Source organism: Diaphorobacter ruginosibacter (assembly GCF_014395975.1).
GTDB classification, from domain to species: domain Bacteria; phylum Pseudomonadota; class Gammaproteobacteria; order Burkholderiales; family Burkholderiaceae_C; genus Diaphorobacter_A; species Diaphorobacter_A ruginosibacter.
This window is the reverse complement of the sequence record NZ_CP060714.1, coordinates 2,735,875-2,847,939: the sequence shown is the minus strand read 5'-3', so window position 1 is coordinate 2,847,939 and position 112,065 is coordinate 2,735,875. Positions and strand designations below refer to the sequence as shown.

The 112,065-nt window shown below is 65.5% G+C and carries 107 protein-coding genes and 2 tRNA genes (2 of these 109 cut by a window edge); 56 read left to right on the top strand and 53 right to left on the bottom strand.

Annotated elements, in window-relative coordinates; genetic code table 11:
- The 4 genes from H9K76_RS12855 to H9K76_RS12840 all read left to right on the top strand — a co-directional run.
- Positions 1 to 413 carry the 3' end of an HPP family protein gene (locus H9K76_RS12855; protein WP_187595819.1) on the top strand. It extends 802 nt beyond the left edge of the window, so 413 of the gene's 1,215 nt are visible here — the last part of the coding sequence; its start codon lies off the left edge, out of view; its stop codon occupies positions 411 to 413.
- A 243-nt stretch (positions 414 to 656) separates the two neighbouring features.
- Positions 657 to 914 carry a translation initiation factor IF-1 gene (gene infA, locus H9K76_RS12850; protein WP_187595818.1) on the top strand — a complete coding sequence of 86 codons (258 nt, stop codon included), beginning with the start codon at positions 657 to 659 and terminating at the stop codon, positions 912 to 914.
- Between the two features lie 142 nt (positions 915 to 1,056).
- Positions 1,057 to 1,133: transfer RNA gene (locus H9K76_RS12845), tRNA-Pro, on the top strand.
- Between the two features lie 182 nt (positions 1,134 to 1,315).
- Positions 1,316 to 1,392, top strand: a tRNA-Pro gene (locus tag H9K76_RS12840).
- Between the two features lie 86 nt (positions 1,393 to 1,478).
- Here the strand turns inward: H9K76_RS12840 and H9K76_RS12835 are convergent.
- A complete protein-coding gene (locus H9K76_RS12835; RefSeq protein ID WP_187595817.1) occupies positions 1,479 to 3,236 on the bottom strand; it encodes an amidohydrolase in 1,758 nt (585 codons plus the stop codon).
- A gap of 502 nt (positions 3,237 to 3,738) precedes the next feature.
- Here H9K76_RS12835 and H9K76_RS12830 point away from each other — a divergent pair.
- Positions 3,739 to 4,518 carry a heparan-alpha-glucosaminide N-acetyltransferase gene (locus H9K76_RS12830; protein ID WP_187595816.1) on the top strand — a complete coding sequence of 260 codons (780 nt, stop codon included), beginning with the start codon at positions 3,739 to 3,741 and terminating at the stop codon, positions 4,516 to 4,518.
- A 369-nt stretch (positions 4,519 to 4,887) separates the two neighbouring features.
- On the opposite strand, the gene H9K76_RS12825 is transcribed toward H9K76_RS12830, so the two are convergent.
- The 5 genes from H9K76_RS12825 to H9K76_RS12805 all read right to left on the bottom strand — a co-directional run bounded on the left by H9K76_RS12825 (position 4,888) and on the right by H9K76_RS12805 (position 8,509).
- On the bottom strand, positions 4,888 to 5,673 hold the full coding sequence (locus H9K76_RS12825) for a peptidylprolyl isomerase (protein ID WP_187595815.1): 786 nt from the start codon (positions 5,671 to 5,673) through the stop codon (positions 4,888 to 4,890).
- 68 nt (positions 5,674 to 5,741) lie between these two features.
- Complete coding sequence (locus tag H9K76_RS12820) at positions 5,742 to 6,002, bottom strand: BolA family protein (protein WP_187595814.1); 261 nt, start codon at positions 6,000 to 6,002, stop codon at positions 5,742 to 5,744.
- Positions 6,002 to 6,562 (bottom strand): septation protein A, encoded by a 561-nt coding sequence (locus H9K76_RS12815; RefSeq protein WP_187595813.1) that lies wholly within the window; start codon positions 6,560 to 6,562, stop codon positions 6,002 to 6,004. The genes H9K76_RS12820 and H9K76_RS12815 overlap by 1 nt, the downstream gene beginning before the upstream one ends.
- Before the next feature lie 7 nt (positions 6,563 to 6,569).
- Positions 6,570 to 6,980 carry a peptide-methionine (R)-S-oxide reductase MsrB gene (gene msrB, locus H9K76_RS12810; RefSeq protein ID WP_187595812.1) on the bottom strand — a complete coding sequence of 137 codons (411 nt, stop codon included), beginning with the start codon at positions 6,978 to 6,980 and terminating at the stop codon, positions 6,570 to 6,572.
- Positions 6,977 to 8,509 (bottom strand): protein adenylyltransferase SelO, encoded by a 1,533-nt coding sequence (locus H9K76_RS12805; RefSeq protein ID WP_187595811.1) that lies wholly within the window; start codon positions 8,507 to 8,509, stop codon positions 6,977 to 6,979. Before H9K76_RS12805 ends, msrB begins: the two co-directional genes overlap by 4 nt.
- Positions 8,510 to 8,960: 451 nt before the next feature.
- On the opposite strand from H9K76_RS12805, the gene H9K76_RS12800 reads away from it, so the two are divergent.
- The 7 genes from H9K76_RS12800 to H9K76_RS12775 all read left to right on the top strand — a co-directional run bounded on the left by H9K76_RS12800 (position 8,961) and on the right by H9K76_RS12775 (position 15,333).
- On the top strand, positions 8,961 to 10,598 hold the full coding sequence (locus H9K76_RS12800; RefSeq protein WP_187600625.1) for a 3-(methylthio)propionyl-CoA ligase: 1,638 nt from the start codon (positions 8,961 to 8,963) through the stop codon (positions 10,596 to 10,598).
- A 392-nt stretch (positions 10,599 to 10,990) separates the two neighbouring features.
- A complete protein-coding gene (locus tag H9K76_RS12795; RefSeq protein WP_187595810.1) occupies positions 10,991 to 11,947 on the top strand; it encodes a branched-chain amino acid ABC transporter permease in 957 nt (318 codons plus the stop codon).
- A 5-nt stretch (positions 11,948 to 11,952) separates the two neighbouring features.
- A complete protein-coding gene (locus H9K76_RS12790; protein WP_425489581.1) occupies positions 11,953 to 12,801 on the top strand; it encodes a branched-chain amino acid ABC transporter permease in 849 nt (282 codons plus the stop codon).
- A gap of 14 nt (positions 12,802 to 12,815) precedes the next feature.
- Entirely contained in the window at positions 12,816 to 13,196 is a 381-nt protein-coding gene (locus H9K76_RS23675; RefSeq protein ID WP_425489579.1) for a hypothetical protein, read from the top strand.
- A complete protein-coding gene (locus H9K76_RS12785) occupies positions 13,193 to 13,984 on the top strand; it encodes an ABC transporter ATP-binding protein (protein WP_187595809.1) in 792 nt (263 codons plus the stop codon). The genes H9K76_RS23675 and H9K76_RS12785 overlap by 4 nt, the downstream gene beginning before the upstream one ends.
- Position 13,985: 1 nt before the next feature.
- A complete protein-coding gene (locus H9K76_RS12780) occupies positions 13,986 to 14,729 on the top strand; it encodes an ABC transporter ATP-binding protein (protein ID WP_187595808.1) in 744 nt (247 codons plus the stop codon).
- A 46-nt stretch (positions 14,730 to 14,775) separates the two neighbouring features.
- Positions 14,776 to 15,333, top strand: a complete 558-nt coding sequence (locus H9K76_RS12775; RefSeq protein WP_246474997.1) for a peroxiredoxin — start codon at positions 14,776 to 14,778, stop codon at positions 15,331 to 15,333.
- Between the two features lie 76 nt (positions 15,334 to 15,409).
- On the opposite strand, the gene H9K76_RS12770 is transcribed toward H9K76_RS12775, so the two are convergent.
- A complete protein-coding gene (locus tag H9K76_RS12770) occupies positions 15,410 to 15,868 on the bottom strand; it encodes an Lrp/AsnC family transcriptional regulator (protein WP_187595807.1) in 459 nt (152 codons plus the stop codon).
- Positions 15,869 to 16,018: 150 nt separating this feature from the next.
- Here H9K76_RS12770 and H9K76_RS12765 point away from each other — a divergent pair, with 150 nt between their 5' ends.
- From H9K76_RS12765 to H9K76_RS12755, 3 genes are all read left to right on the top strand, one after another.
- Positions 16,019 to 16,630 (top strand): glutathione S-transferase, encoded by a 612-nt coding sequence (locus H9K76_RS12765; RefSeq protein WP_187595806.1) that lies wholly within the window; start codon positions 16,019 to 16,021, stop codon positions 16,628 to 16,630.
- 176 nt (positions 16,631 to 16,806) lie between these two features.
- Positions 16,807 to 18,909: a 3-hydroxyacyl-CoA dehydrogenase NAD-binding domain-containing protein gene (locus H9K76_RS12760; protein WP_187595805.1), complete on the top strand. Its 2,103-nt coding sequence runs from the start codon at positions 16,807 to 16,809 to the stop codon at positions 18,907 to 18,909.
- A 34-nt stretch (positions 18,910 to 18,943) separates the two neighbouring features.
- On the top strand, positions 18,944 to 20,119 hold the full coding sequence (locus H9K76_RS12755; protein WP_187595804.1) for an acetyl-CoA C-acyltransferase: 1,176 nt from the start codon (positions 18,944 to 18,946) through the stop codon (positions 20,117 to 20,119).
- Positions 20,120 to 20,192: 73 nt separating this feature from the next.
- Here H9K76_RS12755 and H9K76_RS12750 read toward each other — a convergent pair whose 3' ends face one another.
- Positions 20,193 to 21,131, bottom strand: a complete 939-nt coding sequence (locus tag H9K76_RS12750; RefSeq protein WP_187595803.1) for an alpha/beta hydrolase — start codon at positions 21,129 to 21,131, stop codon at positions 20,193 to 20,195.
- Between the two features lie 8 nt (positions 21,132 to 21,139).
- Positions 21,140 to 22,129 carry a Bug family tripartite tricarboxylate transporter substrate binding protein gene (locus tag H9K76_RS12745; RefSeq protein WP_246474995.1) on the bottom strand — a complete coding sequence of 330 codons (990 nt, stop codon included), beginning with the start codon at positions 22,127 to 22,129 and terminating at the stop codon, positions 21,140 to 21,142.
- Positions 22,130 to 22,223: 94 nt separating this feature from the next.
- Between H9K76_RS12745 and H9K76_RS12740 the strand changes: the two genes are divergently transcribed.
- From H9K76_RS12740 to H9K76_RS12715, 6 genes are all read left to right on the top strand, one after another.
- Positions 22,224 to 23,159: a LysR substrate-binding domain-containing protein gene (locus H9K76_RS12740; protein ID WP_187595802.1), complete on the top strand. Its 936-nt coding sequence runs from the start codon at positions 22,224 to 22,226 to the stop codon at positions 23,157 to 23,159.
- 89 nt (positions 23,160 to 23,248) lie between these two features.
- The gene (locus H9K76_RS12735; RefSeq protein ID WP_187595801.1) at positions 23,249 to 25,084 is read left to right on the top strand and encodes an acyl-CoA dehydrogenase; all 1,836 of its coding nucleotides are present in this window, start codon (positions 23,249 to 23,251) and stop codon (positions 25,082 to 25,084) included.
- Between the two features lie 168 nt (positions 25,085 to 25,252).
- A complete protein-coding gene (locus tag H9K76_RS12730) occupies positions 25,253 to 26,287 on the top strand; it encodes a Fe(3+) ABC transporter substrate-binding protein (protein ID WP_187595800.1) in 1,035 nt (344 codons plus the stop codon).
- Between the two features lie 73 nt (positions 26,288 to 26,360).
- Positions 26,361 to 28,016, top strand: a complete 1,656-nt coding sequence (locus H9K76_RS12725; protein WP_187595799.1) for an ABC transporter permease — start codon at positions 26,361 to 26,363, stop codon at positions 28,014 to 28,016.
- Positions 28,013 to 28,696 (top strand): ABC transporter ATP-binding protein, encoded by a 684-nt coding sequence (locus H9K76_RS12720; protein ID WP_187595798.1) that lies wholly within the window; start codon positions 28,013 to 28,015, stop codon positions 28,694 to 28,696. Before H9K76_RS12725 ends, H9K76_RS12720 begins: the two co-directional genes overlap by 4 nt.
- A 373-nt stretch (positions 28,697 to 29,069) precedes the next feature.
- A complete protein-coding gene (locus H9K76_RS12715) occupies positions 29,070 to 29,957 on the top strand; it encodes a DMT family transporter (protein ID WP_187595797.1) in 888 nt (295 codons plus the stop codon).
- A gap of 22 nt (positions 29,958 to 29,979) precedes the next feature.
- On the opposite strand, the gene H9K76_RS12710 is transcribed toward H9K76_RS12715, so the two are convergent.
- From H9K76_RS12710 to H9K76_RS12695, 4 genes are all read right to left on the bottom strand, one after another.
- Positions 29,980 to 31,227 carry an MFS transporter gene (locus H9K76_RS12710; protein ID WP_187595796.1) on the bottom strand — a complete coding sequence of 416 codons (1,248 nt, stop codon included), beginning with the start codon at positions 31,225 to 31,227 and terminating at the stop codon, positions 29,980 to 29,982.
- Positions 31,228 to 31,237: 10 nt separating this feature from the next.
- Positions 31,238 to 31,684: a nucleoside deaminase gene (locus H9K76_RS12705; protein WP_187600622.1), complete on the bottom strand. Its 447-nt coding sequence runs from the start codon at positions 31,682 to 31,684 to the stop codon at positions 31,238 to 31,240.
- Between the two features lie 359 nt (positions 31,685 to 32,043).
- Positions 32,044 to 32,976, bottom strand: coding sequence for a class I SAM-dependent methyltransferase (locus H9K76_RS12700; RefSeq protein ID WP_187595795.1), 933 nt, complete (start codon positions 32,974 to 32,976; stop codon positions 32,044 to 32,046).
- A 134-nt stretch (positions 32,977 to 33,110) separates the two neighbouring features.
- Complete coding sequence (locus H9K76_RS12695; RefSeq protein ID WP_187595794.1) at positions 33,111 to 34,064, bottom strand: Dyp-type peroxidase; 954 nt, start codon at positions 34,062 to 34,064, stop codon at positions 33,111 to 33,113.
- A 227-nt stretch (positions 34,065 to 34,291) separates the two neighbouring features.
- Between H9K76_RS12695 and H9K76_RS12690 the strand changes: the two genes are divergently transcribed.
- The 6 genes from H9K76_RS12690 (at position 34,292) to H9K76_RS12665 (ending at position 39,328) form a co-directional block, all read left to right on the top strand.
- Entirely contained in the window at positions 34,292 to 35,083 is a 792-nt protein-coding gene (locus H9K76_RS12690) for an SDR family oxidoreductase (RefSeq protein WP_187595793.1), read from the top strand.
- A 94-nt stretch (positions 35,084 to 35,177) separates the two neighbouring features.
- Positions 35,178 to 35,600, top strand: coding sequence for a PaaI family thioesterase (locus H9K76_RS12685; protein ID WP_187595792.1), 423 nt, complete (start codon positions 35,178 to 35,180; stop codon positions 35,598 to 35,600).
- 16 nt (positions 35,601 to 35,616) lie between these two features.
- On the top strand, positions 35,617 to 36,093 hold the full coding sequence (locus tag H9K76_RS12680) for a GNAT family N-acetyltransferase (protein ID WP_187595791.1): 477 nt from the start codon (positions 35,617 to 35,619) through the stop codon (positions 36,091 to 36,093).
- 66 nt (positions 36,094 to 36,159) lie between these two features.
- Positions 36,160 to 37,068 carry an SDR family oxidoreductase gene (locus tag H9K76_RS12675; protein WP_187595790.1) on the top strand — a complete coding sequence of 303 codons (909 nt, stop codon included), beginning with the start codon at positions 36,160 to 36,162 and terminating at the stop codon, positions 37,066 to 37,068.
- 89 nt (positions 37,069 to 37,157) lie between these two features.
- Positions 37,158 to 37,667: a methylated-DNA--[protein]-cysteine S-methyltransferase gene (locus H9K76_RS12670; RefSeq protein WP_187595789.1), complete on the top strand. Its 510-nt coding sequence runs from the start codon at positions 37,158 to 37,160 to the stop codon at positions 37,665 to 37,667.
- A gap of 218 nt (positions 37,668 to 37,885) precedes the next feature.
- Positions 37,886 to 39,328 (top strand): MFS transporter, encoded by a 1,443-nt coding sequence (locus H9K76_RS12665; protein WP_187595788.1) that lies wholly within the window; start codon positions 37,886 to 37,888, stop codon positions 39,326 to 39,328.
- On the opposite strand, the gene H9K76_RS12660 is transcribed toward H9K76_RS12665, so the two are convergent.
- From H9K76_RS12660 to H9K76_RS12650, 3 genes are all read right to left on the bottom strand, one after another.
- Positions 39,300 to 40,403, bottom strand: coding sequence for an ornithine cyclodeaminase (locus H9K76_RS12660; RefSeq protein WP_187595787.1), 1,104 nt, complete (start codon positions 40,401 to 40,403; stop codon positions 39,300 to 39,302). The genes H9K76_RS12665 and H9K76_RS12660 overlap by 29 nt on opposite strands.
- Before the next feature lie 105 nt (positions 40,404 to 40,508).
- Positions 40,509 to 41,624, bottom strand: a complete 1,116-nt coding sequence (locus H9K76_RS12655) for a DUF72 domain-containing protein (protein WP_425489704.1) — start codon at positions 41,622 to 41,624, stop codon at positions 40,509 to 40,511.
- A 62-nt stretch (positions 41,625 to 41,686) separates the two neighbouring features.
- Positions 41,687 to 42,085: a hypothetical protein gene (locus H9K76_RS12650; RefSeq protein WP_187595785.1), complete on the bottom strand. Its 399-nt coding sequence runs from the start codon at positions 42,083 to 42,085 to the stop codon at positions 41,687 to 41,689.
- A gap of 235 nt (positions 42,086 to 42,320) precedes the next feature.
- On the opposite strand from H9K76_RS12650, the gene H9K76_RS12645 reads away from it, so the two are divergent.
- The gene (locus H9K76_RS12645; protein ID WP_187595784.1) at positions 42,321 to 44,672 is read left to right on the top strand and encodes a Tex family protein; all 2,352 of its coding nucleotides are present in this window, start codon (positions 42,321 to 42,323) and stop codon (positions 44,670 to 44,672) included.
- A gap of 773 nt (positions 44,673 to 45,445) precedes the next feature.
- Positions 45,446 to 46,261 (top strand): HDOD domain-containing protein, encoded by an 816-nt coding sequence (locus tag H9K76_RS12640; RefSeq protein ID WP_425489578.1) that lies wholly within the window; start codon positions 45,446 to 45,448, stop codon positions 46,259 to 46,261.
- A gap of 115 nt (positions 46,262 to 46,376) precedes the next feature.
- Here H9K76_RS12640 and H9K76_RS12635 read toward each other — a convergent pair whose 3' ends face one another.
- The 10 genes from H9K76_RS12635 to thiO all read right to left on the bottom strand — a co-directional run bounded on the left by H9K76_RS12635 (position 46,377) and on the right by thiO (position 56,060).
- Positions 46,377 to 47,027 (bottom strand): trimeric intracellular cation channel family protein, encoded by a 651-nt coding sequence (locus H9K76_RS12635; RefSeq protein ID WP_187600620.1) that lies wholly within the window; start codon positions 47,025 to 47,027, stop codon positions 46,377 to 46,379.
- A gap of 47 nt (positions 47,028 to 47,074) precedes the next feature.
- Positions 47,075 to 48,349, bottom strand: a complete 1,275-nt coding sequence (locus tag H9K76_RS12630; protein WP_187595783.1) for an acyl-CoA dehydrogenase family protein — start codon at positions 48,347 to 48,349, stop codon at positions 47,075 to 47,077.
- A gap of 49 nt (positions 48,350 to 48,398) precedes the next feature.
- Positions 48,399 to 49,526, bottom strand: a complete 1,128-nt coding sequence (locus H9K76_RS12625) for a phosphotransferase (protein ID WP_187595782.1) — start codon at positions 49,524 to 49,526, stop codon at positions 48,399 to 48,401.
- Between the two features lie 145 nt (positions 49,527 to 49,671).
- Positions 49,672 to 50,391, bottom strand: coding sequence for a Crp/Fnr family transcriptional regulator (locus H9K76_RS12620; RefSeq protein WP_187595781.1), 720 nt, complete (start codon positions 50,389 to 50,391; stop codon positions 49,672 to 49,674).
- A 124-nt stretch (positions 50,392 to 50,515) separates the two neighbouring features.
- Positions 50,516 to 51,295 carry an oxepin-CoA hydrolase, alternative type gene (locus H9K76_RS12615; protein ID WP_187595780.1) on the bottom strand — a complete coding sequence of 260 codons (780 nt, stop codon included), beginning with the start codon at positions 51,293 to 51,295 and terminating at the stop codon, positions 50,516 to 50,518.
- Positions 51,296 to 51,342: 47 nt separating this feature from the next.
- Positions 51,343 to 52,872: a 3-hydroxyacyl-CoA dehydrogenase gene (locus H9K76_RS12610; RefSeq protein WP_187595779.1), complete on the bottom strand. Its 1,530-nt coding sequence runs from the start codon at positions 52,870 to 52,872 to the stop codon at positions 51,343 to 51,345.
- A gap of 61 nt (positions 52,873 to 52,933) precedes the next feature.
- Positions 52,934 to 53,866 carry a thiamine phosphate synthase gene (locus H9K76_RS12605; RefSeq protein WP_187595778.1) on the bottom strand — a complete coding sequence of 311 codons (933 nt, stop codon included), beginning with the start codon at positions 53,864 to 53,866 and terminating at the stop codon, positions 52,934 to 52,936.
- On the bottom strand, positions 53,859 to 54,689 hold the full coding sequence (locus tag H9K76_RS12600) for a thiazole synthase (protein ID WP_187595777.1): 831 nt from the start codon (positions 54,687 to 54,689) through the stop codon (positions 53,859 to 53,861). Before H9K76_RS12600 ends, H9K76_RS12605 begins: the two co-directional genes overlap by 8 nt.
- A 61-nt stretch (positions 54,690 to 54,750) precedes the next feature.
- On the bottom strand, positions 54,751 to 54,948 hold the full coding sequence (thiS, locus tag H9K76_RS12595; protein WP_187595776.1) for a sulfur carrier protein ThiS: 198 nt from the start codon (positions 54,946 to 54,948) through the stop codon (positions 54,751 to 54,753).
- 17 nt (positions 54,949 to 54,965) lie between these two features.
- Positions 54,966 to 56,060, bottom strand: a complete 1,095-nt coding sequence (gene thiO, locus H9K76_RS12590; RefSeq protein WP_187595775.1) for a glycine oxidase ThiO — start codon at positions 56,058 to 56,060, stop codon at positions 54,966 to 54,968.
- 315 nt (positions 56,061 to 56,375) lie between these two features.
- Here thiO and thiD point away from each other — a divergent pair, with 315 nt between their 5' ends.
- Positions 56,376 to 57,227, top strand: a complete 852-nt coding sequence (gene thiD / locus H9K76_RS12585; protein WP_187595774.1) for a bifunctional hydroxymethylpyrimidine kinase/phosphomethylpyrimidine kinase — start codon at positions 56,376 to 56,378, stop codon at positions 57,225 to 57,227.
- A gap of 6 nt (positions 57,228 to 57,233) precedes the next feature.
- On the opposite strand, the gene H9K76_RS12580 is transcribed toward thiD, so the two are convergent.
- Both H9K76_RS12580 and H9K76_RS12575 read right to left on the bottom strand, forming a co-directional pair.
- A complete protein-coding gene (locus tag H9K76_RS12580) occupies positions 57,234 to 57,698 on the bottom strand; it encodes an SH3 domain-containing protein (protein WP_187600619.1) in 465 nt (154 codons plus the stop codon).
- A 211-nt stretch (positions 57,699 to 57,909) separates the two neighbouring features.
- The gene (locus tag H9K76_RS12575) at positions 57,910 to 59,157 is read right to left on the bottom strand and encodes a purine-cytosine permease family protein (RefSeq protein WP_246474991.1); all 1,248 of its coding nucleotides are present in this window, start codon (positions 59,155 to 59,157) and stop codon (positions 57,910 to 57,912) included.
- Between the two features lie 589 nt (positions 59,158 to 59,746).
- Between H9K76_RS12575 and H9K76_RS12570 the strand changes: the two genes are divergently transcribed.
- The 7 genes from H9K76_RS12570 to H9K76_RS12540 all read left to right on the top strand — a co-directional run bounded on the left by H9K76_RS12570 (position 59,747) and on the right by H9K76_RS12540 (position 66,465).
- The gene (locus tag H9K76_RS12570; protein ID WP_187595773.1) at positions 59,747 to 60,316 is read left to right on the top strand and encodes a CZB domain-containing protein; all 570 of its coding nucleotides are present in this window, start codon (positions 59,747 to 59,749) and stop codon (positions 60,314 to 60,316) included.
- Between the two features lie 201 nt (positions 60,317 to 60,517).
- On the top strand, positions 60,518 to 61,600 hold the full coding sequence (locus H9K76_RS12565; protein WP_187595772.1) for a LuxE/PaaK family acyltransferase: 1,083 nt from the start codon (positions 60,518 to 60,520) through the stop codon (positions 61,598 to 61,600).
- Positions 61,597 to 63,090 (top strand): acyl-CoA reductase, encoded by a 1,494-nt coding sequence (locus H9K76_RS12560; protein WP_187595771.1) that lies wholly within the window; start codon positions 61,597 to 61,599, stop codon positions 63,088 to 63,090. Before H9K76_RS12565 ends, H9K76_RS12560 begins: the two co-directional genes overlap by 4 nt.
- Position 63,091: 1 nt before the next feature.
- Positions 63,092 to 63,838: an ABC transporter ATP-binding protein gene (locus H9K76_RS12555; RefSeq protein WP_187595770.1), complete on the top strand. Its 747-nt coding sequence runs from the start codon at positions 63,092 to 63,094 to the stop codon at positions 63,836 to 63,838.
- Positions 63,835 to 64,650, top strand: coding sequence for an ABC transporter permease (locus H9K76_RS12550; RefSeq protein WP_187595769.1), 816 nt, complete (start codon positions 63,835 to 63,837; stop codon positions 64,648 to 64,650). The genes H9K76_RS12555 and H9K76_RS12550 overlap by 4 nt, the downstream gene beginning before the upstream one ends.
- An 11-nt stretch (positions 64,651 to 64,661) precedes the next feature.
- Positions 64,662 to 65,675, top strand: coding sequence for an ABC transporter substrate-binding protein (locus H9K76_RS12545; protein ID WP_187595768.1), 1,014 nt, complete (start codon positions 64,662 to 64,664; stop codon positions 65,673 to 65,675).
- Between the two features lie 22 nt (positions 65,676 to 65,697).
- Positions 65,698 to 66,465: an SDR family oxidoreductase gene (locus tag H9K76_RS12540; RefSeq protein ID WP_425489703.1), complete on the top strand. Its 768-nt coding sequence runs from the start codon at positions 65,698 to 65,700 to the stop codon at positions 66,463 to 66,465.
- A 33-nt stretch (positions 66,466 to 66,498) separates the two neighbouring features.
- On the opposite strand, the gene H9K76_RS12535 is transcribed toward H9K76_RS12540, so the two are convergent.
- The 16 genes from H9K76_RS12535 to H9K76_RS12460 all read right to left on the bottom strand — a co-directional run bounded on the left by H9K76_RS12535 (position 66,499) and on the right by H9K76_RS12460 (position 84,129).
- Positions 66,499 to 67,572, bottom strand: a complete 1,074-nt coding sequence (locus H9K76_RS12535; RefSeq protein WP_187595766.1) for an NAD(P)/FAD-dependent oxidoreductase — start codon at positions 67,570 to 67,572, stop codon at positions 66,499 to 66,501.
- Between the two features lie 49 nt (positions 67,573 to 67,621).
- A complete protein-coding gene (gene fdxA / locus H9K76_RS12530) occupies positions 67,622 to 67,945 on the bottom strand; it encodes a ferredoxin FdxA (RefSeq protein WP_187595765.1) in 324 nt (107 codons plus the stop codon).
- A gap of 131 nt (positions 67,946 to 68,076) precedes the next feature.
- A complete protein-coding gene (locus H9K76_RS12525) occupies positions 68,077 to 69,450 on the bottom strand; it encodes a sulfate adenylyltransferase subunit 1 (protein WP_187595764.1) in 1,374 nt (457 codons plus the stop codon).
- On the bottom strand, positions 69,450 to 70,382 hold the full coding sequence (gene cysD / locus H9K76_RS12520; protein ID WP_187595763.1) for a sulfate adenylyltransferase subunit CysD: 933 nt from the start codon (positions 70,380 to 70,382) through the stop codon (positions 69,450 to 69,452). Before cysD ends, H9K76_RS12525 begins: the two co-directional genes overlap by 1 nt.
- Before the next feature lie 27 nt (positions 70,383 to 70,409).
- Positions 70,410 to 70,784: a DUF934 domain-containing protein gene (locus tag H9K76_RS12515; RefSeq protein WP_187595762.1), complete on the bottom strand. Its 375-nt coding sequence runs from the start codon at positions 70,782 to 70,784 to the stop codon at positions 70,410 to 70,412.
- Between the two features lie 34 nt (positions 70,785 to 70,818).
- On the bottom strand, positions 70,819 to 72,666 hold the full coding sequence (locus H9K76_RS12510) for a nitrite/sulfite reductase (protein WP_187595761.1): 1,848 nt from the start codon (positions 72,664 to 72,666) through the stop codon (positions 70,819 to 70,821).
- 182 nt (positions 72,667 to 72,848) lie between these two features.
- Complete coding sequence (gene mnmC / locus H9K76_RS12505; RefSeq protein WP_187595760.1) at positions 72,849 to 74,810, bottom strand: bifunctional tRNA (5-methylaminomethyl-2-thiouridine)(34)-methyltransferase MnmC2/FAD-dependent 5-carboxymethylaminomethyl-2-thiouridine(34) oxidoreductase MnmC1; 1,962 nt, start codon at positions 74,808 to 74,810, stop codon at positions 72,849 to 72,851.
- A gap of 127 nt (positions 74,811 to 74,937) precedes the next feature.
- Entirely contained in the window at positions 74,938 to 75,825 is an 888-nt protein-coding gene (locus H9K76_RS12500; protein ID WP_187595759.1) for a LysR family transcriptional regulator, read from the bottom strand.
- A 97-nt stretch (positions 75,826 to 75,922) separates the two neighbouring features.
- On the bottom strand, positions 75,923 to 77,833 hold the full coding sequence (locus H9K76_RS12495; RefSeq protein WP_187595758.1) for a TRAP transporter large permease: 1,911 nt from the start codon (positions 77,831 to 77,833) through the stop codon (positions 75,923 to 75,925).
- Positions 77,830 to 78,840: a TRAP transporter substrate-binding protein gene (locus H9K76_RS12490; protein WP_187595757.1), complete on the bottom strand. Its 1,011-nt coding sequence runs from the start codon at positions 78,838 to 78,840 to the stop codon at positions 77,830 to 77,832. Before H9K76_RS12490 ends, H9K76_RS12495 begins: the two co-directional genes overlap by 4 nt.
- A gap of 92 nt (positions 78,841 to 78,932) precedes the next feature.
- The gene (locus tag H9K76_RS12485) at positions 78,933 to 80,522 is read right to left on the bottom strand and encodes an acyl-CoA synthetase (protein ID WP_187595756.1); all 1,590 of its coding nucleotides are present in this window, start codon (positions 80,520 to 80,522) and stop codon (positions 78,933 to 78,935) included.
- Positions 80,519 to 81,682, bottom strand: coding sequence for an acetyl-CoA acetyltransferase (locus H9K76_RS12480; RefSeq protein WP_187595755.1), 1,164 nt, complete (start codon positions 81,680 to 81,682; stop codon positions 80,519 to 80,521). The genes H9K76_RS12485 and H9K76_RS12480 overlap by 4 nt, the downstream gene beginning before the upstream one ends.
- Positions 81,683 to 81,721: 39 nt before the next feature.
- The gene (locus H9K76_RS12475) at positions 81,722 to 82,519 is read right to left on the bottom strand and encodes an SDR family NAD(P)-dependent oxidoreductase (RefSeq protein ID WP_187600816.1); all 798 of its coding nucleotides are present in this window, start codon (positions 82,517 to 82,519) and stop codon (positions 81,722 to 81,724) included.
- Positions 82,500 to 82,970 carry a PPC domain-containing DNA-binding protein gene (locus H9K76_RS12470; RefSeq protein ID WP_187595754.1) on the bottom strand — a complete coding sequence of 157 codons (471 nt, stop codon included), beginning with the start codon at positions 82,968 to 82,970 and terminating at the stop codon, positions 82,500 to 82,502. Before H9K76_RS12470 ends, H9K76_RS12475 begins: the two co-directional genes overlap by 20 nt.
- A complete protein-coding gene (locus H9K76_RS12465; RefSeq protein WP_187595753.1) occupies positions 82,963 to 83,514 on the bottom strand; it encodes a PPC domain-containing DNA-binding protein in 552 nt (183 codons plus the stop codon). The genes H9K76_RS12470 and H9K76_RS12465 overlap by 8 nt, the downstream gene beginning before the upstream one ends.
- Positions 83,515 to 83,856: 342 nt before the next feature.
- Positions 83,857 to 84,129 carry an oxidative damage protection protein gene (locus H9K76_RS12460; RefSeq protein WP_187595752.1) on the bottom strand — a complete coding sequence of 91 codons (273 nt, stop codon included), beginning with the start codon at positions 84,127 to 84,129 and terminating at the stop codon, positions 83,857 to 83,859.
- 151 nt (positions 84,130 to 84,280) lie between these two features.
- Between H9K76_RS12460 and H9K76_RS12455 the strand changes: the two genes are divergently transcribed.
- The 5 genes from H9K76_RS12455 (at position 84,281) to H9K76_RS12435 (ending at position 87,223) form a co-directional block, all read left to right on the top strand.
- Positions 84,281 to 85,312, top strand: a complete 1,032-nt coding sequence (locus tag H9K76_RS12455) for a sulfate ABC transporter substrate-binding protein (protein ID WP_187595751.1) — start codon at positions 84,281 to 84,283, stop codon at positions 85,310 to 85,312.
- A gap of 31 nt (positions 85,313 to 85,343) precedes the next feature.
- Positions 85,344 to 85,634, top strand: coding sequence for a hypothetical protein (locus tag H9K76_RS12450; protein WP_187595750.1), 291 nt, complete (start codon positions 85,344 to 85,346; stop codon positions 85,632 to 85,634).
- Positions 85,635 to 85,753: 119 nt separating this feature from the next.
- Positions 85,754 to 85,915: a hypothetical protein gene (locus H9K76_RS12445; RefSeq protein ID WP_187595749.1), complete on the top strand. Its 162-nt coding sequence runs from the start codon at positions 85,754 to 85,756 to the stop codon at positions 85,913 to 85,915.
- 44 nt (positions 85,916 to 85,959) lie between these two features.
- A complete protein-coding gene (locus H9K76_RS12440; RefSeq protein WP_187595748.1) occupies positions 85,960 to 86,175 on the top strand; it encodes a TOBE domain-containing protein in 216 nt (71 codons plus the stop codon).
- 94 nt (positions 86,176 to 86,269) lie between these two features.
- Positions 86,270 to 87,223, top strand: a complete 954-nt coding sequence (locus H9K76_RS12435) for a CysB family HTH-type transcriptional regulator (RefSeq protein ID WP_187600617.1) — start codon at positions 86,270 to 86,272, stop codon at positions 87,221 to 87,223.
- A gap of 83 nt (positions 87,224 to 87,306) precedes the next feature.
- Here the strand turns inward: H9K76_RS12435 and H9K76_RS12430 are convergent, their stop codons facing one another.
- Positions 87,307 to 88,443: an iron-containing alcohol dehydrogenase gene (locus H9K76_RS12430; protein WP_187595747.1), complete on the bottom strand. Its 1,137-nt coding sequence runs from the start codon at positions 88,441 to 88,443 to the stop codon at positions 87,307 to 87,309.
- A 58-nt stretch (positions 88,444 to 88,501) separates the two neighbouring features.
- Between H9K76_RS12430 and H9K76_RS12425 the strand changes: the two genes are divergently transcribed.
- Genes H9K76_RS12425 through H9K76_RS12410 form a run of 4 tightly spaced genes read left to right on the top strand, consistent with a single transcriptional unit; the run spans position 88,502 to position 92,578 of the window.
- The gene (locus tag H9K76_RS12425; RefSeq protein WP_187595746.1) at positions 88,502 to 89,398 is read left to right on the top strand and encodes a 2-keto-4-pentenoate hydratase; all 897 of its coding nucleotides are present in this window, start codon (positions 88,502 to 88,504) and stop codon (positions 89,396 to 89,398) included.
- A 56-nt stretch (positions 89,399 to 89,454) separates the two neighbouring features.
- Positions 89,455 to 90,372 carry an alpha/beta hydrolase gene (locus H9K76_RS12420; RefSeq protein WP_187600616.1) on the top strand — a complete coding sequence of 306 codons (918 nt, stop codon included), beginning with the start codon at positions 89,455 to 89,457 and terminating at the stop codon, positions 90,370 to 90,372.
- A gap of 57 nt (positions 90,373 to 90,429) precedes the next feature.
- Positions 90,430 to 91,293 carry a YbgC/FadM family acyl-CoA thioesterase gene (locus H9K76_RS12415; protein WP_187595745.1) on the top strand — a complete coding sequence of 288 codons (864 nt, stop codon included), beginning with the start codon at positions 90,430 to 90,432 and terminating at the stop codon, positions 91,291 to 91,293.
- 22 nt (positions 91,294 to 91,315) lie between these two features.
- Positions 91,316 to 92,578, top strand: coding sequence for a hypothetical protein (locus H9K76_RS12410; protein ID WP_187595744.1), 1,263 nt, complete (start codon positions 91,316 to 91,318; stop codon positions 92,576 to 92,578).
- Here H9K76_RS12410 and ygfZ read toward each other — a convergent pair.
- The gene (ygfZ, locus tag H9K76_RS12405; RefSeq protein WP_187595743.1) at positions 92,554 to 93,474 is read right to left on the bottom strand and encodes a CAF17-like 4Fe-4S cluster assembly/insertion protein YgfZ; all 921 of its coding nucleotides are present in this window, start codon (positions 93,472 to 93,474) and stop codon (positions 92,554 to 92,556) included. The two genes, H9K76_RS12410 and ygfZ, sit on opposite strands and share 25 nt — an antisense overlap.
- Positions 93,475 to 93,486: 12 nt before the next feature.
- Here ygfZ and mltG point away from each other — a divergent pair, with 12 nt between their 5' ends.
- The 6 genes from mltG (at position 93,487) to H9K76_RS12375 (ending at position 98,358) form a co-directional block, all read left to right on the top strand.
- On the top strand, positions 93,487 to 94,542 hold the full coding sequence (gene mltG, locus H9K76_RS12400; RefSeq protein WP_425489577.1) for an endolytic transglycosylase MltG: 1,056 nt from the start codon (positions 93,487 to 93,489) through the stop codon (positions 94,540 to 94,542).
- Positions 94,543 to 94,589: 47 nt separating this feature from the next.
- Positions 94,590 to 95,264 carry a dTMP kinase gene (tmk, locus tag H9K76_RS12395; RefSeq protein WP_187595741.1) on the top strand — a complete coding sequence of 225 codons (675 nt, stop codon included), beginning with the start codon at positions 94,590 to 94,592 and terminating at the stop codon, positions 95,262 to 95,264.
- On the top strand, positions 95,257 to 96,297 hold the full coding sequence (locus H9K76_RS12390; RefSeq protein WP_425489576.1) for a DNA polymerase III subunit delta': 1,041 nt from the start codon (positions 95,257 to 95,259) through the stop codon (positions 96,295 to 96,297). The genes tmk and H9K76_RS12390 overlap by 8 nt, the downstream gene beginning before the upstream one ends.
- Before the next feature lie 15 nt (positions 96,298 to 96,312).
- Complete coding sequence (locus H9K76_RS12385) at positions 96,313 to 96,672, top strand: PilZ domain-containing protein (protein ID WP_187595740.1); 360 nt, start codon at positions 96,313 to 96,315, stop codon at positions 96,670 to 96,672.
- Between the two features lie 109 nt (positions 96,673 to 96,781).
- Entirely contained in the window at positions 96,782 to 97,588 is an 807-nt protein-coding gene (locus tag H9K76_RS12380) for a TatD family hydrolase (protein ID WP_187595739.1), read from the top strand.
- Complete coding sequence (locus H9K76_RS12375; RefSeq protein ID WP_187595738.1) at positions 97,585 to 98,358, top strand: ankyrin repeat domain-containing protein; 774 nt, start codon at positions 97,585 to 97,587, stop codon at positions 98,356 to 98,358. Before H9K76_RS12380 ends, H9K76_RS12375 begins: the two co-directional genes overlap by 4 nt.
- Before the next feature lie 124 nt (positions 98,359 to 98,482).
- On the opposite strand, the gene msbA is transcribed toward H9K76_RS12375, so the two are convergent.
- Complete coding sequence (msbA, locus tag H9K76_RS12370) at positions 98,483 to 100,276, bottom strand: lipid A export permease/ATP-binding protein MsbA (RefSeq protein WP_187595737.1); 1,794 nt, start codon at positions 100,274 to 100,276, stop codon at positions 98,483 to 98,485.
- Between the two features lie 128 nt (positions 100,277 to 100,404).
- Between msbA and tolB the strand changes: the two genes are divergently transcribed.
- The 4 genes from tolB to H9K76_RS12350 all read left to right on the top strand — a co-directional run bounded on the left by tolB (position 100,405) and on the right by H9K76_RS12350 (position 104,029).
- Entirely contained in the window at positions 100,405 to 101,733 is a 1,329-nt protein-coding gene (gene tolB, locus H9K76_RS12365; protein ID WP_187595736.1) for a Tol-Pal system beta propeller repeat protein TolB, read from the top strand.
- 79 nt (positions 101,734 to 101,812) lie between these two features.
- Positions 101,813 to 102,361: a peptidoglycan-associated lipoprotein Pal gene (gene pal / locus H9K76_RS12360; RefSeq protein ID WP_187595735.1), complete on the top strand. Its 549-nt coding sequence runs from the start codon at positions 101,813 to 101,815 to the stop codon at positions 102,359 to 102,361.
- Between the two features lie 2 nt (positions 102,362 to 102,363).
- Positions 102,364 to 103,146 (top strand): tol-pal system protein YbgF, encoded by a 783-nt coding sequence (gene ybgF, locus H9K76_RS12355; RefSeq protein WP_187600614.1) that lies wholly within the window; start codon positions 102,364 to 102,366, stop codon positions 103,144 to 103,146.
- Between the two features lie 124 nt (positions 103,147 to 103,270).
- A complete protein-coding gene (locus H9K76_RS12350; RefSeq protein ID WP_246475526.1) occupies positions 103,271 to 104,029 on the top strand; it encodes a tRNA threonylcarbamoyladenosine dehydratase in 759 nt (252 codons plus the stop codon).
- A 21-nt stretch (positions 104,030 to 104,050) separates the two neighbouring features.
- Here H9K76_RS12350 and H9K76_RS12345 read toward each other — a convergent pair whose 3' ends face one another.
- The 6 genes from H9K76_RS12345 to H9K76_RS12320 all read right to left on the bottom strand — a co-directional run.
- The gene (locus H9K76_RS12345) at positions 104,051 to 104,344 is read right to left on the bottom strand and encodes a hypothetical protein (protein ID WP_187595733.1); all 294 of its coding nucleotides are present in this window, start codon (positions 104,342 to 104,344) and stop codon (positions 104,051 to 104,053) included.
- A gap of 168 nt (positions 104,345 to 104,512) precedes the next feature.
- Positions 104,513 to 105,685 carry a glycosyltransferase family protein gene (locus tag H9K76_RS12340; RefSeq protein WP_187595732.1) on the bottom strand — a complete coding sequence of 391 codons (1,173 nt, stop codon included), beginning with the start codon at positions 105,683 to 105,685 and terminating at the stop codon, positions 104,513 to 104,515.
- On the bottom strand, positions 105,685 to 106,779 hold the full coding sequence (gene wecB, locus H9K76_RS12335; protein WP_187595731.1) for a non-hydrolyzing UDP-N-acetylglucosamine 2-epimerase: 1,095 nt from the start codon (positions 106,777 to 106,779) through the stop codon (positions 105,685 to 105,687). Before wecB ends, H9K76_RS12340 begins: the two co-directional genes overlap by 1 nt.
- Before the next feature lie 27 nt (positions 106,780 to 106,806).
- A complete protein-coding gene (locus tag H9K76_RS12330) occupies positions 106,807 to 110,697 on the bottom strand; it encodes a glycosyltransferase (protein WP_187595730.1) in 3,891 nt (1,296 codons plus the stop codon).
- 5 nt (positions 110,698 to 110,702) lie between these two features.
- Complete coding sequence (locus H9K76_RS12325) at positions 110,703 to 111,371, bottom strand: class I SAM-dependent methyltransferase (RefSeq protein ID WP_187595729.1); 669 nt, start codon at positions 111,369 to 111,371, stop codon at positions 110,703 to 110,705.
- Positions 111,372 to 111,385: 14 nt separating this feature from the next.
- Positions 111,386 to 112,065, bottom strand: the end of a protein-coding gene (locus H9K76_RS12320; RefSeq protein ID WP_187595728.1) for an ABC transporter ATP-binding protein. Its footprint extends 697 nt past the window's final position; the window shows 680 of its 1,377 coding nt (coding positions 698-1,377); its start codon lies beyond the right edge, outside the window; it ends in the stop codon at positions 111,386 to 111,388.

The window sequence follows — 112,065 nt, the reverse complement described above, 5'->3', positions numbered from 1 at the left end:
CGCCTGTCCATGCCATCGACGAAAGTGCGTCGCTGGCCGAAGGTTGGGCCCTGATGCAGGAGCATGCGGTCAAGGCGCTTCCGGTGGTCGATGCCGAGCAGGCCGTGATCGGCATCATCACCACCACCGATCTGCTCTACCACGAGTTCGCACCGGAGGAGAAGGCGGGGTTGGGGCAGAGGCTGCGTTCGCTGATATCACGGCGCGGTGCGAAAAAGGCGCAGCATATCGGCGCGGTGATGTCGTCGCCCGTGCAGGTGGCGGGCATGGACCAGCATGTGATGGACCTCGTGCCCATGTTCTCCGCGAAGGGCCGGCGGCATGTTCCTATCGTGGATGACGAAAATCGCCTGATCGGCATCATCAGTCAGACCGACGTGATCAAGACATTGGCGGACGCGCTCACCCCCTGATTTCACCTGCATTGGCGCTTCGAGTTACAATGGAGGGCTTATCACCCAGCGATTCAGCTTTTGCCGGGCAGTCCCAGGCGGACGTCCCCCTCGAAATTCTTCGACTCTGGCATTGAACGCGGTGATTGATTCCAGCCCACTTTTGTACCGCGCTCAAACTTCTGGCAAGCCAGGGCAGCGGCGAACCTCGGTTGCTGCCGTTTGTGGGCAACTGCCACCTACACTGAATTTTCGAGACTGAAAATGGCCAAAGAAGAACTGATTGAGATGCAAGGAAGCGTGACCGAAGTCTTGCCCGACTCCCGTTTCCGCGTCACCCTGGACAATGGACACCAACTGATCGCCTACACGGGTGGCAAGATGCGCAAGCACCACATCCGCATTCTGGCGGGTGACAAGGTTTCGCTGGAGATGTCTCCCTACGACCTGACCAAGGGCCGCATCACGTTCCGCCACCTGGCTGGCCGCGGCCCCGGCCCCGGACAGTCGGGCAATCGTTGATCCCCCTGATGGATCGATGCCGCGCGCCCATGGCCCTGCGGCGCCATCGGACCTGTGTGGTGACTGAAGCGCAGGGCGATGTAAAAAATTCTCCCGTATTTTCAGAAAGTGCTGAAATAGCCGGTTAGAATCTAAGTCTTGTCGGAGCGTAGCGCAGCCTGGTAGCGCATCTGCTTTGGGAGCAGAGGGTCGCGAGTTCGAATCCCGCCGCTCCGACCATTGATTCAAGGCCTTGGGTTGTAATGACCCAAGGCCTTTTGTCTTTTATCCTTTGTCTGCGTCTGTGGGTCTGTCTTTTGAGGGCTCTGTCGCGATGACAGTGGACGCGCTTTCGCGCATGAATTTATTTTGGCGTTTCTTCCCGGAGGCGCCTGATAAAGAGGTTAGAATACAAGTCTTGTCGGAGCGTAGCGCAGCCTGGTAGCGCATCTGCTTTGGGAGCAGAGGGTCGCGAGTTCGAATCCCGCCGCTCCGACCATTGATTCAAGGCCTTGGGTTGTAATGACCCAAGGCCTTTTGTCATTTCAGGTCCGCCTCAGGCCCATCCTGTCCCGGGCCCCCGGATCACTGGCCCGGCTTGGCATAGACCTGCTTGCCGCCCACGATGGTCTGCAGCACCTCGATGTTGCGGATCTTCATCGGGTCCACCTTGGTGGGGTTGTCCGAGAGCACCACCAGGTCGGCATGCTTGCCCACCTCGATCGAACCGCGCTCCTTCTCCTCGAAGTTCTGGTGCGCCGCGTTGATGGTCAGCGCGCGCAGTGCGTCGGTCGGGCTGATGCGCTGGTCTGCACCCAATACCGAGCCACCCGTGGTCACGCGATTGACCGCGGCCCAGACCATGAGCAGCGGATCCATCGGCACCACCGGAGTGTCCGCGTGCAGCGTGAAGGGCAGGCCGCGCTGCCTGGCGGACTGCGCCGGACTGATGCGCGCGCCGCGATCGGGGCCGAGGAAGATGTCACGGTGGCGGTCGCCCCAGTAGTAGGTGTGCAGCTCGAAGAACGAGGGAATGACACCGAGCTTCTTCATTTCGTCGAGCTGGTCCTCTCGCGCCATCTGGGCGTGGATCAGCGTGTGGCGCGCATCGGCGCGTGGCGAGGCCTGCTGCGCCTTCGCGTAGGCTTCGAGCACATCGCTGATGGCCTGGTCGCCGTTGGTGTGGATGAACAGCTGGTAGCCGGCCTTGTGCGCGGCTTCGACGTTGGCGATCAGGTTGGCCTTGCTGGTGCGCGGATAGCCCCGGTAGTGCGCGTCGCCGTCATGGGGTGTGTGGTAGGGCTCGCTCAGGTAGCCTGTGTAGCCCTGGATGGAGCCATCGTAGAAGTCCTTGATGCCACCGATCTTCACCATGCCGCTCTTGAGCTCGACCTTCTTTGCTGCCTCCATGCCCTGCAGCGCCGTGGGCCATGCCACGACACGCAGCGGCAGGCGGCCGCCCTGGGCAGCCGCCTCCATGGCCTGGATGCCGCCGGCACTCGAGGCGCCGTCGTTGGCCGTGGTGACGCCGTGCGACGCGTAGATCTGCGCAGCCGCCTGTATGCCTTCCTGCACCTGTGCCGCTGTCAGGCCGGGCTTGAGGTTGCCCACGAGACCCTGCGCCGTCTCGGCCAGGAAGCCATCGGGCTGGCCCTGCTTGTCACGACCGATCATGCCGCCCTCGGGATCAGTGGAGGAGGCATTGATCCCCGCTTTGGCCAGGGCGAAGCTGTTGGCGACAGCCATGTGGCCGGAAATGTGCGTCACATAGACCGGCTGAGTCGTGGAGACACGGTCAAGGTCTTCACGCGTGGGGTGGCGACGCTCCGCCAGCAGCGTGTCGTCGTAGCCGAAGCCGGTGATCCAGGCGTCCTTGCCGAGTTCGGCCTGCTTTTTCTGGAGCAGGGCGACCATGTCGTCGATGGATCTGACCTGGCCGATCGGCGGACTGTTCAGGTCCGTCTCGAACCTGGCGTTCGTGCCCGTGTAGACGAAGTGGCTGTGCGCATCGTAGAAGCCGGGAATCAGGCTCTTGCCCTTGAGATCGACGACCTTGGTATCCGGTCCCACCAGTGCATCGACGGTGGCGCTGCTGCCCGATGCAATGATTTTTCCATCCTTGATGCCGATGGCCTGCACGACCGTGTTGTCCTTGTCTAGCGTGAGAATGTCGCCATTGCGGTAGACGATCTGCGCGGCGTCCTTGGCGCTCAAGCCATTGCCGCTTCCCCCGCAGCCGGAGAGAAGGACGGCTGCACCCAAGGCAGCCGCTGAAAGGCGCAGCAGGTATTGGGGAAGATGCTCCGGCAAGGTGTTTGCGCGCGCCGGGATATTCTTCTTCATATTTTGATCTCCTGTGTTTTTAATATCCGATAGGAATGTCATGTCACGCATGACGCGGGGAAAATTAGCAGGTGCAGGAAAATGGCCATAGAACCAGTGCGGCGGATTCGATGGGGCCAGTGCCGGGGATGGGCTGGAAGTCATTGTAGGCAGCCGTTTCCAGGGTAAACGTGCATATTGATTGGAATAAATCGAATATCGATATGACGAAATAAATGAATATGTGCGCCAGTTTGCACTCGGGGTGAAAACTATTTTCCGAACTGGCAAATGCATACAGGGCCGAATCATTGAACAGCTTTTCCTTGCACAAAATACCCTGTTCGGAAATGTGTATTTTGTTTGACTATGCAAAGGCGTGAATGCTTTTTGCGGCGGGAGACCGACGGCCGGCAGGTGACTCAATTCTTTGCGCCCGCTGGCCGCTGGTGGAGGCAGGGGGCCGTGCCGAAGATGGGCGAAACCATGCAAAGCGACCTGAGCGCTGGGGATAATGCGGAGCATGAGCAGCAGCAATCGCGAAACGATGCCCAGGCTACGCTTTCCCCGCTACGACGTGGTCGATGCGTTGCGAGGCACGGCCATGGTCTGGATGACCGTCTTTCATTTTTGCTTCGACCTGTCCTACATGGGCTGGTGGAAGCAGGACTTTCTTTCCGACCCGTTCTGGACCCTGCAGCGGGTGGGCATCGTGAGCCTCTTCCTGTTCTGCGCGGGGCTCGGGCAATCGATCGCATATGTGCAGGGCCAGAGCTGGAGCCGGTTCGGCCGACGCTGGCTGCAGATCGCGCTGGCGGCGGCACTGGTGTCCCTGGGGTCCTGGTGGATGTTTCCCAGGAGCTATATCCACTTCGGCGTGCTGCACGGGATTGCCGTGATGCTGGTGGTCGTGCGCCTGACGGCAGGCTGGGGCCGCTGGCTCTGGCCGGCAGGAGCGCTGGCGCTCGCCATGCCGTGGCTGGCTCAGTGGTGGCTCTCCGGGGGCGGTGCCGCGTGGGCGGACGCGATGAACGGCAGGGCGTTGAACTGGCTTGGCCTGGTCACGCGCAAGCCGTTCACGGAAGACTATGTGCCAGTGTTTCCATGGCTGGGCGTGATGTGGTGGGGCATGGCGAGCGGACGCTGGCTGCAGGCGCGCCACGCGCACCGACTGGGTTGCGCACTGCCCGCGCCGGGCAGGGCGCTGGCCTGGCTGGGGCGGTGGAGCCTGAGCTACTACCTGTTGCACCAGCCCGTCATGCTAGGCATCCTGGGCGCGCTGGCATGGTGGCTGAAAGCGTAGGGGATAGGTTCTTTGTGGAATACCAGGGTGGATGGGCTCATCTGACGAACTGGTTTGCGGCGCTTGGGTTGAGCGTTTTCGTTTTGAGGTGCTGATATGGCCCCTCATACTTTGTTGCAAAGGCTTGCCGTACCAAAGTACTGTCTACGCCTTTGCGTCGCATCTGAGGGGCCATCTCAGCATTGGGGTGGGCAGTTTCATAGCGGGCGCGCGCTGCGCAGGCGGCTGTTTGGAAAACCTTGTGCTCAATCCCGGTGGTTTGTGATGAACTCCAAAGAGAGTTCGTATCTCATGGGGCTTGGAAATAAAAAATGGCCCGACATATGTCGAGCCATTTTTTTCGATTGGTAGTGATTTCCGTGGCGGAAATTACTGGATCTTGGCCTTGGAGCGCAGTTCTTCCTGGAACTTGGCCAGCTTCTGCTGCTGCAGTTGCTGTGCGATCTGGGGCTTCACTTCTTCCAGTTTGGGCAGTTGCGCATCACGCACGTCGTCGACGCGGATGATGTGGTAGCCGAACTGGCTCTTGACCGGCACGTGGGTCATTTCGCCCTTCTTCAGCTTGACCATGGCTTCGGTGAACTCGGCCACGTAGTTGCTGGGGCTGGCCCAGTCCAGGTCGCCACCGCGTGCGCCGGATCCGGGGTCCTTGGACTCCTTCTTGGCCAACTCTTCGAACTTGGCACCCTTCTCGATCTGCGAGATCAGGGCCTTGGCCTGGTCTTCGGTTTCCACCAGGATGTGGCTGGCCTTGTATTCCTTGCCGGAATTGGACGCCACGAACTTGTCGTACTCGGCCTGGATGTCTGCGTCGGTGACGGGGTTCTTCTTCTGGTAGTCGGCGAACAGCTCGCGGATCAGGATGGTCTGGCGGGCCAGTTCCATCTGGGCCTTGTAGTCGGCAGAGCCTTCCAGGCCGCGCTTCTTGGCTTCCTGCATGAAGATTTCGCGGGCGATGACTTCTTCCTTGATCTGGCCTTCGACCTCGGGAGTGATGGGGCGGCCCGACTTTTCCACCTGTTGCTTCAGGGCTTCGGCACGTTCCTTGGGAACCGGCTTGCCGTTGACGATCGCGAGGTTCTGTGCGGAAACGGGCAGAACCACGGCACCCAGCAGCGCGGCGGCCACGAGGCCGGACATGAGCTTTTTCTTCATTGGAAATCCAAAAAAAGGAGATTGTTTTGCAGAACTCTCATTCTGCGGCCGGCTTGAGCCGGCATGTTTCAGAGAATTTCAATGGCAATGGCATGCGCGCCGTTGTCGATGAAAACCTGCAGCGAATCATACACAAGCCGATGCCTGGCGACTCTGGACTTTCCTTCGAACCGGGGCGACGCGATGCGCACACGGAAATGGGTGCCGAAGCCGGTGCCGTTCGCACCGACGTGGCCTGCATGCAGGCCGCTTTCATCGATCACCTCCAGTTGGGTCGGAGACAATTCGCGTGCAAGAAGTTCCTGCATGTTCTCGGCGGTGACGGCCATCATTGCTTGGCATCCTCCACCTTGGCTGTTTCGTCTTCCGTGACATGGCGGCTCAGGTAGATCGCCTGGGCGATGACAAACACGATCATCAGGCCCATGCCGCCGAACAGCTTGAAGTTCACCCAGGTATCGGTGTCGAAGTTGAAGGCCACCCACAGGTTGAGCGCGCCCATCACGGCGAAGAAGCCTGTCCAGCCCCAGTTGAGGTTTTTCCACACGGGCTCGGGCAGCTGGATCTGCGAGCCCATCAGGCTGCGGATGAAGTTCTTCTTGAAGAACAGTTGGCCGATCAGCAGCACGGCACCCATCACCCAGTACAGCACGGTGGGCTTCCACTTGATGAAGTCCTCGTTGTGGGCCAGCAGCGTTGCCCCGCCGAACACGACAATGATGGCAAGGCTCACCCACTGCATGGGTTCGGTCTTGCCGGTCTTCACCCGCATGTAGGCCAGTTGCACCACCGTGGCCGCGATGGCGACGCCGGTGGCCACGTAGATTCCCCAGACCTTGTAGGCAACAAAGAAAAGAATGATGGGGAAGAAGTCGAGTAGCAGTTTCATGAAGCCGTCATTCCTTGGGGTCGAAGTCCAGCGACGCTGAATTCATGCAGTAGCGCAGGCCCGTGGGCGCAGGGCCGTCCGGGAACACATGGCCGAGATGCGCGCCGCATTGCGCGCATACCGTTTCCACGCGGACCATGCCGTGGCTGTGGTCCTCGATCTCTCGGATCGAGCCGGGAATGGCTTCGGAAAAGCTCGGCCAGCCGCAGCCCGCGTCGAACTTGGTGTTCGAGTCGAACAGCTTGGCTCCGCAGCAGATGCAGTGGTAGCTGCCGTCGGCCCAGAAGGCTTCGTACTTGCCGGTGAACGGCCGCTCGGTGGCTGCGTGCCGCGTGACATCAAAGGCGCGCGGCTCGGCGCCCTTGTCGCGCAGTGTCTGCAGCCATTCGGCGTCGGATTTTTCGATCGGAAAGGTCATGAGGAGCAACTGATGGAGATGTGGGACGCCCAGTCGGGCGGAAAGTCCGCGAGGCTGTCGTGTCCCGGGTGTTCATCAAAGGGCGTTGTCAGGATGTCCTGAAGTGTATTCACAAGAGAGAAATCCCCTTGCGACGCCGCGCGTATCGCCATCTCTCCCAGGTGATTGCGCAGCACGAAGCGGGGATTGACCCTCAGCATCGCCTTGCAGGCCGCGGGATCGGCGTGCTGCGCGAGCAGCTCGCGGTAGCGATCGAGCCAGGAGTCGGCCAGCTCGCGCTGCAGGAACAGATCGCGCACCGGCGCAAACTGCGCAGAGGGCGCCTCGGAGCCTGTCGCATTCGCCGCATGCGACAGGCGGCGCCAGAAGATGGTGTAGTCGACGGCGTCCTGTGCCATCAGGTCGAACAGCGACTGGAGCACCTGCACGAAGGCTTCGCTTTCGGCCGCCCGGGACGGCAACCCCATCTTCGCGGCCATGCGCAGCTTGAACTCGCGGGCGAACGCCGGGGGATAGCTTTCCAGGGCCGCGCGGGCGGTTTCTTCCTTGCCGATCAGCGGCAGCAGCGCCTGGGCAAGGCACAGCAGGTTCCAGTAGGCCACGCTCGGCTGCTGGTCGAAGGCATAGCGGCCCCGGTTGTCGCTGTGATTGCAGATGTGGCCGGGCACATAGGCATCGAGGAACTGGAATGGACCGTAGTCGATCGTCAGGCCCAGGATGCTCATGTTGTCGGTGTTCATCACGCCGTGGCAGAAACCGACCGCCTGCCACTGTGCCAGCAGGGCGGCCGTGCGTTCGCTCACCGCGTGCAGCAACTGCGCGTAGGCATTGCCCTCGAAGGCCTCGCCGCTGCGGCATTCCGGGTAGAAACGGTCGATCACATGGTCGGCCAGCTTGCGCAGGGATGCCTCGTCGCCGCGCGCGGAAAAATGCTCGAAATGCCCGAAGCGGATGAAGCTGGGCGCCACGCGCGCCACGACGGCGGCGGTTTCGGGCTGCTCGCGATACACCGCGTCGGGCGAGCCGATCAGTGCCATGGCACGGGTGGTCGGAATGCCCAGGCCATGCATCGCTTCGCTGCAGAGATACTCGCGGATGGATGAACGCAGCACGGCGCGCCCGTCGCCCATGCGGGAATAGGGCGTACGACCGCTGCCCTTGAGCTGGATTTCCTGGCCGCCCCGCGTTTCGCCGAGCAGGATCGCCCGGCCGTCACCCAACTGGCCGGCCCAGACTCCGAACTGGTGTCCGCTGTAAACGGTGGCGACCGGCTGCGTGCCCTCGGCCACGGTGCTGCCGCTCAGGATGACCAGCGCTTCCTCGCTCTGCAGCCATTGCGGATCGATGCCTGCCAGTCGGGCCACATCCGCGTTGCGCGCAATCCAGTGCGGCTGCGACAGCGGGGTGGGGCGCAGCGCCGTGAAGAAGGCCGGGCCGAGCTGCGCAAGGCCGGGAAGCTTCAGCCAGCCTGGCGTGCCGTCCGTGGGCGATTCGAGAGGTCGTGGGGTGGTCTCTGTTTCCTGGAGCATGGCTCCATTGTCCGCCTGAGACGATGACCTGTCGGCCTCAAGGCCATCGCTCGCCCATGCAATGGCCCTCTGGAGCCCTGGGAAAGGCTGCCACCAGCTTTTATGTTGCAGTGCACAACGAATGCTGCGCCGAAGGTGACAGCAAAACGTCAGTTCAACCACCATTCATCGCTACGATGTGGGCCGATGATGGCGTCCGGGCCGGGGGATTGGCCCTTTCTATCCCCCTGTCTCCTGACGCATCCCGCTGGGGAACCTCTGCAGAACCCTCGCCAATCGGTTGGGCGCGGATCGGGATGAGCCGCAAGGCGTCTTTTGAAGGCAATAGCCGTAGCTATTGACGAAAAAGACAACGCCGCGGATCGCCCGAGGCCGCGTTCAGACGATGGCAGGGAGTTTTGCAGAGGTTCCCTGGTTACCAATGAATGTGAAGATGAAGGAGCCAATAAGCATGCTGGGCCTGATGCAAAACCAACCCCTGCTGATCTCGTCCCTGATCCGGTTCGCGGAACGGCATCACGGGGATGCAGAAATCGTTTCGCGTCGCGTGGAGGGGGATCTCCACCGCTACACCTACCGGGATCTGGCACGCCGTGCGCGCCAGGTGGCCAAGGCGCTCGACGCCATGAAGGTCGCCGCCAGCGACCGTGTGGCCTCGCTGGCCTGGAACGGCTATCGCCACATGGAGCTGTACTACGGGGTGAGCGGTTCCGAACGCGTGCTGCATACCATCAATCCCCGCCTGCACCCGGAACAGATCGCCTGGATCGTGAACCATGCGGAGGATCAGGTGCTGTGCTTCGACACGACCTTCCTGCCGATCATCCAGGCCGTCCACGACAAATGCCCGACGGTGCGCAAGTGGATCGCCCTGTGCGATGCGGACAGGCTTCCGGCCGACACCGGCATCCCGAACCTGGAGAGCTACGAGGCCTGGATCGGCGCGCAGGGCGACGACTACGACTGGCCCGATTTCGACGAGAACACGGCGTCGAGCCTGTGCTACACGAGCGGCACCACGGGCAACCCCAAGGGCGCGCTGTACAGCCATCGCTCGACGGTCCTGCACGCATTCGCGGCCGCGCTGCCTGATGTGATGAACATCTCGGCGCGCGACGCGATCCTGCCGGTCGTGCCGATGTTCCATGTGAACGCCTGGGGCACGCCGTACACGGCGGCGCTGGCCGGCGCCAAGGTGGTGTTCCCGGGGCCGGCGCTCGATGGCAAGTCGATCTACGAGCTGATCGAGGCCGAAGGCGTGACCATGGCCGCGGGCGTTCCCACGGTCTGGCAGATGCTGCTCAACCATGTCTCCGCCAACGGGCTGAAGTTCCACTCGCTCAACCGCACCATCATCGGGGGATCGGCCTGCCCGCCGGCCATGATCGATGCGTTCCAGGACCAGTATGGCGTGACCGTGCTGCATGCCTGGGGCATGACCGAAATGAGCCCGCTCGGCTCGCTCTCCACGCTCAAGAACAAGCACCTGGGCCTGCCGCGCGACGAGCAGATGAAGCTGCTGCAGAAGCAGGGGCGTGCGTTCCACGGCGTCGACCTGAAGATCGTCAATGCCGAAGGCCAGGAGCAACCCTGGGACGGCAAGAGCTACGGCGACCTGATGGCGCGCGGCCACTGGGTGCTGCACAGCTACTACAAGGGCAGCAGCCCGCTGGTCGAGGACGAGCGGGGGCACGGCTGGTTCCCCACGGGGGACGTGGCCACCATCGATCCCGATGGCTTCATGCAGATCACGGACCGCACCAAGGACGTGATCAAGTCCGGCGGTGAGTGGATCAGCTCCATCGACATCGAGAACATCGCGATGGCGCATCCGGCCGTGGCCATGGCCGCGTGCATCGGCATGCCGCACCCCAAGTGGGACGAGCGTCCCATCATCGCCGTGGCGAAGAAGCCGGGCGCCGAGCTCACCCGCGAGGAACTGCTCAAGTTCTATGAAGGCAAGACGGCCAAGTGGCAGATTCCCGATGACGTGGTGTTCGTCGATGCGATTCCGCTCGGGGCCACGGGCAAGATGCTCAAGACCAAGCTGCGCGAGGACCTGAAGGACTACAAGCTGCCGGGACTGTGACGGCAGGGGCCCGGTTTTTTGGTGCTTCACGGAATACCGGGGGCATATGGGTCGCGTGACGAATGGGTGCGCGGCGCTTGGGGTGAGAGTCTTCGTTTGGAGGTGCTGATATGGCCCCTCATACTTTGTTGCAAAGGCTTGCCGTACCAAAGTACTGTCTTCGCCTTTGCGTCGCGTCTCTAGGGCCATCTCAGCATTGGGGTGGACAGTTCAAAGCGGGCGCGCGCTGCTTAGGCTGTCGTTTGGAAAACCTCGCGCTCATCCCGACAATGCGTGATGAACCTTTTTTTCCGGGTGCGGCGCGCGCCGCGTCTTCATGGAGAGCTCCTGTTTCGAGCACGCACCTCTCATCTCATTTCCTGCCTGTCGATTTCCGTCCGTGATGTCTGCCCATGAGTCCTGAATACCTTGCGATCTCGCTATTGAACGGCATCAGCTACGGCCTGCTGCTGTTCATGCTGAGCTCGGGGCTCACGCTGATCTTCAGCATGATGGGGGTGCTCAACTTCGCGCATGCCAGTTTCTACATGCTGGGTGCCTACCTCGGCTGGACGCTGTCGGGCCACATCGGTTTCTGGCCCGCGCTGGTGGCGGCCCCGCTGCTCGTGGGGCTGCTGGGCGCATTGTTCGAGCGGTTCGTGCTGCGCAGGGTGCATGCCTTCGGGCATGTGGCGGAGCTGCTGGTGACCTTCGGGCTGGCCTACCTGGTGCTCGAGGTGGTGCAACTGCTCTGGGGGCGTTCGGTGGTTCCCTATGCCCTGCCGCCATCGCTGCAGGGGGCATTGTTCGACCTGTACGGCGTGCAGTTCCCGCGCTCGCGCGCATTCATGATGCTGGTGGCCGTGCTGGTCATGCTGGCCCTGTGGTTCCTGTTCAAGCGTACCCGTGTCGGCTTTGTGATCCAGGCCGCGCTCACGCATCCGCACATGGTGCAGGCGCTGGGGCACAACGTGCCGCGCGTGTTCATGCTGGTGTTCGGGGCGGGCTGCGCGCTTGCAGGGCTGGCGGGCGTCATCGGCGGCAATACCTATGTGACCGAACCCGGCATGGCGGCATCGGTGGGGTCCATCGTCTTTGTCGTGGTGGTGGTGGGCGGACTGGGCTCGCTGGCCGGGGCGTTCATTGCGTCGCTGATGATCGGCGTGGTGCAGACCCTGGCCGTGGGCGTGAACCTGTCGGTTGCGCAACTGCTGGGGGCGCTCGGCGTGGCGCTCGATGCGCAGCGGGTCGGTGCTTCCGCGCTGCTGCAGCTCAGCGTGGCGCAAATCGCGCCGATCCTGCCATTCCTGCTGCTGGTGCTGATGCTGGCCGTCAGGCCGCGCGGCCTGCTCGGAACGCGCGAGGGCTGAGTGCCATGGCTCGCTTGACCGGCTCGACCAATGCGACGCGTGGATCGATCCCGCTGGGCTTTGTCGCCTTGGGCATCCTGCTTGCCGCGGCCCCGCTGGTCTTTGGCAGCAGCATGGCGCTCAGTGTGCTCTCGCAGATCGGCTGCGCCATCATCATCTGCCTGTCCTTCAACATCCTGTTCGGGCAGGGCGGCATGCTGAGCTTCGGCCATGCGGTCTATACCGGGCTGGGAGCGTTCGCAGCGGTGCATGCGATCCGGCTGGCCTCGCAGGGTGCGCCGGCCATTCCCCTGCCGTTCATGCCGCTGTTGGGCGGACTGGCCGGGGGGGCTGCCGCTGCGGTGCTGGGTTTCATCTGCACGCGCAGGGCGGGCACGACCTTCGCGATGATCACGCTCGGCATCGGGGAGCTGGCCGCCGCCGTCGCGCTGATGTTTCCCGGGGTGTTCGGCGGCGAGGGCGGCATCGGCATCGATCGCGTGTATGGATCGCCCTGGCTCGGGCTGACCTTCGGCCCGGCCCGGCAGGTGTACTACCTCATCGCCGCCTACTGCATGGCCTGTGCCGTGGCCATGTACCTCTTCACCGGAACGCCGCTGGGGCGCATGCTCAATGCGGTGCGCGACAACCCGGTACGCGCTGCATTCGTCGGCTACAACCCGCAGCGCGTGCGTCACCTGGCCTTCATGGTCTCCGGCTTCTTCGCGGGCGTGGGCGGCGCCCTCATGGCGATCCACCTGGAGATCGTCACCGGCGCCGACAGCCTGGGCATGGCGCGTTCGGGGGGTATCTGCTGTTCACGTTCCTGGGCGGTGCCGGCTATTTCTTCGGTCCCGTCATCGGCGCCGTGCTGATGGTGTGTTCCTCGATGCTGCTGTCGCATTACACGCAGGCATGGCTGCTCTACCTGGGACTGGCATTCGTGCTCATGGTGATGTTCGCCCCCGGCGGCGTTGCGGGCGGGATGGTTGCGCTGACGCAGGCCCTGCGCGAAGGCCGCATCCGGCGCCATGCGGGGCGTTACGTGGTGCAAGCCGTCGCTGCGGCGTTGATGCTGCTGGGCGGCAGTGCCCTGGTGGAGATGCTCTATCACCTGCAACTGGATGGCGACATCGACCCCACCCTGCGTTTCCTGTGGTTCACGCTGGATGTCGGCAGCACCGTTCATTGGATGGCCGCGGGCTTTCTGGTCCTGCTGGGCTGGGGTGTGCTGGCCATCTCACGCCGGGTGCCTGGGGAATCCTCATGAGCGGCGCAGCACCCTCCGGAGCGCCGGCACTCGAGCTGCGCAACCTGTGCAAGCGCTTTGGCCGCACCGAGATCCTGCGCGGCGTGACGCTGTCGGTGAACGCCGGCGAGCGCGTGGCCATCATCGGGCCCAACGGGGCCGGCAAGTCCACGCTCTTCAACCTGATCAGCGGCGGCATGGACCCAAGCGCTGGCGAGGTGCTGATGCATGGCGAGCGCATCGGCGGCAGGCGGCCGTTTGAAATCAATCGGCTGGGTCTGGCGCGCAGCTTCCAGGTCAGCAACCTGTTTTCCAACCTGAGCGTGTTCGAGAACCTGCGCTGCAGCGCTCTGTGGAGCACGGGATATCGCTACGCATTCTGGCGTCGCCTCACGCACGCTCGGGGCGCCAATGAGCGCACCGAAGACCTGCTGGCTCGGCTGGGGCTTGCGCACAGGCGCGATACGCTCGCATCGCAGCTGAGCTACGCGGAGCAGAGGGCGCTGGAGCTCGGCATCACGGTGGCCGGCGGCCCGCGCGTGGTGCTGCTTGACGAGCCCACGGCGGGCATGAGCCGCAGCGAGACAACGCATTTCACCGGGCTCATCCGGCAGTTGACCGAGGGCCGGACGCTACCCACGGTGGAGCACGACATGAGCGTGGTATTCAGCCTGGCCGACCGCATCGCCGTGCTTGCACAGGGCGAGTTGATCGCGTTCGGCACGCCGCAGGACATCCGCGCCCACCCCGCCGTGCAGCAGGCCTACCTCGGTGCACGGGACACCGCGCAGAAGACAGGAGCCCACTGAGATGCTGCACCTATCGGGCCTGCAGGCGTTCTATGGCAAGAGCCATGTGTTGCGTGGCGTGAGCCTTGACCTGGCCGAGGGCGAGATCGTGGCTTTGCTCGGTCGCAACGGATCGGGACGCTCGACGCTTGCCAAGGCCATCATGGGCATGGTGTCGTGGCAGGGTGTGATGCGCTGGCGTGGCCGCGACCTCGCGGGCCTGCAGACCTTCGAAATCGCCCGGGCCGGCATAGGCTACGTGCCCGAGAGCCGCGACGTGTTTCCCACGCTCACCGTCGAGCAGAACCTGCTGCTGGGCGAGAAGCCGGGCGGGCTTGAGGGGATGCGTGCCGGTGCGGATGCAGGCGGGCAGGGCCCGCGGTGGGCCTCAAGCGACATGTATGCGATGTTTCCCCAGTTGCATGCGCGCAGGCATGTCCCTGCGGGCGTGCTGTCGGGTGGCGAGCAGCAGATGCTGACGCTGTGCCGCACCCTGATGGGAGCGCCACGGTTCGTCATCGTCGATGAACCCACGGAGGGGCTCGCACCCATGGTCTGCGCGCAGATCGCGCGGCATCTTTCACTGCTGAAGGAGCGCGGCCTTGGTGTGCTGCTGATCGAGCAGAAACTCGACATGGCGCTCGACGTGGCCGATCGCGTGGTGCTGATGGGGCAGGGCGAGGTGCGCTTCGACGGCCCGCCCGCGCAATTCCTGCAAAGACCGGATCTACGCAGGGAATGGCTGGAGGTCTCGGACTCCGCCTGATGATCGTTGTAAGCTCCCGTCATCGCCCTCTTCAGGAGATGAATTCATGAGACAGCTTGCGATGATCCCTCGCGGCATGGCGGCCACCGGGGCACTGCTGCTCGCCCTTGCGGGCGGTGCACAGGCGGCGCTGAAGCCCGGGGACGCCGCGCCTTCCTTCGCCACCACGGCGGCCCTGGCGGGCAAGACATTCGGGTTCGACATGTCGGCCGCGCTCAAGAAGGGCCCCGTCGTCCTGTACTTCTTCCCGAAAGCCTTCACGCAGGGCTGCACCCTCGAGGCACACGCATTTGCCGAATCCACGCCGGAGTTCAACCGGCTGGGTGCATCGGTGGTGGGCATTTCCCACGACGACATCGACACACTCAGGAAGTTCTCGACCGAGGCCTGCCGCGACCAGTTCGCCGTGGCATCAGACCCGCAGGCTCAGACCATCCGCGCCTACGATGCATCGAGCGGCGCGCGGCCCGGCACGGCAAACCGCATCTCCTACGTCATCGGCCAGAACGGCAAGGTGGTGTACGTGCACGAGGGCATCGATCCCATGGAACATGTGACGGGAACCCTGGAGGCCGTCAGGCAGATGAAGGGGGCAGGGCGCTGAGGAATTCCTTGCCGACCGCCTGCCGCGTATTGCAGTACGGAGGTGGAGTAGGGGGAGCTACAACTTGGCGTCGGCTTCAGCGGGCAGGCATGCGCAGTGCCTGCACCGTGGCATGCTTGCGCACCGGGCTGGACAGCACCAGCGATGTGGTCACCGACCCGTGCACGGCCAGCGCATCGACCACGCGTTCCAGGTCAGCGGGATCCGCGATGGCGCAGCGCACGATGAAGCAGTCCTGTCCGGTCACGCGGTCGGCCTCCAGCACTTCGGGCATGGCCTCGAACAGCTGCAGATAGGGGGCGATGCCCGCATGATTGGTTTCGATGCGGATGATGGCGGCCAGGCCCACGCCGACCTTGCGCAGGTTGACTCGCGCGCCATAGCCTTCGATCACGCCGGCATCTTCCAGCTTGCGCACGCGCTCGCTCATCGCGGGCTGCGACAGGCCGATGCGTTTGCCTAGTGCCGCCAGGCTCTGCCGCGCGTCGATCTGCAATGCTTCAAGGATCAGCCAGTCTTTCTTGTCGAGTCGCATGGTTCGAGGAGATGAAGGAGATGCGGCACCCGGGGTGCCGGTTACCGATGGATCATCGATTTGCGGGCCGCGTTTCCGATGCATTGCGCTGTCCGAACGGTGCTCGCCTGCCTATCGTACAAGCCTCACACCACTTCAGGGAAAAATGCCATGCAACTCATCGGAATGCTCGACTCGCCCTATGTTCGTCGCGTGGCGATCTCGCTGCGCCTGCTGGGGCTGCCGTTCGAGCACCGCGCGCTTTCCGTCTTCGGCGCCTTCGAGGAGTTCAGCCGGATCAACCCCGTCGTGAAGGCCCCGACGCTGGTCGCGGATGACGGAACGGTGCTGATGGATTCGACGCTGATCCTGCAATGGGCCGAGCCGTTGGCATCACGCAGCCTCACGCCCGTTTCGGCGCCCGAGCGTTTGCGTGATCTGCGATGGACGGGACTGGCCCTCGCGGCATGCGAGAAAACCGTGCAGATCGTCTACGAATACCAATTGCGCCCGGAGGAGCGGCGCCACCAGCCATGGCTGGATCGGGTGGCCCGCCAGCTGGACGCCGCGTATGCGGCGCTGGAAGCAGACATCGCGCGGCCCCCCGCAGTGGTGGACGAAACCCGGATGACGCACGGGCTGATCGCGACAGCGGTGGCCTGGGACTTCACGCGGCTGATGCTGCCGGGCCGCGTGGATGCGTCGAAACATCCCCACATTGCAAGGCTCTCCGATGCGGCCGAGCAGTTGGAGGCTTTCCGCGCCTTTCCTTCTGCCGTCTGACCTTCACCACGCGCCGGGACGCCGGGCACCACGTCCGGCATCCCGGCATCCGGTATTCTTGCCGTGCTTGTCTCAAAGTAGACAAACTTCGGACAGGCTCCCCGCTAGACTTTCAGAAATTCGGACGATCGTTCGTTTTTCAGTCCAGTCTCATTCCAAACTGAGGAGCAACCGCAATGACGGCAGAGTACCAAGTCCACGGCGACGTGGCGGTGATCACCCTGAACAATCCACCCGTGAACGGGTTGGGTCTGGAGACCCGGCAGGGCATCGTGGATGCGCTGAGCAGGGCGGAGGATGACGCGGGCATCAAGGCCGTGATCATCACGGGTGCCGGCAAGGCGTTCTCGGGCGGTGCCGACATCAAGGAATTCGGCACGCCCAAGTCGCTGCAGGACCCCAATCTGCATTCCGTGATCCGTGCCCTCGAGAATTTCAGCAAGCCGGTGGTGGCCGCGATCCATACCGTCTGCATGGGGGGCGGGCTGGAGCTGGCGCTGGGCTGCCACTACCGCGTGGCGGCTCCCGGCTGCACCGTGGCGCTGCCCGAGGTGAAGCTGGGCCTGCTGCCGGGTGCGGGCGGCACGCAGCGCCTGCCGCGCGTGATCGGCGTGGAGCCTGCCACCAACATGATCGCCACGGGCGAGGCCGTCCCCAGCGAGATGCTGGCCATGATCCCTGGCCAGAAGCTGTTCGACAAGCTGGCCGCTTCGGTGGAGTCGCTGCCGGCAGAAGCCCTGGAGTTCGCGCGCAAGGTGGCCGATGTGCGTCCACTGCCGCTGGTGCGCAACCTGCCTTGCAAGCATCCGCAGGGCGAGGCGTATTTCCAGTTCGCACGCAACATGGTCAAGGGCATGGCGAAGAATTTCCCTGCTCCTGCCAAGTGCGTGGATGCGGTGGAGGCCGCCACGAAGTCGCGCAATTTCGAAGACGGCCTGACGACCGAGCGCGATCTGTTCCTCAATCTCATGATGACGCCGGAGTCGCGTTCGCTGCGGCATCTGTTCTTCGCTGAGCGCGCGGCATCGAAGATTCCCGACGTGCCGTCCGATACGCCGAAGCGCGACGTCAGGAAGGTGGGCGTGATCGGCGCGGGCACGATGGGTGGCGGCATCGCCATGAACTTCCTGAACGCGGGCATCCCCGTGACGATGCTTGAAATGAAGCAGGAGGCCCTGGAGCGCGGCGTCGGCATCATGCGCAAGAACTACGAAGCGCAGATCAAGAAGGGCAAGCTCAAGCAGGACAAGTACGAGGCGCGCATGGCGCTGTTGTCCACCACGCTGTCCTACGACGACCTCAAGGACTGCGACCTGATCATCGAGGCCGTGTTCGAGGACCTCGGCGTGAAGGAGCAGGTGTTCAGCAAGCTCGACGAAGTGGCAAAGAGCGGCGCGATCCTCGCCTCCAACACCTCGACGCTGGACGTGGACAAGATTGCCGCATTCACCAAGCGTCCGCAGGACGTGGTGGGCATGCACTTCTTCAGCCCGGCCAACGTGATGAAGCTGCTTGAAGTGGTGCGCGGCGCGAAGACCGCCAAGGACGTGCTCGCCACGGTGATGGCGCTGGCCAAGAAGATCAAGAAGACGGCCGTGGTGTCGGGCGTGTGCGACGGCTTCATCGGCAACCGCATGATCGAGCGCTACAGCCAGCAGGCCGGGTTCCTGCTCGACGAGGGCGCGACGCCGCAGCAGGTGGACAAGGCCATCGAGAAGTTCGGCTTCCCGATGGGCCCGTTCCGCATGATCGACATGGCGGGCAACGACATCGGCTGGGCGATCCGCAAGCGCCGCTATGTCGAGCAGCCGGACATCAAGTACAGCAAGACCGCCGACCTGCTGTGCGAGATGGGCCGCTTCGGCCAGAAGACCAGCGCGGGCTGGTATGACTACGAGGCCGGCAAGCGCGATGCCAAGCCGAGCGCGGTGGTCGCCAAGATGATCGAGGACTACCGCCAGCAGCAGGGCATCACGCCGCGCAAGATCTCCGACGACGAGATCGTGCAACGCCTGATCTTCTCGCTGGTGAACGAAGGCGCGAAGATCCTGGAGGAGGGCATTGCATCCAAGTCGGGTGACATCGACATGGTCTACCTCACCGGCTATGGGTTCCCGGTGTGGCGCGGAGGCCCGATGCACTACGCGGGCGAGGTGGGGCTGTTCAACGTGCTCCAGGCGATGAAGCGCTTCGCGCGCAATCCGCTGGACGACGCCAAGGCCTGGAAGCCGGCCAAGCTCATCGAGACGCTGGCCGCCGAAGGCAAGACGTTCGAGTGATCCCCCTACAGAACAGAATACAAGGAATATCGCAATGACCTCCGCAGTGATTGTCTCCACCGCCCGCACGCCGCTTGCCAAGAGCTGGAAGGGCTCCTTCAACATGACCCACGGCGCGACGCTGGGCGGCCACGCCGTGCAGCAGGCCGTGCTGCGCGCCGGTATCGAGGGCGCAGACGTCGATGACGTGCTCATGGGCTGCGCCAACCCCGAGGGTGCGACCGGCATGAACATTGCGCGCCAGATCGCGCTCAAGGCCGGCCTGCCGATCACCACGTCGGGCATGACCATCAACCGCTTCTGCTCCTCGGGCCTGCAGACCATCGCCACGGCGGCGCAGCGCATCATCGCGGGCGAGGGTGATGTGTATGTGGCCGGCGGCGTGGAAAGCATCTCGTGCGTGCAGCAGGAAATGAACCTGCACATGATCAAGGACCTCGCGCTGGAGAAGCAGAAGCCCGAGATCTACTGGAGCATGCTGCAGACGGCAGAACAGGTGGCCAAGCGCTACCACATCGGCCGCGATGCCATGGATGAATACGGCGCAGCGAGCCAGCAGCGGGCCTGTGCCGCCCAGGCCGCAGGACTCTTCAAGGACGAGATCGCGCCGATCACCGTGACGGCCGGCGTGGTGGACAAGACCCTTGGCCTGATCACCAAGGAAGTGACCGTGAGCGCGGACGAAGGCCTGCGCGAAGGCACGACCAAGGAAGGCATCAGCGGCATCAAGCCAGCGCTGCCCGGTGGCGTGATCTCGGCCGGCAATGCCAGCCAGTTCTCCGACGGCGCGGGCGCCTGTGTGGTGGTGAGCGAGGGCTATGCCAGCAGCCACGATCTCAAGCCGCTGGGCCGTTTCCTCGGTTTCGCTGTGGCCGGATGCGAGCCTGACGAGATGGGCATCGGCCCGGTGTTTGCCGTGCCCAAGGTGCTCAAGAAGCTGGGCCTCACCGTGCAGGACATCGATCTGTGGGAGCTCAATGAGGCCTTTGCGGTGCAGGTGCTGTACTGCCGCGACAAGCTGGGCATTCCAGCGGACCGCCTCAACGTCAATGGCGGCGCGATCGCGCTGGGCCACCCCTATGGCGTGAGCGGCCAGCGCCTGACTGGTCATGCCCTCATCGAAGGCAAGCGTCGCGGCGCCAAGCGCGTGTGCGTGACCATGTGCATCGGTGGTGGCATGGGAGCCGCAGGCGTATTCGAAGTGTTCTGAGTCTGACTCCACCAGGACACAGGGGCCCGCACCTCGGACAGAGGGCGGGCCCTTGGTGTTTTGGAACACGCTCTTAGAGAGTGGCGTCCAGGAACCTGGCCATGGCGTCCTCCACGCTGCATTCGGCGGGCTGGCCGCCACAGCGGTCGGCCGCAGCGGTGCGCGGATAGAAGTGCCCGGCATCCTTCACCACCCAATGCTCGTGGCGGATGCCCAGGTCATTCATGCATGTCGTCAGATCGGGCATGTTCCGGATGATGTAGTCCAGATCCCGCGAGCCGTTGACCAGCAGCACCGGCGGTGCCGAGTTGCCTGTCAGCCCGTGGGCGCGCAGGTCCCGGACGTCGATGTAGCCCGAGAGCGAGATCACCGCCGCGACCCGCGCCTTCTCTCCGAAGGCGGCGTTCAACGCCGTGCGCGCCCCGGCGGAAAAGCCGCCCGCGGCCACGCGACGGGGATCGATGTTCCACTCGCCGGCCTTGGCATGCAGGAAGGCAATCGCATCGCGCATGTCGTCACTGGCGGCCTCGATGCCGGCCCAGAGCATGGCGGGCGTTGCGGGAGGCAGGCCCATCACCTTGCGTACGTAGGAGACCCGGGATGTGGGAATGTCCTGGGGACGCCTCACCACGGGCGTATCGCCCGGTGACGGGTCTTCGGGCACGAGCCGGTAGTCGATGGATGCCGCTACATAACCTCTTTGCGCAAAGCGGTTGCAATACTCGGCCACGGATGTGTTCTTCCCTTCGGCCTCGAAACTGTCGTCCTCCTTGCAGCCGCGATGAAAGGCACCGCCGAATGCCATCACGATGGCGGGGCGGGGGGATGACGACGGGCCGTGCGGCAGGTAGACATCCATGGCCAGCGTGCGCCGCGCGGGCGCGGGCGAGCTCCAGCCCACGATCGCGCTGCCATAGGGAATGCCACGCAGAATGGTCACGCCACCCCTGTTGCGGCCTGTGTTGCTGCCGAGGTCTGCCTGCGAAGAAGCGGCGGGATTCATGTATTGCATGTGCGGACTCAATCCAGCGAGATGTTGGCGCTTCTGGCGACTTCGCCCCAGATGCGCACTTCGTCGTTGAAGGCCGCCTGCCACTGCTCGGCCGTGGGTGGTGGATCGACGAGCAATGCGCCGCCATCGAGCACGGCCTTCGTCATGTCGGGGAGCTTCATCGCACGGTTCGCGGCCTGGTTGATGCGCGCCGTGGTGGCCGGGTCCATCTTCGCGGGACCGAAGATGGCATACCAGCCCACGGTATCGAAGGCGATCCCTGCCTGCGCGAGGGTCGGCACATCGGGCAGGGCCGCGGTGCGCTGCGGCCCGGTGATGGCGAGTGCGCGCAGCCGGCCGGCGCGAATCAGAGGCGTCATCGACACCACATCCATGATGGCGATATCGAGCTGGCCCGACAGCAGGTCGGGCAGCGCCGCCTGGCCGCCCTTGTACGGAACGTGGGTCATGTGGAAATTGCCGAGCCGCTGGATCTGCGAGCCCACCAGATGCGGCGGCGCACCGGTTCCGAACGTGCCGTAGCTGATGGCGTCCGGCTTGCGCCGGGCGGCCTCCATCAGGTCGGCCATGCTCTTGAGCGGGGAGTCGGCGCGCGTCACGACGAGCAGGGGAACGGAAGCCACCTTGGCAATCGCGGTGAAGTCCTTCACGGGATGGAAGCTCAGTCCCTTGAACACGGCCGGCGCGATGGCGAACGGCGCTGCCGTGAGCATCAGCGTGCATCCGTCGGGCGCGGCATGGGCCACGTTTTCCGCTCCGATGTTGCCGCTGGCTCCCGCACGGTTGTCCACGACGACAGGCTGCTTGAGGTCCTGGCGCAGGTGCTCGGCCAGACGGCGCGCGATGATGTCCGTGCCGCCGCCGGCCGGGAAGGGAACGACGAGGCGCACCGGCCTGTCGGGCGTGCACGTGGCTTGTGCTTGGGAGGGCATGGCCACCAGGGCGAGCATCGCGCCCGCGGCTGTGGTGAAAATTGCTCTGACCAGGTGAAACGGCATGACTCACTCCTGAGGGACTGCAGTGCTTGCCATCGTGATGCATTTATCCATAATGATCTATGGCTAAATCTCTCTGAAAGCATGGATTTTTGCTATGAATGAGAAATTCGCACTGAGCCTGTGGCGCCTGAGGCTGCGGCATCTGGAGGTGCTGCTCGCGATCGAGCGCTGCGGCAGCCTCACGGGGGCCGCGGAAGCGTTGCGGAGCACGCAGCCCGCGGTGTCGCAGTGGCTTGCGGAAATCGAGTCGGCGCTGGGTGTTCAGCTGTTCACACGCGGGCGGCAGATTCGTCCCACCGCCTTTCTTCCCCCGGTACTGCGGCACGCACGGCGCATGCTGGCCGACTCGCACGAACTCGAGAGCGAGCTGCTCGCCGTGGCCGCGGGAGCCGTGGGCACCGTGCGCCTGGGGGTGATGCTGGTGGCGGCAGTCGAGCTTGTTCCCCGGGCCATCGTGCAGTTGCAGTCGCGGCCCGGCTATCCGCAACTGCGTGTCGTCGAGGACATTGCCGCCGGGCTCTGGCAACGATTCGAGCGCAATGAGCTGGACATCATCGTCGGCAGGCTCGACGAGCGTGCGTACCGGTCCGGCCTGCGGCAGGAGACGCTGTTCGACGACGTCCATGCCATCGTGGTGCGGCCTGGGCATCCGCTGGCACGCAGGCGCAGCGTGACGTGGTGCGACCTGCACGATTACCCGTGGGTGCTGCCGCCTCCCGATACGGCGCTGCGCCGTGCGATCGATGCGAGCTTTCTCGACAACGGCATGACGCTGCCACGCGTGTGGCTGGAATCCGCCTCGACGACGGTGACCGAGGAGGTCCTGCGGCTGACCGACTGCATCGGCGTGCAGTCGGGGGCGGCAGCGCGCCGCAACCAGCAGCAGCGCTTGCTCGCGAGGCTGTCGCCGCAGCTGAGTTCCAACGTCGGCCCGGTGGGCATGGTGTGGGATACGCGTGAGCCGAGCCAGGCCATGGACATGGTGCTGGATGCCCTGCGTTCCGCGCCGCATTCACGAGCCAGCCCGTGACGCCAAGGCGACCATGGAGGCTCGCACGCGCGGCGACAACTCGGTATTCTTCGTGAGCACTTTTGTCCTCCCTTCTTCACGAAATCGCCATGAGCAACCTGCGCAGCACTGCGGACTTTCTTCTTCACGACTGGCTTGACGTTTCCCGGCTCGCGCAGCGCGAGCGGTTCGCCGATCACTCGCGGGAAACCTTCGATGCCGTGTTCGACACCTGCGAGCGCATTGCACGCGAGAAATTCGCACCGTTCAATCGCACCGTCGATGTGGAGGAACCGCATTTCGACGGCGAGCGCGTGATCCTGCCGCGGTGCACCTACGATGCGCGCCAGGCCTATGCAGACAGCGGCATGTTGAGCGCGGCGCAGGACTATGAACTGGGCGGCATGCAACTGCCCTATGTGGTGGAGGCCGCGGCCAACGGTTTCTTTGCCTGTGCTTCCGTCAGCATCAACACCAGCATGCTGACCTCGGCGAACGCCAATGCGATCCTGGTCGCCGGCTCGCCAGTGCAGCAACGCGTGTTCGCTGCCAATGAATTCAACGGACGCTGGGCGGGCACGATGGCCCTGTCCGAGCCGCAGGCGGGCTCGTCCCTGAGCGACATCGCCACGCGCGCCGAGCCCGATGGCGTTGATTTCGAGGGCGATGTGCTGGGCCCGCGCTATCGCCTGCGCGGCAACAAGATGTGGATCAGCGCGGGCGAACACGAGCTCACGGAAAACATCGTGCACCTGGTGCTGGCGAAGATCCCAGGGGCCGACGGGAAGCTGGTTCCGGGCGTTAAGGGCATCTCGCTGTTCATCGTTCCCAAACAGCTCGTGAACGAGCAGGGCGAACTCACGGGCGAGCGCAACGACGTGGCGCTGGCGGGCCTGAACCACAAGCTGGGCTGGCGCGGCACGACCAATACGCTGCTGAACTTCGGCGAGGGCCGGTATCCCGTGCGCGGCGGGCCGGGCGCGATCGGCTACCTGGTCGGGCAGCCCGGTGAAGGCCTCAAGAACATGTTCCACATGATGAACGAGGCGCGCATCGCGATCGGCATGGCGGCCACGATGCTGGGCCTGGCAGGCTACTACGCGAGCCTTGACTATGCAAAGACGCGCACGCAGGGCCGACCCGTGGGCGTGGGAGGCAAGGATGCGGCGCAGGCACCGGTGGCCATCATCGAGCACGCGGACGTCAAGCGCATGCTGCTCGCGCAGAAAGCCTATGGCGAGGGCGCTCTCGCGCTCAACCTGTACTGCGCGCTGCTGGTCGACGAAGGCCGCACGGCTGCCGGGGAGCAGGCCGAGCGGGCCCGGCTGCTGCTAGAGGTGCTCACGCCGATTGCCAAGAGCTGGCCCAGCGAATGGTGCCTTGAGGCCAACTCGCTCGCGATCCAGGTGCATGGAGGCTATGGCTATACGCGTGACTTCCCGGTGGAGCAGTACTGGCGGGACAACCGCCTGAACATGATCCATGAGGGCACGCACGGCATCCAGGCCGCCGACCTGCTTGGCCGGAAGGTGCGCATGCAGGGCGGGGCAGGGCTCATGCTGCTGGCCGAGACCGTGAATGCCACGATCCAGAAGGCGATGGCGCACGCGCGGCTCGCGGGGCACGCCAACCAGCTGGCGCGTGCGCTGGCCGACGTGGGGGCCACGACCAAGGCGGCCTGGGCGAACGAGCAGCCCGAGGAAGCGCTGGCCAACGCCGTGCCCTACATGCAGGCCTTCGGCCATACCGTTCTTGCCTGGATGTGGCTGGATGTCGCCTGCAGCGTGCTCTCCCGCGATGCAACACTGTCCGACCCGCAGAGCGTCGGCCGCATGGGCGCGACGGACTATTTCTTCCAGTATGAGCTGCCGAGGATCGGTGCCTGGCTGCAGGTGGTGAAGGAGCGCAACATGGTTTGCGCCCAAATGCCGCTGGACGCGTTCTGACGGACACCAAACGTGACGTGGATCAAGGCTTGCACGGGTATCACCTGAGCGCCAAGGGGATAAGCGAGGAAAGAATGTTGAGAACCATTACCATTTGCGGCACTCCGACGTGACCGGCCCGCATGGGTGCTGTCGCGCAAAGCATTCAATGATCCATGGAATATCGACATGAAGCATCGCATTTCTTTCGCAATGACACTCGCCGCACTGGCTGCCACGGCTGCCGTTTCCGCCCATGCGGCCGAGGAGGTCACGCTCTACACGACGCGTGAACCTGCGCTCATCCAGCCGCTGCTGTCCGCGTTCACGGCGCAGACCCAGGTGAAGGTGAATACGGTCTTCGTGAAGGATGGCCTGCTCGAGCGCGTGAAGGCGGAAGGTGATCGTTCGCCCGCCGACGTGCTGATGACGGTGGATGCCGGCAATCTGCTCGACCTGGTGGAAGGTGGCGTGACGCAGCCGGTGAAGTCCGCGGCGCTCGACTCCGCGATTCCTGCGAACCTGCGCGGTGCCGACGGCCAGTGGTACACGCTGTCGATGCGTGCCCGCGTGCTGTACGCGGAAAAGAACCTGCCGCTCAAGAGCTTCCGCTACGAGGACCTGGCCGATCCCAAGTGGAAGGGCAAGGTCTGCATTCGCGCCGGCCAGCATCCCTACAACACCGCGCTGATCGCGGCGATGATCGCGCACGACGGCGAGGCGAAGACGGAGCAGTGGCTGCGGGGCGTGAAGAACAACCTGGCGCGCAAGGCGACCGGCGGCGACCGCGACGTGGCGCGCGACATCCTGGGCGGCATCTGCGACGTCGGCCTGGCCAACACTTACTACGTGGGCCACATGAAGGCTGCGAAGGAAGGCACCGACGCCCGCAAGTGGGGCGACGCCATCAAGGTCATCAAGCCCACCTTCGCCAACGACAAGAGCGGCGGCACGCACGTGAACATCTCGGGCGCCTCCGTGGCCAAGCATGCACCGCACCGCGAGAACGCGGTGAAGCTGCTGGAGTTCCTGGTGTCCGAGCCCGCACAGAACATGTACGCCCAGGCCAACTACGAGCATCCGGTGCGCAAGGGCGTGGCCCTCGATCCGGTGGTGGCGCAGAGCATCGGCGAGCTGAAGATCGATGCGCTGCCGCTGACCGAGATCGCCAAGTACCGCAAGCAGGCCAGCGCGCTGGTCGACAAAGTTGGCTTCGACCGCTGATCGTCTCACAGCGCCCTTTTTCCAGCGCTGGTCTTTCTTCCGGACAGCCTCGCCGCTGCGCCCCGTCGGGCGCATGTGGCAGGCTGTTTCCGTGCTTGTGGCGCTGGGCGTGCTGGCGCCCATTGCGTCGCTGATCTGGCTGGCCCTCGGCGCGGACTACGCGCACTGGCAGCATCTGATGCAGCATGTGCTGCCCGATGCCACGCTCAACACGGCGATGCTGCTGGCAGGCGTGGGCGTGCTGACGCTGGTGGTGGGTACGGGATGCGCCTGGCTCGTCAGCGCCCATGAGTTTCCAGGACGCAAGGTGCTGCAATGGGCCTTGCTGCTGCCACTGGCGATGCCGGCCTACATCGTGGCCTTTGCCTATCTCGATCTGCTGCATCCCATCGGGCCGGTGCAGGGTGCACTGCGCTGGATGCTGGGGTACAGCAGTCCGCGCGAATGGCGCCTGCCGGACCTGCGCTCCATGGGCGGCGCGATCTTCGTGCTGGGTTTCGTGCTGTACCCGTATGTCTACATGACCGCACGCGCCATGTTCGTCACCCAGCCCGCCCACCTGATGGAGGCGGCGCGCATGCTCGGGGAGAGCCGCTTCGGCGCGTTCCGCCGGGTGGCGCTGCCGATGGCGCGGCCCGCACTGGCCGTGGGCCTGAGCCTTGCCTTGCTGGAGACGCTGAACGACATCGGTGCCTCGGAATTCCTGGGCGTGAACACCCTGACGGTGTCGGTCTACACGACCTGGATCACGCGTACCGATCTGGCCGGCGCGGCGCAGATCGCCTGTTCGATGCTGCTGGCCGTGGTGGCGCTGGTGTGGCTCGAGCGGCGCGGCCGCCGCCACCAACGCTACGGCTCGGCGCAGCGCATGCGTCCGATCCAGCCGGAGCGTCTGCGCGGCGCGGCGGCCTGGGGCGCGACGCTGTTCACGGCGCTGCCTGTGCTCATCGGCTTCGTTGCGCCGGCGGCTTATCTGGCATGGGAGACCGCCAAGCGGCTGCGCCTCGGGCAGGGCATTTCGTCGGGGCTCTGGACCAGCCTTGCCAATACGCTGACGCTGGCCATGGGCGTGACCGTGCTCACCGTCCTGGCGGGGCTGATCGTTGCCTGGGCCACGCGCAGTGGCGTGAGCACGCGCCATCCCTCGCGGTGGCAGGCGCGGGTCGCCACGCTGGGCTACGCGGTGCCGGGAACGGTGCTGGCGATCGGCCTGCTGACACCCGCGCTGGCGGTGGATGCCGGCGTGGCGCGCATGCTGCATCTGCCGGGGCTGCCTCTGATGAGCCTGGGTGTGGTGCTGGTGGTGGCCTGCACGATCCGTTTCCTGGTGATCCCGGTGGGCGGCATCGAATCGGGACTCCAGCGCATTCCTTCGACGCTCGAGCAGGCATCGCGCCTGCTTGGCGAAACGCCGCTCTACACACTGGCCCGCGTGCATCTTCCGCTGCTGCGCCCGGCGATCGCGACCAGCGCGCTGCTCGTCTTCGTCGATGCGATGAAGGAACTGCCTGCCACGCTATTGCTGCGCCCGGCCAATTTCGACACGCTTGCCACCTGGCTGTACGGCGAGGCGGCGCGCGGAACCTATGAAGAAGGCGCCGTCGCCGCGCTGCTCATCGTGATCGCGGGGCTGCTGCCGGTGGTGCTCCTGGCGCGAACGCAATCCGGTGTGGCGGGTGCGGCAGGCGACTCGGACGCCTTCGCGCACATTCCGGACAATCCATCATGACAGCCGCACTGCGAATCGATCAGCTCAGCCTTGCCTACGACACACTGCGCGGTGCGCATTTCGTCGTGCGCGATTTCCGCCTGGAAGTGCAGTCGGGCAGCATTGCCAGCCTGCTCGGGCCCTCGGGTTGCGGCAAGACCTCGGTGCTGCGCGCGATCGCGGGTTTCGAGCCGGTGCAGGGTGGAGAGATCCGCCTGGGCGACGCGGTGCTGTCATCCACATCGGTTCACCTGCCGCCGGAGAAGCGTCATGTCGGCATGATGTTCCAGGAGTACGGCCTGTTCCCGCACCTGAGCGTCGCTCAGAACGTGGTGTTCGGCCTTCGCCGCAGGCCCCACGCGGAGCAGAACGCGCGTTGCGATGAACTGCTCAGGCTGGTGGGCTTGCAGGACGCGGGGCGCAAGTATCCGCACGAGCTGTCGGGCGGCCAGCAGCAGCGCGTGGCACTCGCGCGTGCGCTCGCTCCGTCGCCCGCGTTGCTGTTGCTCGACGAGCCGTTCTCCAATCTCGACGCTGCCACGCGCGAACGTCTCACCGTGGAAGTGCGCGACATTCTCAAGCAGACCGGGCAGACGGCTGTGCTGGTGACGCACAACGAGAGCGAGGCGCGCACCATGGCCGACTCCATGCTGGTCATGCGGCCGCTTGCCCATGCAACCCAGGACGCGGGTTCGCACTGATCGTTTCGGGGCAGGGCCGGTCTATACTGTGCCCATGGCTCAGCACCGTGCAGCAACTCGACTCGACTGCCACGCATCCGGCAACCCCGGTGGCGTGAACGCGCGCTGCTTCGACCATTTCCTGAATGCTCCCCCACCTGCGATGACCCTCGCGCCGCCACCGCGCGCGATGGCGGCCTGTCCGCCGCCCGGCTTCGGGTCTGGCCCCTCCCGGTCCTCCCGCGCCCGCAACGCGTATCGCGTGTAGTGCGTCGGTTGATCTTCCGGTCACGCTTCCTCATTTCCTGATCGCCGTCCGTCTGCGCTCCCCTGTGCGCTTGGCTGGTGCGGCGACGGCGTGACCTGCTTCCTCTTGATCGCAGGTGAATTTGTCATGTCTTTTCTTCCAACAAGTGCGCTGTCGCAGCGCCTGGGTTCCCTTTCGGGCGCAGCTGCCGCATGCGCCTTCGTGCTCCTCTGGGGCTGCTCGGCCATCGTCACGCGCTGGGCGCTGGACCACGGGTCGGCATCCGCCATCCTGATCGCGCGTTACGGCATCGCGCTGGTGCTGCTGCTGGCGATCATCGGCCATCCACGCCGCTGGCTGCCTGAGCCGGGCACGCGAGGCACCGTCGCAGCGGCAGGGCTGGTGATGATCGCCGGCTACTCGGTGTGCTACTTCGAATCGATGTCGCTGGGCATCACCCCGGGCATGCTGGCCGTGGTGCTGGGCGTGCAGCCCGTCCTCACGCTGCTGCTGGTGGAGCGCCGCTTTGGCGCTTACCGGCTGTGCGGCCTGCTGCTGGCATTGGCGGGGCTGGAGCTGGTGGTCTGGCAGAGCCTTGCGCGCACGGGGTTCGATGCTCCGGGCGTGGGGGGCGGCATGGCCTTCGCGCTTGGTGCGCTGGCATGCATCACCACGGGCTCGCTTCTGCAAAAGCGCGTGCGGCAATCACCGCTGCAGGTGCTGCCGCTGCAGTACCTGGCGACCTTGCTGGTCTGCGTGCTGTTCGCGCAGGTCCAGCCGCTGCGTTGGGAGATGGACTGGCGCTTCTGGCTGCCGGTGCTGTTTCTCGCGATCGTCACATCGGGGCTTGCCCAGCTGCTGCTGCACCGGTTGATCCAGCGCGGCAATCTGGTCAATGTCACCAGCCTGTTCTATCTGGTGCCCGCGGTGACCGCAGCCCTGGACTTCCTGCTGCTGGGCAACGCCATGCCCTGGCAGGTGGTGCTGGGCATGGTGTGCATCCTGGCGGGCGTGGTGGCGGTGCACCGGAGCTAGTGCTGGTATTACCCCTGGGCCATCAGCCGGGTGCCCGCATGGCGCGCGCGTAGCCCGTGGGCGCGAGCATGGCCACCAGCACGCCGACCACGCAGACGGCACCCAGCTGGTACAGCCAGCCGGCGGCGAAGCTGCCGGTGAGGCCATGCAGCTGCGCGATCACCCACGGTGCGGTGGCGGCCAGGATGAAGCCGCCGCCCTGCATCAGCGCATTGAGGGCGCCTGCCTGTGACGGTGAGGGCAGGTGGTCGAGTGCGACCACCATCATCAGCGCAAAGCATCCTCCGAGGCCCGCGCCGAGGACGATGGCATTGAGGGTGGGGAAGGCGTCGGGGCGCCATACCAGCACGCCGAACCCGACCAACTGGCACAGCAGCGTGAAGGCAATCCACGGCCTGCGGTCGCTGCTGCGCGCCGCAAGCACGGGCAGGCCCAGTGCCGCGGTGGCCTGCGCGATGGAGAGAATCGCGACGAGCGTGCCGCTGCTGGCGACGCTCCAGCCATGCGACTGGTAGAACGGTGCAAGCCAGGCGACGACGGCGGCATAACCACCGTTGACGAGGCCGAAACAGGCCATCAGCACCCAGGTGCGTGGCCGGCGCATCAGCCATTGCGTGTCACTCGTGACAGGCTGTTGTGCACCGGAACGTGCGCCGTGAGGCTGTGGCGGCGGCAGCTGGATGCGCCCCAGGGCGTTCCAGGCGAGCGGCAGCGCGATGACGACGGGCACCGTCCAGAGCGCCAGCGCCGCACGCCAGTCCCAACCCCATTGCATGGCCAGCGGCGAGATCTGTGCGCCAAGGGCGCCGCCGCCCATCAGGGCCGCGGAGTACAGGCCCATCATCGGGGCCACGCTGTGTGGGGACTGGCGCTTGATGACGCCCGGCAGAATGCCCTGGACGAGCGCCACGCCCGCCCCGCACAGTGCCGCGGTTGCCAGAAGGACCGGGGCGCTGCCGCCGATCCAGCGCAGGGCGCAGCCGGCGGCAATCAACACGAGCGACATGCATATCGCATGCCGGGCGCCCAGCCTCAGCAGTGCCGAAGGGGCCACCCAGGCGCCTACGCCCATGAGCGCCATCGGCAGCAGGGTGAGCCAGGACAGCTGGCTCAGGGTCATGCCGGTGGTCTCGCCGATCGCATGGCCGAGCGGGCCTACCGCGGTCAGGAAGGGGCGCAGATTGATGGTGACGGCGACGACGACCAGTATCCAGAAGGCGGGTGTGAGCGTGCCCCGGGGTGTTGGTGTCGTGGAAGAACTCAGTGACATCCACGCGCCTTCAGTCCCGTGCCTGCGGCCAGGGTGCGTCGCCATACAGCTGTGCGGCGGTGATGCCGGTATCCACACGGGCGATCGGCAGGGGCGGCGGATTCAGGCTCAGGCGCAAGCGCTGGTAGGTGCCTTCGCTGGAGAGGTTGTAGGGCGCTGCATCGTTGTTGTCGAATGCGAAGAAGACCTTCTCCACCCCCGTCATCACCAGCGCCGCGAGGCACATGGGGCACGGGTGGCCGCTCGCGTAGATCTCGCAGCCCGCGAGCGACGGGTTCCCGAGTGCGCGCGTGGCGCTGCGGATGGCCTGCATTTCCGCATGCGTGCTCGGGTCGTGCGACTGCACGATCTCGTTGATGCCGGTGGCGATCACCTGGTTGTCGCGAACCAGCACGGCTCCGAAGGGGCGGCCGCCCTGCAGGCGGTTCTCGTGTGCAAGCTGCACGGCCTGGCGCATCAGCGCAGTTTCGTGGGGCATGGGAAATTCCTGTGAAAGAACGGCGCAACGGCAGCATGCTGCCGCCGTAACGTAGGGAGAGTGGCTGGGCAAGCCGATTGTCGGTGAAGCCGGACTCATCGCCGCTTCGGGGATGGCCGCATTCGGTTCAATCAGTCTTGCCCGTTGTATGAAGAATGGCGGGAGCTCGCAATGAGGATGCGATCCGCGGCGTTGTCTTTTTCGTCAATAGCCATGGCTCGCCTTCAGAAGACGCCTTGCGGCTCATCCCGATCCGCGTCCAGCGGAATGGCGAGGGTTTTGCAGAGCCCTTGATGATAGCAATCATCGTCAACCTGGTTGTGCTTATGGGGATTGCATCACAGGCGGTAGACCAGCACCTTGAGCGATCGGTCGGGGTCGCGGTCGGCGAACACCGGCGGATTGGCGACGCGCTCGACGAATTGCAGCTCGGGCGCCTCGCTCCTCATGTGGTCGTGCACGAACGACTCCGGCAGCTCGGGGGCGTTCAGGCAGATCAGTGCATGGCCGCCGCGCGTGAGCAGGTCGGGTAGTCGGCGCACCAGCCGCGCATAGTCCTTGGTCGCGACGAAGCTGCCTTTCTGGTAGCTGGGCGGATCGACGATGACCAGGTGGTAGGGGCCGCCACGGGTGATCTTGCCCCAGCTGCTGAAGATGTCGTGCGAGAGAAAGCTGGCCCCCTGGCCCAGTTGGTTGAGGCGGTGGTTCTGCTGCCCGATGGACAGGGCCCCACGGCTCATGTCCATGTTCATCACGCTGGTGGCACCCGCCTGCAGCGCGACGACCGAAAACGCACAGGTGTAGGAGAACAGGTTGAGCACCCGGAAGGGCGCGGCAGGCTCGCGCTGCTGGTTGGCGATGTGCTCGCGCACCCACTGCCGCCCGGCGGCCATGTCGAGGAACAGGCCGTGGTTCTGGCCGCGCAGCACATGCACTGCGTAGTGCGTTCCTGCCTCGGTCACGACGTGTGATTCGGGCACCGTGCCGCTCATCAGCTCGGTGCGTCCCTGGCCGCCTGGCAGGCGGATCTGGAGCACCCAGTTGAGCGCTTGCCCGGGCGCGATCACCGCCCATCGCTGCTGAAGGGCGTGACCTATCGCGGCGATGTCGCTGTCATTCAGTTCCATGAAGCTGGTAAGCACCAGCACGGGTGGAAATGCATCCAGGGAAAGATGTTCGCAGCCTGCGTGCAGGCCGCCACGGCCATGGAACAGGCGTGTGGCGTCGGTGGGCAGGCTCATGTGAGCGATGGTGTCCAGCAGGGCTTGCATGGTGGAAGGATTCGAGGGCACGGAAAAAGCAGCGGGCCTTGCGGCACGCTGCGCGGAGAAAGGGGCGAGAAGGGACGGAGCGAGGATGCCCGGGCAGCGGTTTCTGTCAGCTGTTGCGGGCAGTCGTTACTGGCTTACAGTCCGATCTGGGCCAGCTGGAGCTGTCCATTGTGCATGGGCGGGCACCACAGGTAGGAGCCCGTGAGGGGACGCGAGAAACGGAAGAGACCGTCCACCAGCCCGTCGTCCAGGCCCGCCATGCGGCGCATCTGCACTTCGAACGCATCGAGCGAGCAGCCGAATGCTGCGAACATCAGGCCGCTGGCATCGCGCCCGCCCTCGCTGTGCAGCCAGGGCATGGAGCGTCGCAGCACGAAGGCCTCGGGGTCGAAGCTCTCCTGTGCGGTGCGCTTGACGTGCGCGGTTTCCGGGGCGTCCTCGAGTTCCTCGTTGTCGCTCAGGCGGCGGCCCATGATGTGGTCGCGCTCGAGCGTGCCGAACGACTCGAACTGCTCGTAGTCATGCAGCCAGCGCTGGTTGGCCAGAAAACTCGAACCATCCATCTGCGGTGTGGTGCCTTGCACGAAGGCGGCCGCCTCGGCCTCCTCGCCTTCGGGATTCTCGGTGCCATCCTCGTAGCCGGTGAGGTCATGGGCATGGGCCTTGTTCACCGGGCCGTGGCGGAAGGCATCGACGATGTGCTCCACCTCGAATGCGGGCCGCAGCAGCTGGGCGAGCGCACGCGTGCGGTTGACCTGGTCGCCGCGGTCGCTGCCGCGCAGCCACAGCAGCAGGGTGGCGGGCGTGGAGGGAACGCTCAGGCCCTCGGGGCCGCTCAGGGCCGGAAACTCGCGCAGGCGGGGCACTTCGGCGCCGAGCCGGTTCACCAGCTGGGGTCCGAGAGCCGCTACCGTCGATTCGCCGTCCACCAGCGATTTCATGCGCGTGAGGGAGGCCTGCAGCGAAGCGGCATCCGCTGTCTCCGCAATGCGGAAGAAAACATACCGCGCAACGGCGGGAATGGGTTGGAGAATGCCCGGCTGGCAGGCGACGGTCGTGGAATGGGTGGTGCGGATGGCGTTCTGCATAGGTGCAACAGTACCAGAGTGCGGGCTCTGCAACCCCGAACGGGGATTGGATTTCCGTATCGCGGCGATCAGGCATCTTCAGCCGCATCCCTCCTTGCCCCGTCGTTGTCCCATCGCTGTTCCGGGCTTCTGGACAGGTGGTGGGCAATCGCCAATGCGACACGGGCTGCGCGCGCGCTTCGCGACAATGCAGCCGTCCATCATCATTCTCAGCAAGGAATCAGACCATGTCTCGCACGGTGCAGGAACTTTTCGATCTCAAGGGCAGGACCGCGCTGGTGACGGGCGGCTCGCGCGGGCTGGGCCTGCAGATGGCCGAGGCGCTGGGCGAGGCAGGTGCCCGCATCATGCTCACATCGCGCAAGGCATCGGATCTGGAGGAGGCCGCGGCGCATCTGCAGGCCAGGGGCATCGATGCGCGCTGGATCGCAGCCGACTGTGCCGATGAGGGCGACATCCGTCGGCTGGTGAGCGAGACGCTCGAGCGCATGGGTGACATCGACATCCTGGTCAACAACGCAGGGGCCACCTGGGGAGCGCCAGCCGAGGACCATCCCGTTGCTGCATGGGACAAGGTGATGAACCTGAATGTCCGTGGCTATTTCCTGCTCAGCCAGGAAGTGGGCAAGCGCAGCATGTTGCCGCGCGGCAAGGGAAGCATCATCAATCTGGCATCCATCGCTGCACTGGGCGGCAATCCCACCGAGATGAAGACCATTGCCTACAACACCTCCAAGGGGGCGGTGCTCAATTTCACGCGTGCGCTGGCCGGCGAATGGGGTCCGAGCGGAGTGCGGGTGAACACCATCTGCCCGGGGTTCTTCCGCACCAGGATGGCCACCGTGCTGATCGACACGATCGGCGAGGAAAAGATGTGTGCGGGCGCACCGCTGCGCCGCCTGGGCGACGACGAGGACCTGAAGGGACTCGCGTTGCTGCTGGCCAGCGACGCGGGCAAGCACATCACGGGCCAGTGGATGGCGGTGGACGGCGGCGTGAGCTCCATCCTGGGTGGCTGAAAGACAAGGAAGCAAGGAAGTCAAGTGACGCCCATGCAGCCTGGCCCAGCGGGTATGCTCGACCGGGAGATAGACATCAATCCGGAGAAACATCTTGCTGAGCTTTCAAGTTGACGTGCCTTTCGTGAAGCATCTGGGCTTCACGCTGCATCACATGGAAAACGGTACATCGGAGCTGCACTACACCCCGCAGCCCGAACACCTGAATTCGCACGGCGTGACCCATGGCGGTGCCACCATGACCCTGCTCGACGTGGCGCTGTCCGTCGCGGCGCGCAGCGACACGCCCGAGCACGGCATCGTCACCATCGAGATGAAGTCCACGTTCATGGCACCGGCAAAGGGGCCGCTGGTCGCCAAGGCCCGCCGCATGCATCGCACGCGCACGCTGGCCTTTGTGGAGGGCAGCGTGTACGACTCGCATGGCACGCTCTGCTCGACGGCGTCGGGCACATTTCGCTACGTGCCGCGCGGCAAGCTCGAGGGTGCTTCAGCTGCCCCGGTTGCCACCGATTGAGACGCGGAGGTTGACCATGACACTTTCGATGCAGTGGAGCTGCAAGCCCTTTGATGAACTCACGGTGCACGAGCTGCACGATGCGCTGGCGCTGCGCTGCCGTGTCTTCATCCTGGAGCAGGGGCCCTACCAGGACGCCGACGAATACGACAAGCGCGCCTGGCACTTGCTGGGGCGCGACCCCGGCTCGCCGCACGGGCAGGCATTGCTGGCCACGCTGAGGTTTTTCGGGCCGGCCGTCAAATACGAGGAAGCGTCGATCGGCCGTGTGGCCTGTGCTCCCGAGATCCGCGGGCACGGCATCGGGCGGCAGCTTGTCGCCGAGGGCATGCGGCAGGTGACGCGGCTTTTCCCGGGCCAGCCGGTGCGCATCAGCGCCCAGGCCCATCTGCAGCGCATGTATGCCGAGCACGGGTTCAGGACGGTTTCTGAGGAGTACCTGGAAGATGACATTCCACACGTGGAAATGCTGTTCACGCCGACGGCCGGCTGAGAGGCTGTTGCACATTCATATTCACATTCATATGGCCAGTGTGCGAGACCAACGGAGACTTCATAGATGATCGAGAATTTTGCAGGCAAGACGGCTGTGCTGACCGGAGCCGCCTCCGGTTTCGGGCTGGAGTGTGCCCGCATCGGCGCGCGGCTTGGAATGCAACTGGTGCTGGTGGACGTGCAGTCCGATGCGCTGGCGGCGGCCGAGGCCGAGATGAAGGAGCTGGGTGCCGAGGTCCTTGCGCGGCGCGTGGACGTATCGAGCGCCGCCGAGATGGACGCGCTGGGCGCGGCCGTGCAGGAGCGCTTCGGTGCGCCGCACCTGGTCTTCAACAACGCAGGCGTCGGCGCTGCAGGGCTGGTCTGGGAAACCTCGGCGCGCGAGTGGGACTGGGTGCTGGGTGTCAATCTGCACGGCGTGGCACACGGCGTGCGCGTGTTCACGCCGATGATGCTCGAAGCCGCGCGCAACGACGCCGGCTGGCGGGGCCACATCGTCAACACGGCCAGCATGGCCGGGCTGCTGGCCACGCCGAACATGGGCGTCTACAACGTCAGCAAGCACGCCGTGGTGGCGCTGTCGGAGACGCTCTATCAGGACCTCAGCCTGGTCACCGACCAGATCGGCGCGAGCGTGCTGTGCCCGTACTTCGTTCCGACGGGTATCGGCCACAGCGAGCGCAACCGCCCGGACGCGTTGAACCAGGCGCAATCCACGCGCAGCCAGGAAGTGGGCGCGCAGATGCTCGACAAGGCGGTTGCGAGCGGCAAGGTCACCGCGCAGGAGGTGGCCCGCAAGGTGTTCGATGCCGTGGCCGCCAACCAGTTCTACATCTACAGCCATCCGCAGGCGATCGGATCCGTGCAGACCCGCATGGAAGACATCCTGCAGACCCGCAATCCCAGCGATCCCTTTGCCGCGAAGCCGCAGCTGCGAGAGCAGTTGCGTGCCCAGTTGCTCGCTGCCAGGTGAAACGCATTCCAGACGCCCGTCCCGAACGCCTCGAACGTCCTGTTCCGAGGGGTGCACGCCTTTTTGCCACGGCGATAGGTGAGTGCGGCATGGCGTGGTCCGATGCAGGTATCTGCGCGGTGCAATTGCCGGAGCCGGATTCGGCTCGCACGCTGGCCAGGCTGCTGCGCGGGTTGAATGGCCTGCCCGAAGACCCGCCCATGCTGCTGGGCGCGGATGCTCCCGATGATGTCGTGAAGGCCATCCGTGGAACGCAGGCCTTACTGCAGGGCGAACCGCTTGACCTGCTCGAGGTCCAGCTGGACCAGCGCGGCGTTCCCGAGTTCGCCTGCCGTGTCTATGCCCTGGCCCGGGCGATTGCCCCCGGGCAGACACGCACCTATGGCGAGCTGGCCCGCGAGCTCGGCGACGTGCACCTGTCCCGTGCCGTAGGGCAGGCACTGGGCGCCAATCCCTTCGCGCCCATCGTGCCGTGCCATCGCATTCTTGCGGCAGGAGACCGCTCGGGCGGCTTCTCCGCTCACGGCGGTGCCATGCAGAAGATGCGCATGCTCGAAATCGAGGGCGCCTGCCCGGGCGGCACGTTGCCGCTGTTCTGATCCCGGCTTTCCACAAAGGCTCTCCCTCGCGGGCCACGCGCGCTCTCATCGCAAAAAACGATTGCGCAGGGGAGACCATGGCGTTCAGTCGGCTGTTTCGCGGGCGCCTGCTGCAGTGCACGGTTTTCCCTAGAATCGTCAACCATGTTGCTGAGCATGGATGTGGCCGTTCCCGGCTGGCGCACCCAACCTGCTCCAAAAAAATAAAGGACGACTGGATGACCGATGCAGCCCGCATGGATGCGGCAGTGCCCGTGGAGGCCGATGGCCTGCCGATGCCGCAGCGGCGCTATTCGATGCTGGTCATCATCCTTGGCATTGCGCTGTCGGTGCTGGATTCGAGTATCGTGAACCTGGCCTTGCCCGATATCGGACGCGAGCTGCAGGTGAGCGCGGCGCAGGCGGTCTGGGTGGTCAACGCCTATCAGCTTGCCACACTGGTGCTGTTGCTTCCATTGGCTGCGCTGGGCGACAAGCTCGGCTATCGACGCGTGTACCTGGTGGGCATGGCGCTGTTTGCGCTGGCGTCCGTGGGCGCGATGCTGGCGCGCAGCATCGAGACGCTGATCTTCGCACGCGCGCTGCAGGGCCTTGGCGCGGCGGGCGTGATGAGCGTGAACGCCGCACTGGTGCGGCTGACCTATCCGCGTGCCGGGCTGGGCCGGGGCATGGCGCTCAATTCCGTGGTGGTGGCCACGTCGTCGATGGCGGGCCCTTCGATCGCCGCGGCGATTCTCTCGGTGGCCTCCTGGCCGTGGCTGTTTGCGATCAACCTGCCGCTGGGCCTTTTCGTGTTCTGGCTGGGCAAGCGTGCGCTGCCCTCCAATCCGCCCGCAGAGACGGCGGGTCCACGCTTCTCTGTTCTCGACGTGATCCTGAACGTTGCCATGTTCACGCTGCTGTTCCTGGGCGGCGAGCAATTGGGCGTGCGTACCGGCAGCGAGCACAACTCGCCCATGCTCGGCGCGGTCTTCCTGATGGCGGGCGTGATCGTGGGGGCCCTGTACGTGCGCAGGCAGTGGAACCTGACCGCGCCCATGTTCCCGGTCGACCTGTTGCGCATTCCGGTGTTCCGCCTGTCCATGGGAGCGTCCATCGGTGCTTTCTGTGCGCAGATGCTGGGGTTTCTGGCCATGCCGTACCTGCTGCTTGAGGTGCTGGGCTACGGCCACCTGAAGGCAGGCCTGCTGATCACGGCGTGGCCGCTGGCCACCGTGGTGGCAGCGCCGATCGCAGGGCGACTGATAGGGCGTTTCCATGATGGCATGCTGGGCGGCATCGGCATGGCCATGTTTGCCCTGGGCCTGCTGTCGCTTGGCCTGCTGCCATCGCAGCCGGCGGACTGGAACGTGGCCTGGCGCATGGCATTGTGCGGCGCCGGCTTCGGCCTGTTCCAGTCGCCGAACAACCACACCATCGTGACCTCGGCACCGTTGAACCGCAGCGGTGCGGCCAGCGGCATGCTGGGTTCGGCGCGCCTGACGGGGCAGACGCTGGGTGCCGTCCTGCTGGCGGCGATCTTCGCGCTCTGGCCGGCACACGATGGTTTCTCGGAGCGCGTGGCGCTGTGTCTGGGCGCTTTCAGTGCAGTGCTGTCCGGCATCTGCAGCACACTTCGTATCCAGCGCGGTATCAAGCGCGACGGCGCAGCGGGGCACTGACCCGCACGTTCTCTTGCGCGTTGCGCACCATGGCGAACAAGTCCTTGGGATCGTGCAGTTCGGGAATCAGGTCGATGGTCTCGAGCAGGTCCGCGCTGCGCGCCAGCCCCTGCATGGTGCGCAGCGCGGAGTAATCCTCGAGCGCGAACCCCACCGAGTCGAACAGCGTGACCTGACGGTGTGACGTCCTGCCTTGCGCATGCCCGGCAATGACCTCCCAGAGTTCGGTCACCGGAAAGTCGGGCGGCATCTGCTGCAGTTCGCCTTCGATACGGGTCTGCGGTTCATACTCGACGAACACGGAGCTGCGCTTGAGCACGGCGGCCGTGAGTTCCGTCTTGCCAGGGCAGTCGCCGCCAACGGCATTGATGTGCATGCCGGGCGCGAGCATGCTGGCGTTGAAGACCGTGGCACGCGACTTGTGGGCCGTGAGGGTCGTGACCACATCCGCGCCGCGCACCGCTTCATGCACGGACGGGCAGTCCCTGATCTCCGCGCCACAGGACTCCGCCCATGGGGCGATGTTGCGCATCAGCTTGGCCGTGGCGGCCGGATCGGTGTCGAACAGGCGCAACTCCCTGATTCCAAGCAGGCCGATGAAGGCCAGCGCCTGGAACTCACTCTGCGAACCATTGCCGATGAGCGCCATGCAGGTGCTGTCGCTCCTTGCAAGCCGCCGTGCCGCCACCAGCGACGTGGCGGCGGTGCGCAGGGCCGTGGTCAGCGTGAGCTCGCTCAGGAAGCGCGGGGCTCCGGTCGCCACGTCCGCGAGCGCGCCGAAGGCCATCACGGTGGGCAGGCCGTGCCGCGTGTTGACGGGATGGCCGTTGACGTACTTGAAGGCATAGTCATCGGCGTCGGCCACGGGCATCAGCTCGATCACGCCGCTGGGCGAATGGGCCGCGATGCGTGCGGACTTGTCAAAGTCCCGCCAGCGGGAGAAGTCCGCCTCGATGGCGTCGGCCATCCGACGCAGGCATTCGATCACGCCGGTCCGGGAGACCAGCCGCGCCGCGTTGCCGGCGCTCAGGAACTCCGTGCGAACCGTGGGCCGGGGCAGGGGAGTGGAAGACATGATGGGCTCCAATCGATGTCCATGCAAACGGAGCTTCCTCGCAATGTGCCTGCTCGTCAAGACCGGCCGGGCCGTGGCGCGGTGGAGCTGGACGGGAGCGCGGCCTCAGCGTGGCGGCTGCAGCGCGTCGATGCGGGTGGCCAGCGACTGTACCGACAGAGGCGCGCAGCCTTCCGCATGATTGCTGATCGCCACGTAGACGTTCTGGCCGTGCGATGCGAAGGTCTGGATCAGCCGGGCGAGTTCCGCGTGCAGCTCGGGCTCGGGATGGTGGATGCGGTCATAGGGCGAATAGAGCTTTTCCGCATCTGCATAGCCGTAGGGGCCGTGGATGGGGTGAAGGTTCCAGCGGCATACGAGCGGACCGGGCCAGAGCTTGCGCAGCAGTTTCAGCTGTTCCGAGAGCGGCGGCATCTTGGCATGCAGGCCCACGCAGTAGGTGGCATGGCCTTCGCGCAGGGCGCTGGCGAACAGCGGCAGCATGTCGGGCGCCAGCCATTGCGGGTCGCGCACCTCGACGGCGATCACGCCGTCCGGCGCCAGCGGCGCAAGGGTGGGCAGGGCGCTCAGCATGCGGCCCAGCCGCTCGATGGTTTCGGGCAGGCGTTCGAGCATGTTCCAGGGCAGCGGCGAGAGCTGGAAGACCAGCGCGCCCAGGGTGCGGCCCAGGCCTTCGAGCGCCGGGGCCACGAATTCCTGCAGTGCCAGTTCGGGGCTCAGGAACGCGGGATTGGGCTCCTTGCCGCGTCCGTCGTCGCTGCGCACCAGCGCATCGGTGATCAGGCTGGGGGCCTTCACCATGAAGCGGAATTCGGGTGGAACCTGCGCCGCATACCGTGCGTAGTCACTGGCCGTCAGCGGGCGGTAGAAGCTGCGGTCGATGCTCACGGTGCGCAGCAGCGGATGCTGTGAATAGACCGGCAATCCCTTGCGCGAGAGTGTCTGCTCCGAAGCGCTCGATTCCCACACGAGGCCCGTCCACCCGGGGTAGCTCCATGATGATGTGCCCAGGCGCACGTTGGGAGGCAGTGCGGCACCCAGTGCCCGTAGCTCTGGCTTCCAGTCGAAGGGTTGCAGTCCGGCGCGGCGCGAGGGCTTTGAAGAGGTCTTGTCATCGACCGAATCCGGGTTGGCGTCTGCCTCGTCTGCAGCGGATACCAGCGATTTCGCCGTCGGCCGGGACGGAGGCGTGGGCGGCGCGCCGAAAAGATCGTCCTGCACGGGTTCGTCCTGCACGTCCTCGCTGATTTCCTTGTTCATGGGCTGACTACTCATTGACTAACTTATGCAAACAGACCGCCTTCATCGAGCAGGTCGTAGGCGATTTCGGGATGTAGCTCCATGCTCTTCTTGATGGCTGCGGGAATGTTCTGGCGTGTCTTCTTGCACAGGCCGGGCTGTTCGTTCACGAGGATGGCGATGCCGCGCAGGCTGCGCACCTCGTGGGGCCCGAGGCTGATCGTCAGTTCGATGCCCAGTTGCCGCCGCAGCAGGTCCTGCAGGTGGCGCAGGTCATCGAGCGACGCCAGGTTCTCAAGCCGCTGCACCAGCCGCTTTTCCTCCTCGCGGGTGAGCCGCAGAATGCGCAGGTCGGCCCCGGGCGACTGCAACAAGGCGTCCCTGCCGCAGACACACGCGCCCGGTGGGCATTCTGTGCGGATGGGAAAGGGCGCGGAGCTCATGGTGTGCAAAAAGGGGGAGCAGGACCGGATTCCTGGATTCGTTCGTCGTTCGGGTGCGCTCCATCGTATTACAGCCGAAATACCGTGTGGCGGTGCCGGATGCAGGCTTATACAGCGATGTGCGGCGCGGGATGTACGATTTCTGACATTCGCCCGCCCGGGCGCCCGGCCCACGTGTGGCAAACTCTGCCGCTTCGCGTAAGTTGAATCGCCGCCTTGGCGAGCCAGTGAGTTCATGCAGCAGATCATTCGGCAGTTGGCCGCAGAAATCAAAATTTCAGAATCCCAGGTGCGTGCAGCCGTCGAGCTGCTGGATGGAGGGGCCACTGTCCCTTTCATCGCCCGCTACCGCAAGGAAGTGACGGGAGGCCTGGACGACATCCAGTTGCGGGAGCTCGAAGCCCGCCTCTCGTACCTGCGCGAACTGGACGACCGCCGTGCCGCCGTGCTCAAGGCGATCGACGAGCAGGGCAAGCTGACCGACGCACTGCGTGCAGCGATCGCTGCCGCGCCCACCAAGCAGGAACTGGAAGACATCTATCTGCCGTTCAAGCAGAAGCGTCGCACCAAGGGGCAGATTGCCAAGGAGTTCGGCATCGAGCCGCTGGCCGACAAGCTATTCGCCGATCCCGCGCTGGATCCGCACGAGGAGGCCCAGGCGTTCCTGCGCGAGCCCGAGGTGCTGCCCGATGGCAAACCCGGTGCCGATTTCTCGACCACGTTCGCCGTGCTGGACGGCGTGCGCGACATCCTCTCGGAGCGCTGGGCCGAGGACGCGGTCCTGGTCCAGGCCATGCGCGAGTGGCTGTGGTCCGAGGGGCTGCTGCGCAGCAAGAAGGTCGAATCCAAGAACGAGAACGATCCTGAGGTCGCGAAGTTCCGCGACTACTTTGAATATGACGAGCCCATCGGCCGCGTGCCTTCGCACCGGGCGCTGGCCGTGTTCCGCGGCCGTGCACTCGAGATCCTCGAAGCCAAGCTGGTGCTGCCGGTCGAGCCGGAACCGGGCAAGCCGAGCATCGCGGAGGGCCGCATCGCCAACCACCTGCAGTGGAGCCACTCGGCGCGCAAGTCGGATGACCTGATCCGCAAGTGCGTCGCCTGGACCTGGCGTGTGAAGCTGAGCCTCTCCACCGAGCGCGACCTGTTCTCGCGCCTGCGCGAGGACGCCGAGAAGGTGGCGATCAAGGTGTTCGCCGACAACCTGCGCGACCTGCTGCTGGCGGCGCCGGCCGGCTCGCGCACGGTGATGGGCCTCGACCCGGGCATTCGCACCGGCGTGAAGGTGGCGGTGGTGGATTCCACGGGCAAGCTGGTCGATACGGCCACGGTGTACCCGCACGAGCCACGCAAGGATTGGGACGGCTCACTGCACACGCTGGCCAAGCTGGTGGAAAAGCACGGTGTGAACCTGATCGCCATCGGCAATGGCACGGCCAGTCGGGAAACCGACAAGCTGGCTGCCGACCTGATCAAGATGGCGGCGAAGGCCGACAGGCATATCGAGAAGGTGGTGGTGAGCGAGGCGGGCGCCTCGGTGTACTCCGCCAGCGAATACGCATCGCAGGAAATGCCCGACGTGGATGTGAGCCTGCGCGGTGCCGCCTCGATCGCGCGGCGCCTGCAGGATCCGCTCGCGGAGCTTGTGAAGATCGAGCCCAAGAGCATCGGCGTGGGCCAGTACCAGCACGACGTGAACCAGAGCGAGCTCGCACGCACGCTCGATGCCGTGGTCGAGGACTGCGTGAACTCGGTGGGCGTCGACCTGAACACCGCCAGCATCCCGCTGCTCTCGCGCGTGTCGGGCCTGTCGTCCAGCGTGGCCAAGTCGGTCGTGCGCTGGCGCGAAGCCAACGGCGCATTCAAGAGCCGCAAGCAGCTCATGGAGGTGAGCGGCCTGGGTGCCAAGACGTTCGAGCAGTCTGCAGGCTTCCTGCGCATCCGCGACGGCGAGAATCCGCTCGACATGACCGGTGTTCACCCCGAAACATACTCCGTGGTGGAGCAGATCATCGAGAAGACCGGCAAGCCCGTGGGCGAGATCATGGGCCGCGCCGAGATGCTCAAGACGCTCAAGCCCGAACTGTTCGCCAACGAGAAGTTCGGCGTGATCACGGTGAAGGACATCCTCGGCGAGCTCGAGAAGCCCGGCCGCGACCCGCGCCCCGACTTCAAGGTGGCGCGCTTCAACGAGGGTGTCGAGGACATCAAGGATCTCAAGGAGGGCATGATCCTCGAGGGCACCGTGAGCAACGTGGCGCAGTTCGGCGCATTCGTCGACCTGGGCGTGCACCAGGACGGCCTGGTGCATGTGAGCCAGCTGAGCCACAAATTCGTGAACGATGCACGCGAAGTCGTCAAGACGGGCGACATCGTCAAGGTGAAGGTGCTCGAGGTCGACGTCTCGCGCAGCCGCATCAGCCTGACCATGAAGCTCGACGCCGCGCCCGCGCGCCGTGACGGTCCGCGCGACAACCGCTTTGAAGGTGCCGGCCGTGGCTACGCTCAACCCCAGCGCCGCAACGATCCTGCACCGCAGTCGGCGATGGCCTCGGCCTTTGCAAAACTGCAGCAGATCAAACGCTGAGATCGCAAGCACGCTCTGGGGCGGAATGGAACAAAGCCTTCCATTGCGCTCGGGGCGGCTTTTTGTTCCCAAGGTCTTTTTTAGGACAGAGGCCGGGAGTGCCCCCGGCGGGGCAGTCACTTTTTGCGCGCGCAAAAAGTCACCAAAAAGGCGTTTCAATACCCACGGCAGAACTCTCTTCGTTCCTTCGTCACTCCGTTCAGACAGCCGCCGTGAGTCAGATTAGGGGGAGGGGCATTCGGCACGTCGCTGCGCTCGTGCTTTGGCATCTCGCGACTTCGCGAGATGCTCAGTGAACAATTCACCCCAGCGGTTCAAAGTGGGTGCAGTCAGCTCGCCCGAAGTCGGGCGAGCCCGGCACGAGCGAAGCAATGTGCCGTACACACTTCTTCCCAACTGACTCGCGGTGGCTGTCTGAGCGGAGCGCGCAGCGCGAAGTGAGTTTTACCGCGTGCCCCCGCATTCAAAGCGCATTTTTGGTGACTTTTTGGGCAAGACCAAAAAGTTACTGCCCCGCCGGGGGCAGTCCCGGCCTCCACCCTCAAACATAGAAAGCAGAAGCCGAACCAGCCCCACCTCATAGCAGACCGCACGCAGTCAGAACCTCTTTACCCGCCTTCAACTTCGCTTGGGGCTTATTTCACGGTCATTGCCCCTGCACGGGGAGGCAGGTGCAAGGGCGTTGCATCTTGTGAACACCTGTGAGAAATTCCCGTTGAGGTGAGCACCGCTGTGGATAATCGACCCCATCCATATGAATGGGAGGAGGTTGGGTGTCGGTTCCCGAGATGCAGGATCAATCGCTGGTAGTGCCAAGTCTTCCGCGCACGGTGGCGCTCCTGATGAGCGAGCTGGTCGCGCCGCAGCCGCAGATGGCACGGTTGAGCCAGTTGTTCGGCAGCGACCCGGGGCTGACCTCGATACTTCTGCAGAAGGCGAACGATGCGCGCCACGGTGCCCACCGCATGGTGTTCGGTGTGCCCGAGGCACTGGCACTGCTGCCTCTTCCGGTATTGCGCGAAGTGGTGACCGCGGCGCCCGTGGGCACGGCATCGCGTGCGGTTCCGGGAATGAACCTGCAGCAGTTCTGGCGCTACAGCCTCAATACCGCGCGCCTTGCACGCTCGCTTGCGGGCATTGTCTATCTCAACCCCATGGTCGCCTATACGGCGGGCCTGCTGCATGCGGTGGGCGAACTGGTGATCCACCGCAGCGAGGCCGACCGGATCCACAGCCTCAATGCGCTCAGCGGCACGTTCGCGCTGACGCGCGCTGAATTCGAAACCCGGCTGTTCGGCTTCAGCTATGCGCAGGTGGGTGCCGGCCTCGTCAAGCGCTGGCAGCTTCCGCAGATTCTGGTGGAGGCGCTGTGCTACCAGGCCAATCCGCTCGACAACGACTCGTACGAGCCGCTCGCCGCCGTGCTGCACTTGGCGGTCTGGCGTTCGCGCGCGCGTGAAGCCCAGCTCAACGAGCGCGAATTGGCGGTGACCTATCCGGGGGAGGTCGGCATGACGCTGGGCCTCGACATCGATACCGTGCTGCAGCAGGACCCGATCAACTGGAAGCCCAGCCAGGACGACGAATGACGCAGCAACGTGCCTTGATTGCGCATCCGTGCGACCTACGGGCTGGCGGAGGAATTCTCCGAGTGGCTGGACCAGCCCGACCTCTCCAGGGTGCAGCCGCTGTGAGCGGCGGCCCTCAATCCTCCATGCGCCAGGAGGGAATGCGCCACTGCCGCCACATCGCCAGCGCACGCAACCCTGCCGTGACCACCACGCACGCGAGCAGCGGGGCGGTCTCGTGCACCGCGTCGAATTGCCGCAGCAGCAGATCGGCACCGCCTCCCGCGAAGGCGCAGACGGCATAGGGCTGGTGATCCCTGAAGGCCTGCGGGATCTCGCCGCAGAGCACGTCGCGCAGCACGCCGCCGAACACGCCGGTCACCACGCCCATCATCACGCTGATCAGCGGAGACATGCCCAGCTCAGCGGCAAGGTCCACGCCGACCGCGGTGAAGAGTCCCAGTCCCAGCATGTCGGGCCAGAGCATGGCGCGCTCGGTGATCTGAAAGTGCTTGCGCCGCAAGAAACTGATGGCCAGCAGGCTCATGAACAGGACGGCCCAGACCAGGTAGTCATGGCTGGCCCAGAAGAACGGGCGGTTGTCCAGCAGCAGGTCGCGCAGCGTGCCGCCCCCGAAGGCTGCGATGAAGGCCAGCACGCAGACCCCCACGACGTCCAGCTTCTTATGCGCCGCCTTGAGCACGCCCGAAAGCGCGAACGCGATGGTCGCCGAAATTTCGATGATCTGGCGCGCGGTATCGAGAAGCTGGGGCGTGTCGATGGGCATGGCCGTGCATTGTGACTGCAAACGGCCTCTGCGGCGCTACCGCCGTATCAGCTGCCGCGCGTGACCGGTGTCTCCGCGTGGCGGCCGTAGCTGCCGTGCTTGCCCAGCTCCCATTTCGCGATGGCATTGCGGTGCACTTCGTCCGGGCCATCGGCAAAGCGCAGTGTGCGCACCAGCGTGTAGGCATAGGCAAGCGGGAAATCATCGCTCATGCCGCCGCCGCCGTGGGCCTGGATGGCCCAGTCGATGACTTCGCAGGCCATCTTCGGCGCGACCACCTTGATCATTGCGATCTCGGTGCGGGCGACCTTGTTGCCCGCGGTGTCCATGAGCCATGCCGCCTTGAGCGTGAGCAGCCGCGCCATGTCGATCTTGCAGCGTGCCTCGGCGATGCGCTCCTGCGTGACGGTCTGCGCAGCGATCGGCTTGCCGAAGGCCACGCGCTCGCTCGTGCGCTTGCACATCAGTTCGAGCGCGCGTTCTGCCAGCCCGATGGTACGCATGCAGTGGTGGATGCGTCCCGGGCCGAGGCGGCCCTGGGCGATCTCGAAGCCACGGCCTTCGCCGAGCAGGATGTTGCTGGCCGGCACGCGCACGTTCTCGAAGAACATCTCGACGTGGCCGTGCGGGGCATCGTCGTATCCGAACACCGTGAGGGGGCGCACGATCCGGATGCCCGGGGTGTCGGCCGGCACCACGATCATGCTCTGCTGGGAGTGCCTGGGTGCTTCGGGATCGGTCTTGCCCATGACGATGAAGACCTTGCAGCGTGGGTCGGCCGCACCCGAGATCCACCACTTGTGGCCGTTGATGACATAGTCGTCGCCATCGCGCGTGATGCGCGTGCAGATGTTGGTGGCGTCGGACGATGCCACCTCGGGTTCCGTCATCGCGAAGGCGGAGCGGATCTCGCCTTCGAGCAGGGGCTTGAGCCAGCGGGCCTTCAATTCCTCGCTGCCGTAGCGCGCGATGGTCTCCATGTTGCCGGTGTCAGGCGCGGAGCAGTTGAACACCTCGCTCGCCCAGGGCACGCGGCCCATGATCTCGGAGAGCGGGGCGTATTCCTGGTTGGTCAGTCCCGCGCCCTGGTAGCCCGCAATCTCGGCGGTGTCCTGCGGAAGGAACAGGTTCCACAGGCCGGCCTCCCGCGCCTGCTGCTTGAGACGTTCGATCACCGGCAGCGGAGTCCAGCGCCTGCCGGCGGCGGTATGGGCCGCGAGCTCGCGCGCGTATTCGGCTTCGGCGGGGTAGATGTGCTCGTCCATGAACTGCAGCACGCGTGCCTGCAGCGCCTTGGTCTTGGGCGAATAGTCGAAGTCCATGAAATCCTCCTCTGCTGCGGCGCCATGCCGCGGGTTGTCGTCGATCCGGTCAGCGTGGCCTGTGGTCGAACTGCTCGGCCACCGACCACGCAAGCTGTGCGATCGGCAGGGCCTGTGCCCCCATCGCACGTGCCTGCGCACTCGCGGCCGTTCCGGCCTCCACGCGCTTGGCGATGCCCTGCAGGATGGCGGCGATGCGGAACATGTTGTAGGCCAGGTACCAGGGCCAGTCGGCGCGCAATGCCTCGCGCGTGGTGATGCCATGCTCCTCGCAGAAGCGGGCGATGCCGGTGCGTTCGCAGTAGCGCGTGATGTAGCTGTCCTCGTCGGGGATGCCGAGTGCCGCCAGGTCCAGTCCGCCGATGCCCCGGGAGAGTTCGTGCGGAATGTGCCAGGACATGCAGTGGTAGCTGAAGTCCGCCAGCGGATGGCCCAGCGTGGACAGTTCCCAGTCGAGCACCGCGACGACGCGCGGCTCCGTGGGATGGAACATCAGGTTGTCCAGGCGGTAGTCGCCATGCACGATGGACACCAGCCGCTCGTCGCGCGCGCTGGCCGGCATGTGCGCAGGCAACCACTGCATGAGGCGCTCCATCTCGGGAATCGGCTGCGTGACGGAGGCCAGGTATTGCTTGCTCCAGCGCGCGATCTGGCGCTCGAAGTAGTTGCCGGGCCTGCCGAATTCCGAGAGGCCCCGTGCGGCGAAGTCCACGCTGTGCAGCGCGGCGATGACACGGTTCATCTCGTCGTAGATGGCGGCGCGCTGCGCGGCGGACATGCCGGGCAGCGACTGGTCCCACAGGACGCGGCCCTCCTTGTATTCCATGATGTAGAAGGCCCGCCCGATGACCGATTCGTCCTCGCACACGGCGAGCATCTGCGGCACGGGGACATCGGTGCCGGCAAGCGCACCCATGACGGCGTGTTCGCGTTCGATGGCATGCGCCGAGGGCAGCAGCTTGGCCGCCGGACCGGGCTTGGACCGCATCACATAGCTGCATGCGGGAGTGAGCAGCCGGTAGGTGGGGTTGGATTGTCCGCCCTTGAACATCTCGACCGTCAGCGGCCCGGCGAAGCCATCGACATGACGATCCATCCAGTCGGCGAGTGCCTGGATGTCGAAAGCATGGCGGTCGGTGACCGGCCGGGTGCCGACGAACGCATCAAACTGGCTCATGTGGCTTGGCTCCTTGGAGGTGTTGCGCGCGGGCACGGCAAAGCCTCTCCTTGCCCGGGCACGGGAGAGGTGCGGGAGAGGAGAGGCCTGAAGAAGATGTGTGTGAAAGCGGGGGCTGGCCGTCGCGCGGAGCCGTCCGTGAAGCTCAGTTGTTCGCTTCGGCGATGTGCATCAGCCTGGAGCGGTCGCGCAGGACCAGTCCGCCTGCTTCGATGCGGATCGCATCTTCGCGTTCCATGGCCTTGAGTTCCTGGTTCACGCGCTGGCGCGAGGCACCGAGCAGCTGCGCCAGTTCCTCCTGCGCGAGTTGCAGGCCGATGCGGATCTCGTCCCCGTCCGCAAGGCTGGGCACGCCATAGCTGCGGGCCAGGTGCAGCAGTTGCTTGGCCAGGCGCGAGCGCAGCGGCAGCGTGTTGAGGTCTTCCACCAGCCCGAAGAGCTGGCGGATGCGCCGCGACTGCAGCTGGAGCAGGGCGTCGTAGAGCTCGGCGTGCTGCGAGAGAATCTTCTTGAAGTCGGCGCGTGCCACACACAGGATGGTCGAGTCGCCATGCGCATAGGCATCGTGCGTGCGGCGATCCCCATCGAACATGGCCACGTCGCCGAACCAGATGCCGGGCTCCACGTAGGTCAGCGTGATCTGCTTGCCGGAGATCGATGTCGAGCTCACGCGCACCGCGCCTCGCGCGCAGGCAATCCATTCGTCCGGCGGGTCGCCCCGGGCGCAGATCAGTCCTCCATCGCGAAATCGTTTGACGTAAGCACATCGAAGAATGTCGTGCCGCAACGAGGGCGACAACGATGAAAACCAGCGACCACCATTGATCGCTTCACGTTCTTCTATGCTAAGAATCGGCTCGTCCATATGCTGTCTTTTGGGTGACTGACAGAGCGGCGGCTGTCGCGCGGGCGACCGGTGCCCGCAGGATGCTGTCGCCTTTGCTTCCTGTCCTACCTATTGTCTCCGATACCTCGTCTCCCATGCCCTTTCACTGGTATCGCGGTGTGCGTTTCTCGAAGAAGGCGGTGATGCCTTCGCCGGAGTTGGCGTGCGAGAGATTGCGAACGAACTGGTCGCGTTCCAGGTCGAGGTGCCGGTGCAGCCCGTGGCCGGACGCCTCGCCGACCAGCTCCTTGATGCTCGCGAGCGCATTGGGCGCGCGCTGGTTGAGCGTGGCCGCGAAGGTCAGGGCATCATCGAGGGCCTGGCCGGGTTGCGACAGGCGGTTGATCACGCCGAGCGTGTGCAGGCGCTGCACGTCCACCTTGTCCGCCCCCATCAGGATCTCCATCGCGAGCTGGCGTGGCAGCGTGTTGGCCAGGCTCCAGGTGCCCCCGCCGTCCGGCGATAGGCCCACGCGCGCGTACGCCATGACGAACACGGCATCGCGCGACGCGACGATGAAGTCGCACGCCAGCGCCAGCGAGAAGCCCGCCCCCGCGGCGGGCCCTTCCACGGCGGCGATCACCGGCTTGGGGAAGTTGCGGATCGTGTCGATCCAGCCGTGCAGCGCATTCACGCCGCGTGCCTGCTCCTCCGCGCTTTCCTGCCTGCGGGCCTGCAGGCGATGCAGGTTGCCGCCGGAGCTGAACATGCCGTTCGCTCCGGTGATGATGACGCTGCGGATGTCGCGATTGCGTTCCGCTCCGTTGAGCGCTTCCACGCCCGCGGCGTAGATGTCCGGATCCAGCGCATTGCGCGATTGCGGATTGCTGATGGTGAGGACCAGCGTGTGATCGTGGCTTGCACTTTTCAGTTGGGCGGGCATGGCGGCGTGTTTGTCTCGTTGGTCGGGCGGCGGCTATGCCGCGCGCATCATTCTTCTTCGTGCATCAGGCTCAGGCCGATGGCGCCGCGTCGGCGCAGCCACGGGCTGGGACGATAGCGGGTGTCGCCGTACACGGTCTGCATGTTGAACAGCACCTCCAGGATGTTGGTCGGCCCCCAGCGGTTGCCCATGGCGAGCGGGCCGAGCGGGTAGCCCAGGCCCAGCGTGACGGCGGTTTCGAGATCCTTGGGTGAGCAGATGTCCTGCTGGCAGATATCGCTGGCGATGTTGACGATGGTGGCCACCACGCGTTGCGTCACGAAGCCGCCGCTGTCACGGATCACCGATACGGCCTTGCCATCGCGGGCGAACAGGGCATGGGCAGCATCGCGGTAATCGGCACGCGTCGCGGGATTGGTGGCCAGCACGCGCCGCCGCGTGGCGGCATCCTCCACCAGCATGTCGATGCCGATGGTGCGTGCGGGGTCGAGGCGCTCGACCACCGCGACGGTGGTGATGTCGAAGCCCAGTGGCGCCACCAGGGTCAGCGCCTCGGCGGACGGCGACTGGCCGGTCTCGATCTTCGCGCCCAGGTCCTGGAGTAACTGGAAGATTTCCTGGCGACGGACGGCACGGGTCGATACCCAGACCGGGGGAATGGAGGCCACCTGCGGCACGGGCGCTTCCCCGGCCACCTGCTGCACGCCGTTGTCGTAGCGATAGAAGCCTTCGCCGGTCTTGCGGCCCAGCACTCCGCCGGCCAGGCGCTGGGCGGCGATCACGTTGGGGCGGAAGCGCGGCTCTTCGTAATACTGGTGGTAGATCGACTCCATGACGGGCTGCGAGACGTCAAGGCCGGTCAGGTCCATCAGCTCGAAGGGGCCGAGCTTGAAGCCGACCTGATCGCGCAGGATGCGGTCGATGGTGGCGATGTCGGCCACGCCTTCGGAGAGGATGCGCAGCGCCTCGGTTCCGTAGCCGCGCCCCGCGTGGTTCACGATGAAGCCGGGCGTGTCCTTGGCGCTGACCGGCGTGTGGCCCATCTCGCGGCTGTAGGCGGTGAGCCTCTCGCAGGTGGCCGCATCGGTCTTCAGGCCGGCGATCACCTCCACGACCTTCATGAGGGGTACCGGGTTGAAGAAGTGGTAGCCGGCAAGGCGGTGTGCGCTCTTGAGTCCGGCACCGATGGCCGTGACGGAGAGCGAAGAAGTGTTGGTGGCCAGCACGGCGGTGCTGGCGACGATGTTCTCGAGCTGTGCGAACAATTCGCGCTTGACGTCGAGGCGCTCGACGATGGCTTCGACCACCAGGTCACAGTCCGACAGCTCATTCAGCGACGCGATGGGCGTGAGCAGGGCAGACCAGCGCTCCACGTCGGCGGGAGCGACCTTGCCCTTCTCGGACAGCTTCTGCCATTGCTGCTCGATCTGCCTTTTGGCGGACACGGCGGCCTCCGGAAGGGTGTCGAAAAGGCACACCTTGCTGCCCGCCTGCGCGGCGATCTGTGCGATACCCCGGCCCATGGCACCCGTGCCAACCAGACCGACCCGAGAAAAAGTGATGGTGCTGCTGCTCATGCCGCGATTATGGCGGCTGGCGGAGCCCATGCGCCAAACCCTGGACGCCGGGCCGCCGTCATCAGCTCATGGCGCGCATCATCTGTCCGGCAGCCGCTTCGGGATCGTCGGCATTGACCACGGCACGTACCACGGCGATCGAGCCGACACCGGTGGCCAGGATCTGCGGGAACTGTTCGATTCCGATGCCGCCGATGGCCACCTGCGGGTAGTTGCGCATCAGCCGCGCATAGCGCTCGAGCCGGGCCACGCCTTGTGGCACGGTGGCCATCTTCTTGAGCGTGGTGGGAAACACTGCTCCCATGGCAATGTAGCTTGGGGCGACCGCGTCGGCGCGCACCATTTCGGCATAGCCGTGGGTGCTGACGCCCAGGCGGACCCCGGAGTCGCGCAGCGTGTCGATCTCTTCCTGCCTGAGCGCGTCGAGGTCTTCCTGTCCGAGGTGCACGCCATAGGACCCCGCTGCGATCGCGATGCGCCAGTGGTCGTTGATGTACAGATGGGCGCCGGTGCCACGCACCGCATCGACAGCGGCCTTCACCTCGGCCTCGATGGCCGCGGCATCCTGTGACTTGAAGCGCAATTGCACCGTGGGCACGCCGGCGCGCGCCATGCGACCCACCCATGCGGCATCGGGCAGGACGGCATAGAGGCCCAGCGCCTTCGGGCAGGCCGCGAAGGGCCGTGCGTGCGGCATGGGCTGCAGGCCGAAGTCTTCGGGCTCCTCGGGCCAGCAGGCGGCGTCGAAACGGCCGGTGCGCCGTGTCTGTGCCAGCCAGGCGGTGGCGACGCAATCGGCATCGTGGGCGATGAAACCCAGTTGCGAGCACGCAGCCAGTGCCGCGAGATACACGGGATCGTTACTTGGCGCCGATGTGGAGGTGGATGCGGCGGCGGGCACTGGCTGGGCAGGGAAGTCGGCGAATGCGCCGGCATGGTGCTCCAGAATCGCCTGCTGCATGGCCGCAGGGGTGGATGGGGTGTTGTCAGCCATTGTTGTGGTGCCAGAAAGGAGTGCCCAGCACGGGGGTGCTGGGCTGGGCGGATTCCTGGGGCGTCATGGCACCGGCAGTGCGCGCGGCCCGGCCGGCCGAGACCGCGTCGGCGAACGCACCGGCCATGGCGACCGGATCGGTGGCCAATGCCACCGCGGTGTTCAGCAGGACGCCGTCGTAGCCCCATTCCATCACCTGGCAGGCATGCGACGGCAGGCCGAGGCCGGCATCGACCAGCATCGGCACGTCGAGGCGCTCGCGCAGCATCTGCAGCGCATACGGATTGATAGGGCCGCGGCCCGTGCCGATGGGAGCGGCCCACGGCATGATGGCCTGGCAGCCCACGTCGACCAGGCGCTGGCACACGACCAGGTCCTCGGTGCAGTAGGGCAGAACCCAGAAGCCGTCACGCACCAGCTGTTCCGCGGCCTGGACCAGGTTCAGCGTATCGGGCTGCAGCGTGTAGTCGTCGCCGATGAGCTCGAGCTTGATCCAGTTCGTGCCAAACACTTCGCGCGCCATGTGCGCGGTGGTGATGGCTTCCTGCATGCTGTGGCAGCCGGCGGTGTTGGGCAGCACCGGCACGTTCAGGCCGCGCAGCAGCTCCCAGAAGCTGCTGCCGGTTTCGGCCGCGTTGCTGCCCTGGCGGCGCAGCGAGGCGGTCACCATGCCGGGCCGCGCACGGGCGACGGCGGCCTGCAGCACGGCGGGCGATGGATAGCGCGCCGTGCCCAGCAGCAGGCGGCTTTGCAGGGTTTGTCCATACAGCACGAACGGGTCGTTGCCGTCGGTGGAATCGAGAGAGTGGGATGGGTTCGACATGGTGGGTTCAGCGTTGTTGCTCGGCCGGTTCGGTGCGAGGGTGCAGGGAGCGCATGGACGACTAGCCGCCCGTGACGGGCGAGATGATCTCGACCGCGTCGCCGGCCGCAAGCGCGTGCTGGGCGTAGCGGGTGTTGGGCACGAATTGCAGGTTCACGGCAACGGCGAACGGCGGCCTGGCCTGCATCTGCGCCACGAGGTCGGCGACGGTGGCGTTATCCGGCAGGGCAATGTCTTTCTGGTTTACGGTCACGTTCATGGCAAGGAGGCAGCGCGTCAGGCGAGCTGCACGGAAAGATCAAAACAGGGAGCGAGCGCGGATTGTCCGGTTTCGAGCACTTCCATCACCACGTCCAGCATGGCGGGGGCGATCATGAAACCGTGGCGGTACAGACCGTTCACCTCGAGCACGTTCCTGCGCACGCTGCGCACGGCGGGCAGGTTGTCGGGCAGGGTGGGGCGGCACTGCGTGGCGATCTCGACGATGCGCGCTTCGGCAAAGCCAGAATGTACGGCATAAGCGGCCGAGAGCAGCTCCAGCGTGGAGCGCACGCTGGCGGGGGACATGTCGTCCGACTCGATCTCGGTGGCACCGATCACGAAGGTGTGGTCCTCCTTGGGCGCGATGTAGATCGGGTAGCGCGGATGCACCAGGCGCGTGGGGCGCTCGAGCGTGACTTCGGGCGCATGCAGGCGGACCACCTCGCCGCGCACGCCGCGCAACGTATTCCATTGGGGCTTGGCGCCCAGGCCGCGGCAGTCAAGCACGAGGTCGGGCTGGCCCGTGCCACCGGGGGCGAAGTCCTCAGTGGCGCGGGGAGTGTTCCAGTGCACCTTCACGCCAAGCTCCTGCATCGCGGCTTCGAGAGCCGCCAGCAGCTGGCGGTTGTCGAGCTGGCCTTCGCCCGGCAGGTACATGCCCTGCGCAAAGCGCGAGGCCACCGAGGGCTCGAGTGCGTCCACCTGCGCCCCGCCCAGCATCTGCAGCGGCGCGAGGTCGGGAATGAGCTTCTGGGTCTGCGTGAGCTTGTGCTGGAAGCGGCTGGCCTCGCCCGCGTCGAGGCGGTGCCAGAGGATCAGCGTGCCGTTCTGCTGGAAGAAGACGGGGCGCGGCAACCGCGCGATCAGCTGCTGCCAGCGCGGCAGCGCATAGTGGCCCATGCGCACCACGCCGGGTTCGGTGACGGCGGATTCGGCCAGGGGTGCCAGCATGGCTGCGGCCACGCGCGCGGCGGCACCTTGGGCGTCGGGACCCTGCGCCTCGAACACCTCGACGGCATGACCCTTGCGGGCCAGCTCGACGGCCAGCAGGCGGCCCATCAGGCCCGCGCCCAGGATGGTGATCGTGGATTGATTGTGCGATGGCAGCATGTGTCCTATTCCAGCTCGAGAGGCAACAAAAGGACAAAACACGCCGGTGCCGCAATGCAGAAACTCCCCACGCCAGCATGATCTGGATCGGGTAGCGGGGCCGTTGGGCCCCAGGGTGTGATCTCAGCCGCACGCCCGTCTGTTCGAAGGCGGTGCGGCACCCCTGTTTCGTCCGAGGGGAGATTACAACACAATGACGGGCGCGCTGACAGGGAACCGATCCATGTCCTTCGCGTTATATCGGTTGCCCTTATCGATTTTCTGCGTTGAAGGTCGCACCGGGGCGAGCACCCGGAATCAACGATAATTTTTGCCATGAGCAACGAACAACAGACACCGCAGGGGATGCGCCGCTACGCGCGGGTGCTTTCCATCGCCGGCTCCGACAGCGGCGGCGGCGCTGGCATCCAGGCCGACCTCAAGACCTTCAGTGCGCTGGGCTGCTATGGCATGACGGCCATCACCGCGATCACGGCGCAGAACACGCAGGGCGTGCGCGGCATCCACGGCATTCCGCCCGAAATGCTGAAGGCGCAGATCGACGCAGTGGTCGAGGACATCGGCGTGGACGCGGTCAAGATTGGCATGCTCGCATCCCCCGAGGTGGTGCAGGTGGTGGCCGACGCGATCCGCCGGTTTGCATTGCCCCATGTGGTGCTTGACCCCGTGATGGTCGCCACGAGCGGCGACCGCTTGATCGCGCAGGAGACCGAGGCCGCGCTGGTCAAGGAGCTCTTTCCCCTGGCCGAGGTGATCACACCCAATCTCGACGAGGCAGGCTGGCTGCTGGGCCGCAGGATATCGGGCGAGGGCGATCTCGACGAAGCAGCCGACGCGCTGCTGGCGCTGGGTGCGCGCGCCGCGTTGCTCAAGGGCGGCCACCTGCCTGGGGACTGGGTGGTGGATGTGCTGGCGCTGGCCACGGGCGAGCACAAGCGGCTCGAGTCCAGGCGCATCGCCACGCACAACGGACATGGCACGGGTTGTACGCTGTCCTCGGCCATTGCTTCGCAGCTTGCGCTGGGCGAGCCGCTGCCCCGGGCCGTGGAGAAGGCGCGTGCCTACATCCTGGGAGCCATCGAGGCGGGTGCCGACGTGCACACGGGCCGCGGCCACGGCCCGCTCAACCACGGCTTTGCGCCGGTGGCGCAGGTCGTGCTGGGCTGAACCAGGTCACCAGCCCCAGGTCAGGTTCTTCGCCACCCAGCCCTTGCGGCCGCCCTCGGTCTGCACCTGCGCCCAGGTGCCCGAGTTCCCGACCGTGCGCACGATTTCATTCTGCTGGAGCTTGCCCACCACCTTGGATCGGGTGTTCGGCGCCGCGCGCAGGTTGGCCGTGCGCGCGGTCACGATGCGGTGCGGGGTCTTGTGCGTGAGCGGGGCATACACCCAGCCCAGCGTGGCCTCGTAATCGCGCACCTTGAGCCACTGCCCCTTCTTCTGCTGCACCTGCAGCGGATAACCCGAGCCCAGCTCCCACAGCGTTGCGGAGCGCGTATTGGCCTGCTCGCGCACGTTGACCGTCTGGCCCTTGATGCTGACGAACTCGCGTGCCTGCGCGGCAGCGGCACCGGCCAGCAGGCTCACGCCGAGAAGGCAGGCGGCGGCTGCGCGGTTGGAAAGAAAGCGGGCGGTGATGCGGGATGTGGCGGTTCCAGGCACTGCGGGAAATCTCCTTGTGTTGGTCTGACATTGAAAGCCCCCCGAGAGGGAGGGCCAGTCAGAGGGATGGCATGCGCCGTGCAAAGTTCCCGCTCATTTACTCCAATTGCCCTGATCGCCCCGATGTTCACATGAGAGGAAACTGCAGCGCCACCCGCAGCGCGAAGAGCCAACAGCCCTGAGCGGATCAGCCGCGAGGGCTGGGCACCAGCAGGCGCGTCAGCACGAAGCACAGGGCCAGCGTGGGCAGGGCCGATCCCAGCACGGGAGCAATGAGTGGCAGCAGGTGGTAGTACGCGATGCCCGCCAGCCAGATCGCCACGGGCGCGGCATGCACGGCGCGCGCCCGGGTCAGCAATTGCTGCGTGCCTTCGCCCAGGCCCGCCAGGCGGCCGAGAATCACGCCGAACAGCGGAACGAACACCGAGCTCAGCATCAGCAGGAAGGGCTCGAGGCTGTGCATGGGCAGCACCAGCGCGAACAGCGTGCAGACCAGGCCGATCGCAAGGCCCCACTGGCGCACGCTGAGGCGCGGCAGCAGGCTGTGGGTGGAGACAGCTCCCGAGTAGGTATCGCCATAGGCGTTGTCCACTTCATCGATCAGGATCAGCGACAGTGCGATCAGGCCACCTTGCGCGAGCAGCAGCGCGGTCACCAGGTCGGCGCTGGGCAGCACGAGCGCCACCAGCACGCCAAGCGAGTAGCACCAGATGTTGGCGATCGCATAGCCGAGCCAGGTTCCGCGCAGCGCTCCCTTGCCGCTGGTGCCATGGCGCGCGTAGTCGGCCACGAGCGGCAGCCACGAAATGGGCATGGCGATCACCAGGTCGAGCGCGGGCATCACGCCCATGCCGCCCGCGCCGGGCTTGTTCCAGAGCGCGCCAAAGCCCTGCGCGAATGCGAGCGACAGAAACTGCCAGCTCAGCCACAGCAGAGACAGCACGACGAGCGGAAGTGCCACGCGCGCGATCACCTTGCGCACCAGCTGCACCATCGAGCCACTGATCAGGGCCACCACCACGCCGCCCCAGAGCAGGGTGGCCAGCACCGGCCACCAGTCATGCGACATGGTGCCCGACTGGCGGCCGATGGCGACGGTCGCGTCGCGCATCACCACCAGCTCGAACGTGCCCCAGCCGATGAGCTGCACGATGTTCAGGAGAATGGGCAGGCTGGCAAACTGGCGGCCGAACACCGAGTGCATCAGGCCGGCGCTCGCCAGGCCGCTTTCGCAGGCGATCCTGGCCACCCAGCCCAGCAGGCCCGCACCGATGAACGAGCCGAGCACGATCGCGAGCAACGCCTGCTGCATGCTGAGTGCGGGAGTAAGAAACGAGCCCACCTGCATCACCAGGAGGCCGACCCCCAGGCTGAACCACAGCGATGCATGGTCATGCCAGCGGAACACGCGGCGATCCGCGGGCAGGGGAACCAAGGCTTCGTTGGCGGCGTTGGACGGGGGGCTTGCATGCGCGCTCCGGACGGTTGCAGATGAAATGACAACAAGCGCGCGGGAGCCGAGGGGGCGTCGGTCTGCAGCAGGGGGCAGCGCGTGATCGACTCCGGATTCGCGGCTTCCCTGCGCGAGGATTAACTCACAGGTTCTATGGGACTCTCTCAGCCACGGGTCGATTCGATGTACCGACCCGCAACACCCCTGGCGAATGTGCGGAGTATAGCGACGGGTCCGCTAGAGCGATGCATTCCAAGCACCCTTGGGCCTTCCTTGGAAGATCTGTACTGCAAACAAAATTTGATTTTTTTAAATTTTGTTTGTTATTTGGTTTTTGGCAATTTAAGATGGGCAATATCAATCAATTGGTCAATATTGATTGGGCTGCTGGTGCCGGCGGCGTCTTTCGGTGACCTCAGGCAGCGCATGGCATGCCCTGGCGCCGGACTGCTTATGCATGCATCAATATGTGCTTATTTGTTAAAAATGTAATTGAAAAATATCCAGCAAGCCTCTATAAAGTGACATCTGTCGCGTCGCACAGGCTGGTTCGGCAGTGAAGGAGGCGGCCATGGGATGGTTTCAATGGTTGAGCAGGGCGCAGCATGGCGCAGGGCCTGCCCTGACAGGTACCCGAGGTCAGGCCGACACGGCGGTTGATGCAACGCGTGCGCGTGGTGCGACCGTGCTGCAGTTTCCGCTGTCCCAGCCCGACACTCGCGCCCCCGCTTCCGGATCCGGGCTGGAGGAGCAGAGCCCGTGGGGCCTCGATTTCGCTGCGGCCATGCAGGAACACCGCCAGTGGAAGGAACGGCTGCAGGGCTACCTTCAGAGCCAGCCGAGGGATCGCCTCGACCACCGCGCACTCTGCAGGGACGATCAGTGCGCCCTGGGGCAGTGGATCAACGGTGCCGGCGCTGCGGGCTTCGGCCACTTGCCGTCGTTTGGTGAACTGAAGGCGTCGCACGGCATGTTCCATCAATCCGTGGGCCGCGTCGTGCAGTTGCACATGGAGCGCCGCACCTCCGAGGCGCTGCAGGAGTTGAACTCGGGCGAGTTCTCGCACCAGGCGGGCCGCCTGTCGGATCTGCTGAGTGCGCTGTATGTGGAAGTCTCCGACACCATTCACGGCTCCAACTGACCCGGGCATTCGCACCGCACGGATGCGTTGACGATGCGTTAAGATAGTGGCCGCTCCGGGGTGCACGCATAGGTGCTGAGATCCACACCCGAGAACTTGACCCGGGTCGTTCCGGCGGAAGAAGAGCGGATCCCCTGATGTCCTCATGCAGTGGACGGGGAGCCTTCGGAGCATTGCGCATCTGCTGCCCGAAGGAAGTTCATGGACAAGTCCGCCGCGCTGGTCGCCGACCTGCTTGCATTCATCCGCATGGATGCCAGCAGCGACGATCAGTTTGATTCACTCGCCCTGCGGCTGTTCGCCCACCAGTACGAATCCAACCTGCCGTTCCGCAATTTTTGCGTGCGCCGTGGCACCACGCTGCGCAGCGTGAAGTCGTGGCGCGACATTCCTGCCGTGCCCATCGATGCATTCAAGGCCATGGAGCTGCGCAGCGAGCCGGCTTCGGCCGGCGAGCGCGTTTTCATGACCAGCGGCACCACGGGGCGCGCGGCGAGGGGACGGCATTTCCATCCCCGGCTGGATGTCTACGACCTGTCGATGAAGCGCAATTTCGCGCAGCGCTTCATGCATGGCGTGGAGCGCATGCCGATGGGCATCCTCTTTCCGGACGAGCAGGCCATGCCCAACTCGTCTCTCGCGCATTACCTGGCGCTCGCGAAGTCCGAGTTCGGCTCTGGCGATAGCCGCTACTTCCTCACGCCGGAAGGCATCGACATGGCCGGCCTGTGTGCCGCGCTGGAATCCGCCGAGGCGAGTGGCTTGCCGTATGCCTTGCTGGGCGCGAGCTTCAGCCTGGTGCATGTGATGGACGCGCTTTCCGAGCAGGGCCGGAGCTTTCGCCTGCCCGCGGGCAGCCGCATTCTGGACACCGGCGGCTACAAGGGCCAGTCGCGCGAATTGCCGCTCGAGGCGTTCTATGCGGATCTGTCGCGGCTGCTGGGCGTGCCGCGCTCGCACTGCATCAACATGTACGGCATGACGGAGCTGAGCACGCAGTTCTATGACGATGGCAATGCCGTGCTGCCCTCGGTGAAGTCGGGGCCCCACTGGATTCGTTCGCGCCTGGTCGAGCCGGTCACGGGCCGGGACGTCGCACCCGGTGAGCGCGGCATCCTGGTGCATTGCGACCTGGGCAACTACAACGCGGTTTCCACCATCCTGACCGAGGACGTGGGACTGTGGGCCGACGGCGGTTTCCTGTTGCTGGGACGTGCGGAGGGTGCGGCCGCCAAGGGCTGCTCCCTGGCCGTGGAGGAGTTCGTGAAGGCCGGCGCTGCATGACAACGCAGCGGATCACGGCAGGGTGGCTGCCGGGCCTGAGCGAGGACGAGGTGCGGTGGCAGGTGCTGCCCTTCGAGCGCGACGGCGTGCGGCTCGAGGTATCTGTGCCGATGCTGACCGGTGCGCAGATGCAGGCGTTGGCCTACCGGGTGCGCGATGCCGCAGATCGCCATCTGCGCACGATGCCAGTGGCGGACATCATCGATGTGATCGATCGCGCGATGGCGCGCCTGCTCGACCGAGAGGACCCCTGCCGGCAGCAGGCGGAGGCCTGGCTGCCGGTGGTGAGCGGGTATGACGCGGACATGGTCCGCCTGGGCCTGACAGGCTTCTTCAAGACCTTCCGCGCCCCGCAGTTGAGGCGCTTCGTGGCGGAGGACTTCGCCAACCCCGCGGTGCTCGACGGCTTTCAGCCGGCACCCAAGGGCGGTGCTGTGCGCGCCTTCGGCCCCGATCTGCTCGTGCACAGCTGGGCCGGCAATGTGCCTGCGCTGTCGCTGTGGAGCACGGTTTGCGGCCTGCTGGTGAAGGCGCCCGGCATCGGCAAGCTGGCCAGCGCGGAGCCGCTGTTCGCAGGCTGGTTTGCGCGCCTGCTCGCCGAGCTGCATCCGCCATTGGCCGAATGCATGGCGGTGGTGTGGTGGCGCGGCGCGGGTGGCGAGGATGCGGACGCCCTCTATGGCGAGGCCGACACGGTGCTGGCCTATGGCGGCAATCCCACGCTCGATGCACTGCGCCGGCGTCTGCCGGTGACCACGCGTTTTTTGCCCCACGGCCACAAACTGGGCCTGGGCCTCATTGCGGCCGCTGCGCTCGACACGCTCAAGGCGCCATCGGTCGCGCGCCTTGCCGCGTGGGATGTGATGCGTTACGACCAGCAGGGGTGCTACTCGCCCCATGTGTTCTACGTGGAGCGCGGCGCAGCGGTTTCGCCGCGTGCCTTTGCGGACTACCTGGCCGCCGAGCTGGCCAATCTGCAGCGCCGCTTTCCACGGCGGACGCTGGAACTGGAGGAGGGCAGCGCCGTTGCCGGATGGCAGCAGGCCATCGAGTGGCGCGCGATGGCGGGTGCAGCGGGTGCAGCGGGCGCGGGGGACAGCGAAGGCGACGAAATGCTGATCGGTGCGAACGATGCTCCCTGGAGCGTGGCATTCAGCGACCATGCTCTGCCGCTGGCGCCCACGGCCTCGTACCGGACCATTGCGGTGGTTGCCGTGGACAGCCTCGATGAGGTTGTGCCTCTTGCCCGGCAACAGCGCGAGTTCCTGCAGACCGCGGGCGTTGCCGCCACGCCGGAGGAACTCTACCGGCTGGCTGGCCTGCTGGGTGCCGCGGGTGTCACGCGCATCTGTGCGATCGGCTCCATGAGCATGCCCGATGCGGGCTGGCACCACGACGGGCGCTTCAATCTGCTGGACCTGGTGCGCATGGCGGAGATCGAGGCATCGGCCGAACAGGCGGCGCAGCCCCTTGCGCGGTACGCGGACTGACATGGCGTTTCTCGAGATCGAACGGGTCGTCTTCACCTATCCCCATCGTCCTCCCGTGGTCGATGGCGTGGATTGGCGCATGCAGGCGGGCGAGTTCCATTGCCTGCTGGGTCGCAGCGGCTGCGGCAAGACCACGCTGCTGCAACTGGCGGCGGGGTTGCTGCACCCGCAGTCGGGCCGGGTCGTGCTGCGTGGCAGCGAACTGGCTGCGCCTGGGCCGCAGGTGGGCTTCATGTTCCAGGCGCCCACGCTGCTTGACTGGCTCCCGGTGCTTGGCAACGTGCTGCTGCCGGTGTCGCTGCAGCGCAAACCCACCGTCCAGGACGAACAGCGGGCGCTGCAGTCGCTCGATCAACTGGGGCTCGCGGGCCACGCGCAGCGCTTTCCGCGCCAGCTCTCCGGCGGCCAGCAAAGCCGGGTGGCCCTGGCGCGCTCCCTGATCCTGGAGCCGCCGCTGCTGTTGCTGGATGAGCCCTTCGCGGCCCTCGACGCCATCACCCGTGCCGAGCTGCAGGACGACCTGCTTCGCACCTGCCGCGAGCGCGGAACCACCGTGCTGTTCGTGACGCACGACATCAACGAGGCCGTCTATGTGGGAGACCGCATTGCGCTCATGCACGGTGGCCGCATCGTGGACGACATCGTCATCGACCTGCCCGAGCCGCGCACACAGGCCCTGCGCCACGGAGCGGTCTTCAATGACTACTGCGCGCGGGTGCGTGCCTCGATGGACGGGGCCGGCACATGACGATTTCGCCTTTCAAGGCGCGGATCGTCTCCGCCGCGCTGCTCGCCTTGCTGCTCGGCGCCTGGGAGGTGATGGTGCGCCAATGGGCCGTGTCGGCGCTGGTGCTGCCTGCACCGTCCGCCGTGATCGCGTCGCTGTGGTCGGGCGTGGTGTCGGGCTATTTCTGGCCGCATGTGTGGTCCACGCTGCAGGCCGTGCTCTGGGGCCTTGCCATCGGTGCCGGCGTGGGGCTGCTTGCGGGAATGGCGCTCGCCGAGTCGGAGTGGCTTGAACGTGTGCTCAAGCCCTATGTGGTGGTGAGCCAGGTCGTGCCCAAGCTGGCGCTTGCGCCGCTCTTCGTCCTGTGGTTCGGCTTCGGCATGCTGCCAACGGTTCTGATCACGGCGCTGATCTGCTTCTTTCCGCTGATGGAAAACACGCTGACGGGCCTGAGGCAGGTCGACGCGCAGCGACTGCAGCTGTTTCGCATGCTCGGCGCCACGCGCTGGCAGACGCTGCTGCGGCTCAAGCTGCCCATGGGGCTGCCGGCCATTCTGGCGGGCCTGCGCGTGGCCGTGGTGCTGGCGCTGGTGGGTGCGGTCGTGGCCGAGTTCATGGGCGCAAGCCAGGGCCTGGGCGCCGTGGTGATCGCGGCCCAGGGCATGATGGACACCACGCTCATGTTTGCCGCCCTGGTGCTCATTGCGGCCATGGGCCTCATCCTGTACCAGCTTTGCATCGTGCTGGAGCGCCGCCTGCTGCGCTCGCACGCCTCTTCCGATTCATCTGCATCTTCTGCTTCCTCCGGCTCGCGCCCTCGCGCCAACACCTGATTGCCATGTCCATGAGATCCACTTCTTCACCGTTCATCTCCCGCCGTGACCTGCTGGGCGCCTGCGCCGGTATCACCGGCCTTGCACTGACGGGGGCGGCCATGGCCTCGACCGCACAGCACAAGATCCGGCTGGCAGGCTGGAGCAAGCCCATCAGCGAGATCACGAACATCCTGGCCGAGCCGGACAAGGGCTTCTTCAAGGCGCGCGGCGTGGATCTCACCTATCTGCCCGGAGCAGGCGGCGGGGACGCCATCCGCAACATGCTCAGCGGCCAGGCCGATGTCGCCTTCACCGATCCGGGCTCGTTCTTCATGGCGCTGGACAAGGGCGAGAAGCTGGTCGCCATCTACGACATCTACCCGCAGAACGTGTTCAACGTGGTGTCGCTCAAGTCGGCGGGAATCCACAAGCCCGCGGACCTGAAGGGCAAGAAGATCGGCGTCTACAGCCTCTCGAGCGGCACGCGCCAGAACCTGCTGGTGATGCTGCACCAGGCGGGGCTCAAGGAGTCCGACGTGACCATCGTGGTGACGGGCCTGCTCAATTTCGCGCCGCTGATGCAGGGGCAGGTCGATGCCACGGCGGCCACCGACACCGGCCTGGCCGTGGGCCTGCGCAAGGGCCTGGGCGAGATCAACGTCATGCAGGTCAGCGATTATCTGAACATTTCAAGCGACATGTTCGTGGTGCGTGAAGAGGTGCTGCGCCAGAAGAAGGATGCCCTCAAGGCCTTTCTCAAGGGCTATCGCGACAGCGCGGCGTGGATGCTGGCCCATCCCGAAGAGGCCGCCGTGCTGGCGGGCAAGCGCGCCATCGACGGCACGCAGCGCGACGTCAACCTGGAGATCATCAAGTTGCGCAATGCCGCGTCGCTGCCCGCGACGGGTGGCGTGGCGCGGCTGGGCCAATTCGATCTCGCGGCACTGCAGAAGGGGGCCGATACCTACCGTGCGCTGGGCATGGTGGAACGCCAGATCAAGGTGTCCGACGTGGTCGATGCCAGCCTGCTGCCGGGAGCCTGAGATGGTGCAGCCGTCCTCCGCAATGAACCTGCGCGGCAAGGTGGTGCTGGTCACCGGTGCAAGCCGGGGCATTGGCGCGGCGATTGCCACCGCGTTCGCGCGCGAAGGGGCCCTGGTGGCCATCAACCATCTGCGCAATGACGAGGCCGCGGCGCGCACCGTGGCGGCGTGCGAGGCGGCCGGCGGTGATGCCTGGGCCGTGAAGGCCGACGTGGGATCGGAGGCTCAGGTGCGGGACATGGTGGACGCCATCGTGCGTGAGGCCGGCACGATCGACATCGTGGTCAACAATGCGTTCCGGCCCTATCCCTTCAATCCCGAGCAGCGCAGCCGCTTCGACGATCTGCAGTGGAGCGACTACCAGGCGCAGTTCGATGGGGCGGTCGGGGCCACCTTCAACGTGTGCCGTGCCGTGCTGCCGCAGATGCGCCGGCGCGCGCGGGGCAGCATCGTCAACATCGTCACCAATCTGGTGGAGAACCCCGTGGTGCCGTATCACGACTACACCACGTCGAAGGGCGCGCTGGTGACCTTCAGCCGCAACCTGGCCAGCGAGCTGGGGCCTGTGGGGGTGCGCGTGAACTGCGTGGCACCGGGGCTGGTCTATCCCACGCAGGGAACCCAGGGCACGAGGGAGTCGTTCCGGGAGTCGCTGATGGCGGCGACGCCGCTCAGGCGCCTGGCGCAGCCCGAGGATGTGGCGGGGCCGGTTCTGTTCCTCGCCTCGGACCTTGGCGGGTTCATGACCGGGCAGGTGCTGTTCGTCGATGGCGGATTGGTGATGCGCTGATGTGCTGATAAACCGGCGGCGCCGGGCCGGCGGTCAGTCGTGCCGCACACCCAGCCGCTCGTGCAGTCGGGTGCTGGTCGTGGTGTATTGCAGCAGAACCGCCTCGCCCGTCAGATATTCGGCTGCGGCGAAGGCCGCCAGCGTGGCCTCGTGGAAACCGCACAGGATCAACTTGCGCTTGCCTGGATAGGTGTTGATGTCGCCCACGGCATAGACACCCTTGAGGCTGGTGGCGAAGGTGGCTGTGTCTACCACCAGCTGCTTGCGCTCGATGGCCATGCCCCAGTCGGCCAGGGCCCCGAGCTTGGGCGAGATGCCCAGGTAGGCGAGCAACAGGTCGAGCGGCAGTGCCTGTTCCGTGCCAGCTGCATCCAGCACCTGCAGCGCCGACAGGCGGCCATCGCCCGAGGCCTGCACGCCGGTGATCTGCGCTGCCAGCACCTTGATGCTGCCGGCGTCGCGAAGCGCCTGCAGTTGTGCCAGCAGGTCGTCCGGGGCCTGGAACACGTCGCGGCGATGCAGCAGCGTCACGCTGCGGGCGATCTGCGCGCTTTCAATGGCGGCGCGCACGGCGCCCTCGTCGCCACCATGCACGACGACGTGCCTGTCCGTCGCGGCCTGCACGGAGGAGGGGTGATAGAACACCTGCGTGCCGACCCAGGCCTCGATGCCCTCGGCCTTCACGGTCTTGGGCACGAAGGCACCCACACCCGCGGCGATCACCGCGATGCGGGCAAGCAATGCAACGCCCGCCGTGGTCTGCAGCAGGATGCGGCCGTCGTCCTGCAAGGCCAGCGACGACACCTGCTGAGCCAGATGCATGGCCGGCTTGAACGGCGCGATCTGCGCCTGCAATTGCGCCACCAGCTCGCGGCCGGTGCAGACGGGGGTTCCGGGAATGTCGTAGATGGGCTTGTCGGGATAGAGCTCGGCGCACTGGCCGCCTACATGCGGCAGTGCATCGACGAGGTGCGCCTGAATGCCCTGCAGGCCCAGCTGGAACACCTGGAAGAGCCCCACGGGGCCGGCGCCCAGGACGACCGCATCCACCTCCAGTGCCGAGGCCTCGGAGGGGGCGGAGTCAGTGGCTGCGTGAAGGATTGTCATGCGCTCTGAACGCCATCAGGGCCGGGCCATGGGGCTCGGCCCCCTGGGCTCACTGGTCCAGGAACTGGATCTTGTCGGGCTTGCCGTTCCAGTCGTCGGCATCGGGCAGCGCTTCCTTGCGCTTGGTGATGCTCTTGTACTTGGGCGACAGGTCGGCATTGATCTTGATGAACGCGATCTGGTCTGCCGGCAGGTCTTCCTCGGCAAAGATGGCGTTGGCAGGGCACTCGGGGATGCAGACGGCGCAGTCAATGCACTCATCGGGGTCGATGATCAGGAAGTTCGGGCCTTCGCGGAAGCAATCAACGGGGCAAACATCGACGCAATCGGTGTATTTGCACTTGATGCAGTTTTCGGTGACGACGTGAGTCATGTGGCAACGTGTTCTTTTATTTCGGGAATTCCCTGATTTTAGGCGCTACCGGGACAAGAGTGGCGCGCATCCCTTGCCGCGATACGGTAACTCGGGAAATTTGTCCTGAGTTGCAGTACAGGAGCGACGGCTCAGGAGCGCACCAGCACGGCTCCCGCCGTCTTGTGGCTGGCGGTGTCCACCAGGATCAGGGAGCCCAGGACCCGGGCCTGCTGGAACGCGCCCACGGGAGCCGGTTCCTGCAGGAGCAGTTCGATGTGGCCGATGGCATTGGCTTCGAGCCTGTCGGCGTCTTCCTCTGCCAGCGTGTTGATGTTGAGGCGGTGCACCACGCGGCGCACCTTGGCCTTGATCCAGCGGTGGCCGTGCTGCGCGAGGTACACGCGACCGGGAACCAATGGCTCGTCGTCCATCCACGCGACCGTGGCCTGCACTTCGCGTTGGCCGGGCCAGGCGGGCTGGGTGGCGGGCGCGTCGTCGAATTCGTCGTCGGCCGCATCCGTGTTCTCGACGGAGGCCACGATCCAGTCACCGCGCGAGACATCGACCTCGCGGTCCAGCACGATGCCGGCACTGTTTCCGGCTTCCACGGACGAGGGGGTGCGCACGGTGTCGAGCACCTGGGCGATGGTCGCGGTCTGGTTGCTCGGCAGCAGCGTGACCTGCTGGCCGGGCCGGGCTTCGCCCGCAGCCACGCGGCCCCAGAAGACGCGGCGGCCCTGGGACGTGTCGGCGGACGACGAGAACTTCTCGACCCACTGCACGGGAAACGCCAGCGGCAGGTCGCGGTCGGCGGGCGTCGAGGGCAGCGTGTGCAGGACCTGCAGCAGGCTCGGGCCTTCGTAGCCGGCCCAGCCGGCCTTGGCGTCCACCACGTTGTAGCCCTTGAGCGCCGAAACCGGCACCGTGGCGCGAACCGTGATGCCTGCGGCGTACGCGAACGCGGCGAGCTGCTTGCGGATGTGGGCGAAGGCGAGTGCCGGCTCCTCCACGGCATCGAGCTTGTTCACCGCGAAGATCAGCGAGGGCACGCGCAGCAGGTTGGCCAGCAGCGCGTGGCGGCGGGTCTGCACCAGCAGGTCGAGTTCGGGGTTCTTCCAGTCGAGCTTGGTGGCGTCGACGAGCACGATGGCGGCGTCTGCGCTGGAGGCGGCCGTCACCATGTTGCGGGTGTACTGCTCGTGGCCGGGCGCATCGCCGATGATGAACTTGCGCTGTTCGGTGGAGAAGTAGCGGTAGGCCACGTCAATGGTGATGCCCTGCTCGCGCTCGGCCGAGAGGCCGTCGGTGAGCAGCGCAAGGTCCGTCTCGCCGCTCTTGGTGATGCCCGCGAACTGGTCCTGCAGCACGGCGCGCGTATCCACCAGCAGGCGGCCGATCAGCGTGGACTTGCCGTCATCGACACTGCCGCAGGTGATGAAGCGCAGGGCGGAGTCCTGAGGTTGATGGTGCTGTGTGGTCACGGCTTCTTGCGGCGGTGTGCGTTCAATCGTTTCGGTGCTCATCAGAAATATCCGTCCTTCTTGCGCTTTTCCATGGAGGCTTCGCTGGTCTTGTCGTCCATGCGGGTTGCGCCTCGCTCGCTCACTTCGGCCGCCAGCGTCTCGATCACGATGTCGCCGGCCGTTGCTGCCGTGCTTTCCACGGGGCAGGTGCAGGTGATGTCGCCCACGGTGCGAAAGCGCACGTCGCGGGTCACCACTTCCTCGCCGTCGCGCGGTGGTGTGAGTTCGGTCACGGGCACGAGCAGGCCCTTGCGCTCGACCACTTCGCGGCGGTGCGTGTAGTAGATCGAGGGCAGTGCGATCTTCTCGCGGTCGATGTACTGCCACACGTCGAGTTCGGTCCAGTTGCTGATCGGGAACACACGGAAGTGCTCTCCGGGTGCCAGGCGCGTGTTGAACAGCGTCCACAGTTCGGGGCGCTGCGCCTTGGGCTGCCATTGGCCGAAGCTGTCGCGGTGCGAGAAGATGCGCTCCTTGGCGCGGGCCTTCTCCTCGTCGCGGCGAGCGCCGCCGATCAGCGCGTCGAAGCGGAATTCCTCGATGGCCTCGAGCAGCGTGACCGACTGGTGCACGTTCCGCGATTCACCCGGATGGGCCAGGCGCACCGTGCCGCGCGCCATCGAATCCTCGACGCTGCGCACGATCAGCTCGGCTCCGAGCTCCTTGGCGCGGAAGTCGCGGAAATCGGTCACCTCGGGGAAGTTGTGGCCGGTGTCGATCATCAGCAGCGGGTAGGGCAGGCGACCCGCGCCGAAGGCCTTTTCCGCGCAGCGCAGCATCACCAGCGAGTCCTTGCCGCCCGAAAACAGCAGGGCGGGGCGTTCAAAGGCGGCGGCCACTTCGCGCAGCACGAAGATGGTTTCTTCTTCCAGCGCATCCAGATGGCGGTTGCTCAGTTGCGAGAGCAGCGCGGGTTCGGTACGAGCGTTCATGGTTCGATTCGGTGTCGGGTGGTTCGATCAGGCGGCTTCGCGGAAGTGCGGCAGGGGGTGGCTCACGTCGCCCTGGTAGAAGGCGTGAAAGCGTTCGAACTGGCGCTGGGCGTCGGAGGCGTCCACGCCCTCGCGCAGCACAGCCACGTCGAAGCCGCAGCGTGCCATCTGTACCAGCTGGTCGATCAATACGTCGCCGGTGGCACGGATCTCGCCCGTGAACTTGCGGCGCTGGCGCAGCAGGCGGGCCTGGCTGAATGCACGGCCGTCGGTGAACTTGGGAAAGTTCAGGTCGATGCGCGTGATGCCGGAAAGGTCCAGAGCGAGCGGATCGGCGTCATTGGGCAGTTCGACGACGCCCGACTCCGGCAGCTGGTGTTCGTTGGCAGCAAGAATTTTCATGGTCTTGTCTTCGCAGTCTGTTCTCTGGGTCGTGTCACGCGGCGGCGTGAGCGTTCTGGCGCACGGCGTTGGCGGCGGCCTTGAAGGGCTCGATGCCGATGCGGCGCACGGTGTCGATGAAGTTCTCGTGCTTCTGGCCGTGGGCGGCGCGGGCCGTGTCATGCGGCAGGGCTTCGCGCTGGTCGCGGTAGGTCTGCAGCAGTGCCTCGATCACGCCGGGCACTTCGGCCGCGCTGAACGACGGGCCGATGATCTTGCCGGGCGTGGCGGGACCGGAGAGATGGGTTCCGTCCGCGCCGCCCAGCGTGATCTGGTACCACTCCTTGCCGTCCTTGTCGACGCCGAGGATGCCGATGTGGCCGCTGTGGTGGTGGCCGCAGGAGTTGATGCAACCGCTGATGTGCAGGTCGATCTCGCCCAGGTCCCACAGCTCGTCCAGGTCCTGGTAGCGCTCGGTGATCGCCTCGGCGATCGGCAGGCTGCGGGCATTGGCGAGCGAGCAGAAATCCCCGCCGGGGCAGGCGATCATGTCGGTCAGCAGGCCGATGTTGGCCTTGGCGAGGCCCAGTGCCTTCGCCGCCTTGTACAGCTCGGGCAACTGGTCGCGGCGCACCCAGGGCAGCATCAGGTTCTGCTCATGGGTCACGCGCAGCTCGCCGTGCGAGAACCTGTCGGCGAGGTCGGCGGCGGCATCCATCTGGTCGGCCGTCGCATCGCCGGGCGCATAGCCCAGGCGCTTGAACGACAGCACCACGGCGCGCAGCTGAGGCAGGCGGTGCGGCAGCACATTGCTGTGCAGCCAGCGGCCGAAGTCGCTGTTCTCGTTGCTCGCGGTGCGCAGCAGGGCCAGGGTTTCGGCCTCGGCATCGGAGGGCGAGAGGTCGAGTTCGGGCTCCTTGAAGTTGGCCGCCACGCGGTCGAATTCAGCCTGCGTGATGGTGTGCGGGCCGCCTTCGTCTTCGACGATGGAGCGGAACTCTTCTTCCACCTGATCGATGTAGCTCTGCCCTTCGCTTTTCACGAGGATCTTGATGCGGGCCTTCCACAGGTTGTCGCGGCGGCCATAGCGGTTGTAGACGCGAATCACCGCTTCGAGGTAATTCATGATCTGGTTCCATGGCAGGAACTCGCGCAGCACGGGGCTGATCACCGGAGTGCGGCCCATGCCGCCGCCCACGCGCACCTTGAAGCCGATTTCGCCCGCTTCGTTCTTCACGAGCTGCAGTCCGGTGTCATACCAGCCGAGCGCGGCGCGGTCTTCCTTGGCGCCATTGAGCGAGAGCTTGAACTTGCGCGGCAGGAACGAGAACTCGGGGTGCAGCGTGCTCCACTGGCGCAGGATTTCCGAGTAGGGGCGCGGATCGACGATTTCATCTTCCGCAATACCCGCCAGCGCGTCGGTGGTGATGTTGCGGATGCAGTTGCCGCTGGTCTGGATGCCGTGCAGCTGGACGGAAGCCAGCAGATCCATCACGTCCGCGCTCTTGTCGAGCGGAATCCAGTTGAATTGCACATTGGTGCGGGTCGTGAAGTGGCCGTAGCCGTGCTTGAGCACGGTGCCGATACGGCGGCCATCGGCGAGCGGGATGTCTCCCAGCTTTTCCTGTGTGGCCTGGGCCTCGGCCAGCAGCGCCGCGTCGGGCTGGTCATATTCGCGCGCTACCTTGGCCAGCACGCGCAGCTGGGTGCTGGAGAGCTCGCCGTAGGGCACGGCCACGCGCAGCATTGGCGCGTAGCGCTGCACATACCAGCCATTCTGCAGGCGCAGCGGCTTGAACTCGTCGTTCGTGATCTTTCCGGCCTGAAAACGCTCCAGCTGGTCGCGGTACTGCTCGGCGCGGAGGCTGATGAACTGCTTGTCGAACTCTGTGTATTGGTACATGGTGGGGCAGGCGATAGGTCGCTTCTACGCGTCTGGATTGACGCCATGCCCTAGACTGTAAAAGTCGGTCTTAATATTTCAAACGAATATTTGCTTAGTCATATATGCAAAAAATGACATAACAAATGCGCTGCGGTCATTTCCGTTGCGATCAGAGCTGGCGTCAACGAGCCCGTCTGTCGTCAGCCCTGGCGTTCGCTGCTGAGCAACTGGGCCAGCCTGGACTCCAGCGGCAGCGGCTCGTTGTGCAGCCGTGCCGCCAGCAGCTCAGCGCACAGCACGGACAGCGTGAGCCCGCGCGAGCCCATGGCGGTGGAGACCCACAGGCCCGGCAGCCGTGCATGATCGACCGGGCCCACGATGGGCAGGCGGTCGTGCGATGCACAGCGCACGGCAGACCAGTGGCGCACGGCGCCCATTTCTTCGTCCGGTGGCTGTCCGGATGACTGCGCTGCGGCGAACGAGGGCTGCAGCGCCTCGGCCAGCCTGGGCACCAGTGCCCGCAGCTTCTCGAAATTGGCGGCATGCGCCGCCGCCCGCTCCTCGGAAGACGGTGGCAGTTCGGACACGTCGCGCTCGAAGGTCGAGCCCAGCACCCAGCCAAGGTCCGAGGGATGGTCGTCCCCAAGGGGAAAGGCGGGCACGAGGTTGCCATGGCCGTTCACCGGGGCGTGAGGCCAGGGCGTGGCCGGCACCTGCCGGGCATGCGCTCCCCAGCTGATCTGGCCGCGCAGGGCCTGCAGCGGCCAGCGCCGTGCCAGCAGTTGGTGGCTGTCGAAGCCGGCGGTGACGATGACCAGGTCGGCCGTTGCGATGGTCTGCCCCTGGTCGTCCAGCGCTTGCCACGGGGCAGGGCCGTCGTGGTTCCGGCTGAGCCGGTCCACCCGGGCCACTCTGGCATGTTGCAGAAGGCGAATGCCGGGGTGTGCGAGTTGGTGCGTGACGAGCCGTGGCGGTCTGACCCAGCCTGCGCGCACATGCCAGCATGCGGTGGCGTCGGCGGGCAGCCCGTTGTCGGTGCACTGCGATGCCGAGGCGGGGCGGCTCCAGTCGGCGCCCGCGCTGCGGGCATCCGTGGTCCACCCTGGCGGAATGCCGGGCGAATGATCGATGCGGTTCTCAAGCACGCCGCACTCGTCCCAGTCCATGCCTCGCTGCAAGGGCTGCAGCGCCTGCAGCGTGGCACGCACGCCCGCGCGGGAAAGCCGCGAGAGCACGCTGTCGTCGGGCGAGACATGGGGCGCAAAAATGCCGGCGGGCAAGCCTGAAGCGCCTGCCGCAGCCGTGGCGGCATCGATGACCGTGACCTGCCAGCCGCGCCGTGCAAGACTTGCCGCGCAGGCACTGCCGGCCAGGCCCGCGCCGATGACCATGCAATGCATGGGCTGCGTACCTGTGGTGTCCCACGCCACGTCCGGCAGGGCCTCGCGCCTGTCGCGCCGCTCGCGGGGCTGCCAGCGCGGGTTGTAGGTGGCCTGCAGGTTGTCGCGCTTGGGCGGCACGCCGGGCACCTTCTGCACCTCGAACCCGCACTGTGCGAGGTCGTCACGCACCGCGCGTGCGATGGTCCAGGTGGCAAGCCGCGTGCCGCGATGGCAGCAGCGCGCAACGGCCTTGAACAGATGCACATTCCAGAGTTCGGGGTTGACCTTGGGGCTGAACCCGTCGAGATACACGCTGTCCGCGCGCGGTGACTGCTGGCGCAGCATGGCCTGTGCATCGCCGATGCACAGCGTCAGCAGTACCCGGCCTGCATCGAACGAGAGGCGGTGCACGCCGGGCAGCAGGCCGAAGAACTGGGCGCTCAGCTCCTGGGCGAGCGGCCCGAGTTCCTGCGGCGTCGCTCGCAGGAGATCGTCGGCGCTGACGGGCCACGCCTCGCAGGAGGTGAAATGCAGCACGCCGCAGCGCGCCGGGTCCTCCCTCCAGGCCTTCCAGGTGACGAGGAAATTGAGTCCCAGCCCGAAACCGGTTTCGAGGATGCGCCACTGCGGCTGGTGGGCCCAGGCCTCGGGCAGCCCGCAGCCACGCATGAAGACGTCGCGCGCCTGGTCGAGTCCGTGGTTGACATCGCTGTGGTAGCGGTCGTTGAAGCGTTGGCTGAAGGGGGTTCCGTCGGGAAGCCAGTCGAGGGGCTCGGTCATGGCGCGAAAAAGGAGAGCAGGAAAAAGGAAGGGCAGGCAGAAAAAGGCGAACCCGCAACTGTACGCCCGTATGCGGCACTCCCGGCGCGGGCGGAAGGAACGTGTCAGGAATTCTGCCCGGCAGCCGTCACGCAGAGGACTGCCGTTCGGCCATGAGCTTCAGAAAGGCCAGCAGCACCGGCGATTGATGGGCCTGGCGCCACATGGCGCAGGTCTCCACGTAGGTCTTCTCGCCCAGCATTGGACGGTACGTGACGCCTTCGCGCCGCTGGACCGTCACGCAGGCGGGAACGAGCGCGACGCCCAGCCCGCCGGAGACCAGGCTCACGATCGTGTGCATCTGCGTCGCAGGAAACATCCTCGGGCTGAAGCCGTGGCGCATGCAGGTGGCGACGATGGCGTCGAACATCAGCGGGCCGTAGTAGCGCTCGAAGCCAAGGAAGTTTTCATTCGCGAGATCGCGCAGGTCGATGGCCTTGCGCGAAGCCTGCGGGTGTCCCGCGGGCAGGGCGACGACCAGTGGCTCGCGCAGCAGGATCTCGTTGGCGATGGCGGCGGGCTGCTGCGGCGTGAGGAACCCGAAGCCCAGGTCGAGCCGGCCCTGCTCCAGGTCCTCGATGATGCGATCCGTCGTGCTTTCGCGCAGTTGCACCTTCACGCGCGGATAGGCACTGCTGAACTCGCGCAGCAGGTCGGGAAGAAAGGCGTAGGCCGCGAGGCTGATAAAGGCGATGGAGATCGTGCCGGTGGTGCCCATGCACTCGTCCTTGGCCAGCCGCCTCATGGCCTCCGCGGACGCGAGCGCCGTGCGGGCCTCCTTGAGCATCTCCTCGCCGATGCGCGTGAGGGAGATGCGCCTTGAAGTGCGCTCGAAAAGCATCACCCCGAGCTCGGATTCCAGCTCCTTGATGGCGAGGCTGACAGGAGGCTGGGACAGGTGCAGGCGCTCTGCCGCCTTGCCGAAATGCAATTCTTCGGCGACGGCGACGAAACATCGCAAATGCCTCAGCTCCATGCGTACGCGCTCCTCGGTGCAGGTGTTGTTCCAACGGCTGTCATGAACCCTCCAGACCGTTGGATTATGGGCGTGCGGCCACGACCTGCACCGCCGGCTACAGGAATCCGATGGACAGCCAGGGCACGGCCGCCACCAGCGCGGTGCCGATCAGCAACGCGAGCATGTAGCCCAGCATGGGCCGGATGCCCTTGTCGGGGTTCACGCGGCCGATGGCACAGGCCGAGTAGTAGCCCACGCCCAGAGGCGGCGCGAAGAGACCCAATCCCATCGAGAGGATCACCACCATGGAATAGTGCACCTCGTGGATGCCCAACTGCCTGGCGATCGGGAACAGCAGGGGGCCGAACAGCACCACGGCGGGAATGCCTTCCAGCACGGCGCCCAGAAAGATGAACGCGACCATCGATACCACCATGAACATCGCCGCGCCGCCGGGCAGTCCTCCCATCGCGCTTGCGAGCGAACTCGAGAAGCCCGATTGGGTGAGACCCCAGGCCATGGCCGTTGCTGTGCCGATGATCAGCAGGATCGCTCCCGAGAGAGAGGCCGTCGACACGAGCATGGGCAGGAGCCGTTTCCAGTCGAACTGGCGGTAGAACGTGAGCCCGGCGATGACAGCGTAGGCAATGCCGATGGTGGACACCTCGGTGGCCGTGGCGATGCCCTCGACCACCGCAGCCCGGATCACGAAGGGCAACGCCAGTGCGGGCAGGGCGTAGGCCGCGAGGCCCGCGATCTTGCTCCAGCACAGCTTCTCCACGTTTCCGAGCTGCTCGCCGCGGCTGCGCTTCCAGACCACCCCGCACAGCATCGCTCCCAGGACGACGGCCGGCAGCAGCCCGCCCGTGAACAGCGCCGCAATCGACACGCCCGTGACCGAGCCGATGGTGATCAGCACCAGGCTGGGCGGAACCGTCTCAGTCTGGGCCCCGGTGGCGGACAGCAGAGCTACGAGGTCTCCCTCGTCGGCGCCGCGTTTCTTCATTTCGGGGAACAGTGCGGGTGCGATCGCCGCCATGTCCGCCGCCTTCGATCCCGAGATGCCGGAGACCAGGTACATCGCTCCCACCAGCACGTAGGACAGGCCGCCCTTGACATGCCCGAGCATGCCGGCCAGGAAATTGACCATGGCCTTGGCCATGCCCGTCATCTCGATGAGCAGGCCCAGGAAGACGAACAATGGAACGGCCAGCAGAATGAGGTGCGACATGCCTTCGTCCATGCGCCCGATGATCACCGAGAGGCCTGTGGTGGTCCCGAGCGACAGGTAGCCGAGCGAAGCGAGCCCGAAGGCAAAGGCGATCGGTATGCCCGAGAAGACGCATCCCGCACCCACTCCCACGAAGAAGATCAGCAGGTTCCAGCGGCCCAGGTCTTCGAAGACGCTCGCGCCCATCCAGAAGCCCCCGAGGATGATCGCGGTGATCAGCGCGGCCTTGGTCACGCTGCCAAGGGAGGTCTCGCGCAGCAGGCGCATGGCGGCAAATGCGAGCATCAGCATGATGCCGGTGGGCAGGGCGGCGGCGCGCCAGGCGTTCGATATCTCGAGCGCCGAGGTGGTGATGAAGCGCTCCTCCGACGCATATTCCCACGCCGGCCAGATCGTCAGCGCGAGAAAGGCGATGGAGGCGCATTGCGCGAGGGCCTCGAACACCGCGCGCCGCTGCGGCCCCATGCGCGTCACGGCGGCCGTCATGCGCATGTGCTCGCCGCGGCGCAGGGCAATCACGGCGCCCAGCATCGCCAGCCAGATGAACAGCATCGATGCGAGCTCATCCGACCATACGAGCGGCTGGTGGAACACGAAGCGCGCGACCACGCCCGCGAGCAGAACGACGATGTCCGCCAGCACCAGCGCGGCGGCCACGATTTCCACGAAGCCGCCCAGCAGCCGGTCGATCCGCGTGATCAGGCCGTGCGATGTCGGCACGGCGGGCGGCCAGCTTCCGGGCGCACTCCCGTGCGCGCCGTCCAGCGCTCCGGTCGATTCAACCGCCCAGCTCATGTCAGCGCTCCGACCGAGCGCTCGAGGACGGCCCATGCCTCGGGGCCGAACTTGGATTTCCATTCGTTGTAGAAGCCGGCCTTCTTCAGGTGGTCACGGAAGGTCGCGTTCTGTGCCTCGCTGACCGCCATGCCTTTGCCCGCGAGAGCCTGCTGCAGCGATGTGTTCATCGCGGCGACATCGGCGCGCTGCTTCATGCCGGCAGCGTTGATGTTCCTCGCGACGATGGCACGCAGGTCTTCCGGCAGGCGCTCCCATGCGCGCCGGTTGCCAAGGAACCAGAAACCATCCCACATGTGATTGGTGACCGAGCAATACTTCTGCACTTCATAGAGCTTGGCGGTGTCGATCACGGCGAACGGATTCTCCTGGCCGTCCACCACCTTGGTCTGCAGGGCGGTGTAGACCTCGGCGAAGTTGATCGAGGTGGGCGATGCGCCCAGCGCCTTGAACATCGAGGTCCACATCGGCGACACCGGCACGCGGATCTTGAAGTTGGCCAGGTCGGCGGCGGTGTTCACCGGCTTGGCCGACGAGGTGATCTGGCGGAAGCCGTTGTCCCAGATGCGGTCCATCACCACCAGGTTGGCCTTGTTGATGAGGCCACGCACGTGGGCCCCAAGCTCCCCGTCGAGCGCCTTCCACACCGCGTCATAGTCCTTGAAGGCAAAGCCTACGCCGGTGATGGCGGCTCCGGGCACCAGGGTCGAGAGGATCAGGCCCGAGAGCGTGAAGAACTCGACCCCGCCCGAGCGCAGCTGGCTCAGCACGTCCGTGTCGCTGCCCAGCTGGCTGGAGGGGAAGATCTGTATGTCCACGCGCCCGTTGGTCTCGGCCAGGATCGCCGCCGACATCTCCTTGGCACGGATGTTCATGGGATGCGTGACAGGCAGGTTGTTGGCGTACTTGTAGGTGAACTCGGCCTTGGCGGCGCGGGCATGGATCCAGGGTGCTGCAAGCGTTGCGGCGGCTGCAGCATTCAGAACGGTGCGTCGGGTCATTGTCATGGTTGTCTCCTGAGTTTTAGTCATGAACCGTCGGCTGTCGTGCCGACAGCCGGGTAGGGCGGGAAGCTGGAATCTGGAACTGGGTGCGGGGGCTATGCGGTGGTGGCCTCCTTCAGGTCTCCGCGCGCAAAGAGCTGCCTGCGGATGTCGTTCTTGGTGACCTTGCCGTAGCCGGACCGGGGCAGGGCATCCCAGAAGAAGATGTGGCGCGGCCAGCGGTACCTGGCGCAGCGTCCGTCCAGATGGCCGAGCAGGGACTCGGCATCGAGCGACGGACTGCGTGCGACGACGACGGCAACGCCGATCTCGCCCCATTTGGCGTCGGGAATGCCGAGCACGGCGACCTCGGCCACATCGGGGTGCGTGAGGATGACTTCCTCCACCTCGCGCGGATAGACGTTGGAGCCGCCGGAGATGTACATGTCCGACTCCCGGCCGGTGATGTAGAGCAGCCCGCGGGCGTCGATGCGGCCAATGTCGCCGGTGTGGAACCAGCCGTTGCGTAGCGCCTTGGCCGTGGCCTCCGGGTTGTTGAAATAGCCCGCGAAGACCCCCGGGCCGCGGCAGCAGATCTCTCCCGTGGCTCCTGTCGCGACGGGCTCGTCCCGGGCATCGAGGATGGCCACCTCCATGCCGGTGCGTGGCCTGCCGCACGAGCCGACGTGGGCGTTGGCATCGGCATCGTCCGCTGCGTGCATGCGCGGTGGCAGCACGGTGATGCACCCCGTGACCTCGCCCAGGCCGTAGTACTGCACGAGCACGGGGCCCAGCTTGCGCAGGGCCGTCTGCTGGTCCGCACGGTACATCGGTGCTCCGGCATAGATCACGTAGCGCAGGCTGCTGTGGTCGAAGGCATCCACGCTCGGGTCCTCCACCAGCATCTTCACGATGGTGGGAACGGTGAACAGGTGCGACACGCGATGCTCCTGCACCAGGCTCCAGAACAGGGCCGGATCGAATTTCTCGCTGGGCAGCAGCACGTTGGCGCCGCCGCGTGCCACGTTCAGCAGCGCATGGATTCCTGCGCCATGCGACAGCGGCGCGACGGTGATGGCGGTGTCGCGCTCGTCGATGCCCGGCACCAGGTCCGCGAGGTGGTTCGTCACGATGAAGGCCATCTGCCCGTGCGTGAGCATGGCCGCCTTGGGACGGCCCGTGGTGCCCGAGGTGTAGAAATACCAGAGCGGCTGCTGCGCGGTGACCGCGGCGGGTGCGGGCGGTGCACCCAGGTTGTCGCGCACCAGGGCTTCGTGGCTCCACTCGTTCGCGCGCGGCGTGCCGATGGTCACAACGTGGCGAAGATGGCTCGATGCCGCGCGCACCGCATCGACGTGCTCGGCAAAGCAGTCCTCCGCGAGCATCGCGACGGCCTCGCTCGAGCTGCCCAGATACGCCACCTCCGCGGCAGTGAGCCGGAAGTTGGTCGGCACCCAGACGGCACCCAGGCGGAAGGCCACCCAGCAGCTCTCGAACATCGCCAGGTTGTTGCGCGACTGCACCAGGATCTTGTCACCGGCCTTCACGCCGAGATTGCGCAGGGCCTGGACCATGGCATTGACGCGGTCGTCGATTTCGCGCCAGCTCCATGACCGTTCGCCCTGGATCAGGCCCGGCCGGTCCGGGTGCAGCGCCGCCGTCTGCGACAACAGCAGCGAGAGGTTTGTCACCTGGGCCTGGCTCATACCGCCTCCAGCACGCTCAGGTAGTTGGTGACCGCCGCGCCACCCATGTTGAACACGGCGCCGATGCCGGCTCCTGGCAGCTGCATTTCGCCGGCCTCTCCCGCCAGCTGCATGGCTGCCATCACATGCTGGGAGACGCCCGTCGCTCCGATCGGGTGTCCGCGGGACTTGAGGCCTCCGGAGAGATTCACCGGCAGTGGCCCGCCACGGGAGGTGACGCCGTCCAGCGCCACGCGCGCGCCTTCGCCGTGCCCGGCCAGTCCCATGGCTTCGTACTGCAGCAGCTCGGCCATGGTGAAGCAATCATGCGTCTCGACGAAATGCAGGTCCCCGAGTGACAGCTGTGCATCGTCCAGGCCCTGCTGCCAGGCGCGTGCGGCGCCTTCGAAGCGTGTGGGATCACGGCGCGAGAGTGGCAGGAAGTCGTTGGCCTGCGCACGTCCGCGCCAGCGCACATTGGGGCGGGTGCGGGACGGCGCGGCGGAGATGATGAGTGCTGCCGCACCGTCCGATACCAGCGAGCAGTCCGAGCGCTTGAGCGGCCCTGCCACCATGGGATTCTTCTCCGACGGATGGCGGCAGAAGTCGAAGCCGAAGTCGCGCCGCATGTGGGCGTACGGGTTGCGCATGCCATGGGCATGGTTCTTGGCGGCGATGGTGGCGAGCGCATCGCTCTGGTCGCCGAAGCGCTCGAAGTAGGCCGAGGCGATCTGCCCGAAGATGCCGGCAAAGCCCGCGGGTACGTCGGCCTCCTCCTTCACATAGGAGCACTTGAGCAGCACATCGCCGACCTGCGCCGTGGGCAGCGTGTTCATGCGCTCGAAACCCACGACCAGCGCGTGCCGGACGCGGCCGGACTGCACGGCGTCGAGGGCGGCCCAGATGGCGGCGGACCCGGTCGCGCAGGCGTTCTCCATGCGCATCGCGGGAACGTGCCGCAGTTCCGGGATGGCCATGGCAACGAGCGCGGCCGAGAAGTCCTGTTGCAGGAAGCCGCCGTTGAAGTGACCGACGAAGATACCGTCGATGTCGCGCGGCTCCAGTTCGGCCGTTCCGAGCGCGCCGGTCACGGCATCGCGGATCAGGGTTTCGGACTCGACCTGGTCGAGCTTGCCGAACTGGGTGTGGCCCCAGCCGAGGATGTAGGCATTGTGGTGCAAGAGCGTCTCCTTGTGGTTCTGTCGTCCGGGTGTCCGGGTTCAGGCCGCCTGTGCCTGCGTACGGCGCAGGGTGGGCAGGCCCACGCCGGCGGCATCGAAGCCGCCATCGACGGCGATGAACTGGCCGTTGATGAAGCTGGCCTCCGCGCTGCACAGGAAGCCCACCGCGTTGGCGATCTCTTCCACCGTGCCGTAGCGGCCCTGCGGAATCGCGTCGTAGTAGTCGGAGCGGATGGCCACGCTGTGCACCAGCTTGGCCATCTCGGTTTCCACGGGACCGGGGCACACGGTGTTCACGCGCACCCCGGCATCGCCCAGTTCGACGGCCAGCTGCCTGGTCAGGTGCACGAGCGCTGCCTTGCTCGTGCCATAGGCGACGCGCAGGGTGCTGGCGCGCAGTGCCGAGATCGACGCGATGTTCACGATCGCCGCTCCCTGCTGTTCGAGCAGCAGCGGCGCGAACAGCTGACTGCAGAGGAAGGCGCCATCGAGATTGGTGGACATCACGTCGCGCCACTCCGCGAAGGAGGTCTGCAGCACCGGCTTGAAGACCGCCACGCCGGCGTTGTTCACCAGGCTGTCGGCACGGCCGAAGGTGGACCGCACGGTGGCAACGGCGCGCTCCACGTCCTCGGGGCGGGAGACATCGCAGTTCAGGATCAGCACGTCCGGGTTCTGCCCGAACTCCGTCGTGGCGGCGTCCAGCGCTGCCGCGTCACGGTCCAGCAGCACGACGCGGCGGCCATGGCGCAGGAACCATTGGCCGATCTCCAGGCCGATGCCGCGCGCACCTCCCGTGACGACGGCCACGGGCTTGTCATTCAATACTTTGCTCACTTTGATCTCCGGTTGTGTGGGGGGATGGAAGGGGTACCGCGAAGGCGGGAACCTGGATGGGGTTGTCGGGCAGCCACTCCTCCAGGGTGATCTCGAAGGTGACGCAGACAGTGTTGGCTCCCGCCACGAACGGGCCGCCATAGACGCGGCCGTTCGGATCGGAGACCACCCCGGTCAGCGCGGCGCGCAGCGATCCGTCGGTGTGCGGGCGGACCTCGCCGGCCAGGCTCACGATCTCGACCGCAGGGCCGAGCACGGTCTGGCACGAACCGTCGCGCTGCAGCAGGCAGGCATCGACCAGGCTGCCCAGCGCACCGCGCACGAAGGCGCAGCGGAAGCCTTGGGCGAGGCACAGTTTCTCGACGCTCTGCACCAGATCCTCGTTGGGAGCGATGCGGCCATAAGCGACGCGGCCCATGCGGCCTGCCTCCACATGTAGCAGCTCACCCATGGCTTGGCTCCGGCAGGGGACGCAGCAGCGGCGTGCGGGTCTCTTCGTCCACCTGCAGGCGCAGCTCGAAGCCTTCGAGCGACGTGGCCAGCACGGTGACCGGCGTGTGCCCCACGCGGCAACGGTCGGTAAGCACGTGGCCGCCCGCGATGACGCCATCATCGGTCTGGAAGACGGCGTGGCAATGCACGATGGGGCGACCCTGCTGCGACTTGCCCAGCGTGGCATTGCCGAACAGCAAGCGGGTGGATTGCGACGTCATGGGAGCGCTGTAGCGCACCACGGCCTCGCCGCTCGGGTCGGCTCCGGCGAAGCAGAAGGAAAACGTGCTGAAGTGCCCGCCAATCAGCGTCATGGAGGCACAGGCGACTCCATGCCGGCTCATTGCGTCGACGAGCGCGTCGTGGAGGATGGCCTGTGGCGGGATCGAGAGCCGGAGGTGCTGGCCGCCGGCAGCTTCCATGTGCTCGATGCGGCGGGGGCTGAAGGGGCCTGGATGTACGAGGGTGCGCGGACGCGGCAGCGCCATGCGTGGCTCTGGCATGTGTAGTGTCTCCTGTTGCTTTTGACAGCTTTTCTGGACCCGGAACTGCGGGGTGTCCGCGTGTTGTCCGGGCTTGGGAGAACTCTACGTGGCGGTGATCGATATGGGAATTTTGGAATTTGGAAAGATCGATTCGCATTGCAAATCGATCGGAGGCGGCACTCCGGACGGCGCCGGATGACAGGCAAAGGCGAAAGCGTGCCTGGAAAGACAAGGAGCGCCCTTGGGCGCTCCTTGTCTTGTCGGCCGATCCGGCTGGAGTGGGTGGACTGCTCGGTGCCTCGGTACGCCGGTACTGCGAAAGTCCGTGTCGTCTGGCTCGCCTGTCTGGCCTGTCCAGTGTTACGCGCTGGGCGGGACGAATCCGGCCGCTGCATCCGCGCCGCCGCCGAAGAAGTGACTTTCCATCTGGCGGGCGAGGTATTGGCGGGCGCGGGCGTCGGCGAGGTTCAGCCGGTTCTCGTTCACCAGCATGGTCTGGTGCTTGAGCCAGTCGGCCCAGGCCTGCTTGCTCACATTTTCATAGATGCGCTTGCCCAGCTCGCCTGGGTATGGCGGGAAGTCGAGACCTTCGGCTTCCTGGCCGAGCTTGATGCATTGAACGGTACGTGCCATGGGATCACCCTTTGTTAGACGTTTTTTGAATATAGAACTGAAATCTTATTTGTTCCAGTTTTGACGTGTGACTTCCAGAATGCATGGCATCGGATCCGATTTCAACGGATCAACGACATTTTTCAAGCTCAAAAGACCCGGAAAGCACGCCATGAAGAAAGATCGCCGTCACTTTATCAAGTTTCCAGCCGCACTCGGACTGATCGGGGCCTTGGCCCTGACGGGAATGCCGTCGTTCGCGGCGGATCCGGTCAGCTTCCTGAATGTGTCCTATGACCCGACACGCGAGCTGTACGTCGAGTACAACCAGGCCTTCGCCAAGCACTGGAAGGCCAAGACGGGCCAGGACGTGCAGTTCAAGCAGTCGCACGGCGGCTCGGGCAAGCAGGCGCGCTCGATTCTGGACGGCATCGACGCCGATGTGGCGACGCTCGCCCTCGGCGGCGACATCGATGCCCTTGCCAAGGCGGGTCTCGTCAAGGCCGACTGGCAGCAGCGCTTGCCGCACAACTCCGCCCCCTATGCCTCGACCATCGTGTTCCTGGTGAAGAAGGGCAACCCCAAGGGCATCAAGGATTGGGATGACCTGGTGAAGCCGGGCGTCGGCGTGATCACGCCCAACCCCAAGACCTCGGGCGGCGCGCGCTGGAACTACCTGGCCGCCTGGGAGTTTGCCAAGCGCAAGTACGGCGGCGAGGACAAGGCCAAGGATTTCATCGGCAAGCTCTACCAGAACGTGCCAGTCCTCGACACCGGTGCGCGCGGCGCCACCATCACCTTCGTGCAGCGCGGCGTGGGCGACGTGCTGCTGGCATGGGAGAACGAGGCGTTCCTGGCACTCAAGGAATTCGGTCCCGAGAAGTTCCAGATCGTCGTGCCGTCGCTGTCGATCCTGGCCGAGCCCTCGGTGGCCGTGGTCGACAAGGTGGTTGACAAGAAGGGCAGCCGCGCACTGGCCGAGGAGTACCTGAAGTACCTGTACTCCGACGAGGGGCAGGACATCGCGGGCCGCAACTTCTATCGCCCCAGCAGCGAGAAGGCCAAGGCCAAGTTCGACAAGCAGTTCCCCAAGCTCACGCTGGTGACCATCGACGAGGCCTTTGGCGGCTGGGGCAAGGCCGACAAGGCGCATTTTGCCGACGGCGGCAGCTTCGACCAGATCTACACGAAGAAGCTGCACTGAAGGCGGCTTGCTGCAACACAAGGTGAAGGCCATGACTTCCTCCATTTCTCCTTCTTCCTCCTCTTCTTCTTCCACTCCCGCTGTTCCGGATGGCGGCACGGTCCGGGAGGCTGTGCAACCCGGCCTGCGCGGACGGCTGCGCGGAGCGTTCGCCTGGCTGTGGGATCCGTTCCGTGCGACGGCGAGCCAGGAGGACAGGGAGCGAATGCGGGACGTGGACGCAGAGGCCTTCACCGCGTTCGATGTGCTGATGGTGACGGACATCTCCCCGGTGTCCCGGCACCGGGAACAGCGATGTCGCTGCGATGGTGAATGCGGTTGATGGCGTGCCAACGCCACCAAACCACGCGCTGACCAGCGCTGCAGGCATCCACGGCCAGTCCTGATGCCCGCTATCCGATCTCCATCACCCCGACACCATCGCAGAAAGTAGTTTTCATCATGTCGAACACCAGCCACACCAGCCACACCAGCATTCAAGGCAACCTGCTGCAGGTCACCGCCGCAGCCTGGGGCCTTCTCGTCAACGGTTCGGCGGGCAGCCAGCGCCGCCGGGCCCCTGCGCAGATCACGCGCCGTCTCGGCTTCGCGATCTCGTATTGAGCCCTGTAGAGACCTCATTCGAAACCATCCAAAGGAACCACACCATGTCGATTCAAGCAGTGAACGTGCGCAACCAATTCAAGGGCAAGGTCAGCGAGATCATCCGCGGCGAAGTCGTCTCCGAGGTGGACGTGCAGACCCCGTTCGGCATCGTCACCTCGGTCATCACCACCCGCTCGGTGGACGAACTGGGCCTCGCCAAGGGCTCCGAGGTGGTGGCGCTGGTGAAGTCCACCGAAGTGTCGATCGCCAAGCTCTGACGCACGTCCCATCCACCGACGCCCGGCGCGCCGCATGCGTGAAGACGCATGCGCGCAGCCGGTGTTCTGGCGTTCCAGAATCAACTACAGCAACATGAATTTTCAGCAATTGCGCTCCGTGCGCGAAACCGTGCGCCGCGGGTTCAACCTCACCGACGTCGCGGCCATGCTGCACACCTCGCAGCCGGGCGTCAGCCGCCAGATCAGGGAACTGGAGGAGGAGCTTGGCGTAGAGCTTTTCGTGCGGGCTGGCAAGCGCCTCACGGGCCTGACGCAGCCCGGCCATGTGCTGCTGCCGATCGTCGAGCGACTGCTGCTCGAGTCCGAGAACCTCAAGCGCGCCGGCGACGATTTCGGACGCAGCCGCAGTGGCGGGCTGGTCGTGGCCGCCACCCACTCCCAGGCGCGCTATGCATTGCCCCAGGTGGTGCGTGATTTTCGTGAGATCTGCCCCGACGTTTCACTGCATCTGCGCCAGGGCTCGCCCGACCAGATCGCGCAGATGCTGCTGTCGGGCGAGGCGGACATCGGCGTGGCGACCGAGGCCCTCGGCAGCCACGACCAGCTGGTGACGCTGCCGTGCTACCGCTGGACGCATTCCATTGTCGTGCCTCCGGGTCACCCTCTGCTCGAACTGGAGGAGGGCGCCGTGACGCTGGAGCATCTCACGCGCTACCCGATCATCACCTATGAGTCGGGCTACACCGGGCGCGCCCACATCGACGCGGCCTTCGCGCGTGCGGGCCTCACCCCCGACATCGTGCTCACCGCCATGGACGCGGACGTCATCAAGACCTATGTGGAACTGGAGATGGGCGTGGGCATCGTCGCTGCCATCGCCTTCGACCCCGACCGCGACCGCCACCTGCGGGCACTCGATGCGCGCCACCTGTTCGAGGTGAACCTGACGCGCCTCGGCCTGCGGCGCGGCACGTGGCTGCGCAGCTACGCCTACAGCTTCATCGAGGCCTTCGTGCCCACGCTGACGCGCGACGTGGTGGAGGGGGCGCTGAAGTCGGAAATCGTGGAGTGCGAGTATGTGATCTGAGGCTGCAGGCCGAGTACGGGGAGGGTGGGGCGGGTGGAGCGGGCAACCCGGCCCCCCTCACACACCCATCCCGGACCGGCAGGTCACATCGATGCCTTGAGCATGTCGCGGTAGTCCTCGGGCGATGCCTCGCGCGGATTGGTCTTGTGGCAGTGGTCCGCGAGCGCACCCTTGATCACGTCGTCGAACATGGATTCGGTCACGCCCAGTGCGGCAAGGCCGGTCGGCAAGCCCAGGCGAGCCGTCTTGTCGCGCACGGCCTGCGCCACGTCGCCGCCTGCACCCAGTCCCATGGCATGCGCCATGCGCTCGAGGCGCCTGTCCTTGCGGACCTGGGCGTCTTCTGCGTTGAAGCGGATCACCGCGGGCAGGAAGACGGCATTCAGCGTGCCATGGTGCAGGCGCGGGTTCAGGCCGCCCAGGCTGTGGCTCAGCGAATGCACGCAGCCCAGCCCCTTCTGGAAGGCCATGGCGCCCTGCATGCTGGCGCTCATCATGTTCAATCGTGCCTCCTTGTTCGCGCCGTCGCGGGTGGCCGTCTCGATGTGCGCCCAGCCGCGCTCGAGGCCGTCGAGTGCAATGCCGTCAGCGGGCGGGTTGAAGGCCGACGACATGAAGGTTTCCATGCAGTGTGCGATCGCGTCCATGCCGGTGGCAGCCGTGAGCTGCGGCGGCAGGCCGAGCGTCAGCGCGGGGTCGCAGATGGCCGTTCGGGGCACGAGGTGCCAGGAGTGGAAGCCCAGCTTGCGATGATCGTCCACGATGATGATGGCACCGCGCGCCACTTCGCTGCCCGTGCCGCTGGTGGTGGGCACGGCGATCAGCGGCACGGCACGTTCGGTGATGCGCGGCGAACCGCCCTCGATGGTGGCATAGGTCTTGAGCGGGCCTTCGTGCGTGGCGGCGATCGCGATGCCCTTCGCGCAATCGATGGCCGAACCGCCGCCTACCGCGATCAGCCCGTCGCACTGGCCGCTCTTGAACAGTTCCACGGCGGCGCGCACGGCGGCCTCGGTGGGATTGGAGGGGGTCTGGTCGAACACGCTGACCGTCATGGCGGGCATGGCATCCAGCACCTTCTGGAGCACGCCGGCGGCTTTCACGCCCTGGTCCGTCACGACGAGCGGCCGGGTGATGCCGCTGCGGGCGCATTCCTGCGGGAGCAGGGCGACTGCGCCGTAGTCGAACTGGATCTGCGTGACGTAGTAGATGAAAGCCATGGTGCGATGTCTCCGGTCTTGGATTTACGATACATGCAGATTACCTCAGGAGGCCTTCATGATTTCGAAATCCGCGTTGATTCCGCTGGCGTTGTCTGTCTTCTGCGCGACAAGTGCAGGGGCAGCCTGCCTGCAGCCGGGCGAGGTGGCCCAGCTCATGCAGAATTACGTGGCGCTCAAGCCCTCGCCCAACATTGCGCATCTCTCCGACGACGACGGCGCATGCTCGAGGGCGCGGTTCAACGCCTTGCTCAGCCAGGCGTTCGACAAGGTGGTCGGCTACAAGGCGGGGTTGACGAACCCAGCAGTGCAGCAGCGCTTCGGCACCAACAAGCCGGTCTGGGGCGTGCTGTACTCGGGCATGATCCAGCCGAATGACACCACGCTTCCCGTGCGGTTCGGCGCACACCCGTTGTTCGAGGCCGATCTGCTGGTCCGAGTGAAGCACGTGAACGTCAATGTGGCGCGCACGCCGGCCGAGGTGCTGGAGAACATCGACCAGATCATCCCGTTCATCGAGTTGCCGGACCTGCTGGTGGAGAACCCGGCCACGCTCAACGGCGCGGGCGTTGCCGCCATCAACGTGGGCGCGCGTGCGGGGGTGGCGGGCGAGCCGATCTCCGTGCCGGTGTTCCCGGAGCAGCAGCGCGTCTACCTGCAGGCGCTGGCCGACATGTCCATACAGCTCACCGACAATTCCGGCGCGACGCTCGCGAGCGGCAAGGGCAGCGATATCCTTGGGCATCCGCTCAATGCGGTGGTCTGGATCGCGCAGGCGCTGCGGCAGGAGAACATCCAGCTCAAGCCGGGCGATCTGGTGAGCCTTGGATCGTTTTCGCCGCTCATGCCACCCAAGGCAGGCCTCAGCGTGACCGCGACCTACCTCGGTCTGCCCGGCGCCAAGCCGGTCAGAGTGAACTTTCAGCCTCCCGTGTTTCCAGGACAATCAGATTGACATCCGCCGGTTTCGAATCTCCCGCACTTCCCCCGGGCGTGCAGCTCACGCCCCAGATGCGCAACGTGATCGAGCGCATGGCGCGTGCAAGGCATGCGCCCATGCATATGCTGCCTCCGGCAGAGGCCCGCGCCTTCTATGAAATGGGGTCGGGCGTGCTCGAGGTGCCCAAGGCCGGGCTGCCGCGCGTGGAGGATTTCACGATCCCCGTGCGCGACGGCTTTGCCATTCCCGCGCGCCTCTATGCGCCGACCCTGGAGAGCGGCCTGCCGCTGCTGCTCTATACGCATGGCGGCGGCTTCACCATCGGAAGCATCAGCACGCACGATACGCTGTGCCGCGAAATCGCACGGCTCGCCGGCTGCATGGTGGTGTCGATCGACTACCGGCTGTCTCCCGAACACCAGTTTCCCGTGGCGACCAACGATGCATGGGATGCATTGCAGTGGCTTGCGGGCCATGCCGCCGACATGGGGGCTGACGGTTCGCGGCTTGCCGTGGGCGGTGACAGCGCAGGGGGGACGCTTGCGGCGGTGAACGCGATCCAGGCGCGCGACGCGGGTATCGCGCTCAGGCTCCAGATGCTGTTCTATCCGGGCACCACGGCGCACCAGGACACGGAGTCGCACAAGACCTTTGCGCACGGACTGGTGCTCGAAGCGGAGGCCGTGAGCTGGTATTTCGACAACTACATTCCTCGCCGCGCGGATCGCGAGGACTGGCGGTTCGCGCCGCTGCTCGCGCCGGACGTGGACGATGTGGCGCCCGCGTGGATCGGCCTGGCGGAGCTCGACCCCCTGGTCGACGAAGGCATCGCCTATGCCGACAAGCTGCGCCTGTCGGGTGTGCCGGTGGATCTGGAGATCTATCGCGGCGTGACCCATGAATTCATCAAGATGGGCCGCGCGCTGCCGGAAGCCCGCCAGGCGCATGCCGACGCGGCGCGCGCATTGCGCGAGGCGTTCGAGTCCTGACGAGGCATCTCGACCCCCATCATCATTTCCCAACAAACAGCGAATCCAGAGCAGAAAATGAAACGACAGGACTTCCGTTGCACCGCCCGACTGCGCGTGCGCTGGGCCGAGGTGGACATCCAGAAGATTGTCTTCAACGCGCATTACCTGACCTATGCGGACGTGGGCATGACTGAGTACTGGCGTGCGCTGGCGATGCCCTATGAGGCCGCCATGCGCAGCCTGGGGGGCGATATCTACCTGAAGAAGGCCACGGTGGAGTACCACGCCTCGGCGCACCTCGACGACCTGCTGGACGTCGGCATGCGCTGCGCGCGGGTCGGCACGTCCTCGCTGGCGTTCGAGTGCGGCATCTTTGCGGGCGACCGGCTGCTGGTGAGCGTCGAGCTGATCTACGTGTTCGCCGATCCGGCGAGCCAGAGTTCCCGCCCCGTGCCGCAGTTGCTGCGGGATGCCATCGCGCATTTCGAGGCGGGCGACGAGGTGGTCACGCTGAAGGTCGCGGATTGGGCAACGCTTGGCAAGGACGCGAGCGAGGTGCGCAAGGCGGTGTTCATCGAGGAGCAGGGCATTTCCCCTGAGATCGAACTCGATGCGTTCGATGCCACGGCCATGCATGCGGTCGCCTTCAATCTTCTGGGCATGCCGGTGGCCACGGGCCGGCTGCTGCAGGATGCCCCGGCGGAGGCGCGCATCGGCCGCATGGCGGTGGCGCGCGTGCTGCGCGGGCAGCGCTGGGGCAGGGCGATCCTGGATGCCCTGGTCGATGCGTCGCGCACGCGTGGCGACGCCCGGGTGACGCTGCATGCGCAATGCAGCGCCGAAGGCTTCTACCGGCGTGCGGATTTCGAGGTGGTGGGCGAGCCCTATGAGGAAGCAGGCATCGCGCACATCACCATGCAGAAGCGCCTGCAGGCATAGCGTGCAGGCACGGGAGCCCTCCATGAATCAACTGCTGGATGCCTGGCAGGCCGTGCTGGCCGAGCGATTTCCGGATTGCCACATCCTGTGCGAGGAGGATGCAACGGCACGCATCGAGGTGCCAGGTGCGGGGGTGCTGAAGATCGATGTCTTCGTGCATGACCTGAAACCCGGTGGCCTGAGCGCACGGCGCTGGGAGCCGGGTGTGGAGATGCGGCCCCACGAACGCATGCACGGCTGGATGAGCATCAGTGATGCCCAGGGCAAGCGGATGCATTTCGAGGTGACCTGCTCGGCGGAGCGCTTTGGACAGGTCGTGGACGACTGGCTTTCTCCCCTGCCTCCGGTTCCTGCGCAACTGACGGTTGCACCTGGACAGGGGCACGCATCGCCCGCCCGGAAACGCACCGCCGTGACCACGAGCACGGACAGGGGCAGGGAGCCCGCCATCGAGGTCGACGTGTCACCCGCGCTGCTGGAGGCATTGCCCGATGCCACGCAGGAATTGGCCCGCTGGCGGGCCGATCTGGCGCGCATTGCTGCTGCTCGTGTCAGCGCATCCTGGCCACTCGATGAGAAAGGCAGGCCCGTTGCACGCAGCGTGGCCGTCCTGGCGGCCTACGGGCCGCCCACACGCAAGCGCCAGCCCTGCCTGCTGCTGGTGTCAGGCGCTCAGCGCGACATGCCGCTGTGGCGGGTGCGGCTCTCGAACGAGTTTCTGCACAACCATCGATTCGACTGGACGCAAGCTCCCTGGCAGTGGGCGGGCGATGCGGACCCGCCGGTCCTGGGCGGAAAGGCGCTGGAGGCGGGCATGCTCATTCGTGAAGGCAGGGTGGGGCAGGCCTGCGATCTATTGGGTGTGCGCGTGTCCGATCGGGTCCGCCTGCTGGCCGCAGGGTTGCCTTTCGAGCGCTTCCTGCGCATGCCTGCCTCATGGCCTGACGAACTGGCCCACGCGCTGCGGCAGCTCGCTCCCTGGCGCATGGCCCGGGGGCTCGAGCGCATCCAGTCGGAACTGGAGCGCACCAACAAGAAGCCGCCCCGCCCGGGAAGCTGGCAGCGCAAGCTGTTCTGGCTTTCGGGGCAGCGCAGCCAGGTGAAATACGGGCTGGGCATCCGGTTCGCCGCTGATGGCATCCCGGAGCTGGACATCATCGCGACGGCGTCCAACGAGCATTTCCCGGATGTGGACTGGCGCTGGGGCGAGACAGCCCGGCACCAGCCTGTCAACCAGGTGTCCACCACCCCCGGAGGGGCTCAGATGTCTTCGAGCAAGGTGTAGGGCAGCGCCTGCAGATGCAGCCGGGGACCGGTGGCCGAGCCGGCGTGCAGCGCCTCGTCGGCCGAGGCGATCTGCAGCGAGACCAGTGCTTCCACGCCGCCGGCGGGCGATGGCGCGGCCTGCACGACGGTGCCTGCGGGTTGCTCGGCGTCGTCTGCCCTGAACACATCCGTGCCCGCTGCAAGGCTGTCCGCGTCCACATGCGCCAGATAGGTGCGGCGCTTGAGCGTTCCCCGGAACTGGCTGCGGGCAACGATCTCCTGGCCTGGATAGCAGCCCTTCTTGAAATTCACGCCGCCGACCGACTCGTAGTTCACCATCTGCGGTACGAAGGCTTCGAAGAGCGGCTGTGTGAGCGTGGCCACGCCGCTTCGCACCTCGCTCAACTGCCATGCAGCTTCGGCCAGGGGCGCGCCCTGCGGCGAAGGCGTCTCCGCGGGGGCGATCCACAGCGCCCGCGGCTGGCCGTCGGCGGGGTACAACTGGACGATGCTGGCCTCGGCGTCGGCCGTGACCGACCAGGGGGCCGCACCCGTAGGCACTGCCGAGCCCGCAAGACCGCGGATCACGAACTCAGCCGTGGCATCGGCCAGCTTGGCCTTGGCGCGCAGCACGAACATGGACAGGCGGCGCAGCGTCTGGGCGAGCAGGTCGCGCGAGCAGATCAGCAGAATTTCGTCTGCCGCGCGCTTGACACCGATGAAGCTGGCCTGCATGCGGCCCTTGGCATTCAGGAATGCCGCCAGACGGGCTTCTCCGGGTTTCTGCAGCGCGAAATCCTGGGTCAGCTGACCATGGATGAAGCTGGCGGCGTCCTCGCCCTTCACGCGGATCACGCCAAGATGTTGCAAGGGAGGTGTAACGCCGTCGAAAGGCACTGACGCAGTGTGGTTCATGGGTGAATTATGATGCTCTGTTCCATTCACACGCTTGGTAGGGTTGTGCGTCGATTCATTATTTTCCTGGTGCTTGTGGCACTTGCCGCAGCGGGTGCGGCGTATTGGTGGCTGCACGCGCCGCTGCCGCTGCGTGCGAGTGGAACCGGCGGGGAACCGCTGGAGCTTGAGATCGAGCCCGGGACGACCCCGCGCGGGGTCGCCGCCGCCGCCGTGAAGGCGGGCGTGCAGACGGATGCCCGCCTGCTGTACTACTGGTTCCGTCTGTCTGGCCAGGATCGTCAGATCAAGGCGGGCAACTACGAGATTCCGGCCGGCACGACGCCGTATCAACTACTGCAAAAGCTGGCGCGCGGCGAATCGAGCCTGCGCGCGGTCACCGTGGTGGAGGGCTGGACCTTCAGGCAGATGCGCGCTGCACTGGCCAAGGCCGATGCGCTGAGGCCGGACACGGCGGCGATGTCGAACGAGGAGCTGATGAAGGCGCTCGGCCGCGAGGGCGTCCCGGCGGAGGGGCGCTTCTTCCCGGATACCTACACTTATGCCAAGGGCAGCAGCGACCTCGCGGTGCTGAACCGCGCATTGCACGCCATGGACCGCCGACTCGAGGCCGCCTGGTCGCAGCGCGAGTCCGATACGCCGCTCAAGTCGGCCGGCGAGGCACTGATTCTGGCGAGCATCGTCGAGAAGGAAACCGGCAGCGCGCAGGATCGCGCGGAGATCGCGGGCGTGTTCGCCAACCGCCTGCGCATCGGCATGCTGCTGCAGACGGACCCGACGGTGATCTACGGCATGGGGGAGCGGTTCGACGGCAATCTGCGCAAGCGCGACCTGCAGGCCGACACCCCCTGGAACACCTATACGCGTGCAGGGTTGCCACCGACCCCGATCTCGCTGCCGGGCAAGGCAGCGTTGCTGGCGGCCGTGCAGCCGGCGCGCACGAAGGCGCTGTACTTCGTGGCCAAGGGCGATGGCTCCAGCCACTTCAGCACATCGCTGGACGAGCACAACCGTGCCGTGAACCGCTACCAGCGCGGGCAACGCCCGGCAAAGGGCGAAGAGGAATGAGCCGCAGGGCTTGATGGAATGAATGACGAAGTGAAGAAAAGCAAGCAATGACCCAGGGCCTGTTCATCTCATTTGAGGGCATCGATGGCGCGGGGAAATCTTCCCACATCGCTGCATTGGCGCAGGCCTTCCGCGACACAGGCCGCGTGGTGACGCTCACGCGCGAGCCCGGCGGGACACCGCTTGCCGAGAAACTGCGCGAGATGCTGCTGCATGACGGCATGGATGCACTGACCGAGGCGCTGCTCGCGTTCGCCGGGCGGCGCGACCACCTGCGCTGCGTGATCGAGCCGGCGCTTGCGCGCGGCGAGGTGGTGCTGTGCGACCGTTTCACCGACGCCACCTTCGCGTACCAGGGGGCGGGCCGAGGTTTTGACCGGCAGGTGCTGTCGTACCTGGAGCAACTGGTGCAGACGGGTCTTGCCGAAGACCCGCAGCGGCTGCGCAATCCCGACGTGACGATCTGGTTCGACGTTCCGCCCCGGGTGGCCGCGCAGCGCCTTGCCGCAGCGCGCACGCCCGATCGCTTCGAGGCCCAGCCCGAGGCGTTCTTCGAGCGCGTGGCCCAGGGCTATGCGGATCGCGCGGTGGCAGATCCCGAGCGTTTTGCACGCATCGACTCGTCGCGTGACCGGGAGGCGGTGGCCGCACAGGTCATGGAGGCCATGCGCACGCGCGGCCTGCTGGGCGCTGACCTTGCGGGAGCCCATACCCATGAGTGAAGCCATGAACGAGGCCATGAGCGAAAGCGCCTCGGCGGCAAAGGCCGCCGCCCCGTGGATCGCCGCCCAGCGCGATGCCTTGCTCGCGCAGCGTGGCCATGCCTGGCTGCTGCAGGGGCCCTCGGGCATGGGGCAGTTCAGCCTGTCGATGGAACTGGTGCGCGCCTGGCTGTGCGATGCGCCCACGCCGCATGGCGCCTGCGGCCAATGCCAGAGCTGCCACGGCATCGACGTGCACGTACATGCCGATCTGTGCGTGCTGATGCCAGAGACGCAGATGATCGAACTTGGCTGGCCTCTGCCCGAGAAGGCGCAGAGCGAGATCGACGACAAGAAGCGCAAGCCGAGCCGGGAGATCCGCGTGGAGGCCATGCGCGATGCGGTGGAGTTCTCCCAGCGGACCTCTGCGCGCGGGCGGGGCAAGGCGGTGCTGGTGTATCCGGCAGAGCAGATGAACCACGTCACGGCGAACGCGCTTCTCAAGACACTGGAGGAGCCGCCGGGCGATGTGCGATTCGTTCTGGCCACCGAGGCCGCGCACGAGCTCCTGCCCACGATCCGCAGCCGCTGCATGGGCCACACCATGCAATGGCCGACGCAGGCGCAGATGCTGGAATGGTTGCGGGGGCAGGGCATTGCGGGCGACACGGCTGCGGCGCTGCTGCGCGCAAGCGGCGGACGCCCCGAGGATGCACTTGCCCTGGCGCGGTCGGGCCGCAGCCCGCAGGCGTGGGCGCTGCTTCCGAAGGCGGTGGCGCGCGGAGACGTGTCGGCGCTGTCGGATCTCTCTCCCCCGCAGGCCATCGAGGCGCTTCAGAAGCTCTGCCACGACCTGCTGTCGGTGCAGGCGGGCGCCGAGCCGCGCTATTTTTCACCCGGCGACCTGCCTCGCGCGCCTGCGATGATCCAGCTCACGCGCTGGGCCAAGGCGCTTTCGCAGCAGGCGCGCACGGCGGACCATCCGTTCAACGGCGGCCTGATGCTCGAGGCACTTGTCGCCCAGGCGAAAAACGCCCTAAACTCGAGGCATTGACCCTCCGAGCCCGACATGAGCACACCTTCCACCGTCGCCCGTCCCAGCGTGATGCAGCTGGCCATCAAGGAAAAGGCCGCGCTCTACGCTGCCTTCATCCCGTTCTTCGAGGATGGCGGGGTGTTTGTTCCCACCGCCAAGGATTACCGCTTGGGCGATGATGTCTACGTGCTGCTGACTTTGCCCGACGATACACAGCGTTATCCGGTTGCGGGTAAAGTGGCCTGGGTTACTCCCGCGCGTGCATCCGGCAACCGTACGCAGGGCATCGGCATCCAGTTCCCCAAAGACGACAAATCCCGCGCGCTGCGCGCACGGATCGAGGAGGTCCTGGGGGCCAGCCTCGGTGCCGATCGGCCTACCCAGACCATTTGATCATTGGTTTGAGCATTGTTCACACAGGGCGCCGACGGCAGCCCTCACGAGCCGGCACCGCAAGCGCCGGCTTTTTTGTCGCTGGGTCGCTTCATTGTCCAGATTCATCATGTTCACCGATTCACACTGTCATCTCAACTTTCCCGAACTTGTCGAGAAGTTGATTCCGATCCGCGAAGCCATGGCCGAGGCCAAGGTGGATCGCGCGCTATGCATCTGCACCACCATGGAGGAGTTCGAGGGCGTACACGGCCTGGCCACCAGCTATGACAATTTCTGGGCCACCGTCGGCGTGCATCCCGACACCGAGGGGCTGACCGAGCCCAGTGTCGAGGACCTGCTTGCGCGCGCCGCGCTGCCGCGGGTGATCGCGATCGGCGAGACGGGCCTGGACTACTACGGCATGGAAGACCGCAAGGGAGGACGCACGGTGGCCGACCTGGAGTGGCAGCGCGAGCGCTTTCGCACGCACATCCGCGCCGCGCGCGCCTGCACCAAGCCGCTGGTGATCCACACCCGCAGTGCTTCCGTCGATACGCTCCGCATCCTGCGCGAGGAGGGCGAGGATGGTGCGGGCAACCGGGCGGGCGGCGTCTTCCACTGTTTCACCGAGACCGCAGAAGTCGCGCGTGCAGCGCTCGACCTGGGCTACTACATTTCGTTCTCGGGCATCCTGACCTTCAAGAACGCGCAGGACCTGCGCGACGTGGCGGCCTTCGTGCCGATGGATCGCCTGCTGATCGAGACCGATAGCCCGTATCTCGCCCCCGTTCCCTATCGTGGCAAGACCAACAACCCGTCCTATGTGCCCTATGTGGCGCAGCAGCTGGCCACGGTGAAGGGTGTGTCCGTCGAGGCCGTCGCGGAGGCCACGAGCAAGAATTTCGACGATCTTTTCCTGAGGACCGAACAATGAACCAGGTCACTTCTTCTTCCGCAAGCCGCCGCCAGGTGCTCACGGCGCTGGCCGCGCTGGGCTTCACTGCCGTGCCCGCAATGTCGCGTGCCGGGTCGTTCGACGATTTCTTTACGGCCATCATTCGGGACAATCCGTCCGCCATCCAGACGCTGCTCAAGCGCGGCTTCGATCCCAACACGCGCAATGCAGGCGGAGAGCCGCCTCTCGTCTTCGCGCTGCAAAAGGGGTCGCTGCGTGCCTTCGATGCCATCCTGCAGGCCAAGGGCACGAATGTGGAACTGCGCAACAAGAAGGACGAAAGTCCGCTGATGATCGCCGCCATCCAGGGCAAGGTGGATGTGGCCAAGGCCCTGATCGCGCGTGATGCGGATGTCAACAAGACCGGCTGGACGCCGCTGCACTACGCGGCCTCGTGCACCACCGACCAGGCGGTGCCCATGATCCAGCTGCTGCTTGAGCACTATGCCTACATCGATGCCGCATCGCCGAACGGCACCACGCCGCTCATGATGGCGGTGAGCTATGGCACGGCGGAGGCATCGCGCCTGCTGATCGAGGAGGGCGCCGATCCGGCGCTGCGCAACGACAAGGGCATGACGGCCGTCGACTTCGCGAAAAAGGCTGACCGCAACGACATGGCCGAACTGGTGGCCAATGCGCTCAAGAACCGCAGGCCCCGGCCGGCAGCCGGCTCGGGCGGCGTGCTGCCTGCCCAGGCGCCCACCCCGGCACCTGCCGCAGCCCCCGTCCCCAAGGGAACCTGGTGAGCGCTGGAAGAATACGTACCGCTGGTTAAATTGCAGCGGGACGTAACCGAGGGCAACAAAAAAGCCGGTCGGTGCTTCTGCATCGCCGGCTTTTTCTTTGCTTCCGAGATTCTCTGGTGAGGTCTCAGCTATCCAGCGAGGGGTGCGCCTGCAGGCGTGCATACAGGCCGCCCATGGCCATCAGTTCGGCATGCGTGCCTTGCTCGGCGATGCGGCCACGCTCCATCACGACCACGCGGTCTGCGTGCTCGATGGTGGACAGCCGGTGTGCGATCACGAGCGTCGTGCGGCCGGTCATCAGGCGCTGCAGGGCCTCCTGCACCAGACGCTCCGACTCGGTGTCGAGCGCCGAGGTGGCCTCGTCAAGGATCAGGATCGGGGCGTTCTTGTAGAGCGCGCGAGCAATGGCCAGGCGCTGGCGCTGGCCGCCCGAAAGCTGCGTGGCATTGTGGCCGACCACCGTGTGGATGCCCTGGGGCAGGCCGGCCACATGGTCGGCCAGGTTGGCGGCCTTCAGGCATTCCAGCACCCGGGCCTCGTCCACGGCGGAGCCAAGCGCGACGTTCACGGCAATGCTGTCATTGAACATCACCACGTCCTGGCTCACCATGGCGAACTGGGTGCGCAGCGCGCGCAGGTCCCATTGCTCGACCGGCACGCCGTCGAGGCTCACCTGGCCTGCATTGGGCGTGATGAAGCGGGGAAGCAGGTTCACCAACGTGGTCTTGCCGGCCCCCGAGGGGCCGACCAGCGCGACCACCTCGCCCGCCCGGATGTCCAGCGACAGCTTGTTGATCGCGGGCATCAGGTCGGTGTCGAAGGCCACGGTCACATCGCGCAGCGAAATGCTGCCTTCCGCACGGTCCTTGCGGTAGGTGCCGCCATCTTCCGCCTTGGCGTCGTTCAGCAGCATCAGGCCGCGCTCGAGGGCTGCCACGCCGCGCGTGATGGGGTTGGCCACGTCGGCCAGGCGGCGGATGGGCGCAATCAGCATCAGCATCGCGGCGATGAACGAGGCGAAGCCGCCCACGGTCACATCGGTGGTCGAGATGTTGCCGTGGCTCTGCCAGAGCGCAATGCAGAGCACCGCGGAGAGTGCTACGGAGGCCAGCAGCTGCGTGAGGGGGGTCATGGCGGCGGAGGCGATGGTGGACTTGATGGCCAGCGTGCGCAGGTTGCGGCTCAGCACCGTGAAGCGGCCGGTCTGGTCGGCTTCGGCGCCATGCAGACGCACCATGCGGTGGGCCAGCACGTTTTCCTCCACGACGTAGGCCAGGTCATCGGTGGCTTTCTGGCTGCTTTTGGTCAGCTTGTAGAGCCTGCGGGACAGGGTTTTCATGATCCAGGACACGCCCGGGCCCATCACGGCAATGATCAAGGTCAATTGCCAATTAAGGTAAATCAAGTAGCCCAAGAGGGCGATGGCGGTGAATCCGTCGCGCGATATGCCCATCAGGGCCTGCACCAGCGCGGTAAAGCCGGTCTGCACCTCGTACACCACGGTATTGGACAACGCGCTCGCGGATTGACGCGAGTAGAGGCTCATGTCCGCCACCAGCAGGCGGTCGAAGAGGGCGGTGCGCAGCTTGAGCATGCCCTCGTTGGCAATGCGCGCCAGAGCGTAGGCGCCGCAGAACTGCGCCATGCCGCGCACGAAGAAAAGACCGATGAGGGATACGGGAACCATCCAGAGGCTGAGGGATCCCTCAGTGAACCCCTTGTCCAGAAGTGGTTTCAGCAACGCGGGCATGAGGGGCTCTGTCGCCGCGCCCACGAGGGTCGCAATGACAGCGATCGCCCAGCCCAGACGCTGGTTTCCAAAGTAGGGCAATAGCCGCCTGAGACGTGCCAGCAGCGACAGAGATTGTGTGGAGCCAGGCAAACTTGTTTGCGCAGCGCTATGATTCGAGGATTGCATTGAGGGCGGATTCTACGGCTCAGCGTTGTATTCAGATTTCAGCACAGTTTGTCACATGGCTTGCTAGGCCATGTGTAACATGCGAAGCTCTGTTACCCGGCACGTCTACGGTTTTTCGTTGGTTCACAATGACATCTGACCGAATCCTTCCAAAATTCAATATCCCATCGCCCGCCCCTGTGGCTGGCATCCCGAGGCGCCAGGCAGTGGCCGCCATCGCTTCCCTCTCCGCAGTTCCCGCTTTTGCGGAATTCACCGTGGAAATCAAGGGCGTGGATCAAAGGCAGATTCCTGTCGCGATCGCACCCTTCAAGGGGGAAGCGCAGTCTCCTCAAAAGATTTCCTCGATCGTCTCCGCCGATCTGGAGCGCAGCGGCCGTGTGGCGTCCGTGGACGCTTCCGGCGTGGCGCTGGACGAATCCTCGCGCCCCGACCTGGCCATGTGGCGCCAGCGCACGGCGGAGTATCTCTCCTCCGGCAGCGTCACACGACTGGCCGACGGCCGCTATGACATCCGCTTCCGCCTGTGGGACGTGGTGAACGGCAAGGATTTCGGCGGACAGAGCTTCGTCGTCACCCAGGCCGACCTGCGCCTCGTGTCCCACCGCATATCGGACTTCATCTACGAGAAGATCTTCAATGAGCGCGGTGTCTTCTCCACGCGCCTGTCGTATGTCACGAAGAACGGCGGCCGCTATACGCTGTGGGTGGCCGACGCGGATGGCGAGAATGCCCAGCTGGCCTTCGCAAGCTCCGAGCCCATCATCTCGCCCGCGTGGTCGCCGAGCGGCGGCCAGGTGGCCTATGTGTCGTTCGAGTCGCGCAAGCCCGTGGTCTATGTGCAGGATGTGAGCAGCGGCAAGCGTCGCCTGATCGCCAATTTCAGGGGCTCGAACAGCGCCCCGGCATGGTCGCCCGACGGTCGCACGCTCGCGGTCACGCTGAGCCGCGATGGCGGCTCGCAGCTCTACACGATCGATGCCGTCAACGGTGGCGAGCCTCGTCGCCTGATGCAGAGCAGCGGCATCGACACCGAGCCGGCCTATTCGAGCGATGGCCGCAGCATCTATTTTGTGAGCGATCGTGGCGGCGCGCCACAGATCTATCGCGTGAGCGCGGGCGGCGGCAGCGCCGAGCGCGTCACTTTCAGCGGAACCTACAACATCTCGCCCGCCATCAGCCCCGATGGCGAGTGGCTGGCCTACATCTCGCGCGTGGGCGGTGCATTTAAATTGCACGTGATGAATCTCAAATCGGGCGGTGCAACGGCGATCACCGACACGGCTGCCGACGAAAGCCCGAGCTTTGCGCCCAACAGCAAGCTGCTCGTCTATGCAACGCAGCAAGGCGGCCGCGAGGCGCTGATGACGACCACGCTGGACGGAAAGATCAAGGCCCGTCTCGCGGGCCAAGGTGGAGACATCAGGGAACCCTCATGGGGCCCCTATCAGAAGTAAGCACAGAGAGTTTCCCGATTTTCCCGAGCACTTTTCTTTTTTCCTTTCATTCATAGCACTGGTTCCCTAGGAGAACTCCATGATTCGTTTTGATTTCAAGCGTGCAGCTCTTGCACTGACCGTCACGGCCCTGGTGGCTGGCTGCAGCTCCGGCGTGAAGCTGGACGACGTTCCTGTCGATGACAAGGGCGCGACCTCCACCACGGGCCAGGGCAGCAACTCCGGCAGCGGCACGGGCCAGAGCACCGTGACTCCTGCCGACATGAGCCAGAATTCCCGTCCCGGCCAGGGCCCGGTGGGCGTGGCGCATGTCGTGTACTTCGACTTCGACAGCTACACCGTCAAGCCGGAGTACCAATCGGTCCTGGAAGGCCACGCACGCTTCCTGAAGGCCAACAATGGCAAGAAGGTGAACCTGGAAGGCAATACCGACCAGCGCGGTGGCTCCGAATACAACCTGGCACTGGGCCAGAAGCGCTCGGAAGCCGTGCGCCGTTCGCTGGCCCTGCTGGGCGTGCCGGATTCGCAGATGGAAGCCGTGAGCTTCGGCAAGGAAAAGCCGGCTGCGACGGGTAATTCCGAAGACGCCTACGCTCAGAACCGCCGCGTCGAGTTCTCCTACCGTTGATGATGAAGCGCACGTTCTCTCCTCGACAACCCTGGGTTGCGGCCGTGCTCGCCGCGAGCACGCTGGTGGGCGCCACGGCGCATGCAGCCCTGTTCGAAGACGATGAAGCCCGGCGCGCGATCCTGGAGATGCGGCAGCGCGTGGACGCCATGCAGCAGGCCAACCAGCGTGCCGGCGAGCGCTCGGGAGACGATGTGGCGCAGATGCGCCGCAGCCTGCTCGACCTGCAGTCGCAGATCCAGTCGCTGCAGAGCGAGCAGGCCCGCCTGCGTGGTCAGAACGAGCAGCTTCAGAAGGATGTGACCGACCTGCAGCAGCGCATGAAGGACGTGGCCAAGGCCACGGACGAGCGCCTGCGCCAGTTCGAGCCGCTCACTGTGAACGTGGATGGCAAGGAGTTCAAGGCCGATCCCGCCGAGAAGCGCGACTTCGAAGCGGCACTGGCCGTGTTCCGCACCGGCAAGTTCCCGGAGGCGGGGCAGGCCTTTGCCGCATTCATGCGCCAGTACCCGCAAAGCGGCTACATCCCGTCGGCACGTTTCTGGCTGGGCAACGCGCAGTACGCGACCCGGGACTACACGAACGCCATCGGCAACTTCAAGTCCCTTCTGACCAACGCGCCCGACAATGCGCGCGCTCCCGAGGCGGCCCTGGCCATCGCCAACTGCCAGGTGGAGCTGAAGGACACGCGCGCGGCGCGCAAGACGCTGGAAGACCTGATCCGCGTGTATCCGCAGTCCGAGGCTGCGGGAGCAGCGCGGGAACGCCTGTCCCGCATGAAGTGATTCCGTCCACGCGCATAATTCCGGTTTTGTTCGTGATGTCGGAAGCTGCATGGCGGTGATGGATTCAGGTAGTGAAGAGCAGGGCGGGGGAGCTGCGCCCGCGGTGGTGGTCGATTCTGCGCAGATGCAGGCAGATCTCGAGCGCCGCTTTGGCGGGCTCGCCCGGCTCTATGGCGTGGAAGGTGCTGCCCGCATCCGCGGCGCGCATGTCGCCGTGGTCGGCATCGGCGGCGTGGGTTCATGGACGGCCGAAGCGCTTGCGCGAAGCGGCGTGGCCGCCATTACCCTGATCGATCTCGACCATGTGGCCGAGTCCAACATCAATCGCCAGATCCATGCGCTCGACGACACCGTCGGGCAGGCCAAGATCGAGGCCATGCGCGAGCGTATCGCGCACATCAATCCCTATTGCCGTGTGCACTGCGTGGACGAGTTCGTCGATGAGGACAACTGGCCCGCGTTGCTGCCGCACAGGGTCGATGCGCTGATCGACGCATGCGACCAGATCCGCGCCAAGACCGCCATGGCCGCCTGGGCGCTCCGGACCCGGACGCTGTTCGTCAGCATCGGTGCCGCGGGCGGCAAGCGCCATGCGCATCTGGTCGACGTGGCGGACCTCTCGCAGACCACGCACGATCCCTTGCTTGCGCAACTGCGCTACCGTCTGCGTAAATTCCATGGAGCCCCCAAGGAGGGCAGGCGCATCGGCACGCTCTGTGTCTTCAGCAAGGAGCCGGTCGCGGCGCCACATGCCTCATGCAGCATGGGCAACGAAGGGGACGGCTCGCTCAATTGCCACGGCTATGGCTCGGTGGTGACCGTGACATCCACCTTTGGCATGTGCGCCGCCGGAGTGGTGCTCGACAAATTGGCGGGCAAGTAAGAAGGCTCCGGGAGGAGCGATTCAGCCCTTGTGGGGCATGTAGGCTGCCACCATGGCCGCGAACTCGCTCGCAAGCTGCCTGCCATATGCGTGCTGCTCACGCATCCAGACGGCCTGGTCGAGGGAGAAGTCCTGTTTGTCCGAGCGGCCGATGGTGCCCATGGATTCCACCAGTGCCTGCTCGAACGAGGCGAGCTGTCCTTCCGGGTCGCCCTGCGCACGCATGACCAGCGCCACAAGCTGCGCCAGAACGGCCTCATGCAGCGCGAGGCGCGTGGAGAACTCCAGCGTGGAATTGTCGGGCGGATTCATCATGCACTCCTCGGGATGGTGTCGGGCAGCAGCCACCGTGCACGGTCATGACAGTGGCTCTACGGTATCGCAGGCATCGTATGCATCGATTTGCCAGCCGCGCTGTAGGCTGCGCGCGCCACCTTCTGTGAGGCTTTGCCTTGTCGGCGGGTGTCAGCTGTCTCAGCCACCTCAACTGCTGACGGGCACCTGGGGAAACGGGGGGAATGCCCTTGCGGAGTCGAATCGCTGCTCCCAGGCGTTTTCCCGGGCGAAGGCGATGGCCTGCGAGCGATCGCGGTGAAAGTGCAGCGCCTGCTCGGCCAGCGACTGCGTGCTGGCATGGCTGCCGGTGATGAATACACCCGGCTCGTCGGCACGAAAGCTCATCTCGCCGAAGTCCGTGGAGAGGATGGGCAATGCCAGGGCACGGTATTCGTAGTACTTGATGGGATCCACCGAGCCCGTGAGCTTGTTCTGCTTGAACGGGATCAGCGCCACGTCGAAGTCGAGCATGGCGGCCAGCGCCGCCTCGTGCTCGCGCTCCGGCAGCAGGCGGATGTTGTCGGGCAGCTTGCGCGCAGCCGGCTCGAACACGGGCCCGATGAGGCGGATTTCGTCGCGCGGGCGGCTCTCGGCCAGGGTGATCACCCAGTCCCAGTCGAACCAGGATGCGATCGTGCCCACATACCCGAAAACCTTGCCCTGTTCATCCCCCGTTGGCTGCGCTCCGGTCTGTACTGGATGCAGCGTTGCATGCCGCGTCTCGGGGGGCTCTGGCATGGCCGCAAGATCGAGGCCGTTGAGCACGAGGCGGACGTTGGCATGATGCTTCGCCCAGCGATTGCGCAAGGCGCTGCTCGACGCCCAGATCATGTCGACATGCCGTGCGATGAGCCGCTCGCGCCGGGCGAATGCCACGCGCGAGAGTCCCTCGTAGAACGCAGGAAAATCGTCCATGGCGTCATACAGGGAGACGCTGTGCCCACCGCGCTGAAGCAGGCTGAGCGCAAGCAGCGAAGGCTTGCCGACGGTGAGGCAGGTCTTGCCGCCCCTGCTGAACTGATCGAATGCGTTGAAGACGGGCTTCCACAGCACGCGGTTGAGCACCGCCGAACCGGGAAGCGGCTCGATCGGCAGGGCGCCGGCCTTCACCACCTGCAACCAGTCGGGTGTGTCGATCAGGATCTTCTGTTCGGACGGAGCCTGCAGGCGCTTGACGTCCTGGAGCTTGGGAAAGCGCGTGGGGTAGGGCTCGATCCACAGCACGGGCTCGCCGGTACGTTCGTGAAACCAGCGAACGAACTTGTGCGGCCTTTGGGCAAAGCTGTTCCAAGGCACCGGCGAGAGATAGACGAGACGCATCAAGCGCAGTCCCTGCGGAGCGTGGCAACGATGCGCCGGGATGCCTGGCCGTCGCCATAGGGCGAGATGCCGCGCGCCATGGCGCGATAGGCCGACTCGTCATCCAGCAGGCGTTGTGCCTCGTTCACGATCAGATCGTAGTCGGAGCCCACGAGCTTGACCACGCCTTGCTCCACGGCCTCGGGCCGTTCCGTCTCGCTGCGCAGCACCAGCACCGGCTTGCCAAGTGCCGGTGCCTCTTCCTGTACCCCGCCGGAGTCGGTCAGGATGATGTGGGCGCGCTTCATCGCGGCGATGAACGGCGCATAGTCGAGCGGTGCGCAGAGCACCACATTGGGCAACTCGTCGAGGAACTCGTAGGCCACGTCCTTGACGTTGGGGTTCGGGTGCACGGGGTAGAGGAACTGCACGTCGGCGTTGTTCTCGGCGAGCGTGCGCAGAGCGCGGCAGATGTTGCGGAACGGCTCGCCGAAGTTTTCGCGGCGGTGCGACGTCACCAGCACCATGCGCTTGCCGGGGTCGAGCTCGATGCCGATCTCGAGGTCCTTGGAGGCGCTGGTCAGCAGCGCGTCGATCACGGTGTTGCCCGTGACCACGATGTCGGCATCCTGGACGCCGTCGCGCAGCAGGTTCTGGCGCGAGCCCTCGGTCGGGGCGAAGTGCCAGCGGGCGAGCTTGCCCGTGATCACCCGGTTGGCCTCTTCGGGGAACGGGTTCTGGATGTCCCAGGTACGCAGGCCGGCCTCCACGTGGCCGATCGGAATGCGGCGATAGAAGCAGGCGAGCGACACCGACATCACGGTTGTCGTGTCCCCCTGCACCAGCACCACGTCGGGCCGCTCGTTCTCCAGGACTTCATCGAGCTTGAGCAGCAGGCGCGCCGTCAGCTCGGTGAGCGCCTGGTTGGGGCGCATGATGTCCAGGTCGATGTCGGGCGTGATGCCGAAGAACTGGTTCACCTGATCCAGCATATGGCGGTGTTGGGCAGTGGCAAGCACACGCACCTCGGCCCAGGGCTCCTGCTGGAGCGCCAGAATCACGGGGGCCATCTTGATGGCTTCGGGGCGGGTGCCGATGACGCAGAGAATTTTCATGTCTGTTCCAGGAAGTAGGCTTGGGCTTCAGTGGCAGAGTTCGCGATAGATGCTCACCAGATCCGAGCAGTGCTTTTGCGGGCTGTAGTAGTCATTGATATAGGTGCTGGAGTCATGCTGGACATCGCTGTCCAGTACCCGTGCAACGACCGCGGCGAAATCCTGCGGATCCTCCTTGCGGGCCAGGTGGACGAAACTCGAATAGCCGCGTGCCTTGGAGAGTTCATTGAATTCCACCATACCGGGCAGATCACTGGCGACCACAGGGATGTTCATTGCCAGGGCTTCGAGAATCGCTACCGGCAAGCCTTCGATGCGTGACGGGACGACAAAGCACGCGAAGTCCTTCATGGCCTCCCACGGCTCCGTCGTGGCATCGCGAAAATCGACGTCGAGCCCCAGGTCGGATGCGAGCTTGCGGAATTTCGGCAGATCATCACCGGCACCATAGAAGCGGACACCGTGCTCCGGGAAGCGTGTCTTTATCTGCGCCCAGGCCTGCAGGAAGATATCGATGCCCTTGGTGTCGTAGTAACTGGTGATGGCTCCTACGAACCGGCCCTTGCGGGTCTGGGGCGTGAAGCGGTCAATGGCGATCGGATGATCCACGACCCGGCAGGGGCGGCCGCTGGTTTCATGGATGAAGCGGGCAAGAAATGCCGAATGGGTCACCAGCGCTGTCGGTACCGTCTTGTCGCTGTCCGCGGTGTCCGTGCGGTGCACGAATTCAATGCAGCGCTTGCCGGAGCGCTTGAGCACATCAAGGCACCAGTCCGGCAGCCAATGGTAGAGAATCACATCGTGGTTCGCGACGATCCTGGCCAGGGCCTTGGGGTCATCGGCACGGGTGTACTCGAACGGGCAGGTGTCCTTGCGGTCGTGGCCGCCACAGACGACAACCGGCGCGTTCAAACCCTTGGCCTCTTCGCGGATCAGGCTTTCCACGCCACCGTGGATCGCGTTGCGCGTGAGAATCAGCCACCTTTCCGCTTGGCGCGTTTCAGAGGACAGCGAGCGATCGCCTTGCTGGCCCTTCCAGGCATCGAGGGCCCGGTCGGTGACCCAGCCATACTCGTGAAGCACGTCTGCCCAGCGTTTGCGCCAGCTCTTGAGCTCGAAATGGTGGGCGGTATCCACCGCAGTCTTCTGCAGGCGAGTGCGCAGTTCGTGATCGACAATGAGCCGGTTGATCGCCGCAGCGAGGCTGCGCGCATCGGGGTCGACCAGGAGTCCGTTCATTCCGTCGTAGACCAGGTCGGGCAGGCCGCCCACATTGGTCGAAACCACTGCACAGCCGACGGCCAGGGCCTCGATGCACGAGAGGCTGGTTCCTTCACATGCAATCGTGGGGATGACCGCGATATCTGCTTTCTGGTACCACTGGGGCATCTGGTCGAAATCCGCCACGGCGAAGCTTGCGCGCTTGTCGTTCTTGCAGACGTCCTTGACTATCTGGGTGTCCACGGGATCGCCTTCGCCGAGCCAGATGATCTGGACATCATGCGGAATCAGGGAAACGATTTCGCCGAAGATGCGCGAGCCGCGATTGATCTGGCTGCGGCGAGGGAACAGGATTGTGAGTCGGTCAGGATTGCGGGATTCCGGCCTCGGGAAATACGAGCTTTCATCATAGAAGTTTGGAATGAAGCGCATGTTCGACGAGAGCTCCGGCCAGAGGCTGCGCATGACGCCGATCGAATTGGTGTCCACGCTGACCACGCAGCGGGGGCTCGAGAACGCGGAGTACAACTGCTGGAACCACTCCGGTGTGCGGAAAATCGCGCCCGGATAGTTGTTGTGGTCGAACCAGATCCCGTGACAGGTCATGAGTCCGTCTTCGCGCACCCTGCCGGATGCATATTCGGGCAGGTGGTAGTAGACGTGGTCGAAGTCCCTGGTTAGTTCGGTAAATTCGCTGCAGAGTCCGTGGTGGAATTCGCCGATCGAGTCAGCCGTGCGCAGCAGTACCACCTTGAACCCGTAGTATTCGCCTTCGCCAGGCGCCTTGAAGCTGGGCTGATAGAAGGTCACATCGAACGACATTTCCTTCAGCAGGCGTGCAAGCTCAAGCGCGTAGCGCTCTCCGCCGCCGAATCGTGGGCGCCCATCATTCCAGTCCAGCAACTGGTTGGTCAGGATGGCGACCCTGCGCTGCCCCTCGGGACGCCTCACACCAAAGTATGGAATCCGATTGCCCGTGTTCTGCGTCTGCAGCAGCGTTCCAAGGCTGGCAACGGGACCGGATGCCTCGGAGGGGGCTGCGGCCGTCACGGGCGCGGATCCCGCAGCCACGACGGGCCGGGAGGCCATTGCCGCAGTCCTGTTGGCGGCGGCAGGGGTGGAGGGGGACCAACCCGTGACCTTGAGGAAGTATTTGCGGAGTACCAGCTTGGTGTCATAGGACACAGGAATGCGGTGATAGGTGCGCTTTGCAATGTTGTAAAGCTTGCCTCGATCAACGTCGCTCATGCCGCCCCACTTGACGAAGCGCGCAAGGGCGCGCAAGGGGCGTGTGACTTTCCAGGAGCGGCTGCCAATCACCTGCGTGAGCTGGTCGTAGTGCGACTTGGAAACGTCGGTCAAATGGTTCACATGTTGGCCGTGATCGTGAACCATGCGATTCAGTTGCTCGATCTGCTCGTCTTTCTGAGTCAGTTGCCGGTTCAGTTCTATCGCGTGCGTATCACGTGCGGATATCTGGTGTTTGAGCTGCTCCAGCTGTTCCGCGAACTGGTCTTTCTGCGTCAGTTGCTGACTCAATCCGGAAATGTGATTGTCACGCTCGGAAATCTGGCGTTGCAGACGCTCCAACTGCTCAACCAGTTGGTGGCGGTCATTCTCGGCGCTTTGGGTCATGGTGTTCATTACGCGGGCGTGCTCTGCTTGCGGCACGGTCAGTCGTACCATTTCCTGTTCCATGAAAAGATGGCGTTGCTGTTCTACATGAAACGCCGTGAAGTACTGGTTTCCACGCTGGATGTGGTGCAGTACGTCCGAGAAATACTGAATCGAGGATTTCAGCAGCAACTCCGGCACGTCCGGACCCTTGAACACCTTCTCCGGCTGTTGCTGGGCCAGGACGCTGGCGAAAATCGAGCTTGGAGTGCGCGGGTCCTCCAAAGGCGTGATGTCTTCGTAAGGACGAGCAAGCACATCCTTGATTCGCTCGAATCTGCCGGGCTTGTCCGATTCGGCCAGGGCAGCGGCCAGGTTGTGCAGAAGATCCGTGCTGTAGGCTGAGCTCAGCCGGTGCGTATGCAGCACCGTGAACAACACAAACGCCCACGCATCCTTGTAGCGCTGCGCCGGGTCATCGGTCATGTGGCCAAAATCGACCCACGTAGCGTACTGCCCCGTGTGCACGGCGTTGAACGGGTAGGGGTCGCCGTGGGCGAGGCCTTGCCTCTCCAGTTCGGCCAGGCCCTCGGCCAGGTCGGCCATCCAGTGGCGCCACTGGTCGAAACCGATGGGTGCATGGGCAGGCGTGCTGTCGGCAACCCGGCCGACAATGCCGCGCACCTTCTTCCAGGCCGGCGTGGTGGAGGCGTCCTCGAACTCCTGGCCGTTCAGAATTCCGGTCTCGGCCATGCAGTCGCAGACGCGGTAGACCGGCATCAGCGCGGGGTGCGAGCAGCCCACCAGCCTGTCCCAGCGCGCGCGTGCGCCGGCCTGGCTGTGTTGCTCGCCCAGGACGTGGGCCGGCGGGCGCGGGGCTCCCGCGACGGGCACAAGCAGGCGATCCTCGCTGAGGATCACGGTCAGTGCAGTGGCCGGTGTCTGGCCGGTGCGCACGATGCGGGAGCGGTCGTCGATGGCCTTCAGCAGGCAGGTGTCCGAGCAGTAGGACAGTGCGACATCGCGGCCAATGGAATACTCTGCTTTGTTCTGTGTGGGGTCGTTGAGACTTTTGATGGGCATTGGCTCTACTCCATGTCCAGCGCCCAGAACTCACGCGGATAGCCGTTGGGGCCGATCGTGTGTCCAAGCGCTCTCATAGGTGGCAATTGGCTGCAATAGCGAAGAAGGAAGTTGACTCCGAATCCCTCGTCGAAGCCGGGCTCCTTCCTTGGGCATTCGTAATAGATGCTGAGCCGGGTGCGCCGGAACAGCGTGGAAAGCAGCTGGCGGATGTCGTCGTCCGAGTAGCGTCGTTCGCCGGACATGGCATAGCCCGATTCCCAGTGGTGGGTCACGCTCAGCAGCAGGATGCAGTCCCAGCTGCGTGGATCGGTGGCGAGAAATTCGGACAGGTCCTTGCGATGGAACTCGAAGCCGGCGAACTGGGTTTGGCGATGCAGGTCGGAGTACAGGCCCTGGCCGTCCACGTCGCCGTTGTCGATGCCGGCCACGGAGCAGCCGAGCGCGGCCAGCGTCTTGGCGACCAGGCCGTTGTTGCAGCCGACGTCGAGAATGCGCAGGCCCCGCAGCGAGCCGTGCCGGGCGAAGAGGTCCGATGCGATGCGCAGCGCGCGGTCTAGGCCGAGGCGCTCATAGTCTTGCCGGCCAAGGCAGGCGTCGAGCACCGACCAGTCGCGGGACTCGAAGGCATGCACCAGATCGGAAATGCTGAGTTCAGGAAGATAGGTAGTCATGGGTCTTGTGGAGCTCACGCGACGGTGATCTTTCCCGGTACGTCGAAGAGCAGGGGGATGATGCGATCGCCCTGGTTGGCCACGCTGAAGCCGGCCGCGGCAAACACCTTGTCGACGTACTCGCCCTGCACGGGCATGCGGTAGCCGAGATCGATGCGGTACCTGGCCCCGCTGGAGAGCGGCGAGACGAATTCGAACTCGACCACATGCTTCTCTCCGGCCTTCATGGCCGGAACGCGGGCGCCATGGAAGAACGAGTTGATGGCAAACAGTTCGACCCCTTCGGTGGTGCTGACGACCATGCCGACCTCGCCTTCCTGCGGACAGTCCTCGATGACGTCGAGCACGGCCTGCACGCGCAGCGTGGCGCCGGTTTCCACGAAGATGGCTTCATCCGCTCCGGCCATCACGCGGCACTCCACATACCTTGCCTGGCCCGAGCCCACGCGGTGCGAGACGCGGCGCTCGAATGGCGGCTGAAGGGCTGAGACCACCTGCGCGGCGGACGCATTCCCGCCGGCATGCATGGTTTCTGAGGAGGGGGCGGCAGCGGCGTCAGCCACGGCGTCAAGATCGAGATCATCGTCGGGAGCGACCAGGGCAGTGGGTGCCGAACTGCCCGCGTTTGCTTCGAGCGATCCCAGAACGAAGTAGCGATCGAGCACCTTGCTCGCGGGGCCGTCGACGATCAGCT

Coding starts and splice junctions, on each gene's coding strand:
- H9K76_RS12460 (WP_187595752.1), bottom strand. CDS start 84,129: ATGGCACGTACCGTTCAATGCATCAAGCTCGGCCAGGAAGCCGAAGGT.
- H9K76_RS12490 (WP_187595757.1), bottom strand. CDS start 78,840: ATGACAATGACCCGACGCACCGTTCTGAATGCTGCAGCCGCCGCAACG.
- wecB (WP_187595731.1), bottom strand. CDS start 106,779: ATGAAAATTCTCTGCGTCATCGGCACCCGCCCCGAAGCCATCAAGATG.
- H9K76_RS12695 (WP_187595794.1), bottom strand. CDS start 34,064: ATGCAGAACGCCATCCGCACCACCCATTCCACGACCGTCGCCTGCCAG.
- H9K76_RS12730 (WP_187595800.1), top strand. CDS start 25,253: ATGAAGCATCGCATTTCTTTCGCAATGACACTCGCCGCACTGGCTGCC.
- H9K76_RS12540 (WP_425489703.1), top strand. CDS start 65,698: ATGAACCTGCGCGGCAAGGTGGTGCTGGTCACCGGTGCAAGCCGGGGC.
- H9K76_RS12350 (WP_246475526.1), top strand. CDS start 103,271: ATGCAGGCAGATCTCGAGCGCCGCTTTGGCGGGCTCGCCCGGCTCTAT.
- thiS (WP_187595776.1), bottom strand. CDS start 54,948: ATGAACGTGACCGTAAACCAGAAAGACATTGCCCTGCCGGATAACGCC.
- H9K76_RS12710 (WP_187595796.1), bottom strand. CDS start 31,227: ATGTCACTGAGTTCTTCCACGACACCAACACCCCGGGGCACGCTCACA.
- H9K76_RS12630 (WP_187595783.1), bottom strand. CDS start 48,349: ATGGACTTCGACTATTCGCCCAAGACCAAGGCGCTGCAGGCACGCGTG.
- msrB (WP_187595812.1), bottom strand. CDS start 6,980: ATGACCTTTCCGATCGAAAAATCCGACGCCGAATGGCTGCAGACACTG.
- H9K76_RS12750 (WP_187595803.1), bottom strand. CDS start 21,131: ATGCAATACATGAATCCCGCCGCTTCTTCGCAGGCAGACCTCGGCAGC.
- H9K76_RS12410 (WP_187595744.1), top strand. CDS start 91,316: ATGAATCAACTGCTGGATGCCTGGCAGGCCGTGCTGGCCGAGCGATTT.
- H9K76_RS12445 (WP_187595749.1), top strand. CDS start 85,754: ATGTCGAACACCAGCCACACCAGCCACACCAGCATTCAAGGCAACCTG.
- tolB (WP_187595736.1), top strand. CDS start 100,405: ATGACATCTGACCGAATCCTTCCAAAATTCAATATCCCATCGCCCGCC.
- msbA (WP_187595737.1), bottom strand. CDS start 100,276: ATGCAATCCTCGAATCATAGCGCTGCGCAAACAAGTTTGCCTGGCTCC.
- H9K76_RS12805 (WP_187595811.1), bottom strand. CDS start 8,509: ATGCTCCAGGAAACAGAGACCACCCCACGACCTCTCGAATCGCCCACG.
- H9K76_RS12340 (WP_187595732.1), bottom strand. CDS start 105,685: ATGCGTCTCGTCTATCTCTCGCCGGTGCCTTGGAACAGCTTTGCCCAA.
- H9K76_RS12495 (WP_187595758.1), bottom strand. CDS start 77,833: ATGAGCTGGGCGGTTGAATCGACCGGAGCGCTGGACGGCGCGCACGGG.
- H9K76_RS12545 (WP_187595768.1), top strand. CDS start 64,662: ATGAGATCCACTTCTTCACCGTTCATCTCCCGCCGTGACCTGCTGGGC.
- H9K76_RS12760 (WP_187595805.1), top strand. CDS start 16,807: ATGACGGCAGAGTACCAAGTCCACGGCGACGTGGCGGTGATCACCCTG.
- H9K76_RS12770 (WP_187595807.1), bottom strand. CDS start 15,868: ATGCGACTCGACAAGAAAGACTGGCTGATCCTTGAAGCATTGCAGATC.
- H9K76_RS12330 (WP_187595730.1), bottom strand. CDS start 110,697: ATGCCCATCAAAAGTCTCAACGACCCCACACAGAACAAAGCAGAGTAT.
- mnmC (WP_187595760.1), bottom strand. CDS start 74,810: ATGACCGAGCCCCTCGACTGGCTTCCCGACGGAACCCCCTTCAGCCAA.
- H9K76_RS12470 (WP_187595754.1), bottom strand. CDS start 82,970: ATGGGTGAGCTGCTACATGTGGAGGCAGGCCGCATGGGCCGCGTCGCT.
- H9K76_RS12385 (WP_187595740.1), top strand. CDS start 96,313: ATGAGCACACCTTCCACCGTCGCCCGTCCCAGCGTGATGCAGCTGGCC.
- H9K76_RS12715 (WP_187595797.1), top strand. CDS start 29,070: ATGTCTTTTCTTCCAACAAGTGCGCTGTCGCAGCGCCTGGGTTCCCTT.
- H9K76_RS12500 (WP_187595759.1), bottom strand. CDS start 75,825: ATGGAGCTGAGGCATTTGCGATGTTTCGTCGCCGTCGCCGAAGAATTG.
- H9K76_RS12800 (WP_187600625.1), top strand. CDS start 8,961: ATGCTGGGCCTGATGCAAAACCAACCCCTGCTGATCTCGTCCCTGATC.
- H9K76_RS12535 (WP_187595766.1), bottom strand. CDS start 67,572: ATGACAATCCTTCACGCAGCCACTGACTCCGCCCCCTCCGAGGCCTCG.
- H9K76_RS12525 (WP_187595764.1), bottom strand. CDS start 69,450: ATGAGCACCGAAACGATTGAACGCACACCGCCGCAAGAAGCCGTGACC.
- H9K76_RS12455 (WP_187595751.1), top strand. CDS start 84,281: ATGAAGAAAGATCGCCGTCACTTTATCAAGTTTCCAGCCGCACTCGGA.
- H9K76_RS12830 (WP_187595816.1), top strand. CDS start 3,739: ATGAGCAGCAGCAATCGCGAAACGATGCCCAGGCTACGCTTTCCCCGC.
- ybgF (WP_187600614.1), top strand. CDS start 102,364: ATGAAGCGCACGTTCTCTCCTCGACAACCCTGGGTTGCGGCCGTGCTC.
- H9K76_RS12735 (WP_187595801.1), top strand. CDS start 23,249: ATGAGCAACCTGCGCAGCACTGCGGACTTTCTTCTTCACGACTGGCTT.
- ygfZ (WP_187595743.1), bottom strand. CDS start 93,474: ATGAACCACACTGCGTCAGTGCCTTTCGACGGCGTTACACCTCCCTTG.
- H9K76_RS23675 (WP_425489579.1), top strand. CDS start 12,816: ATGCTGCTGTCGCATTACACGCAGGCATGGCTGCTCTACCTGGGACTG.
- H9K76_RS12390 (WP_425489576.1), top strand. CDS start 95,257: ATGAGTGAAGCCATGAACGAGGCCATGAGCGAAAGCGCCTCGGCGGCA.
- H9K76_RS12795 (WP_187595810.1), top strand. CDS start 10,991: ATGAGTCCTGAATACCTTGCGATCTCGCTATTGAACGGCATCAGCTAC.
- H9K76_RS12785 (WP_187595809.1), top strand. CDS start 13,193: ATGAGCGGCGCAGCACCCTCCGGAGCGCCGGCACTCGAGCTGCGCAAC.
- thiD (WP_187595774.1), top strand. CDS start 56,376: ATGAGCAACGAACAACAGACACCGCAGGGGATGCGCCGCTACGCGCGG.
- H9K76_RS12625 (WP_187595782.1), bottom strand. CDS start 49,526: ATGAGCCAGTTTGATGCGTTCGTCGGCACCCGGCCGGTCACCGACCGC.
- H9K76_RS12440 (WP_187595748.1), top strand. CDS start 85,960: ATGTCGATTCAAGCAGTGAACGTGCGCAACCAATTCAAGGGCAAGGTC.
- infA (WP_187595818.1), top strand. CDS start 657: ATGGCCAAAGAAGAACTGATTGAGATGCAAGGAAGCGTGACCGAAGTC.
- H9K76_RS12820 (WP_187595814.1), bottom strand. CDS start 6,002: ATGGCCGTCACCGCCGAGAACATGCAGGAACTTCTTGCACGCGAATTG.
- pal (WP_187595735.1), top strand. CDS start 101,813: ATGATTCGTTTTGATTTCAAGCGTGCAGCTCTTGCACTGACCGTCACG.
- H9K76_RS12515 (WP_187595762.1), bottom strand. CDS start 70,784: ATGAAAATTCTTGCTGCCAACGAACACCAGCTGCCGGAGTCGGGCGTC.
- H9K76_RS12425 (WP_187595746.1), top strand. CDS start 88,502: ATGATTTCGAAATCCGCGTTGATTCCGCTGGCGTTGTCTGTCTTCTGC.
- H9K76_RS12415 (WP_187595745.1), top strand. CDS start 90,430: ATGAAACGACAGGACTTCCGTTGCACCGCCCGACTGCGCGTGCGCTGG.
- H9K76_RS12510 (WP_187595761.1), bottom strand. CDS start 72,666: ATGTACCAATACACAGAGTTCGACAAGCAGTTCATCAGCCTCCGCGCC.
- mltG (WP_425489577.1), top strand. CDS start 93,487: ATGCTCTGTTCCATTCACACGCTTGGTAGGGTTGTGCGTCGATTCATT.
- H9K76_RS12755 (WP_187595804.1), top strand. CDS start 18,944: ATGACCTCCGCAGTGATTGTCTCCACCGCCCGCACGCCGCTTGCCAAG.
- H9K76_RS12720 (WP_187595798.1), top strand. CDS start 28,013: ATGACAGCCGCACTGCGAATCGATCAGCTCAGCCTTGCCTACGACACA.
- H9K76_RS12680 (WP_187595791.1), top strand. CDS start 35,617: ATGACACTTTCGATGCAGTGGAGCTGCAAGCCCTTTGATGAACTCACG.
- H9K76_RS12600 (WP_187595777.1), bottom strand. CDS start 54,689: ATGTCGAACCCATCCCACTCTCTCGATTCCACCGACGGCAACGACCCG.
- H9K76_RS12565 (WP_187595772.1), top strand. CDS start 60,518: ATGGACAAGTCCGCCGCGCTGGTCGCCGACCTGCTTGCATTCATCCGC.
- H9K76_RS12380 (WP_187595739.1), top strand. CDS start 96,782: ATGTTCACCGATTCACACTGTCATCTCAACTTTCCCGAACTTGTCGAG.
- H9K76_RS12635 (WP_187600620.1), bottom strand. CDS start 47,027: ATGCCCATCGACACGCCCCAGCTTCTCGATACCGCGCGCCAGATCATC.
- H9K76_RS12825 (WP_187595815.1), bottom strand. CDS start 5,673: ATGAAGAAAAAGCTCATGTCCGGCCTCGTGGCCGCCGCGCTGCTGGGT.
- H9K76_RS12745 (WP_246474995.1), bottom strand. CDS start 22,129: ATGCCGTTTCACCTGGTCAGAGCAATTTTCACCACAGCCGCGGGCGCG.
- H9K76_RS12450 (WP_187595750.1), top strand. CDS start 85,344: ATGACTTCCTCCATTTCTCCTTCTTCCTCCTCTTCTTCTTCCACTCCC.
- H9K76_RS12325 (WP_187595729.1), bottom strand. CDS start 111,371: ATGACTACCTATCTTCCTGAACTCAGCATTTCCGATCTGGTGCATGCC.
- thiO (WP_187595775.1), bottom strand. CDS start 56,060: ATGCTGCCATCGCACAATCAATCCACGATCACCATCCTGGGCGCGGGC.
- H9K76_RS12465 (WP_187595753.1), bottom strand. CDS start 83,514: ATGCCAGAGCCACGCATGGCGCTGCCGCGTCCGCGCACCCTCGTACAT.
- H9K76_RS12645 (WP_187595784.1), top strand. CDS start 42,321: ATGCAGCAGATCATTCGGCAGTTGGCCGCAGAAATCAAAATTTCAGAA.
- H9K76_RS12430 (WP_187595747.1), bottom strand. CDS start 88,443: ATGGCTTTCATCTACTACGTCACGCAGATCCAGTTCGACTACGGCGCA.
- H9K76_RS12765 (WP_187595806.1), top strand. CDS start 16,019: ATGCAACTCATCGGAATGCTCGACTCGCCCTATGTTCGTCGCGTGGCG.
- H9K76_RS12740 (WP_187595802.1), top strand. CDS start 22,224: ATGAATGAGAAATTCGCACTGAGCCTGTGGCGCCTGAGGCTGCGGCAT.
- H9K76_RS12420 (WP_187600616.1), top strand. CDS start 89,455: ATGCGCAACGTGATCGAGCGCATGGCGCGTGCAAGGCATGCGCCCATG.
- H9K76_RS12660 (WP_187595787.1), bottom strand. CDS start 40,403: ATGTCTTCCACTCCCCTGCCCCGGCCCACGGTTCGCACGGAGTTCCTG.
- H9K76_RS12705 (WP_187600622.1), bottom strand. CDS start 31,684: ATGCGCCAGGCCGTGCAGCTTGCACACGAGAACCGCCTGCAGGGCGGC.
- H9K76_RS12375 (WP_187595738.1), top strand. CDS start 97,585: ATGAACCAGGTCACTTCTTCTTCCGCAAGCCGCCGCCAGGTGCTCACG.
- H9K76_RS12690 (WP_187595793.1), top strand. CDS start 34,292: ATGTCTCGCACGGTGCAGGAACTTTTCGATCTCAAGGGCAGGACCGCG.
- cysD (WP_187595763.1), bottom strand. CDS start 70,382: ATGAACGCTCGTACCGAACCCGCGCTGCTCTCGCAACTGAGCAACCGC.
- H9K76_RS12780 (WP_187595808.1), top strand. CDS start 13,986: ATGCTGCACCTATCGGGCCTGCAGGCGTTCTATGGCAAGAGCCATGTG.
- H9K76_RS12485 (WP_187595756.1), bottom strand. CDS start 80,522: ATGAGCCAGGCCCAGGTGACAAACCTCTCGCTGCTGTTGTCGCAGACG.
- H9K76_RS12775 (WP_246474997.1), top strand. CDS start 14,776: ATGAGACAGCTTGCGATGATCCCTCGCGGCATGGCGGCCACCGGGGCA.
- H9K76_RS12790 (WP_425489581.1), top strand. CDS start 11,953: ATGGCTCGCTTGACCGGCTCGACCAATGCGACGCGTGGATCGATCCCG.
- H9K76_RS12700 (WP_187595795.1), bottom strand. CDS start 32,976: ATGCAAGCCCTGCTGGACACCATCGCTCACATGAGCCTGCCCACCGAC.
- tmk (WP_187595741.1), top strand. CDS start 94,590: ATGACCCAGGGCCTGTTCATCTCATTTGAGGGCATCGATGGCGCGGGG.
- H9K76_RS12570 (WP_187595773.1), top strand. CDS start 59,747: ATGGGATGGTTTCAATGGTTGAGCAGGGCGCAGCATGGCGCAGGGCCT.
- H9K76_RS12560 (WP_187595771.1), top strand. CDS start 61,597: ATGACAACGCAGCGGATCACGGCAGGGTGGCTGCCGGGCCTGAGCGAG.
- H9K76_RS12815 (WP_187595813.1), bottom strand. CDS start 6,562: ATGAAACTGCTACTCGACTTCTTCCCCATCATTCTTTTCTTTGTTGCC.
- H9K76_RS12435 (WP_187600617.1), top strand. CDS start 86,270: ATGAATTTTCAGCAATTGCGCTCCGTGCGCGAAACCGTGCGCCGCGGG.
- H9K76_RS12725 (WP_187595799.1), top strand. CDS start 26,361: ATGTGGCAGGCTGTTTCCGTGCTTGTGGCGCTGGGCGTGCTGGCGCCC.
- H9K76_RS12665 (WP_187595788.1), top strand. CDS start 37,886: ATGACCGATGCAGCCCGCATGGATGCGGCAGTGCCCGTGGAGGCCGAT.
- H9K76_RS12650 (WP_187595785.1), bottom strand. CDS start 42,085: ATGAGCTCCGCGCCCTTTCCCATCCGCACAGAATGCCCACCGGGCGCG.
- H9K76_RS12670 (WP_187595789.1), top strand. CDS start 37,158: ATGGCGTGGTCCGATGCAGGTATCTGCGCGGTGCAATTGCCGGAGCCG.
- fdxA (WP_187595765.1), bottom strand. CDS start 67,945: ATGACTCACGTCGTCACCGAAAACTGCATCAAGTGCAAATACACCGAT.
- H9K76_RS12675 (WP_187595790.1), top strand. CDS start 36,160: ATGATCGAGAATTTTGCAGGCAAGACGGCTGTGCTGACCGGAGCCGCC.
- H9K76_RS12835 (WP_187595817.1), bottom strand. CDS start 3,236: ATGAAGAAGAATATCCCGGCGCGCGCAAACACCTTGCCGGAGCATCTT.
- H9K76_RS12620 (WP_187595781.1), bottom strand. CDS start 50,391: ATGGACGAGCCGATTCTTAGCATAGAAGAACGTGAAGCGATCAATGGT.
- H9K76_RS12605 (WP_187595778.1), bottom strand. CDS start 53,866: ATGGCTGACAACACCCCATCCACCCCTGCGGCCATGCAGCAGGCGATT.
- H9K76_RS12610 (WP_187595779.1), bottom strand. CDS start 52,872: ATGAGCAGCAGCACCATCACTTTTTCTCGGGTCGGTCTGGTTGGCACG.
- H9K76_RS12345 (WP_187595733.1), bottom strand. CDS start 104,344: ATGATGAATCCGCCCGACAATTCCACGCTGGAGTTCTCCACGCGCCTC.
- H9K76_RS12615 (WP_187595780.1), bottom strand. CDS start 51,295: ATGCCCGCCCAACTGAAAAGTGCAAGCCACGATCACACGCTGGTCCTC.
- H9K76_RS12550 (WP_187595769.1), top strand. CDS start 63,835: ATGACGATTTCGCCTTTCAAGGCGCGGATCGTCTCCGCCGCGCTGCTC.
- H9K76_RS12555 (WP_187595770.1), top strand. CDS start 63,092: ATGGCGTTTCTCGAGATCGAACGGGTCGTCTTCACCTATCCCCATCGT.